Annotated in this window: 105 protein-coding genes, 1 tRNA gene, 6 pseudogenes, 1 riboswitch and 1 other annotated feature (2 of these 114 only partly in view); of the genes and pseudogenes, 64 read left to right on the top strand and 48 right to left on the bottom strand. The window is 37.9% G+C overall.

Annotated features, from left to right (window positions below):
- Window positions 1–379 carry the 5' portion of a thioredoxin family protein gene (locus NST97_RS08895; protein ID WP_339210281.1) on the bottom strand. Its footprint begins 95 nt before the window's first position, so 379 of the gene's 474 nt are visible here — the first part of the coding sequence; the start codon lies at window positions 377–379; the stop codon falls past the left edge of the window.
- A 299-nt stretch (window positions 380–678) separates the two neighbouring features.
- The gene (locus tag NST97_RS08890) at window positions 679–1,098 is read right to left on the bottom strand and encodes a disulfide oxidoreductase (RefSeq protein ID WP_063387257.1); all 420 of its coding nucleotides are present in this window, start codon (window positions 1,096–1,098) and stop codon (window positions 679–681) included.
- A 158-nt stretch (window positions 1,099–1,256) separates the two neighbouring features.
- On the opposite strand from NST97_RS08890, the gene NST97_RS08885 reads away from it, so the two are divergent.
- Complete coding sequence (locus NST97_RS08885) at window positions 1,257–1,679, top strand: CBS domain-containing protein (RefSeq protein ID WP_063387258.1); 423 nt, start codon at window positions 1,257–1,259, stop codon at window positions 1,677–1,679.
- Between the two features lie 297 nt (window positions 1,680–1,976).
- On the top strand, window positions 1,977–3,725 hold the full coding sequence (locus tag NST97_RS08880; protein WP_341343133.1) for a phospho-sugar mutase: 1,749 nt from the start codon (window positions 1,977–1,979) through the stop codon (window positions 3,723–3,725).
- Between the two features lie 342 nt (window positions 3,726–4,067).
- Here the strand turns inward: NST97_RS08880 and NST97_RS08875 are convergent, their stop codons facing one another.
- Both NST97_RS08875 and NST97_RS08870 read right to left on the bottom strand, forming a co-directional pair.
- Complete coding sequence (locus NST97_RS08875) at window positions 4,068–4,313, bottom strand: YhdB family protein (protein ID WP_341343132.1); 246 nt, start codon at window positions 4,311–4,313, stop codon at window positions 4,068–4,070.
- Window positions 4,314–4,468: 155 nt separating this feature from the next.
- Window positions 4,469–4,906 carry an Rrf2 family transcriptional regulator gene (locus NST97_RS08870; RefSeq protein ID WP_144597068.1) on the bottom strand — a complete coding sequence of 146 codons (438 nt, stop codon included), beginning with the start codon at window positions 4,904–4,906 and terminating at the stop codon, window positions 4,469–4,471.
- 176 nt (window positions 4,907–5,082) lie between these two features.
- Here NST97_RS08870 and hmpA point away from each other — a divergent pair, with 176 nt between their 5' ends.
- Entirely contained in the window at window positions 5,083–6,303 is a 1,221-nt protein-coding gene (hmpA, locus tag NST97_RS08865) for an NO-inducible flavohemoprotein (RefSeq protein WP_327848597.1), read from the top strand.
- A 233-nt stretch (window positions 6,304–6,536) separates the two neighbouring features.
- Window positions 6,537–7,952, top strand: coding sequence for a SpoVR family protein (locus NST97_RS08860; protein WP_144597072.1), 1,416 nt, complete (start codon window positions 6,537–6,539; stop codon window positions 7,950–7,952).
- Between the two features lie 173 nt (window positions 7,953–8,125).
- On the opposite strand, the gene NST97_RS08855 is transcribed toward NST97_RS08860, so the two are convergent.
- Genes NST97_RS08855 through NST97_RS08845 form a run of 3 tightly spaced genes read right to left on the bottom strand, consistent with a single transcriptional unit; the run spans window position 8,126 to window position 9,552 of the window.
- Complete coding sequence (locus tag NST97_RS08855; protein WP_066250886.1) at window positions 8,126–8,815, bottom strand: TerC family protein; 690 nt, start codon at window positions 8,813–8,815, stop codon at window positions 8,126–8,128.
- Between the two features lie 52 nt (window positions 8,816–8,867).
- Entirely contained in the window at window positions 8,868–9,143 is a 276-nt protein-coding gene (locus tag NST97_RS08850; RefSeq protein ID WP_066250884.1) for a YkvA family protein, read from the bottom strand.
- The gene (locus NST97_RS08845) at window positions 9,106–9,552 is read right to left on the bottom strand and encodes a sporulation protein (RefSeq protein WP_063387267.1); all 447 of its coding nucleotides are present in this window, start codon (window positions 9,550–9,552) and stop codon (window positions 9,106–9,108) included. Before NST97_RS08845 ends, NST97_RS08850 begins: the two co-directional genes overlap by 38 nt.
- 195 nt (window positions 9,553–9,747) lie before the next feature.
- Between NST97_RS08845 and NST97_RS08840 the strand changes: the two are divergent.
- The 3 genes and pseudogenes from NST97_RS08840 to NST97_RS08830 form a co-directional block, all read left to right on the top strand.
- Window positions 9,748–10,611 (top strand): annotated as a pseudogene (locus tag NST97_RS08840) (IS701 family transposase); the annotation flags it as partial.
- Window positions 10,612–10,863: 252 nt separating this feature from the next.
- Window positions 10,864–11,892 (top strand): sporulation integral membrane protein YtvI, encoded by a 1,029-nt coding sequence (gene ytvI / locus NST97_RS08835; protein WP_063387477.1) that lies wholly within the window; start codon window positions 10,864–10,866, stop codon window positions 11,890–11,892.
- Between the two features lie 141 nt (window positions 11,893–12,033).
- Window positions 12,034–13,125, top strand: coding sequence for an AI-2E family transporter (locus NST97_RS08830; RefSeq protein WP_341343131.1), 1,092 nt, complete (start codon window positions 12,034–12,036; stop codon window positions 13,123–13,125).
- Window positions 13,126–13,200: 75 nt separating this feature from the next.
- Here the strand turns inward: NST97_RS08830 and NST97_RS08825 are convergent.
- From NST97_RS08825 to NST97_RS08790, 8 genes and pseudogenes are all read right to left on the bottom strand, one after another.
- Window positions 13,201–13,274, bottom strand: a tRNA-Pro gene (locus NST97_RS08825).
- Between the two features lie 60 nt (window positions 13,275–13,334).
- Window positions 13,335–13,697, bottom strand: a complete 363-nt coding sequence (gene crcB, locus NST97_RS08820; RefSeq protein WP_341343130.1) for a fluoride efflux transporter CrcB — start codon at window positions 13,695–13,697, stop codon at window positions 13,335–13,337.
- 12 nt (window positions 13,698–13,709) lie between these two features.
- Window positions 13,710–14,117 (bottom strand): fluoride efflux transporter CrcB, encoded by a 408-nt coding sequence (gene crcB / locus NST97_RS08815; RefSeq protein WP_341343129.1) that lies wholly within the window; start codon window positions 14,115–14,117, stop codon window positions 13,710–13,712.
- Window positions 14,118–14,667: 550 nt separating this feature from the next.
- Entirely contained in the window at window positions 14,668–15,711 is a 1,044-nt protein-coding gene (locus tag NST97_RS08810; protein ID WP_341343128.1) for a ribonucleotide-diphosphate reductase subunit beta, read from the bottom strand.
- Between the two features lie 12 nt (window positions 15,712–15,723).
- On the bottom strand, window positions 15,724–17,988 hold the full coding sequence (locus tag NST97_RS08805; RefSeq protein ID WP_340857407.1) for a ribonucleoside-diphosphate reductase subunit alpha: 2,265 nt from the start codon (window positions 17,986–17,988) through the stop codon (window positions 15,724–15,726).
- 136 nt (window positions 17,989–18,124) lie between these two features.
- Window positions 18,125–18,303: riboswitch (cobalamin riboswitch) on the bottom strand.
- 133 nt (window positions 18,304–18,436) lie between these two features.
- Window positions 18,437–18,877: an Hsp20/alpha crystallin family protein gene (locus NST97_RS08800; protein ID WP_063387274.1), complete on the bottom strand. Its 441-nt coding sequence runs from the start codon at window positions 18,875–18,877 to the stop codon at window positions 18,437–18,439.
- Between the two features lie 412 nt (window positions 18,878–19,289).
- Entirely contained in the window at window positions 19,290–20,651 is a 1,362-nt protein-coding gene (locus NST97_RS08795) for an IS4 family transposase (RefSeq protein ID WP_087960047.1), read from the bottom strand.
- 446 nt (window positions 20,652–21,097) lie between these two features.
- Window positions 21,098–22,207, bottom strand: a pseudogene (locus NST97_RS08790) (IS256 family transposase).
- Between the two features lie 125 nt (window positions 22,208–22,332).
- Here NST97_RS08790 and NST97_RS08785 point away from each other — a divergent pair.
- On the top strand, window positions 22,333–22,953 hold the full coding sequence (locus NST97_RS08785) for a TnpV protein (RefSeq protein WP_341343127.1): 621 nt from the start codon (window positions 22,333–22,335) through the stop codon (window positions 22,951–22,953).
- Window positions 22,881–23,576 carry a hypothetical protein gene (locus NST97_RS08780; RefSeq protein ID WP_341343126.1) on the top strand — a complete coding sequence of 232 codons (696 nt, stop codon included), beginning with the start codon at window positions 22,881–22,883 and terminating at the stop codon, window positions 23,574–23,576. Before NST97_RS08785 ends, NST97_RS08780 begins: the two co-directional genes overlap by 73 nt.
- Window positions 23,577–23,841: 265 nt before the next feature.
- Here the strand turns inward: NST97_RS08780 and NST97_RS08775 are convergent, their stop codons facing one another.
- Together NST97_RS08775 and NST97_RS08770 are read right to left on the bottom strand one after the other, a co-directional pair.
- Window positions 23,842–25,638: an IS1182 family transposase gene (locus tag NST97_RS08775; protein ID WP_341343125.1), complete on the bottom strand. Its 1,797-nt coding sequence runs from the start codon at window positions 25,636–25,638 to the stop codon at window positions 23,842–23,844.
- Window positions 25,639–25,797: 159 nt separating this feature from the next.
- A complete protein-coding gene (locus NST97_RS08770; protein ID WP_199757325.1) occupies window positions 25,798–27,087 on the bottom strand; it encodes a globin-coupled sensor protein in 1,290 nt (429 codons plus the stop codon).
- A gap of 507 nt (window positions 27,088–27,594) precedes the next feature.
- On the opposite strand from NST97_RS08770, the gene NST97_RS08765 reads away from it, so the two are divergent.
- The gene (locus tag NST97_RS08765; RefSeq protein WP_341343124.1) at window positions 27,595–28,710 is read left to right on the top strand and encodes an IS4 family transposase; all 1,116 of its coding nucleotides are present in this window, start codon (window positions 27,595–27,597) and stop codon (window positions 28,708–28,710) included.
- A gap of 478 nt (window positions 28,711–29,188) precedes the next feature.
- Here NST97_RS08765 and NST97_RS08760 read toward each other — a convergent pair whose 3' ends face one another.
- Window positions 29,189–29,800, bottom strand: coding sequence for a hypothetical protein (locus NST97_RS08760; protein WP_341343123.1), 612 nt, complete (start codon window positions 29,798–29,800; stop codon window positions 29,189–29,191).
- A gap of 64 nt (window positions 29,801–29,864) precedes the next feature.
- Here NST97_RS08760 and NST97_RS08755 point away from each other — a divergent pair, with 64 nt between their 5' ends.
- Both NST97_RS08755 and NST97_RS08750 read left to right on the top strand, forming a co-directional pair.
- A complete protein-coding gene (locus tag NST97_RS08755; RefSeq protein ID WP_040037972.1) occupies window positions 29,865–31,046 on the top strand; it encodes an IS701 family transposase in 1,182 nt (393 codons plus the stop codon).
- A gap of 171 nt (window positions 31,047–31,217) precedes the next feature.
- Window positions 31,218–31,697 carry a hypothetical protein gene (locus NST97_RS08750; RefSeq protein ID WP_090952559.1) on the top strand — a complete coding sequence of 160 codons (480 nt, stop codon included), beginning with the start codon at window positions 31,218–31,220 and terminating at the stop codon, window positions 31,695–31,697.
- Between the two features lie 352 nt (window positions 31,698–32,049).
- Here NST97_RS08750 and NST97_RS08745 read toward each other — a convergent pair.
- Window positions 32,050–32,346 (bottom strand): annotated as a pseudogene (locus NST97_RS08745) (IS21 family transposase); the annotation flags it as partial.
- A gap of 645 nt (window positions 32,347–32,991) precedes the next feature.
- Here NST97_RS08745 and NST97_RS08735 point away from each other — a divergent pair.
- Both NST97_RS08735 and NST97_RS08730 read left to right on the top strand, forming a co-directional pair.
- The gene (locus NST97_RS08735; RefSeq protein ID WP_013401959.1) at window positions 32,992–33,294 is read left to right on the top strand and encodes a DUF2089 family protein; all 303 of its coding nucleotides are present in this window, start codon (window positions 32,992–32,994) and stop codon (window positions 33,292–33,294) included.
- A gap of 2 nt (window positions 33,295–33,296) precedes the next feature.
- Window positions 33,297–33,581, top strand: coding sequence for a hypothetical protein (locus tag NST97_RS08730; protein ID WP_341343121.1), 285 nt, complete (start codon window positions 33,297–33,299; stop codon window positions 33,579–33,581).
- Between the two features lie 70 nt (window positions 33,582–33,651).
- On the opposite strand, the gene NST97_RS08725 is transcribed toward NST97_RS08730, so the two are convergent.
- Complete coding sequence (locus NST97_RS08725) at window positions 33,652–34,179, bottom strand: IS630 family transposase (protein ID WP_060476368.1); 528 nt, start codon at window positions 34,177–34,179, stop codon at window positions 33,652–33,654.
- Window positions 34,179–34,709, bottom strand: a complete 531-nt coding sequence (locus NST97_RS08720; protein WP_341343120.1) for an IS630 family transposase — start codon at window positions 34,707–34,709, stop codon at window positions 34,179–34,181. The genes NST97_RS08725 and NST97_RS08720 overlap by 1 nt, the downstream gene beginning before the upstream one ends.
- 252 nt (window positions 34,710–34,961) lie before the next feature.
- Between NST97_RS08720 and NST97_RS08715 the strand changes: the two genes are divergently transcribed.
- From NST97_RS08715 to NST97_RS08695, 5 genes and pseudogenes are all read left to right on the top strand, one after another.
- A complete protein-coding gene (locus NST97_RS08715) occupies window positions 34,962–35,462 on the top strand; it encodes a PH domain-containing protein (protein WP_095858792.1) in 501 nt (166 codons plus the stop codon).
- Between the two features lie 18 nt (window positions 35,463–35,480).
- Window positions 35,481–36,968, top strand: coding sequence for a PH domain-containing protein (locus NST97_RS08710; RefSeq protein WP_341343119.1), 1,488 nt, complete (start codon window positions 35,481–35,483; stop codon window positions 36,966–36,968).
- 1,051 nt (window positions 36,969–38,019) lie between these two features.
- A complete protein-coding gene (locus NST97_RS08705) occupies window positions 38,020–38,973 on the top strand; it encodes an ABC transporter ATP-binding protein (protein WP_013401964.1) in 954 nt (317 codons plus the stop codon).
- Complete coding sequence (locus NST97_RS08700) at window positions 38,957–39,904, top strand: ABC transporter permease subunit (protein ID WP_013401965.1); 948 nt, start codon at window positions 38,957–38,959, stop codon at window positions 39,902–39,904. Before NST97_RS08705 ends, NST97_RS08700 begins: the two co-directional genes overlap by 17 nt.
- 70 nt (window positions 39,905–39,974) lie before the next feature.
- Window positions 39,975–40,316 (top strand): annotated as a pseudogene (locus NST97_RS08695) (ATP-binding protein); the annotation flags it as partial.
- Here the strand turns inward: NST97_RS08695 and NST97_RS19240 are convergent.
- Window positions 40,240–40,517: pseudogene (locus tag NST97_RS19240) on the bottom strand (hypothetical protein); the annotation flags it as partial. The pseudogenes NST97_RS08695 and NST97_RS19240 overlap by 77 nt on opposite strands.
- A gap of 21 nt (window positions 40,518–40,538) precedes the next feature.
- Between NST97_RS19240 and NST97_RS08685 the strand changes: the two are divergent.
- A complete protein-coding gene (locus NST97_RS08685; protein ID WP_341343118.1) occupies window positions 40,539–40,964 on the top strand; it encodes an NUDIX hydrolase in 426 nt (141 codons plus the stop codon).
- Window positions 40,965–41,527: 563 nt separating this feature from the next.
- Here the strand turns inward: NST97_RS08685 and NST97_RS08680 are convergent.
- Window positions 41,528–42,442 carry a tyrosine-type recombinase/integrase gene (locus NST97_RS08680; RefSeq protein ID WP_044897201.1) on the bottom strand — a complete coding sequence of 305 codons (915 nt, stop codon included), beginning with the start codon at window positions 42,440–42,442 and terminating at the stop codon, window positions 41,528–41,530.
- A 315-nt stretch (window positions 42,443–42,757) separates the two neighbouring features.
- Here NST97_RS08680 and NST97_RS08675 point away from each other — a divergent pair, with 315 nt between their 5' ends.
- Window positions 42,758–43,339 carry a hypothetical protein gene (locus NST97_RS08675; protein WP_340882183.1) on the top strand — a complete coding sequence of 194 codons (582 nt, stop codon included), beginning with the start codon at window positions 42,758–42,760 and terminating at the stop codon, window positions 43,337–43,339.
- A gap of 988 nt (window positions 43,340–44,327) precedes the next feature.
- On the opposite strand, the gene NST97_RS08670 is transcribed toward NST97_RS08675, so the two are convergent.
- On the bottom strand, window positions 44,328–44,606 hold the full coding sequence (locus NST97_RS08670; protein WP_340882184.1) for a hypothetical protein: 279 nt from the start codon (window positions 44,604–44,606) through the stop codon (window positions 44,328–44,330).
- A gap of 314 nt (window positions 44,607–44,920) precedes the next feature.
- Between NST97_RS08670 and NST97_RS08665 the strand changes: the two genes are divergently transcribed.
- Window positions 44,921–45,511: a hypothetical protein gene (locus NST97_RS08665; RefSeq protein WP_341343117.1), complete on the top strand. Its 591-nt coding sequence runs from the start codon at window positions 44,921–44,923 to the stop codon at window positions 45,509–45,511.
- Window positions 45,512–45,818: 307 nt separating this feature from the next.
- Here NST97_RS08665 and NST97_RS08660 read toward each other — a convergent pair whose 3' ends face one another.
- Both NST97_RS08660 and NST97_RS08655 read right to left on the bottom strand, forming a co-directional pair.
- On the bottom strand, window positions 45,819–46,025 hold the full coding sequence (locus NST97_RS08660; RefSeq protein WP_063387284.1) for a DUF1657 domain-containing protein: 207 nt from the start codon (window positions 46,023–46,025) through the stop codon (window positions 45,819–45,821).
- A gap of 75 nt (window positions 46,026–46,100) precedes the next feature.
- Window positions 46,101–46,316 (bottom strand): alpha/beta-type small acid-soluble spore protein, encoded by a 216-nt coding sequence (locus tag NST97_RS08655; RefSeq protein WP_063387285.1) that lies wholly within the window; start codon window positions 46,314–46,316, stop codon window positions 46,101–46,103.
- A 249-nt stretch (window positions 46,317–46,565) separates the two neighbouring features.
- Between NST97_RS08655 and NST97_RS08650 the strand changes: the two genes are divergently transcribed.
- Window positions 46,566–46,811: a hypothetical protein gene (locus NST97_RS08650; RefSeq protein ID WP_144597080.1), complete on the top strand. Its 246-nt coding sequence runs from the start codon at window positions 46,566–46,568 to the stop codon at window positions 46,809–46,811.
- Between the two features lie 85 nt (window positions 46,812–46,896).
- Here NST97_RS08650 and NST97_RS08645 read toward each other — a convergent pair whose 3' ends face one another.
- From NST97_RS08645 to NST97_RS08625, 5 genes are all read right to left on the bottom strand, one after another.
- Window positions 46,897–47,094 carry a hypothetical protein gene (locus tag NST97_RS08645; RefSeq protein ID WP_341343116.1) on the bottom strand — a complete coding sequence of 66 codons (198 nt, stop codon included), beginning with the start codon at window positions 47,092–47,094 and terminating at the stop codon, window positions 46,897–46,899.
- Window positions 47,095–47,186: 92 nt separating this feature from the next.
- Entirely contained in the window at window positions 47,187–48,263 is a 1,077-nt protein-coding gene (locus tag NST97_RS08640; RefSeq protein ID WP_341343115.1) for a YheC/YheD family endospore coat-associated protein, read from the bottom strand.
- A complete protein-coding gene (locus NST97_RS08635) occupies window positions 48,253–49,605 on the bottom strand; it encodes a YheC/YheD family endospore coat-associated protein (protein ID WP_339193250.1) in 1,353 nt (450 codons plus the stop codon). Before NST97_RS08635 ends, NST97_RS08640 begins: the two co-directional genes overlap by 11 nt.
- On the bottom strand, window positions 49,589–50,698 hold the full coding sequence (locus tag NST97_RS08630; protein ID WP_339197170.1) for a YheC/YheD family endospore coat-associated protein: 1,110 nt from the start codon (window positions 50,696–50,698) through the stop codon (window positions 49,589–49,591). Before NST97_RS08630 ends, NST97_RS08635 begins: the two co-directional genes overlap by 17 nt.
- A gap of 53 nt (window positions 50,699–50,751) precedes the next feature.
- A complete protein-coding gene (locus tag NST97_RS08625) occupies window positions 50,752–52,113 on the bottom strand; it encodes a YheC/YheD family endospore coat-associated protein (protein ID WP_341343114.1) in 1,362 nt (453 codons plus the stop codon).
- Between the two features lie 120 nt (window positions 52,114–52,233).
- Here NST97_RS08625 and NST97_RS08620 point away from each other — a divergent pair, with 120 nt between their 5' ends.
- From NST97_RS08620 to NST97_RS08570, 11 genes are all read left to right on the top strand, one after another.
- Window positions 52,234–53,361, top strand: a complete 1,128-nt coding sequence (locus tag NST97_RS08620; protein WP_341343113.1) for a DUF445 domain-containing protein — start codon at window positions 52,234–52,236, stop codon at window positions 53,359–53,361.
- 107 nt (window positions 53,362–53,468) lie between these two features.
- Window positions 53,469–55,094 (top strand): spore germination protein, encoded by a 1,626-nt coding sequence (locus NST97_RS08615; RefSeq protein ID WP_130158436.1) that lies wholly within the window; start codon window positions 53,469–53,471, stop codon window positions 55,092–55,094.
- A gap of 24 nt (window positions 55,095–55,118) precedes the next feature.
- Window positions 55,119–55,352: a hypothetical protein gene (locus tag NST97_RS08610; RefSeq protein ID WP_066248956.1), complete on the top strand. Its 234-nt coding sequence runs from the start codon at window positions 55,119–55,121 to the stop codon at window positions 55,350–55,352.
- A 15-nt stretch (window positions 55,353–55,367) separates the two neighbouring features.
- Complete coding sequence (locus tag NST97_RS08605) at window positions 55,368–56,477, top strand: GerAB/ArcD/ProY family transporter (protein ID WP_340734146.1); 1,110 nt, start codon at window positions 55,368–55,370, stop codon at window positions 56,475–56,477.
- Window positions 56,474–57,676: a Ger(x)C family spore germination protein gene (locus NST97_RS08600; protein ID WP_311066422.1), complete on the top strand. Its 1,203-nt coding sequence runs from the start codon at window positions 56,474–56,476 to the stop codon at window positions 57,674–57,676. Before NST97_RS08605 ends, NST97_RS08600 begins: the two co-directional genes overlap by 4 nt.
- Before the next feature lie 119 nt (window positions 57,677–57,795).
- Complete coding sequence (locus NST97_RS08595) at window positions 57,796–58,146, top strand: YlbF family regulator (protein ID WP_340734145.1); 351 nt, start codon at window positions 57,796–57,798, stop codon at window positions 58,144–58,146.
- Between the two features lie 179 nt (window positions 58,147–58,325).
- Complete coding sequence (locus NST97_RS08590) at window positions 58,326–58,742, top strand: GreA/GreB family elongation factor (RefSeq protein WP_063387297.1); 417 nt, start codon at window positions 58,326–58,328, stop codon at window positions 58,740–58,742.
- Window positions 58,743–58,915: 173 nt separating this feature from the next.
- Window positions 58,916–60,145: an ROK family transcriptional regulator gene (locus tag NST97_RS08585; protein ID WP_130158842.1), complete on the top strand. Its 1,230-nt coding sequence runs from the start codon at window positions 58,916–58,918 to the stop codon at window positions 60,143–60,145.
- 95 nt (window positions 60,146–60,240) lie between these two features.
- Window positions 60,241–61,104 carry a Cof-type HAD-IIB family hydrolase gene (locus NST97_RS08580; RefSeq protein ID WP_094244621.1) on the top strand — a complete coding sequence of 288 codons (864 nt, stop codon included), beginning with the start codon at window positions 60,241–60,243 and terminating at the stop codon, window positions 61,102–61,104.
- 132 nt (window positions 61,105–61,236) lie between these two features.
- Window positions 61,237–63,012, top strand: a complete 1,776-nt coding sequence (locus NST97_RS08575; protein WP_341343112.1) for an IS1182 family transposase — start codon at window positions 61,237–61,239, stop codon at window positions 63,010–63,012.
- Between the two features lie 56 nt (window positions 63,013–63,068).
- Window positions 63,069–64,562: a coproporphyrinogen III oxidase gene (locus NST97_RS08570; RefSeq protein WP_130158840.1), complete on the top strand. Its 1,494-nt coding sequence runs from the start codon at window positions 63,069–63,071 to the stop codon at window positions 64,560–64,562.
- Between the two features lie 767 nt (window positions 64,563–65,329).
- Here NST97_RS08570 and NST97_RS08565 read toward each other — a convergent pair.
- Window positions 65,330–65,515 (bottom strand): YhzD family protein, encoded by a 186-nt coding sequence (locus NST97_RS08565; RefSeq protein WP_066248936.1) that lies wholly within the window; start codon window positions 65,513–65,515, stop codon window positions 65,330–65,332.
- 177 nt (window positions 65,516–65,692) lie between these two features.
- Between NST97_RS08565 and NST97_RS08560 the strand changes: the two genes are divergently transcribed.
- From NST97_RS08560 to NST97_RS08545, 4 genes are all read left to right on the top strand, one after another.
- On the top strand, window positions 65,693–66,931 hold the full coding sequence (locus NST97_RS08560) for a metallophosphoesterase family protein (RefSeq protein WP_327856399.1): 1,239 nt from the start codon (window positions 65,693–65,695) through the stop codon (window positions 66,929–66,931).
- Between the two features lie 13 nt (window positions 66,932–66,944).
- Window positions 66,945–69,923 (top strand): ATP-binding protein, encoded by a 2,979-nt coding sequence (locus NST97_RS08555; protein ID WP_339197151.1) that lies wholly within the window; start codon window positions 66,945–66,947, stop codon window positions 69,921–69,923.
- 80 nt (window positions 69,924–70,003) lie between these two features.
- Window positions 70,004–70,948 (top strand): 3'-5' exoribonuclease YhaM, encoded by a 945-nt coding sequence (gene yhaM, locus NST97_RS08550; protein WP_066248928.1) that lies wholly within the window; start codon window positions 70,004–70,006, stop codon window positions 70,946–70,948.
- 70 nt (window positions 70,949–71,018) lie between these two features.
- Window positions 71,019–71,213, top strand: a complete 195-nt coding sequence (locus NST97_RS08545) for a sporulation YhaL family protein (RefSeq protein WP_063387307.1) — start codon at window positions 71,019–71,021, stop codon at window positions 71,211–71,213.
- A gap of 272 nt (window positions 71,214–71,485) precedes the next feature.
- Here NST97_RS08545 and NST97_RS08540 read toward each other — a convergent pair whose 3' ends face one another.
- Complete coding sequence (locus tag NST97_RS08540) at window positions 71,486–72,322, bottom strand: peptidylprolyl isomerase (protein ID WP_094244627.1); 837 nt, start codon at window positions 72,320–72,322, stop codon at window positions 71,486–71,488.
- Between the two features lie 209 nt (window positions 72,323–72,531).
- Here NST97_RS08540 and NST97_RS08535 point away from each other — a divergent pair, with 209 nt between their 5' ends.
- Entirely contained in the window at window positions 72,532–72,618 is an 87-nt protein-coding gene (locus NST97_RS08535; protein WP_063387309.1) for a YjcZ family sporulation protein, read from the top strand.
- A 63-nt stretch (window positions 72,619–72,681) separates the two neighbouring features.
- On the opposite strand, the gene NST97_RS08530 is transcribed toward NST97_RS08535, so the two are convergent.
- Complete coding sequence (locus NST97_RS08530; protein ID WP_066248923.1) at window positions 72,682–72,861, bottom strand: hypothetical protein; 180 nt, start codon at window positions 72,859–72,861, stop codon at window positions 72,682–72,684.
- Between the two features lie 123 nt (window positions 72,862–72,984).
- Between NST97_RS08530 and NST97_RS08525 the strand changes: the two genes are divergently transcribed.
- On the top strand, window positions 72,985–73,323 hold the full coding sequence (locus NST97_RS08525) for a DUF1878 family protein (protein ID WP_063387310.1): 339 nt from the start codon (window positions 72,985–72,987) through the stop codon (window positions 73,321–73,323).
- Here the strand turns inward: NST97_RS08525 and NST97_RS08520 are convergent.
- The 8 genes from NST97_RS08520 to NST97_RS08485 all read right to left on the bottom strand — a co-directional run bounded on the left by NST97_RS08520 (window position 73,307) and on the right by NST97_RS08485 (window position 80,385).
- On the bottom strand, window positions 73,307–73,909 hold the full coding sequence (locus NST97_RS08520; RefSeq protein WP_066248920.1) for an HTH-type transcriptional regulator Hpr: 603 nt from the start codon (window positions 73,907–73,909) through the stop codon (window positions 73,307–73,309). The genes NST97_RS08525 and NST97_RS08520 overlap by 17 nt on opposite strands.
- A gap of 295 nt (window positions 73,910–74,204) precedes the next feature.
- Entirely contained in the window at window positions 74,205–74,570 is a 366-nt protein-coding gene (locus tag NST97_RS08515; protein WP_063387312.1) for a hypothetical protein, read from the bottom strand.
- A gap of 319 nt (window positions 74,571–74,889) precedes the next feature.
- Window positions 74,890–75,417 (bottom strand): tryptophan transporter, encoded by a 528-nt coding sequence (locus tag NST97_RS08510; protein WP_063387314.1) that lies wholly within the window; start codon window positions 75,415–75,417, stop codon window positions 74,890–74,892.
- Window positions 75,418–75,499: 82 nt separating this feature from the next.
- On the bottom strand, window positions 75,500–76,579 hold the full coding sequence (gene serC, locus NST97_RS08505; RefSeq protein ID WP_063387315.1) for a 3-phosphoserine/phosphohydroxythreonine transaminase: 1,080 nt from the start codon (window positions 76,577–76,579) through the stop codon (window positions 75,500–75,502).
- Between the two features lie 130 nt (window positions 76,580–76,709).
- Window positions 76,710–77,132, bottom strand: coding sequence for an HIT family protein (locus NST97_RS08500; RefSeq protein ID WP_063387316.1), 423 nt, complete (start codon window positions 77,130–77,132; stop codon window positions 76,710–76,712).
- A 690-nt stretch (window positions 77,133–77,822) separates the two neighbouring features.
- Entirely contained in the window at window positions 77,823–79,034 is a 1,212-nt protein-coding gene (locus NST97_RS08495) for an ABC transporter permease (RefSeq protein WP_066248913.1), read from the bottom strand.
- Window positions 79,018–79,767: an ABC transporter ATP-binding protein gene (locus tag NST97_RS08490; RefSeq protein ID WP_063387318.1), complete on the bottom strand. Its 750-nt coding sequence runs from the start codon at window positions 79,765–79,767 to the stop codon at window positions 79,018–79,020. Before NST97_RS08490 ends, NST97_RS08495 begins: the two co-directional genes overlap by 17 nt.
- A 111-nt stretch (window positions 79,768–79,878) precedes the next feature.
- Window positions 79,879–80,385 carry an antibiotic biosynthesis monooxygenase family protein gene (locus NST97_RS08485; RefSeq protein ID WP_066248912.1) on the bottom strand — a complete coding sequence of 169 codons (507 nt, stop codon included), beginning with the start codon at window positions 80,383–80,385 and terminating at the stop codon, window positions 79,879–79,881.
- Window positions 80,386–80,518: 133 nt separating this feature from the next.
- On the opposite strand from NST97_RS08485, the gene NST97_RS08480 reads away from it, so the two are divergent.
- The 5 genes from NST97_RS08480 (at window position 80,519) to NST97_RS08460 (ending at window position 87,501) form a co-directional block, all read left to right on the top strand.
- Entirely contained in the window at window positions 80,519–82,630 is a 2,112-nt protein-coding gene (locus NST97_RS08480) for a transglycosylase domain-containing protein (RefSeq protein ID WP_341343178.1), read from the top strand.
- Between the two features lie 127 nt (window positions 82,631–82,757).
- A complete protein-coding gene (gene hemE, locus NST97_RS08475) occupies window positions 82,758–83,798 on the top strand; it encodes a uroporphyrinogen decarboxylase (RefSeq protein ID WP_144597114.1) in 1,041 nt (346 codons plus the stop codon).
- A 41-nt stretch (window positions 83,799–83,839) separates the two neighbouring features.
- Window positions 83,840–84,778, top strand: coding sequence for a ferrochelatase (hemH, locus tag NST97_RS08470; RefSeq protein ID WP_341343111.1), 939 nt, complete (start codon window positions 83,840–83,842; stop codon window positions 84,776–84,778).
- Between the two features lie 12 nt (window positions 84,779–84,790).
- Window positions 84,791–86,209 (top strand): protoporphyrinogen oxidase, encoded by a 1,419-nt coding sequence (hemY, locus tag NST97_RS08465; RefSeq protein ID WP_341343110.1) that lies wholly within the window; start codon window positions 84,791–84,793, stop codon window positions 86,207–86,209.
- A 278-nt stretch (window positions 86,210–86,487) separates the two neighbouring features.
- Window positions 86,488–87,501, top strand: a complete 1,014-nt coding sequence (locus tag NST97_RS08460) for a LacI family DNA-binding transcriptional regulator (protein WP_063387323.1) — start codon at window positions 86,488–86,490, stop codon at window positions 87,499–87,501.
- A 61-nt stretch (window positions 87,502–87,562) separates the two neighbouring features.
- On the opposite strand, the gene yhfH is transcribed toward NST97_RS08460, so the two are convergent.
- Window positions 87,563–87,694 (bottom strand): protein YhfH, encoded by a 132-nt coding sequence (yhfH, locus tag NST97_RS08455; RefSeq protein ID WP_065095529.1) that lies wholly within the window; start codon window positions 87,692–87,694, stop codon window positions 87,563–87,565.
- A gap of 104 nt (window positions 87,695–87,798) precedes the next feature.
- Here yhfH and NST97_RS08450 point away from each other — a divergent pair, with 104 nt between their 5' ends.
- The 10 genes from NST97_RS08450 (at window position 87,799) to murC (ending at window position 98,791) form a co-directional block, all read left to right on the top strand.
- Window positions 87,799–88,536: an MBL fold metallo-hydrolase gene (locus NST97_RS08450; protein WP_341343177.1), complete on the top strand. Its 738-nt coding sequence runs from the start codon at window positions 87,799–87,801 to the stop codon at window positions 88,534–88,536.
- A gap of 263 nt (window positions 88,537–88,799) precedes the next feature.
- On the top strand, window positions 88,800–89,762 hold the full coding sequence (locus tag NST97_RS08445) for an ABC transporter substrate-binding protein (protein ID WP_063387481.1): 963 nt from the start codon (window positions 88,800–88,802) through the stop codon (window positions 89,760–89,762).
- Between the two features lie 17 nt (window positions 89,763–89,779).
- Window positions 89,780–90,748 (top strand): ABC transporter permease, encoded by a 969-nt coding sequence (locus NST97_RS08440; protein ID WP_094244634.1) that lies wholly within the window; start codon window positions 89,780–89,782, stop codon window positions 90,746–90,748.
- Window positions 90,723–91,511 (top strand): ABC transporter ATP-binding protein, encoded by a 789-nt coding sequence (locus tag NST97_RS08435; protein WP_063387326.1) that lies wholly within the window; start codon window positions 90,723–90,725, stop codon window positions 91,509–91,511. Before NST97_RS08440 ends, NST97_RS08435 begins: the two co-directional genes overlap by 26 nt.
- 105 nt (window positions 91,512–91,616) lie before the next feature.
- Window positions 91,617–92,174 (top strand): helix-turn-helix domain-containing protein, encoded by a 558-nt coding sequence (locus tag NST97_RS08430; RefSeq protein ID WP_339197133.1) that lies wholly within the window; start codon window positions 91,617–91,619, stop codon window positions 92,172–92,174.
- 18 nt (window positions 92,175–92,192) lie between these two features.
- Window positions 92,193–92,912 (top strand): AzlC family ABC transporter permease, encoded by a 720-nt coding sequence (locus NST97_RS08425; protein ID WP_066248896.1) that lies wholly within the window; start codon window positions 92,193–92,195, stop codon window positions 92,910–92,912.
- Window positions 92,905–93,210 (top strand): AzlD domain-containing protein, encoded by a 306-nt coding sequence (locus NST97_RS08420; RefSeq protein WP_094244638.1) that lies wholly within the window; start codon window positions 92,905–92,907, stop codon window positions 93,208–93,210. The genes NST97_RS08425 and NST97_RS08420 overlap by 8 nt, the downstream gene beginning before the upstream one ends.
- Window positions 93,211–93,293: 83 nt before the next feature.
- Entirely contained in the window at window positions 93,294–94,553 is a 1,260-nt protein-coding gene (locus tag NST97_RS08415; RefSeq protein WP_094244639.1) for a M48 family metallopeptidase, read from the top strand.
- A gap of 153 nt (window positions 94,554–94,706) precedes the next feature.
- Complete coding sequence (locus NST97_RS08410; protein ID WP_341343109.1) at window positions 94,707–97,289, top strand: DNA translocase FtsK; 2,583 nt, start codon at window positions 94,707–94,709, stop codon at window positions 97,287–97,289.
- Between the two features lie 203 nt (window positions 97,290–97,492).
- A complete protein-coding gene (gene murC, locus NST97_RS08405) occupies window positions 97,493–98,791 on the top strand; it encodes a UDP-N-acetylmuramate--L-alanine ligase (protein WP_341343108.1) in 1,299 nt (432 codons plus the stop codon).
- A 59-nt stretch (window positions 98,792–98,850) separates the two neighbouring features.
- On the opposite strand, the gene NST97_RS08400 is transcribed toward murC, so the two are convergent.
- Window positions 98,851–99,966: an aminopeptidase gene (locus NST97_RS08400; protein WP_066248885.1), complete on the bottom strand. Its 1,116-nt coding sequence runs from the start codon at window positions 99,964–99,966 to the stop codon at window positions 98,851–98,853.
- 197 nt (window positions 99,967–100,163) lie between these two features.
- On the opposite strand from NST97_RS08400, the gene NST97_RS08395 reads away from it, so the two are divergent.
- From NST97_RS08395 to ccpA, 4 genes are all read left to right on the top strand, one after another.
- Window positions 100,164–100,595, top strand: a complete 432-nt coding sequence (locus tag NST97_RS08395) for a DUF948 domain-containing protein (protein WP_063387334.1) — start codon at window positions 100,164–100,166, stop codon at window positions 100,593–100,595.
- A 32-nt stretch (window positions 100,596–100,627) separates the two neighbouring features.
- Window positions 100,628–101,071: a YtxH domain-containing protein gene (locus NST97_RS08390; protein WP_063387335.1), complete on the top strand. Its 444-nt coding sequence runs from the start codon at window positions 100,628–100,630 to the stop codon at window positions 101,069–101,071.
- A 477-nt stretch (window positions 101,072–101,548) separates the two neighbouring features.
- Complete coding sequence (locus NST97_RS08385) at window positions 101,549–102,625, top strand: bifunctional 3-deoxy-7-phosphoheptulonate synthase/chorismate mutase (protein WP_341343107.1); 1,077 nt, start codon at window positions 101,549–101,551, stop codon at window positions 102,623–102,625.
- A gap of 240 nt (window positions 102,626–102,865) precedes the next feature.
- Complete coding sequence (gene ccpA, locus NST97_RS08380) at window positions 102,866–103,870, top strand: catabolite control protein A (protein ID WP_341343106.1); 1,005 nt, start codon at window positions 102,866–102,868, stop codon at window positions 103,868–103,870.
- A gap of 35 nt (window positions 103,871–103,905) precedes the next feature.
- On the opposite strand, the gene NST97_RS08375 is transcribed toward ccpA, so the two are convergent.
- Genes NST97_RS08375 through NST97_RS08365 form a run of 3 tightly spaced genes read right to left on the bottom strand, consistent with a single transcriptional unit; the run spans window position 103,906 to window position 106,412 of the window.
- On the bottom strand, window positions 103,906–105,102 hold the full coding sequence (locus NST97_RS08375; protein ID WP_063387338.1) for an acetoin utilization protein AcuC: 1,197 nt from the start codon (window positions 105,100–105,102) through the stop codon (window positions 103,906–103,908).
- A 1-nt stretch (window position 105,103) separates the two neighbouring features.
- Window positions 105,104–105,745 (bottom strand): acetoin utilization AcuB family protein, encoded by a 642-nt coding sequence (locus NST97_RS08370; protein ID WP_144597132.1) that lies wholly within the window; start codon window positions 105,743–105,745, stop codon window positions 105,104–105,106.
- 34 nt (window positions 105,746–105,779) lie between these two features.
- On the bottom strand, window positions 105,780–106,412 hold the full coding sequence (locus NST97_RS08365) for a GNAT family N-acetyltransferase (RefSeq protein ID WP_066248879.1): 633 nt from the start codon (window positions 106,410–106,412) through the stop codon (window positions 105,780–105,782).
- Window positions 106,413–106,571: 159 nt separating this feature from the next.
- Here NST97_RS08365 and acsA point away from each other — a divergent pair, with 159 nt between their 5' ends.
- On the top strand, window positions 106,572–108,287 hold the full coding sequence (gene acsA / locus NST97_RS08360; RefSeq protein ID WP_341343105.1) for an acetate--CoA ligase: 1,716 nt from the start codon (window positions 106,572–106,574) through the stop codon (window positions 108,285–108,287).
- A 106-nt stretch (window positions 108,288–108,393) separates the two neighbouring features.
- Entirely contained in the window at window positions 108,394–108,840 is a 447-nt protein-coding gene (locus NST97_RS08355) for a GNAT family N-acetyltransferase (RefSeq protein WP_340788173.1), read from the top strand.
- A 129-nt stretch (window positions 108,841–108,969) separates the two neighbouring features.
- On the opposite strand, the gene NST97_RS08350 is transcribed toward NST97_RS08355, so the two are convergent.
- The gene (locus NST97_RS08350) at window positions 108,970–111,759 is read right to left on the bottom strand and encodes a transglycosylase domain-containing protein (RefSeq protein ID WP_341343104.1); all 2,790 of its coding nucleotides are present in this window, start codon (window positions 111,757–111,759) and stop codon (window positions 108,970–108,972) included.
- Between the two features lie 128 nt (window positions 111,760–111,887).
- Window positions 111,888–112,104 (top strand) — a binding site (T-box leader).
- 48 nt (window positions 112,105–112,152) lie between these two features.
- Here NST97_RS08350 and tyrS point away from each other — a divergent pair.
- The 3 genes and pseudogenes from tyrS to NST97_RS08335 form a co-directional block, all read left to right on the top strand.
- On the top strand, window positions 112,153–113,415 hold the full coding sequence (tyrS, locus tag NST97_RS08345) for a tyrosine--tRNA ligase (RefSeq protein ID WP_311066402.1): 1,263 nt from the start codon (window positions 112,153–112,155) through the stop codon (window positions 113,413–113,415).
- A 389-nt stretch (window positions 113,416–113,804) separates the two neighbouring features.
- Entirely contained in the window at window positions 113,805–114,920 is a 1,116-nt protein-coding gene (locus NST97_RS08340; RefSeq protein WP_341343103.1) for an IS4 family transposase, read from the top strand.
- Window positions 114,921–115,222: 302 nt separating this feature from the next.
- Window positions 115,223–115,343: pseudogene (locus tag NST97_RS08335) on the top strand (IS256 family transposase) (it continues 1,108 nt past the right edge of the window).

Here is a 115,343-nt window from a genome sequence, read left to right as displayed (position 1 = left end):
GGACAAGCGTTGGAGTTGCATCAATTTTATACTCGTCCCAGCCCTCTTCAAACTCAAGAAGGTTGTATTGGTAGATATCCACATTTAATTCTTTTGCCAAAGGCATTAAGATCGGTGTTGTGTTTTTACAGTGCGGGCAGGTAGAACTGAAAAAATAGACAATGACATCTTCTTGATTATTTAATTTTGTTTCTAGCTCATCCGGAAGTATGATGTTTTGATAATTTGGATCATCCAGCAGCTTGACGGTTTCAGGATGCAGGCTCGACTTTTTGTACGGATTTCCTTCCGCCTTTTGCTTATTTTGCAAATTTGTTACAATTGCCAGTGCCGCGAACAGTACAATAATGATTCCGCCGAATATAAGCAGTTTTTTCATATAATTTGGCGAGAAGACCCCGTAATTTTAAAAATTTTGGGGAAAGTATCGCCGTTATTCACTCCTTTCGTTCCTTTGCACTAAAAAATGTAAACCGATTTTCATAAATGACGGGAATGACGGCAACCGCAAAAAATAAATGTTTATCTTTCTAAGACCTCATGAACTTGCCGGATTGCGATTAAGTCTTAATATGGGTAAAAAAACATAATTGAAAGCTATAAATCCAAAGGTTTTGTTTGCTGGTCTATAGAATTTGCATCATTCGCCTCTTGAAAAATCTGAAAATAACGGAAACGTTATCCTTTCTGCCGTAAAATGAAAAAGCTTGTGAGGAAAATAATTGAAAAGCCAATTAAAGCCAAGAAAGGAATTGTAACGAATCCAAACCAATTAATGTAGTCGCTTGTACAAGGAACTCTTCCGCATGCGAGGCTATGTTCCCCCAAAAAAGGAATTTTTTGTATAGAATAATGGTAAATGGAAATCATGCCTCCCATAATGGACAAAGTTAAGGAATAGCTTGCAATTTTGTAATCCTTTTTTACTACAGCTATTCCAAGTATAACAACGAGCGGGTACATAAATATCCTTTGAAACCAGCACAATTTACATGGTTCGAAATGCATGATCTCAGAAAAATACAGGCTTCCTAAGGTAGAAATTAAAGAAGCGATCCAGCCTATCAACAGCAAATTGTCTTTTCGCTTATCATCCATCCAACTAACCTCTCTGTTTTCTTTCTAAAGGCATTATAATACATTTCCCCTGAATTAAAAATGATTTTGCGATGAAATCAATAAAACATCAGCTAAGAATTATTATCATTCATAAATTTTTACATATTGTTCAAACTATCAACGAAAGGAGTGAGACTATGGATAAAATTCGCGATATCATGTCTTCTAATGTCATTTCCGTTTCATCAAATCAAACTGTTCAGGAAGCTGCTCAGTTAATGAGACAGCATAATGTTGGTGCGATCCCTGTTGCAGATAATGGACAATTAAAAGGAATTATTACAGACCGTGATATTACGCTTCGCTCAACAGCTCAGGGCAAAAACGAAAGCACAACCGTTGCAGAAGTTATGTCGACAAACCCTGTATGCTGTAGTCCAGACGCGAGTCTGCAAGAAGCTGCCCAAATCATGGCACAAAATCAAATTCGCCGGTTGCCTGTAGTGGAAAATAATCAAGTTGTCGGCATGGTCGCATTAGGAGATTTAGCAACAAATAAGACTTCTGATGAAGCGGCAGGAGAAGCATTAACAAACATTTCTGAAAAAGATCTTCAATAACCCCTCTTGCAATCCCGGGATGGGAGTGCCTTGCTGAAAAAAGAGCGTCCGTTTGGCGCTCTTTTTTCCGTTCAGTGGCAAAGAGCTTTGTCGCTCGGTTTGTTTTTTTTTCAAATGATACAAATAATACATAAATTTATAAATAACTCGAGAAATGGAAAGACGATCATTTGCGAAAAATATGTAAAAGCTGTTTCGAATAGTTCTAAAAATAGGGATGATCATCTCATTTCCATAAAATTTGTGATAAAATATTTCAGGAGAGAAAAAGAAGGGGAACTGGAGGGGTGTTAAGTTATGGCAAAGTGGAAAGAAAATTATCAACGATGGATATCGAAAGAAGATATAGATCAAGAGCTAAAACAGCAATTACTAGAAAAAGCAGACAATGAACTCGAATTAGAGGACTGCTTTTATAAAAGCTTAGAGTTTGGTACAGGAGGAATGCGGGGAGAAATTGGCCCAGGCACAAATCGGATGAACATTTATACAATCCGCAAGGCTTCTGAGGGATTGGCAAGATATATTGAATCTTTTGGAGAAGAAGCCAAAAGACGCGGCGTGGTAATTGCTTACGATTCCCGCCACAAATCGCCGCAATTTGCTATGGAAGCGGCAAAAACTATCGCAACGCATGGTATTCAAACTTATGTATTTGATGAATTAAGGCCAACTCCTGAATTATCTTTTGCTGTCCGTTATTTAAACGCATTTTCAGGTGTTGTAATAACGGCAAGCCATAACCCGCCGGAATATAATGGATTTAAAGTTTACGGAGAGGATGGAGGTCAGATTCCTCCAAAAATTGCTGATGAAATCATCAAAAAAGTGAATGAAGTTGAAAATGAACTAGAAGTTGCTGTTGAAAATGAAGATATTTTAAAACAAAAAGGCTTGATTAAAATCATTGGAGCGGAAATAGACGAAGCATATAATGAAAAGATCAAAACGATTTCACTGAATCCTAATTTGGCAAAAGAAGTAGATGTAAAGGTCGTTTTTACGCCGCTTCATGGTACAGCCAATAAACCGGTTCGACGAGCTCTTCAATCATTAGGCTATCAAAATGTAACCGTCGTCAAAGAGCAGGAGCTTCCAGATCCAAATTTTTCGACAGTGGCTTCGCCGAATCCTGAGGAGCATGCAGCGTTTGAGCTAGCGATAAGAGAAGGGAAACGCATTGATGCTGATATTTTAATCGGAACTGACCCTGATGCTGACCGTTTAGGAGTTGCTGTCAAAAATGACAAAGGCGAATACATTGTGTTAACAGGAAACCAAACGGGTGCGATTTTGCTCAACTATATCCTTTCTGAGAAAAAGAAAAAAGGATTGCTGCCTGAAAATGGCGTTGTTCTAAAAACGATTGTTACGTCGGAAATAGGCCGCGCAATAGCGGAGGAATATGGACTAAAAACAATTGATACGCTTACCGGGTTTAAATTTATCGGGGAAAAAATTAAAGAATTTGAACAAACGAAACAATACAAATTTCAATTCGGTTATGAGGAAAGCTACGGATATTTAATTGGCGATTTTGCCAGAGACAAAGATGCCGTTCAAGCGGCCGTTTTAGCTGTTGAAGTATGTGCATTTTATAAGAAAAAAGGGCTCACACTTTATGACGGATTAATGGAAATTTTCAATCGATACGGGTATTACAGAGAAGGGTTAAAATCGTTAACCTTAAAAGGTAAGGACGGAGCAGAACAGATTAAGCGAATTTTAGAATCTTTCCGCCAAAATCCGCTTGTTGAAATTGCAGGTCAAACGGTTACGATTATCGAGGATTATTTAACAAGTGAACGTACATTGCTTCAATCGAACAAAAAGGAAACAATTGATTTGCCAAAATCAAATGTATTGAAATATTTCCTTGAAGACGGATCTTGGTTCTGTTTGCGGCCTTCGGGAACCGAGCCGAAAGTGAAATTTTATTTTGCTGTTCAGGCCGATTCACTGAATAATAGTGAAAAGGCATTGGAAGAATTAATAAATGCCGTAATGGAAAAAGTAAATGATATTCTGACAGTTAAAAAAGCTTAACTCCATTTCGATTGAGATCCCTTCAGTCTGTCCAATAAATCTTAAAAATAAGAGCGAGGGAGAAAAACAAGACGTTTTTCCACCCTCGCTTTTTCGTTTACGCTCTTAAAAAAGCGGGCTAAGTCCCGAGTTTTGGCAAAGTTGATAGCCGATTATAGCAGCGGATCAATAGCCATGAAAAAAGGCTCCTGAAAAAACGGGCTTTCGGCAAAAACGATCGCCGCTTTCAGCATTGAAGCAATAACTTAAACGACTAAAACAGAAAGAAAAAGCAACCCCATTTTTCAGAAATAACTTTTCTGAAAAAAGGTTGCTTAAACTATTGAGTCACCTTTCTGGAAACTATTTCATCGCGATTTCCGGTTCAACCTCTGTTACGTTTTCTAATGCATGGTCAATATAACGAAGTAAAGCATATAGTTTATGCTCAATAATTTGATAATCGTGTTCAAAATTATAAGCGTGTAAAAAATGCTCAATTTTTTTGGAAAGAAAATCATCGTTTGTGCGCACCATTAAAATAATCAAATTGTCCCATTGCGAACGGTGCGTGTAATATAATGCTTTGTCGTAATCCATTTTATTCATAATAAACATCCCTCCCTAAAAGGAGTTATGTTTATTGTATGAATAAATCTGTTTTTTGTACCGTTGCAAATGTTGGACATAACAACAGCCGTTTCTTTCAAAACAAATGTATAAATGCCTCATTCAAAAAACGAAAGACCATTAAAGGCTTTTTTCTACTTCACATTAAACAAATGCTTCAATTCGTTTTGATTTATGATTAAATCAGCGAGTGTGTACTGATCCAGCACTTGTAAATAAGCTTGCAAGGCTTGCTGGAAAACATGGCGCAGCCTGCAGACGGATGTGATCACACATTCGCTGTTTTTTTCATTAAAACATTCGACAAGATGGAAATCTTCTTCAGTTTTTCTGACCACATCGCCAATATTTATTTCAGATGCAGGACGTGCTAAACGGAAACCGCCATTTCGTCCTCGAATCGTTTCAATATACCCGTTTTTCCCAAGCTGGTAAATGACCTTCATTAAATGGTTTTTTGAAATGCCGTACACATCCGCAATTTCTTTAATATTGGATAATTCCTCTCGGTTTTTCGTGCCAATGTAAATGAGCACACGGAGCGAATAGTCAGTATAGTTTGTAAGACGCATTGGCCTCCCTCTCTTTGTCCGTACTAGCTCCATTATACACTGATGGATAATTTAGGTTCAAAAATGTGACATCTTTTCAAAAGATGTATTTAAAATATTGCTTTTAAGACGAAGATCAACTACTTTAAAGATATATATAAAATACATCTTTTTTCAAAACAAAGGAGTGCAAATTTATGTTATCCGAACGTACTATTGAAATTATAAAGTCCACTGTGCCTGTTTTAGCTAAGCAAGGAACAGAAATCACAAGTCATTTTTATAAACGAATGCTTTCCAATCATCCGGAGTTATTAAATATTTTTAATCATACAAACCAACAGAAAGGAAGACAGCAAACAGCGCTAGCAACCACACTTTATGCTGCTGCCGAGCGCATTGATCAATTGGAGACGATTTTGCCAGTTGTGAAGCAAATTGCTCATAAACACAGAAGCTTAGGGGTTAAAAAAGAACACTATCCAATTGTCGGCGAAAATTTATTAGCAGCTATGAAAGAAGTGTTAGGCGATTTAGCAACAGATGAAATTATTTCTGCGTGGGAAGAAGCTTATAACGAAATTGCAAACGTATTTATCGAATTGGAGCAACGAATGTATGCTGACGCTGAAAATATGGAAGGTGGCTGGAAAGACTTTAAGCCGTTTGTTGTTGTCGATAAAGTAAAAGAAAGCTCTGTTATTACATCGTTTTACCTAAAACCGAAAGATAATGCTGTATTGCCATCATTCCTGCCCGGACAATATGTTACCGTAAAAGTAAAAATAGACGGCCATCAATATTTGCTGAATCGTCAATACAGCTTATCAGACGCTCCTGGCAAAGAATATTTTCGAATTTCTGTTAAACGTGAGGCAGAACCGGATCAACCAAAAGGGATCGTATCGAATTACCTGCACGATGATGTTCAAATTGGCGATGAGCTTAATATTAGCGTGCCTGCTGGCGATTTTACATTGGATGTCACGCAAAACTCGCCGGTTGTTTTCATCAGCGGCGGTGTTGGAGTAACGCCAATTATGAGCATGCTGAATACAATAGCAAAAGAAAATCCTTCTAGACCGGTTCGTTTTGTTCACTCTGCTAAAAATGAAGATGTTCATGCTTTTCGTTTGGAAGTAAAAGAGTTAATGAACAGGTTGCCAAATGGAACATCCTTTATTTGTTATACGGAGCCGTCACGTCAAGAAAGCGCCAATCATACAGGTTATATGACTAAAGACATTCTTAAGCAATTCTTATCTGAAAATGCAGATTATTTTATTTGCGGCCCTGTGCCATTTATGAAAGCAGTCATTAATTATTTAAAGGAGCTGGGGGTTGCTTCCGAAAATATTCATTACGAATTTTTTGGCCCAGCTTTACAAATTGCGCAGCATGAAGGTTCGACCATTTAATGTAGTTTTTCCAAAAAAGTTTTTAATATTTGGTGCCGTGAGAAGGCACCATTTTTTTATAAGATTGTGTATTTTTGAACAGGAATGTCTCCCTTTTTAGCTTTTCGTTTGGTGACAGGCAGTTCAAGATGTGAAATGGAAATAGTGCAATCTGACACAACGTTCAAAATGTTTTTCATCATCTCCCGTTTGTTTTCATAAATTGTTGTAAGGAAAAAGAAGGGGGATGAACAATGAACAAGGAGGATCATAAAGTTCTTCAATATGCGATTGAAGAAATAACAGAAATCGCAAAGGGGTTTGGTCTTGATTTTTATCCGATGAGATATGAAATTTGTCCAGCTGATATTATTTATACATTTGGTGCATATGGAATGCCGACTCGTTTCTCCCATTGGAGCTTTGGAAAGCAATTTTATAAAATGAAGCTCCATTATGATTTAGGTCTTAGTAAAATTTATGAACTGGTGATTAACTCAAATCCTTGTTATGCCTTTTTGCTTGACACTAATTCTCTTATTCAAAATAAACTAATTGTTGCACATGTCCTCGCGCATTGTGATTTTTTTAAAAACAATATCCGCTTTAGTAATACGAAACGGGATATGGTCGAAAGCATGGCGGCAACAGCGGAAAGAATCAAGAAATATGAACTTTTATATGGAAAAAGAGAAGTGGAAAAATTTTTAGACGCGGTTTTATCCATCCAAGAACATATTGATCCGTCTTTAGTTCGGACAAAACTTTCTTGGAGCTTGGATGATGTTGATGAGGAAGAAGAGCATAAGACATACAAAACACCGTATGATGATCTCTGGTCTTTAGGAGAAAAAAAAGAAAAAAGTGAACAGACAATCAAGAAAAAGAAAAAATTCCCTCCCAAACCGGAGAAAGACGTGCTTTTGTTTATCGAAGAGTATAGCCGGGAGCTTGAAGACTGGCAGCGTGATATTTTAACAATGATGAGAGAGGAAATGCTATACTTTTGGCCTCAGCTTGAAACAAAAATAATGAATGAAGGCTGGGCGACGTATTGGCACCAGCGGATCATGAGAGAGCTGGATTTGACCTCTGATGAAGCAATTGAATATGCTAAATTAAATGCGGGTGTCGTACAGCCGTCAAGAACGAGCATTAACCCTTATTATTTAGGTTTAAAAATATTTGAGGATATCGAAGAAAGGTATAACAATCCGACCGAGGAAATGAAAAAGCGGGGAATTCAACCCGGTTCGGGCAGGGAAAAGCTGTTTGAGGTGCGGGAAATTGAATCGGATATTTCATTTCTTCGCAACTATTTAACAAAAGATCTTGTTATGCGGGAAGACATGTACTTATTTCAAAAACAAGGCAAAGACTATAAAATTGTTGATAAAGATTGGGAAAAAGTGCGGGATCAGCTCGTAAGCATGCGGGTGAATGGCGGTTTTCCGTACATTACGGTAATGGATGGGGATTATATGAAAAACGGCGAACTATATTTAAAACATTGGTATGAAGGGATTGAACTTGATATTAAGTACCTTGAAAAGGTGCTTCCATACATTTATCAGCTTTGGGGGAGAGGTGTCCATTTAGAAACGATTATTGAGGATAAACCTGTTTTATTTAATTTTGACGGCCGGAATGTCCATCGAAAATATTTGTAATGATGGAGCTGTCCAGAAAGTCAAAATCCATTGAAAACGAAACATCATAAACATTGATATATCAACATTGCTAAAACATTAAAGGGACGTCTATAAGCCGGAAAATCGACTTATTAGACAGCCCCACGGAATTTGTTTTTAGGCTTTAGGAAAAACGGTATCAGCATCATTTTTTAAGATGCTTCTTCTTTTGCTTCCACAGGGGAAGCTTTTTTCTTTTTTAAATATCCGGCAAAAATAACGCCTGCAACAAGAATAATCGTTAAGCCCCATTTTAGAAGCGGGTTTTCTTCAAAGAAGCCTTTTAGAAATTTTTCATCTACGATCATTTTGGCTGCTGTAAAGGCAATAACGGCAGCCCCAATTGTCACGATAACTGGGAACCGTTCAATCCATTTGATGATGAGCGTGCTGCCCCACACAACGATTGGAATGGAAATTAACAATCCGATTATGACTAAAAGGAACGATCCGTGCGCGGCACCGGCAACCGCTAAAACATTATCAAGCCCCATTAAAGCGTCTGCTACAATGATCGTTTTCATAGCGGACCAAAAGCTATTCCCGGTATCGACGTTATGTTCTTTTTTATCGATGAGAAGTTTATAGGCGATCCAAAGGAGAAGAATTCCGCCGACTAATAGCAGTCCAGGGATTTTTAAAAGCCAAACAACCGCAAGCGTCGCAATTGCCCGGATAAAAATCGCTCCAAATGTCCCCCATATAATGACCTTTGTTTGTTGGTGTTTCGGCACATTTCTAGCTGCTAAACCGATTAGAATGGCATTATCACCAGCTAAAACAAGGTCAATGATAACAATCGAAAGTAATGCTGAAAAAAACTCAGGTGAGAATAGTTCCAATATTTATCACTCCTCAAATATTTTATACTCATTTCGATGTTTTTATCCTTTGTTATGCAAGACAATATTTTTCCTGTAATTCCTTCGGAGCCATTTTGATCATTTGCTGCATGATAAAAGTAAATATAACGACATCATCCACAATTCCAATTAAGGACAGGAAATCTGGTATTGCATCGAACGGCAACAGGAAATATCCAATTATGAAAGCGATCGAGAATAGCTTTTTTTTCCTATTCACCTCCTTCGATAAGAAAAATTCAAATATAAAAGGGAAAAATGAACGAAAGTTATAAATGAACCGAATTCTTTTCCATATTTTTCTCATCGTTTTCCCCTCCACTAGGTTTATTTTTTAAAATTTGTATTGTGTCATGATCCAGACTATCGATTCCTTCTTCAAACACTAATGTTGTTTTAAAACGGTATGTTAAACTGTCTGTTGTTGCGGGAAGATGCTTTGGTAAAACAAATTCAAAAGGAATTTTTGCGCAATCAGCTGGATCGATTATGTCAGGAGCGAATAACGTAATGGAGGCGATTGATTGCTGATCAGCCTGATTGTTTATTTTCATAAGATCACATTGCAGCTGCTTAATCTTTTGAGTTATAGTGCCTCCTTTAATGTAGAGCGTGCCTGTTACTTTTTCTCCTGGAGAATACGTTTCTTTATCCAGTACAAGATCGACTGTTGCAGAGCCTATTCCGATTTTGGACATATATTTTCTAAGCAGCAACTCAAATCATCCTCCCAAAAATTGTTTTAAGATGCAAAAAGACCTTTGCCATTTTTATGGCAAAGGTCTCGCTAACAACATCCAGTTGTTCAATAAAGCCGGTGGATTCCTCCACGAAATGACGACTTTATTGTTAAGCTACTCCCCTTTGGGAATTTTTATTCTTATTCCGTTTTTCTAATTTGATTATATTGTACGATTTGCCAAAAAATCAAGCCTTCGTCACGGGCAACGCACGCCATTCAAGGGTGTGATTGGCACTATTCTCACACAGAGAAAAAGTCGATCTGGGGACATTCTCTTGTTTGGCTCATGGTTCATACGATGACCCAGGCTTTTCCCTTTGCGTTCCGCCTCTACGACAAGGCGGCTGGGAAAAGCAAGGGGGAACTCGCGATCGAGATGCTTTCTTCTTTGGATGTACGCCGTCCCGTTTATGTGCTGATGGATTCGTGGTATCCATCGCAAGCGCTCGTGGAAGCCTGTCTGAAAAAAGGATTTCACGTCATCGCGATGCTCAAAACGAACCGGATTCTCTATCCGAAAGGCATCGCCATCCAAGCCAAACAGTTTGCCCGCTATATCGAACCGAACGACACCCATCTCGTCACGGTGGGAGAAGAGCGTTATCGCGTGTATCGCTACGAGGGATCGCTGAAAGGTCTCGATGATGCCGTTGTGTTGTTGGCTTGGAAAGCCGATCAGCCGATGACACCCGAACATCTTCACTGCGTCTTGAGCACCGACCGGGAGCTAAGCGATGAAGAGATCTTGCGCTACTATGCCCAGCGTTGGTCGATCGAATGCTTTTTTCGACAAGCGAAAGACCAGCTGAAGCTCGATGGGTACCGCGTTCGTCAACGTCGGGCGGTGAAACGGTATTGGATCTTGGTGCAACTCGCTTATGTGTACAGTATGGTCGAGTCCAACCGGGATTTCTCTACTGGGCTTGATCTTCTCCGAACGAAGAAAGGGCATAGTCTCGTCGAGTTCATTTACCATGCAGCGAAGCAAGATATTCCCATTGATGTTGTCAAAAAACAGCTCCATGTGGCATAAGGGGTACCCTGTTTGTCTCTTTTGGTATGGTAATTATTGTTATGAAAATTGCTCATCTACAGTATATTGGTCAAATTGCGATTTGTCTAGTATTTTTTTTACTGAAGTAAATGTGTTTTGCAAAATGTCGAACAAATAACAATTTATAAAAATAATAAGGAATTTCAATAGTTCAAATGGAAAATCCACGATATAATAAGGATAACATGATGATTTTGAGTATAGAATAGATAGGAGAATGATGTATTGAAAATGAAAAAGTATCTTCCGCTTATCATCATTGGTATTGCCATTCTTATACTAATACCGTTCAGCATCCCGATATTGCTTGCGCTGCTTACAGCTCTTGTACTTGAAAAGCCTATCAGCATTCTCCAAAATCGATTTAAAATAAAAAGACCTTATGCAGTTTTGCTCATTTTTGTTGTTTTTTTACTCTTATTATGTATTCTAGGCTTTGGTTTGATAAACTTTATATATACAAACTTTGTGAGTTTTATAGAAAATATCCCTTTATATGTTAGAAAATTCAATCATGATTTTATTAATCCTCTTCTTGATACGTGGGAAAATTATTCCGCTTCCCTTCCAGAAGGTGTCATGACGTCTATTGAAATTTCCATTAATAATTCTGTCAATGCAGTTGACGGTCTTGTGAAGCAATTGATGGAATCGCTCATATTATTTGTTTCCGGCATTCCTGGCTTTTTCATTGAAGCGCTGATTTATTTGATTGCTCTCTATTTAATCAGTTTGGATCTGCCGAAAATATGGGCTTCGCTCGAGACCATGCTGACAGAAAAAACGAGAAATAAAATAAAATATGTTGTGAATGATCTTTACAAAGCAGGCTTCGGCTTTATTAAAGCGCAAGTTATCTTAAGTTTGCTGACATTTATACTAGCTTATATTGGGTTGGTGCTGCTTCGTGTAGATTATAGCTTGATTTTGGCAATCATTATCGTGGTTGTTGACATCCTTCCAATATTGGGAACAGGATCGGTGCTGGTTCCTTGGGCTATTTATGCATTTAGCCAGGGGCAAACCAATCTCGGAATAGGATTAGTTGTCTTATTTCTTGTGATCACTGTCGTCAGACGTGCTGTCGAACCGAAAATTATGTCGACCAACATGGGAATAAGCCCTCTTGCCGCCTTGATCAGCATGTTCATTGGACTAAAGATGCTCGGTATATTAGGTTTATTTTTAGGTCCTGTTGTTGTGATTTTGTTTGAAACATTGCGAAGAGCAAACATTATAAAGCTTAACATAAAAATTTAAAAAGGTTTTCCTTAAATTTGAGCGGAAAATTTGGATTAGAAGCAATAGGAGGATTGAAAAAAATTGCTTAGAATATGTAAATACATGATATTCTAAATATTGGAACGAATGTTGCAAAATTGGATGCGGGAGGCAAGCATTTTGTTTAAATCAAAACTTCATTTTTGGACGTTAGAAATACTTTTGATCATTTTGATCTTATATTTCAGCACAAAAATATCTTTTCTTTTTGAGCCCATTGTGATCTTTATAACTACTTTGTTTTTTCCCATAATTATTTCCGGTTTTCTTTACTTTTTGTTTGCTCCGATTATTGGCTTTCTTGAAAAGCGAAAAATTCCAAGAGTTCTGGCTATTTTGATTTTGTATATCGTGTTTATCGGCGGAATTTCGATCGTCATCGGGTTGGTAGGGCCTACGATTGTTAAGCAGTTTAATGATTTAATTCGAAACATTCCTTTTTATATAACAAAAACGAGAGAAATCATTGAAAACCTGTATCAAACAAGCTGGTTCCAATGGGTATTGACGCAAGATTATTTTTCCATTGAAAAAATTGAGAGCACCATTACGCAATATGCATCGAGAATTACAAATAATATTACGAATGGCGTTCAGTCCGTTTTCAGCGTTATCACAAATATAACACTCATTATTGTCACGGTGCCGTTCATTTTATTTTATATGATCAAGGACGGACATAAGCTGCCGCACCAGGTCGTAAAGTTTTTTCCGAGCGATTTCCGCGATGAAGTTATGATTATCTTAAAGGAAACAGGCGAAACCTTATCTACCTATATTCAAGGACAAATGCTTGTTTCCATGTTTGTCGGGCTCTTTACGTTTATCGGATACTTAATTATTGATCTGCCATATGCTTTGCTGCTTGGAATAACTGTGGCAATCACCAATATTATTCCGTATTTAGGTCCGTTTATTGGAGCTGCTCCGGCCGTTATTGTCGGCTTGCTTGATTCGCCTTTTAAAGCGCTTCTTGCGATTATTGTTGTGACAATTGTTCAGCAAATTGATGGGAATGTGATTTCTCCGTTTATTATCGGCAAGAGGCTTGATACACATCCGCTGACCATTATTATTTTGTTGCTTGTTGCAGGAAATATCGCGGGAATTTTGGGGATGATTTTGGCTGTTCCAACATATGCTGTAACCAAAACGGTTGTGATTAACTTATATAAATTAATTAAACTGAGGAAAGGGATTAAAAAGACGTAATTCAAAATATACGCCGCTTGAAAAAGCTCAAGCGGCGTTTTTGATTTTAAATGATGATTTAGGAGATTTACAGAGTCGGGATGACAGGATTCGAACCTGCGACCCCCAGCACCCCATGCTGGTGCTCTACCAAGCTGAGCTACATCCCGCTGGACAATCTGTATTATAAAGAAAAAATCAAACCATGACAATATGATTCAAATAAGTTTTTAAAATATAGCGCCTAGTTGGAAGCCGAGAAAGGCAAACAAAAGACCGAACGCATAGCTTGAAAGAAAATAGCAAATGGACACTGTTTTTTGTTTTTCTGTCAACAGCTGTTTATTTTCAAGCTGAAACGTAGAAAAGGTGGTAAAGGCTCCTAAATATCCCGTTCCAAATAACAGTAGATATGCTTCTGAAATATTCATGCCGATCAAAAGGCCGAGCAGGAAAGATCCGCTGACATTGATAATAAATGTTGCGACAGGGAACTTCATATTGCTTTTCTTTTTAATCCAATTGGTGACGATCAAGCGGGCATTAGCTCCTAAAAAACCTCCGATTCCTACAACGATAAAGTTGAAAAGCATTACTCTTCACTCCTATTCATGATCGGCCGTTCGTGCGTTGTGCTGGGAAAGCATTTTTCGGCCAAGATGATAACCAGACGAAACAAATAAATAACCGCCTATTAAGCTTGACAATGTATACATAATGGCTGTTTCCCATTTATCGGCAATCATCAATTGAATGTTCTCAAAACTAAAAGTTGAAAATGTTGTGAATGACCCGATTAAGCCAGTACCGATCGCTGTGGCAAAATGGGGAGGAAATCCTTTTATTTTAAATACATATTCAGTCAACCATCCTAAAAGAAAACTTCCAGCCAAATTGGCTAAAAGTGTCGCTGCTGGGAAAGATCCGGTCCAAAAGCTGGAAGTCCATAGGCCGACACAGTATCGAAGGCAGGCACCTGCTATCCCGCCCAAACCGACTAATAAATAAATCATTATATTCACCTCGCAATGGTGGGAAACAACATATTTCTTTTTAGCCAATATCGTGAAAACTATATTTCTTTTTTTAGGGCATCGCCTTTGTAATTGCTTCTATAATGAACGCAATACAAGCTAAAAAGATGGTCAGTAAAGTTGAACATAACAATATGTTTCTGATGACGACAGCAGCTTTGTCACATCTGCTGAAAGTTTGAAAAGAAAAATATACAAAGATGCCTAATAGAATCGAGGCAAACCAACTTATAAAGCCTGTTTTTGTAGCTAATTTTTGCCAATCAAACATCCAAAAATATAGAACAGCGAAATGAATTGTTACTAACAAAATTGACATTATGATCAAGGTTGATTTTAACATAGATCCCCTCCGCACATATTATACCATGGCATGGAAAAATGGGATGCTTAGGTTCCAAAAAAGATAAGCTCTTTTAAAAGAAAGTATTTGCTTATCGAAAAATTCATTCATAGCATTCCTTTTGGTTTGGCAGCAGATAAAAAAACGGGCAGTCTCTGCTGCCCGTTATCATGAGAACGTAAATTTTTACAACTCATCAAAGCCGCTATCAATCGTGTTGACTTTTGTATATTGTCTCGATTTTTGTTCAAAGAAGTCTGATTTTCCTAAGTCCACTTCTTCATAAGCCCGTATCCATTTCAAAGGATTTGTCCGATAGCCTTCAAAAGGACGTTCGAATCCCAGCTGATTGGCACGGAAATTCGCATAAAATTTAATATAGCTCTCCACATCTTTTAAATGCAGGCCTTCAATGTCATTGCCGATAATTACACCGGCCCATTCGATTTCCAGCTCGGCTGCTTTCATAAATGTTTTCGAAACGAATTGTTTCAGTTCATCTGTATCATATTCAGGATATTGCTTCAGCACCGCTTTGAAAATTTTTTCAAACAAACCTACGTGTATTTGTTCATCACGGTTAATGTAGTTAATCATCGTGCTAGTGGCTACCATCTTTTGGTTTCTGGCTAAATTATAAAAGAATGCGAAACCGGAATAGAAAAATAAACCTTCCAGTATGACATCAAAGACGATCGATTTCAACAAATTCTCCACATTCGGATTTTCTGCAAATGCTTTATACCCGTTGGTGACAAATTCATTTCGCTTCCTTAAAACCGGTTCGTTCCGCCAATATTCAAATACTTCATCCTGTACGTTTTTAGGCACGATGCTTGAAAGAATATACGAATATGAATGGTTATGAATCACTTCCTGCTGAGCGAGCAAGATCATTAAGGCGTTTATGCTCGAGTCTGTAATATAATCAGCAACTTTTCCGGCATAATCGGTTTGAATGCTGTCTAATAAAGCTAAGAGGCCGATAATTTTTAAAAATGCGTCCTGTTCTCTTTCTGAAAGCTCAGGAAATTGCTTCACATCTTGAGCCATATTGATTTCAAAAGGTGTCCAAAAGTTTGCGAGCATCCGTTTATATTTTGGATATGCCCACGGGTAGGCGACATCATCCCAATTGAGCACGTTGGAACATTTTCCGTTCACTATTGCTGTTGAACGGTTTGGTGCATCAGGATCCATAATAACTCGTTTTGTTAATGTTTGCTCCATATTAATTCCTCCTTAACTTGCACATGATTCACATTCATAAATGTCGCTTGATGTCGAACGGACATAATACGTTGTTTTTAATCCGGATTTCCAAGCTGTCAAATGAAGCTCCAGCAATTCTTTCGCTTTAATCGTGTTTAGGACGTAAAAGTTGAAGGAAATGGACTGGTCAATATGTTTCTGGCGCACTGCATTTTGTTTAATGCTCCATGTTTGGTCGATCAAATAAGCGGATTTATAATACCAAGTCGTTTTCGCATTTAAGTCGGGAACGGTAACTGGAATTTTGTAGTCTTTCTTTTCCTCTGAATAAACTTTTTGGAAAATTGGATCGATGCTTGCTGTGCTTCCGGCTATAATGGAGGTCGATGCGTTCGGTGCGACCGCCATTAAATAGCTGTTGCGAATTCCAAAAGTCTGCACTTTTTCCTTTAATTCCTGCCATTTTTTTGACGTATAACCGCGGATTTCAAAATATCGCCCTGTATCCCACTCCGAGCCTTTAAAGAGAGGGTATGCGCCTTTTTCTTTTGCGAGCTCCATACTCGACTGAATGGTTAAATACGCAATTTTTTCATATAATTGGTCGACAAATTGGACTGCCTCGTCGCTTTCCCATGTAATTTCCTTTAGTGCAAATAAATGATGCATGCCAAACGTTCCAAGACCGATTGCACGGTATTTTTCATTTGTAAGCTTTGCCTGTAATACCGGAATGTTATTTAAATCGATAACGTTGTCCAGCATCCGCACTTGAATAGGGATTAAACGTTCCAGAACGTTGTCTGGGACAGCCCGTGCCAAGTTGATGGAAGAAAGGTTGCAGACGACGAAATCGCCGGGCTTTTTCACAATGACAATTTTTCCATCTTCAACATATTGTTCTTCAACAGTAGTAGCACTTTGATTTTGCGCAATCTCTGTGCATAAATTGCTGCAATAAATCATGCCGGCATGCTTGTTTGCGTTTTTTCGATTCACTTCATCCCGATAAAACATAAAAGGTGTTCCCGTTTCAAGCTGGCTGATCATAATCCGTTTCATTATTTCAATCGCAGGCACTTTTTCTTTAGATAAGGAAGGATGATTCACGCACTCAAAATATTTTTCCCGAAAGCTGCCGTTACCTTTTTCTTCATCATAATAATCTTCCAGACTGAATCCCATGACTTTGCGAACTTCGTGGGGATCGAACAAATACCAGTCCCCGCGCTTTTCAACTTGCTCCATAAATAGGTCAGGAATGCATACACCTGTAAATAAATCATGGGTGCGCAGCCGTTCATCTCCGTTATTTAATTTTGCATCTAGGAAGGCGAAAATATCTTTATGCCAAACATCCAAATAAACGGCAATTGCTCCTTTTCTTTGGCCGAGCTGGTCGACGCTCACTGCCGTATTATTTAATTGCTTCATCCAAGGAATGACACCTGATGAAACTCCTTTGAACCCCCGGATATCGCTTCCGCGGCTTCTGATTTTCCCTAAATAAACTCCAATGCCTCCGCCGCTTTTAGAAACATTGGCAATATCAGTGTTCGAATCATAAATGCCTTGAAGGCTGTCGTCTACCGTATCAATAAAGCAGCTTGAAAGCTGACCGACTGATTTTCCTGCATTAGCCAATGTCGGTGTTGCAACCGTCATATATAAATGGCTCAATGCCCAATACGCTTCCTTTACAAGATGCAAACGTTTGGACGGATGCTCGTTGATCATTAACGTCATAGCGATGATCATAAAACGTTCCTGTGGAAGCTCAAATGTTCGTTTATAAAAATCTTTAGCTAAATACCGGTCGTAAAGGGTCCTTAATCCGATGTATGTAAACAGCTTGTCCTTCTCAGGATCAATGGCATTTCCCAGCTCCATAATTTCCTCTTTTGAATAATGCTCTAGCAAAAGAGGGCTGTAGATTCCAAGATCGGTTAATGTTTCGATTAACAAATAAAAATCGCCGTAGCCCGGTTGGTTGTAATTTCTGTTTTGGCTCGCTTCATAGTAAATTTTTTCAAGAAATACGTGTGCAGCTAAAAAAGTCCAATCCGGCTCACTTTCCGAAATGTTTGCTAAAGCTTCAATAATCAGCAGGTTTGTAAATTTTTCAAGATCATCAATCTGCTGGTATTGTAGGGTTGTCGACACTCTCTCGCTGTATTCATGAAAGGAAAGGGATGGAAACTTTTTTTCAAGCTGTCTTAGATAAAGCTCCCAATCGCTCCTGTTAAAATGATTTTGAAAAACCTCGTATAGATTTAATGCTTTCGTAATATTCATCAAACATCCTCCTTATCAAAATAAAAAACCGCTCAGGAAGCTGAGCGGATCAAACGATGATTAAAAGGGAGGCAGTTTACAAGGCGAAACTACTCCATTCAAACCATCGTTTCATCTTCCCAACCCCCGAAGAATTAGAAACGTTCGGACAAAGGCAGGTCTCCTGACTCGTGCTTCATCCTACTTTGAATCCTTCCCATACGAACCGTACAGTGGATTATTCATTTCGTAGCACTCACAGTTGCGGGGACAGTTCCGGATTCTCACCGGATTCCCTTTTAAGCTGAAAACAGCACCTTTGTCGTTAGGTTTTCAATATATAGTATTTAATTGTTTTTGATTACACAATATATAGATTTTTGATGTTATATATTCATCATAATCGTACTTGGCGAAAATTGCAATAAAAAAGTGAGGCTGATTGAAATTTTGCAACCTCACGAAACAATTAATGAAACTGAATATCAATTTTCTTTTTGTTGTTTTCGGTTTGTTTTGGAATACGGATTTCCAAAACGCCATTTTTATATGTCGCGCTCACTTCTTCTTCTTTTACATTTGCCGGCAATGCAACAGCGCGGTGAAACCGCCCTACAAACCGTTCGCGTCTATGCATTTCTTCTTCCTTTACTTCTTTGCTTCTTTGAATTGTGCCGCTGATCGTAAGAACGTTGCGATCAAGATGAATGTCAACGTCTTCCTTTTTTTCAAGGCCGGGCAAATCACACGTAACAATTACTTCATTAGCAGTTTCATGAATATCAAGCCGGGGGGTATTCATAGTCTCAAAGTTTTCAAAAAAATGCGGGAAGCTTTCAGAAAAAACGCGATTCATGTTTCGTCTAAATTGGTTGATCTCAGAAAAAGGATCGTAAGGAATGAGAGCCATATGATTGTTCCTCCTTTGATTTTTTTACAGAAAATATTATTTGTGTTGGGAAGAGAAATATACATAAAGCAAAGTTTAAATTACTGTTTTTAATCATAAAAATATAAATAAGTCCGCTGCGTCCAAATCGTTTCGTGTTTGTTGCTTTTAAAAGCACAACCTAGCAAAACTTGGTGAACGAATGGATAGCATATTGTTGTTATTAAACAAGAGTTTACATACGAAGAAAATTAAGTAAGCTGCTTAATTGCAGCCATGCTGGGAATTAACAGATCATCTGGATAAATTCACAATGATTGGAAACCGCTGTGGACAACTTTATAAATTTAAAAATTATTCTTTGTTGCATATGTTACTGATAGTGGTAAAAAACTTAAAACAAAAATAATTAGAGTAGATGATAATTATTTACTCAACTTTCGCACACAGAAATATTTAAGCATTGCTTGATATAATTAGGTATAGTGGCCAACCATTTATTCATTTGATTTTTAAAGATGTCCATGTTCAAAGAAACCTCGGCTTCCGCCAAAGTTTGGAAAAGGTCAATAAGTGATTGAAGGGCAGTAATAAAATCTATGTCTTTTACATCTTCGCAAAGGATGTAAAAAAGGTTGCCAATCGTCTTAGGATCCTCCTCTTTTCGCATTTGCCAAGCAATGAGAATATATCGTGTAAAAACAATGGTTGTATGGCTAATTAACATGTCGTAGGAACGTCCCTGGAATTCTTTCTCTAAATTTAAAAGGGATTTATTGCATTTGAAGAAGACTTCAATGTCCCAACGCATGCCGTAAATACGAATGATCTCTTCATTTTCTAATGTTGTATCTGTGCTGAGAATGGCAAGCCATTCGCTCCGTTTATTACGGTTTCGTACAAATAGAATTTTTACTGGAATTCCATTGTCTAAAGTAGCATAAACGGATCCGCGAATGTCTTTTTTACCCATGTGAGGTTTTGCCAATTTGTAAAGTTGATTCAGTGTGAAACGTTCACCATTGTAAACGTATCGCTGCTTTAATTGCTTCACCAAGCCAATGACAAATAACCCTTTGTTCGTAATCTTCTCAATTAAAGGCGCTTGTGTAAACCAGGAATCCATGAGAACATAGTCAGCTATAATCCCTTTTTCAAGCGCATGATCAAGTAAAGCTGAAGCCACGTCCGGTTTTGATTTCAGAGCTTCCTGGCGACGCTTATAGCCAGATGTTCGTTTATCAATATTGGTATTGATTTCTTGCAGGCGATTTTCCTTTTTCGGTGAACTTAGAAGAGCAAAATCAACGGGAATAAAAGTAAAACTATCGGTCCAGCCAAGGGTAAGCATTTGAAACCCTTTCAAGTACTGATGGGTAGAGTGATCAAAAACCTTAGCCAACAGTTCAACCGACTTACTACGGTTTCTTGAAAAGACAGAATCATCAATCACAAAAGCTGTGACACGATCTTTTGAAGTTAATGGTTGAAGCAGACGGATCATTTCACTGCTTAATGAAAGCAGAAACTTTCTCCAATGATAGGTTGGTGTATTTAAAAAGCGATAGACTGTATCCTTTCCGGGCAGATCCTGAGATCGTTTACTCATAAAAGCACGAAACCAGTTCTTATATTGGAAGACTAAAAGAAAAATCAGTTTGAAAACAGTAAGACAAGAATACCCGGAAAGTTTCGTAATATTCGCTTTTCTTAAATGATATCCAATATTTAATTCGGAAAATCCTTGTTTAATTTCTTTTGGTAATTGCGCAAAGTAGTCTTTATTCGTTATCATAGTGGTGACACCTTTCTTTTGGATTTGGTTTCGTCACCAATATTTTACCAAAAGAATAGGTGTCTTTCTTTATGTTTTAAAAAATGTCAAATGATAATTTTGTACTTCCCAAAACCATTTACATCAAGCATTTAAACAAGATTTTGGACTGCGAAAGCTGAGTTATTTAGTTGTATTTGTGAAAAATATTCCGGAAGGATTCATTGTATTATCTACAACAATTTTTCCAAAATACATTCACCCAGAAATTGAAGTAAGTAACAATGGTACTGTCAAGAATTTTGTGTAATGTAAGATAGATAGGGCATCTCTGAAATGGATTTAGAATAGAGAGGGCCTGTTTCTTCCACACAGGAGACTGAATATTCAGTCTCCTGTGTGGAAAGGGAGATCCCATCATCTTATCGATTTACATTATTTGGTTAATCATAACGTTCTTCAAACATTCACTGGAGGGCTTCATGAGTTTCGGAAAATCCTCGCAACTTTCGCCCTGCCCATTTCTCATTAAAGTCTTGGATGGTCAAATACATGACTTTTTCCGCGGCTTCTAAACTGCTCAAACTGTTCATCGGCTTTAGACGTTTCCGAATCTCCTTGATCGTTCGTTCGATGGCATTGGTCGGATACTGCTTGGATCATTCATAAAGGTAAGAAGGACATCCAACTCATTTCCCCACGATTGCACTTCTCTCGGATACTTGCTCGACCATTTTGACTCAAACTGGTGAAACATCTCCAGTGCAATTTTTTTATTCGGAGATCGATAAATGAGTTTCAAATCTTCCGCCATTTCGAATTGGTCTTTTTTCCGAACACGACTGAGTGTGTTACGGACTTTGTGAACGACACAACGCTGCACATCGGCTTTCGGATAAATAGCTTTAAAGGCTTCTTCCAGCCCCGTTAGTTCATCGAATACGCCCAGAAGCACTTCCTTTACGCCTCTGTTATATAGTTGTTGGAGAATCTCCTGCCATCCATAGGCGCTTTCCTTTCCTCCTACGAAAAAATCAAGAATTTCCCGATATCCTTCTTCGTTTACACCTAACAACACATACATGACCTCTTTTTCTACCGTATCTCGACGAAGTTTCACGTACAACCCATCCAAATATAAGACGGAATAACGCTTATGTAGAGGACGAGTGTGCCATTTCTCGATGTATTCCTTCACGACATCGGTCATACGACTGATCGTTGCAGGAGAATAAGCATTCCAAAAATTCGTTCAATAAACTTGCCAATCTCCCGCGTACTCATGCCACTTTGATACATCTTGATGACAGCTTCTCCGAGCCAGCCGGTATGACGTTGGTAAGGGGGAAACAACTGCGTTTGAATTCCCCGTTTCAGTCTCTTGGGACCAAAAGACCTTCAATCCGGCCATATTGCGTATCTAGATTTCGTTGATAGTAACCGTTTCTCATATTCGACGTTCCAGCCTGTTCCATTTCGAGGAAATGTTTTATTTCTTCACGCATGATGAGTTCTAATTGGCGAATCGCACTTTCCAGTTGATTGACCCAGTCTACATTCGATATACTTTTAGACATAGGTAGGGTTCTCCTTTCTCTGGAATGTGTTGTTGGTCAAATCAGAGATACCCTACCTTTTTTCTTTTGGTCTAGCAAAATACTTTACACAAAATTTTATACATCATCTATTAGTTGCTGAAACCATGAGTAATTACACCAACATTTCAACTAAGATTCAAGAATTTGAAAAACAGTCCCTAGAAAGAACAAATAAAAACTTGCGGGAAAATGTTGCCGCAAGTTATAATACAAGCACAGAAAAAGAACGGCTTAGAAGCGAAAATGAAGCCTCTAAAAGGCATATTAAAGGGGTAATGAAGAAAATGAAAAAAGTGACTCTGGGAGAAAAGGAATATTACGTGGAGAACGGGATATACACTCCAGTAGTGAAGGAATCGAGTTTCGAGAAAGAGGGCGGGACTTATCGCTTAGAGGGAGAGGGGGAATATCTAATTCCCAACTTGGAGTTAACAATGAACGAAAAGCCGATAGGAAAGTATGGCAGCCTAAGGAGAAAACATCTGATGGAAAACAACATGATACTCTACGAGAGTCTATCGATTCAAGGTCAGCTTCATCAACATCTAGTCGACATCAACGAGCAAGCGAACAAGCGAATGGAAATAATGACGAAAAAGTTGATGGAACAATACGGAGTGACAGAGGAACTCAAAGCCGAAGATCAGATGAAATGGATCCAAGAAGTGAACAATATCCGGGCGATGGCAGAAGAAGTCATCTTACGGGAAATGATTTACGTATAGATGAAAAAGAAGAAGAACAATTGAGTTTATTCCCAGTAGCAGTGGAGGAAAATCCCACTGCTTTTTCTATTACGGAAAAAGAAATCAATAAAACAGCAGTGGAACAAAATGCCACTGCTGTTTCTATTTCTAAAAATTTTCACATTACCAATAATGAATTAGGTGCTGCAGGTCCTAAAACGAAATTTAATTGGAATATAGAAGCTATTAAGACTTTGAAGAAGATAGAAGCAGAAAATAGATTAGCCACTCCTGAAGAACAAGAAGTATTATCGCGTTATGTTGGATGGGGAGGGCTATCTTCGGCTTTTGATAAAGATAATGAAGCATGGGCAAATGAATATATTGAACTAAAGGAATTGTTAACTGATGCAGAATATGCAAGTGCTAGAGAATCTACTTTAAACTCGCATTATACTTCTCCGGTTATTATTAAAGCTATGTATCAGGCTCTTGAAAATATGGGATTTAAAAAAGGAAATATTTTGGAATTTTCTTGCGGGATTGGAAATTTCATGGGCCTTTTACCGGAAACTTTATCAGACAGTGTTTTTTATGGTGTTGAATTAGATGATTTATCCGGTCGGATCGCTAAACAGTTATATCAAAAAGCTTACTATTGACGGATTTGAAAATACTGATTTTTCTGATTACTTCATTTAAGAACGCAGGAACAGAAGTTACCGCAGATATTATTTTCTTACAAAAAAGAAATCACTGAATAATGCTGATATCCAGCATAAATATCTTGGGGTATAAAAAAATCAACACATACTATTTGTTGGGATACTATGTTCAATATATGAACATGTATCCTCATTTTTTAACCTTCAAGCGATCAATTGGATCTCCTTTTACGACTCAACTATTTTAGCGGATAAAGGCTGTTCAGCTTTTTGAAGATTCATCCAAATAAATAATCAAGGGCTTGTCTAAAAAGTCCATAAAAACAGAGCGAATGGAGAAAACAATGAGTTTTTCCATTCGCTCTGTTTCCTTATTTTTGAAATTGGTTTGGGAATTTGCGGCCCATTTCAGTATGTTGTGGGCCATTGCCACAATCCCGAATTCTGTTCGGACTTTATGAAGCCCCCGTAACAGAAATCGAGTGAAACGCAAATTGCCCTTGATGTTACCGAACACACTTTCGACATCCACTTTACGCTTCGCATAAAGAGCTGCCTTTTGTTCGTCACCAAGAGCTGCTTTGGCTTTCGCTTTCATTTCTTCATAAATCGTGTTCCAATATACTCGACGATTTCCTTTGGCTTTCGTACACCCATTCTTCAACGGGCAATCCGTACAATCTTCACACTCGTACACTTTCAAATCTTGTATGTATCCAGATGCATTTTTTCTTTTTTGATAATACTTGAATACGACTTTCCGATTGTTCGGACAGATAAAGCAATCGTCTTCTTCGATGTATTTCCAGTTTTGTACTTTTGATAAATCCTTTTTAAACTTTTTACTTTGTTCCTTCAAATAGGTTTGGTATGGGGCTAATAATTCAAAACGAGGTTCTTTTTCTTCGCCAATCGCATATAAATAGTTTTCTTCACTCGCATATCCTGCATCGGCAATGACATACTTGAGTTTCTTTTCCTTCGGCATCGATTCCAATAACTTTTCCATAAATGGTTGGAAACAGCGAGTATCTCCTGGATTTTGATAAATTTCAAATCCCACGATAAATTGATGTTGTGTGGCGAGTTGAACATTATAACCCGCCTTGAGTTGGCCGTTTTTCATATGGTCCTCTTTCATTCGCATAAAAGTGGCCTCATGGTCGGTTTTCGAGTAGCTATTTCGTTCACCTAGAATCTGTTTTTGTACTTTGTATTTTCGTAATCGTGGAAGATAATCCGTTTGAATCGTTTTCAGTTGTTTGGTGAGTTGGGATTTTTTAGAGCGAAGTTCTTTTTTTCTTTCTTTGTCTTCTTCCTGTTTATAATCTTTTTCCAAAGCTTCTATTCTCTCAGAAAGTTGTGCCGATGATTTTTCTAATTCTTCTTCTAATTGTTCTTCTTTTAATTCCTCCAAGGCGATTTGGTGCGCTTCTTGTAGAAACGATTGAATTTTGGCTCGTAGTTTCTGATCATATTTTTCTACGGATTTTCGCCATACAAACGTATATTTGTTGGCATTCGCTTCTATTTTCGTACCATCCACAAAAATATGGTCGAGGTCGATAAGTCCTTGTTCTACTAGTTGAAGGACAAATTGTTCAAATACAGAATCCATCATGTTTGACATACGAACACTACGAAAATCATTTATTGTGCGATGGTCAGGGGTTTGCAATCCCGCCAACCACATCATCGGAAGATTTTCTTTCACCATTTGCGCTATTTTCCGACTTGAATAAACATTTTGAGTGTACGCATATAAAATCACTTTCAATAACATTTTAGGGTGATAGGGTGCACGACCCCCACCAACATAATGAGTATACAACACTTCATCCGGAATCGATTCCACCATTTCATCCACTAAACGGGCGACATGATTTTCAGGAATATACATTTCGATATCTAAAATGCTCATGACTTGACGATTGCAATAAGGTTGGAAAACTAGTTTTTTGCGTTTCTTATTCTTTTGAACCTCTATTTTTTGAATACCCTCTAGAGTCATTTCTAATTGCGTGTTATAATTTTCTTGAATAGTCATTTGATTATTCATAAGAAATCGTCCTTTCTGTAGAATGTTTTTTGGTCAATTTCATTCTATAAAAAAGGACGATTTTTTTGTACCCTAAAAACAGAAAAAAGGGCTGAGCCCAAGGTCGATTCAATCGACTTTTCGGACAGCCCCTTTTGTCGCCAGCTTGAAAAAGGACCTTTATATATGATTGGCCAGCTTTTTTAAATGTTCTGAAGTCTCATTGATTTGCGCAATGAAATTTGTTATATCATCAATGATTTCAGCAAAGTTTTCGAGTTCATTTTTCGTCTTTTCAGTTTGTTCTTTATTTTTGTCGAAGGCATACAAAATATTGTCGAAGAATTGGTTCATCTCTTTCATTCTTTGCGAACCATTGCTTGTAAGCTCTGTTACTTCCACAATAGATGAAGCGGTATCGTTAATTTTCGCTCTGATTTCCTCAATTAAATTGGAAACGCCAAGCACGGAATTTTTTGTTTCTTCCGCCAGCTTTCTCACTTCACTAGCAACAACAGCGAATCCTTTCCCGTATTCCCCTGCGCGCGCCGATTCAATTGCGGCATTTAAAGCCAGCAAGTTAGTTTGTTCAGCAATAGAAGTAACAATCGAGACGACATGATTAATTTTTTCAGAAGTTTGTTCAAGCGACTTTATTTTTAAAGCAATATCATCAGTCCGTTCTTTTATATTGACCATTAAACCGGAGTGAAAATTCAAGTCTTCTCTCCTTGAACTGACCTCTGCTTCGGTTGATGCCGCTGTTTCAAAACGATCAACTGCAATTAAGGCAAATTGTTTGGATCGTTCGTTAATTTTTTGTATAGCTGAATTGGCTGATTCAATAAGATCAGCAAGACGAATGGAGGTTTGGGCGATGTTTTCATGAAGCTCCTGTTTTTCCTTTTCGATTTTTTGCCGTCTTTTTAAATACTCTTCATTATATGCTTCCAACACAATTTGCTGTTCAAAGTTTAACATTTTTGCAATGGTGACCACCGCTTTATGATAATCTTCCTTCGATGGACACGCTTTCGCAACAACGGAAAAAATTGATTTCTGTAATTGCTGGAATGAACTCATGTACCAAATCGTATCTAATCCAATGCGGACGTGGGCTACAGCAATCCGCTTCATTCTTGTTATATCTTCATCTGTTAAGGATCCGCTAAACATAAGCAGCACATGTTTTTTCAATCTTTCCTTCTGCTTTTCGATCGAGCTGTATTTATTAATTAAGTCAATCAAAAATTGTTCTTGATGGAGAGCATCATAAAATGCATCGATAATAAACTTTATGTTTTCTTCAATCGCATCTTTTAATATAAGAGTACAAATAAGATCATCCTTTGTTAGGCCAACCATCGCTAATTGTCTTTGATATTTTTCATCAGTCACTTCAAGTTTTACTTGTTGAAGATCTACTTGTTTTTCAAAAAGTGATGGAACTTGTTTTCTTTTTTTAAACATTGGTTGATTTCCCCTTCAAAATTCATTATTAGTGTCCACTGTATATATCGGCAGCTAAATAATAATTTTTTCGATTATTTTTTAATTTTTATTCTAATTTGTTAAATTTTATATTCAAAAATGAATGATGTTTTATAAAGGCGAAGATTTTAGTATGGTGTAAAACTCATATTCGCCGAAAAGCACATTCCGAGCAAATAACCTGTAGATGATGTTGCAACTGGCGGCATGAATCAAGAATTTTTTTATAATCGACAAAATGCGCGTGCAGTCAAGACTTCCATGATGACGCTTTCTTTAACAAAATGATCTTCAGTTTTTATTCCCTCCCCCCCAATATTTAGATATTTTAGCAAAAACATGGAATCACTAGCATTGCAGTAATTAAATCTGATGATTCAAAATACTAAGAATGTTCAATTTTTTATTGATTTCGAAACAAAAAAATCCTTTACAATGGAAGTACAGGTGGTTCCTGCCCAAATCCAATCGTAAAGGATAATCTTTATGGACAAGAATACACTAATTTCATCATTTGGTAAATGGGTTTCACCCATAAATATTCAAAAACTTAGCGAACAAGTCAAAGAATTGAAACAGGACTATTACACAAAAAAGCTGACAACAGAAGCCTATATTAAACTTTTATTGGTAGCCCAGCTGCTCGAATTTAAGAGCTTAGAGGAAATGAGTGATGCACTTGTAGACGAAGATCTTCAAAAAGCACTCGGATTTGAATCGATAAGTGCCTCTCAGCTATCCCGAAAAAACAATCAGATCCACCCACTAATTCTTGCAAATTTGTTCTTGGATCTTGTTTGGAAAATTCAACGGTACCATTATCAAAACGGAAAGAATATGCCACTGAAAATCATTGATTCAAGTACACTCCCGTTGAACTTGACCAATTATAAATGGGCAAAATTCCGGAAAACAAAAGCTGGTGTAAAGCTACACTTACGGCTCGTTTTCATGGATAAAGACACCGTCTATCCTGAAAAAGCAGTGATTACGACAGCAAAAGAACATGACCGAAATCAACTCGAAGTCCTAGTGGATGATAAAGAAGCCATGTATGTGTTTGACCGCGGTTATGTGGACTATGAACGTTTTGACCGGATGACAGATGATGGCTATTTCTTCGTTTCAAGACTGAAGAAAAACGCAGTCATTCGTGAAGTCTATACATTTTCACTTCCTGATGATTGTCACGTTCTATCCGATAAAATGGTCTACATTGGTACCACACAAAATCGTACTGAAAATGTCTATCGTCTACTAGAAGTTATGGACACAAAAGGGAACTTACTTCGTTTCATCACCAACCGATTTGATTTAAAACCAGAAGAGATAAGTGATATTTACCGATCTCGCTGGGCTATTGAACTCTTTTTCAAATGGCTCAAGCAACACGTGGAAATTAAGCACTTTTATGGAATGAGTGAAACAGCTATTCAAAATCAAATTTTCTTAGCCCTTATCACGTATTGCTTACATGTTCTCATTCAATTGGAGATGAAAAGTAAGAAATCCCTACTTCGAATTACTCGTTGGTTAAAGAGAGCTCTGTGGAAACCAGCTTATGTTTGGTTGCGAAAATTTGATGGGCGAGCCAGTCCATAATCTCCCTTTTGTCGTTGTCGCTCTGGTTTAACTGTATATATTTACCAAATGGGCAGTGCCACCTTTCTTTAGGTTTTGTCTTTTTGGCACAAATTCACAAAAAATAATTAACAGAAAATTCTAACTATATTTATGCAATGCTAATGTATTACTATTTATTTTTTTAATTACTGTGTCTTTAACTCCCCACGTAATAGTTTGCTTATAATTTAAATCACCATCTTCTCTTTGCTGTATTTTTAAATTACCAACTTCTTTTTTTGGCGGATTATTATGGCTTTTGGAGCTATTTAATAAAAAGAAGAAAATTAATAAAATGATTGTTAATAACAGAGCTACTGAAATAATTTTCTTTAGTATGGTCTTAACCCCCTTTATTAATTATTAGGTATTATTGAATATCTCTAAAAAAAGGAGATGACCCAAATTATTCTTAACATCTGAGTCATCTTTAATTTAACTTTAATTTTATTTTTATTTATACTAGCCATAAAATAATTTCTGCTAAAGCCTCAGCAGTTTTACCAGGAACCCCTGCTTTCTTTAACGCTGAAATTAATGCTGATTTTGTTCCCGACTCTAATCTTTCAGTTGCATAGGCTATTTTTCTAGCATATTGATCAATTAATTTTGCTTTAGAAGGAGATAGAGGTCTAATAGCATATTTTAGAGTTTTTCCACCAACTCTACAAATCCAACCAAATGCTTTAATAGCTTTTAGTGTTCCGCCTACGACTCCTGAAGCATGAGCTACATCGTCTTGAGCTATTTCTTCACCGATATATCTTTGAAATTCCTCTGTAGTCGCAGCATACTGAATAAAGTCTCTAGTATCTTCTACAGTACTAGGGGCTCCTTCAATTTCTATATATTCTAGTAGAGATTCAGGTGTTTCGTTTGTTACCTGATTATTAACTACTGCTGTATTATCATTTTCAGCAGCAAAAGTAGATGAGAGAGGTGTGAAAGTAGTACATAAAACAGAAAATGAAGTTGCAAAAATTACTGTTTTCATTAAAGTTTTATTTTTCATACTGTAGATGAGCAAATTCGCTAACATAAATTTACAACCAAACAAAAAAAGAGACATGAACCCGATTCCTTGATTAGAATAGATGTGTCACCAAAACTATTCACAAGGAGGTTCATGTCTCATGAATAGATTAGCACATCATCAAGGAATCCACAAGTTTTTCACGATGTTGGGGTTGGCACTTTATTTTTCAAAACCTGTCATGAAGCATCTCGTTCATATCGTGGATGCGCTGACCACCAAAGGATTTGCGGGAACATTGACCGATCTTCATCATTGGAGCTTTCATCCGAACCACCGCACGACACTCAGCCATTTTTTCACGAAAAGCCCTTGGGATGAAGAGACGCTGCTTCGCAAACTTCAACAGTGGATGCTTCGTCGTGTCGAACGCATCGCCAAACAGGAGAATCAACCCCTTTTTGTTTCGATCGATGATACGATTTGCCAAAAAACCAAGCCTTCGTCACAGGCAACGCACGCCATTCAAGGGTGTGATTGGCACTATTCTCACACAGAGAAAAAGTCGATCTGGGGACATTCTCTTGTTTGGCTCATGGTTCATACGATGACCCAGGCTTTTCCCTTTGCGTTCCGCCTCTACGACAAGGCGGCTGGGAAAAGCAAGGGGGAACTCGCGATCGAGATGCTTTCTTCTTTGGATGTACACCGTCCTGTTTATGTGCTGATGGACTCTTGGTATCCATCGCAAACGCTCGTGGAAGCTTGTCTGAAAAAGGGATTCCACGTAATCGCAATGCTCAAGGCCAATCGGCTTCTTTATCCAAAAGGCATTGCGGTTCAGGTGAGGGAGTTTGCCCGCTACATCGAACCGAAAGACACTCACCTCGTCACGGTGGGAGAAGAGCGTTATCGGGTTTATCGCTACGAAGGCTCTCTCAAAGGTCTCGATGATGCCGTGGTGCTGCTCGCTTGGAAAGCCGATCAGCCGATGACATCGGAACATCTTCACTGCGTCTTGAGCACCGACCGGGATCTAAGCGATGAAGAGATCTTGCGCTACTATGCCCAGCGTTGGTCGATCGAATGTTTTTTCCGTCAAGCGAAAGACCAGCTGAAACTCGATGGATACCGCGTTCGCGGACGTCGGGCGGTGAAACGCTACTGGATCTTGGTGCAGCTTGCTTACGTGTACAGCATGTTCGAGTCGAACAGCGATTTTTCTGATGGGCTCGATCTTCTGCGCAAGAGAAAAGGACATAGCCTCGTGGAGTTCATTTACCGTGCAGCGAAACAAAATATTCCCATTGATACCGTGAAAAAACAGCTCCACGTGGCATAAGGGGTACCCTGTTTGTCTCTTTTACATGGTAATTATTGTAATTAAAATTGCTCAACTACAGTTTCATATTGAAACCTCCCCAAATTTATAGTATTTTATTCCATGTATTATATTACCATATAAAGATCTATTATCCAATATATAAATTTACAAAAAGAGGGGATTTTGGATATGATAAAAAAAGAAAAAAGTAGAAATAAATATTCTGTTTCAGATCACATCTTTGCAATAACAGTTGTATCCTTTATGTGCTTAGCCATTATTTCATTACCTTTCCTACTTTTTTATTTAGTAATACATTTTGTTTCGTTGACAACCGATGTCCGTATTAATTCGTTTGGAACCTTTTCTTCTATCAAAATTATCCTAAAATTTTTTATAACTACTTTAGTCATAACAGGGGTGGTAGATACGATTTTTTCTATAATCTTGAACCGCTCGAAAGGAATTCTTGGTTTTCTTTCTGAAGCACTTCTGATGCTTGCCTTTTTCTATTTTTATGTTTTGATTTATTCTCTTGTGTCTAATGAAATTGTAATGACAGATAAAGGTCGTCTTTATGTTTCCTTATTTTTGTTCCTCATGTATTTATCTATTCATGTAGTATATATCGGTTCAAAACGGCTTTATGAATTAATAGTAAAAAAGTAACATAAAAGTAACATATTAACAGTATTTTATCTCCCTACAAATAGACAATAAAAGAAACACATTTGATACACTGTTCTGGAACCTCGATCTGAGAGGGATTTTGATTTTCATTGTGTTGATTTAACAACAAGCAGAGGGAAAAACATGAAGATTGTAATAACCTTTACCTCTAGTGTGAGTAAAATGTTTGTGGGAGAAATTCTTAGAATTCCCCGATGAGGGGGGGTGGGAACGTAGGTTCGCAATCCCCCTCATCGGGGCCACCAAGCGAAGCGCGGTAGGATCCCAAGCAGGAAACATGAAAAAAGGACTCTCTCCCTGGTAAGATATTCATTGACCACACTATCAAACAGGAGGATGTAAATCCATATTCTTCTTTTAAGATTTCATACATTCGTTTCGCAGTTCTTCGATATTTTTTCTTCTTTGTCAAGTCCTCTTTAATCCATTGATCCAATATCGGTTTCACTGGATCCATCACTTTCGCTTTTCTCGTTTGTTTAACTTTTGAGGGATTGAAGTCTTCCATTTCCGCATACTTCTTCACTGTTCTTGGATCACGATTCATTCTTTTGGCAATATCGGAATAGGAACATCCTTTTTGGTTTGCTTCATATCTGATATAATGAATTTCAGCCACTGCTAACATCTCCTTGAATACCTCCCGTTGAACTGTTTTGTCCAACTAGGAGGGTAGTGTATTTGGGGAATGTTGGCAAGTGGTTTTTTGTTTTATAGGACCTGCATAAATTAATTGCCAAACGTTACATTTTTAGTTTGCCATAAACAACGTGATTGAACGGCCGGTAAATAACTTTTTAGCGTACATCGAACATCACAGAGGAAGTTCTTTAACGCTTAGGCTTTGTCCTCTATTTACAATTTTAGTTTTATTACTTTTAAAGTAATTTTCTGTACTTTTGTCAAATCTCTTGTTGTGGTTGCGTCAAAGATTCGTTGTCCATTTGAACGTACATTCCAATGCAAATGCGGTTTTGTAGCTGATAGAGATTGGGATAATGCACTCAACATCAAAAAGGAAGGATTGCGGTTATTAGCATAATCCTATATAGAGCATGGAACCGGCTTGATAGTTCGGTCCTATCGTATCGTTAGATACGATTAACCGAGAAGTCCTACTTCTAAACGAAGCATAGGTGGAGGATAGTTCACTGAATATAAAAATACCGAATGTTAATCGTTTAAAAAAATTGGTATATCAATTTATTTTTATTTAAAAATGCTTGAATAAAATTAAAAAATGAATTAATATAATTAAAAAAGGGGTGGTTATATGGAAAGAGATGAAATTCCATCATGGGTACTATCTCTAGATAAAGAATCATTAGAGTTTATAAGAAAGTTTATTTTGAATTCTGGATCATTGAAAGCTATGGCGCGCGATTATAAAGTATCTTATCCTACTGTACGTACGATGTTAGACAGATTGATAAAAAAAATCGAATTGCATAGCAAGGAAGAAGACGTCGAATTTGTAAACATGATTAAAAATCTCGTCATTGATGAGCGTATAAGTTTAGATGTTGCAAAAATTATTATTGATAAATACAAAAGGGAAAAGGAAAAGGGAGAATAAAAATGGAACATATTTTACAATTCTCGATAGCTGTTTTAGTTTTAGTTTTTCAATATTTAATTTCTAAAAGAGGACATGTGCTCTTAGGTGCAATATTACCCTTGCTTTATATTGGATTTTTTGTATACGGATATCTGAATAATATGTTTCCTGTAAGATCTTGGGAAGCGATACTTGCATTATTAGGAGGAACAGTGCTTCTTGTATCAGGATGGGTTAGTGGGAGAGAATCTTTATCTAGGAAAAGAAAGAAAGAACTAGATAAAATAAAAGCCAGGGATCTATAAAAAATAATAAAATAAAAGCTAGGGATCCCCGGGATCTATATACATGCAACATGAAGAGTTAACTTCTCAGTCATCCTGCACACCCTAAACGCTGCAGCACTTCCTCCGGACGTTCGTGGATGTAGTTGACAAACCGAGTAATGGCTTGAATGATATCGTTGCGATCCTTGTGAAATACATTGGCAATCACCGTATCTTTCAGCCATTTCCATAAGCGTTCGATCGGGTTCAGCTGTGGCGAATAGGGAGGAAGGTAAATAAAGTGAAAACACTGCCCTTCTTCCCGCAAAAACTCCTTGACCATTTTGGCATGGTGAATGCGGGCGTTATCCAACACCAAGACCATGAGACGGTCCGGATAGCGCTCTTTGAGCATTCTCAAGAAATCCAAGAACGTCGCGGCATTGGCAGCGGTCGTTTGATGAAGCACCGTTTCGCCATCGTGGATGTTGACCGCGCCAAACAGCGATACGTGGGCATGATGGCCGAACGTCGGCACTTGTTTTTGGCGGCCGACTGCCGACCATGTGGACCGCAAGACATGGTAAGAGCGGATATGTGTTTCATCAAGGTACAACAAGACCGAATCAGGATCCATTAAGTTTTTTTTAGGAAGTCGATCTGTTTCTCAAAATTCTTTTGTCGATCCGGATCGCCTTTCGCCAATGTGTAGGTCGGCCGTGTCCACGACAGCCCTTTGCGGTGCAGGAGTTTTCGCAACGCTTCGCGGGAAATGCAAACACCGAAGTGCTTTTCGACATAGGATTGCAGGAGTTTGGTGTTCCACGCCGAAGCGACGTCCCAGCCCAGTTCTACGGGAGTGGTGGTCAACACAAGCTGTTTGATCTCTTCCTGCTGTTCTTCGGTGAGAAACGGCTCCCGCCCGGGGGCGAAATCCCGATGAAGCAAGAGCTCCAGACCGCCTTCGTTGAACAGCGACACATAATGGGAAACGGTTTGTCGGCACACGTTGACCATGGAGGCCACCTCTTTGCCCAAATAGCCTTCCATGACCAGGCGAACCGCCATCACCCGTTGGCGAAGAAGGGTGTTTTTGATTTTCCGTTCCTGTTTGCGAAGTGTCCGAGGTGTCCATCCGTGATCGTTGGTGATTTTGAGACGTTTCATGCAGAATTCCGCTCCTTTTCCATGCTTTTCCTTAGGAGCAGTATAACCGGAGTGGGAACCACTTATACGAAGGTTAACTTTTCAATGAGCATATATATAACGTGTTTGGATTAAATTTGTCAAATTTTTTTAAATCGTCCGGTATTGGTGAGAGATTGAGAGGATAATTCTTACTTTTTCTTGAACTTGCTTAGATGTACAGTTTCTCAAATTGATAGGGTTTATTTCCTATAAATTAGAAAGAGGGAGATCATGACACAGACGATAAAAGAACCAAAACAACAGATTTCACCAAATGCGGTGAAGGTGTGGCGAATAAGTGATGCAATCACGTATTTCATCACACTTTGTATATTAACAGTCCTTTTGTACTTGCAGCATTATTATGATTGGAAAAATTGGGTAGGCGTTATTCTCTATTTTATTGTGATTCTAGTCATTATTTCTTCTATAGTTGAAATAATATTTGTACCTATTTACCGACAAAAGACCTGGCGCTACGATGTCGACGAGAAATACATTCAATTGAAATATGGCGGAGTATTCATGAAAACTCATTTAATCATACCTATGACGAAAGTACAATATGTCAATACTATTCAAGGACCGCTCTTACGAAAATTTGGTTTGTCGACGATAAAAATAGGAACAATGGCTTCGGTACATGAAATACCAGCTATTCCTGAAAAGAAAGCAACGGAATTACGGGAAAAAATTGCCTATTTAGCGGGAGTTAATGAATCAGATGAATAATAATGGAGGTATTCGATCATGAACAATGAAATAACAAATGACCAAGCTCGTCGGATACATCCACTATGGATATTCTTTTTGATTGGCAAGTCCATAAAGGAATTAGTTCTTTTCGTTATTACTTTTATTATTTATATACGTTCAGATTCTGATTCTATTTTAATAAAAATTACAGGTATTGCGATAGTTTTCTATTTGATTTATAAAATCGTTTCGATATTGCTAGAATGGTTCCATTTTAAGTATTTATTTACAAATAAGGAATTGTATATTCATGAAGGACGTTTTATTAAGGAAAAGCGTTATATTCCTTTGGAGAGGATTCAAGGTATAAAGCGGACTACACCTTTTTTTCATCGTTTGTTCGGGCTTACATCTCTCATACTGGATACAGGAGCATCTGGAAATAAGTCTACCATTAAACTTGGAATGATTACCTGCGAAGAGGCAGAAAGAATACAAAAGCATTTGAGTCATATCAGTTCATTTCACAAAGACAAAGGTGTGAGTGAGCAAAATGTCCAAACATCAAAAGAGATAGCACCAGAACTTTCCTCTAGAAAGAAATATTATGAAATGACTTCAAAAGAAATATTCGTCGCTTCAGTTACGTCGCTTAGTTTGCTTATTTTTCTTTCAGTGCTTTATACCATTTATGATAACGTAAGTGATTTTTTTTCAATAGATTCGTATATAGATACAGTCATCTCTTTTTTTCAAAAATCTTGGTTATTAACATTTCTTGGTATTGTTGCCCTTCTGATGCTGTCGATGGCGTATGGATGGGCACGAACGTACGTTATATATAGAAATTTTGAAGTCACTGGTGATAATCAGCGAATTTATATTCGAAAAGGTTTGTTCAATCAGACTGAATTTTCGATACCAAAGGAAAAAGTGGAAGCTATCATTTTGAATACAAAACTCCTCAAAAAAATACTGGGTATCGTGGAGGTAAAGATTATAAGTACAGGTGATGGCGACGAAAATGAAATGAAAACAGCCAACATCCTTTTTCCATTTATAGATAAAAGAAGAGCTTTATCTTTGATACCCCAAATTTTTCCGGCATTTCATGTTGAAACGGAAATGGTGAATCTTCCTCGGTCTGCTATTTTTGTAAAATTAGTTCGTACTAGCTATATTTGGATCATAGCCGCAGCGATTAATTTCTACTTCTGGCCAAATTTCTGGTATATATCAGTGGCTTTGTTTGTTCTTATTAATACTTCACAACTATTAAGTGGTTTATATAGTTGCTACAATCTATGTGGTCCCTTTATCCAAATTCAAACTGGATCTTTTTCTACAAAATTATTTATAACAACCCGAATGAAAATTGAAGAGTTAAAAGTGACGGAATCACTATTACAGCGAATGTTTGGTCTTGCTTCTCTTGAAATTTCAACACGTTCTAAATCAATTCAAGTATCGAAAATTTCAGATATTCCTAAGGATATGGCAACTCGTTATTATCAATGGTATGCAAATAAGGAGAACCATTGAAATCATATGAAGTTTTATAAAGTAATCTCAGACAACTGCCTTGTTAACTTCATAATTAAAGCCGGTTGATAATTGACACCTAATAACTTTATAGGTGTCTTCATGTGAACTACCCACCACTTATTGACCTTACGGTCTAATTGAAGTGGGGCTTCTCGGAGCTGCTTTTACTAGCCAGCTAAGTTTACCAAGTTAACCCCCTTGTTCCAGAAGTTCAGAAAAAATTTTTGCACGTTGGTTTGTCATAGTAAGCTTGCTTTTCGCCTATGATCAAAAGACGGTGCAAACATTTTACGTGGCAGCACACGACCTGCCACAATCTTATATGTTTGGTTGTCAAAGAACACGCAAAAGATTTATAGGAAAATAATACCATATTTTAACATGGGGGGACAATCCTATAGGCTTCGCCTAGCCAAAATTCATCTCCCACTTACGGTTGTACTTCGCTCTTCACACGCTTGAAGAGGGAGACTTATTTTGGAATTACGTTAAATAGATATAAGGTACAGAAAGTAATCAGATTAAGGATGGATTCGGTATATAATTTGTTTAAAAAAATTAATAAAATGTAATTTTATTTTTTATTTAAAAAAATTGAATAAAATTAAATTTTAGTTTAATATAATTTAGTGAAGTGGATATATGGAAAGAGATGTAATTCCGTTATGGGTACTACCTCTAGATAGCGAACTGTAAATTATTAGGAAAGGAGAGGGTGTTTTTGAAATCGGCACTACCGCCGATAATTTTCGGACTAATTATATCCATTGTGTGGGGGTATTTCTCAGATTTGAGACATGGAGAAACGCAAATGTTTATGATTAGACTTATCGTTGTACCTTTATCAATTTTATTACTTAGTAAGATGCGTGAAGCTAAAGAAAAGGAATGAGTTTCTCTAGGCTATTTAAACATCTAAAGTAGCTCCTTCTGTTAAACCTTCTTTTAAACTATTGGAAGATATGTGCTTCAGGATTTAATAGTAAGTAACCTTTTAGGGACAAAAATCGTGACTGATAGTATGAAATTGCAGAAAGAGGGAGAGTACATGGCAGTAAAGGCCCTAGAAGTTCGATCTTTAACGAAAAAGGTAAAAAATAAAGTGATTGTCGATGATGTTAGCTTCGTCGTTGAAAAAGGTGAAATCTTTGGGTTGCTTGGCCCTAATGGTGCCGGAAAAACGACGATTATACGGATGATCGTGGGCTTGATAGGACGCACGAAAGGCAGTGTGTATGTGAATGGCTACAATTTAGATGAGCAATTTAAAGAAGCAATGAGTGAAATTGGAGCGATTGTAGAGAATCCGGAATTCTATAAATATATGAGCGGATATAAAAATCTAAAGCACTATGCAAATATGGCAAGACACAAAGTCACTGAGGAACGTATTCAAGAAGTAATAAGAGTAGTAGGTCTTGAACAAGTTATTCACCAAAAGGTAAAGACATATTCACTTGGAATGAGGCAACGATTAGGATTAGCACAAGCTTTATTGCATAATCCATCTTTATTAATACTAGATGAACCAACAAATGGACTTGATCCTCAGGGGATTAGAGAATTTAGGGATTATTTGCGCTCTTTGACGAAAGAGGGAATCTCTGTTATCGTATCCTCTCATTTATTATCAGAAATGCAATTAATGTGTGACCGATTTGCCATTATTAAACAAGGAAAACTGATTCATGTTTCTTCTATGGACTTACATAATGAACAAGATCAATCATTACAAAATGTGGTGTTTGAGGTTAGTGATGTAGAAACAGCAGTGCAGCTTCTCCAAGAAAATAAGTTGACCAATGAATTAAAAATAGTAGGTGACCAACAGTTTTCAATTAACATAGATAAAGAGACAATTGCAATAGTTAATCAGCTATTAGTGAAGAATAATGTCAATGTATATGGAATCAATCTAGTAACTACAACGCTTGAGGATCGTTTCTTAGAATTAACCGGCAAAGGTAAGGAGGAGGTAAAGACTAGTGTTTTCGCTAATTAAAAATGAGATGGTGAAGATTTTTGCGAAAAAGGCTAATTGGATATACATCTTGATTCTGATTTTAGCTGTAGTCATTGGAGGCATCATTCAACAAAAAATATATGGGGAACCGAGCGATAATTGGCGCGAGGAAACTCAAACCGAATTGAACCAATTAAAAAAGGATTTGGAAGCTGCTCCAAATGAAGATAAGGAATGGATTATGGAGCAAATACAGCAAAAGCAACGCTATCTTGATGAAAATATAAATCCAAATGCAGTAAGTAATTGGCATTTTATGAATGGAACCGTGATAGGCATGACAATGTTGGTCACTCTGTTTGCAGTTATTGTAAGCAGTGCAAGTGTATCATCAGAATTTGCCGAAGGGACAATCAAACAGCTATTAATTAGACCCCATCAAAGATGGGTCATCCTTCTGTCTAAGTATATCTCAGTATTAATCTATTCTATCGTGTTATTGATTGTTCTTATTATATCAGGATATATTGTAGGCTTGATTCTTTTCGGGAGCGGGGATTTTAACGCGAAAATCTTTGAAACCACTCTTGATGGCCAACAAAAGTTAGCTGTTGTGGGGACACAATTCTTTTTAAAGGTCATGTATTATATTCCAAGCCTATTGATTATCATGACGATTGCTTTCATGTTATCTACCTTGTTTAAAAGCCAAGCATTGGCCGTGGGTATCGGAATATTTGTTTTATTCCTATCCTCAACTATTGGCGGTGTGATTGTGTTATTAGCAGAAAAATATACCTGGACAAAATTTTTAATCTTTCCACACTTGGATCTAACAGTTTATGCTCTACAAGAAAAAATACTTCAAGACGTAACATTGCCAATGTCCTTAATCATTTTGGCGGTGTACTACATCATATTCTTGTTGATAACATTTACCTTTTTTCAAAAAAGGGATATTAGTATATAAAATAATATGGGCTCAAATCGGTAAACCTTGATATGATGTCAACGCTTGTATTTATGATCTTCCTGTATAAGAGGCGTTGAAAAACGGCACGCTCGGACGGCTGAAACGAAGCCTCGACCCATGCGCACTGTTGATTTTGGATGAACTCGGCTATGTGCCGTTTCAAAAGCAAGGATCGGAACTGTTGTTTCATATTATCGCCGACTGTTACGAGCGAAAAAGCGTCATGGTGACATCGAATCTAGAATTTGGACAGTGGAATCGGGTGTTTGGGGACAACCGTTTGACGGCAGCGTTAGTGGATCGCTTGGTTCACCATGCCCACATCTTGGCCTTCACGGGAGAGAGCTATCGACTGCGGAACGCTCTCTCCGCGATCCAGCCGTCCTCTGCCCCCGGTCTGGAACCTTAAGTCTTGAGCTGGCAAGCCTATGTATTTTTTCTTGCACTTCTCTGCATTTTTTGCTTGCAAAAAACACCTTTAACATCCATTTACAAAACGTATGCTGTATGGGGAGTAAATTTTTTATTCAGCAGGCTGTGATTTTCAATCATTCGCTGGATTCCTCTTTACAGAAAACTTCGGCGAGCGCTGATTGTAAAAGACGTATGGCAGTTAGAGAGGAGAAATTCAATGAGAATACGCAAATGTTCTAGAGCGGTGATAGTGAATGAATTTAATAAAATTCTTCTTCAAAAGTTTGAATTTAAAGATGTTGTAGGAAACAAAGTGTTATGGGTAACTCCGGGCGGTGGTGTTAAGGAGAATGAAACTCCAGTAGAAGCATTAAAAAGAGAATTAAACGAAGAACTTGGCATTGTTGTTGATATTCATGACAACCCAATATTTGAAATGGATGTATTAATTGAAGGGAAAAAGGGTCCTTTTATAAGTCGTGAGATTTATTATAAAATTGTTATTCAATCTGACACAATATTGTCTATCGAAAATATGACTAAAAATGAGAAAGATACATTTATAGAGTTAAAGTGGTGGAGCAAGGAAGAGTTGCAGAAAATAGAAAACTTTGCGCCGCGTGAAATATTGAACTATTTTTAGTAAATGAGAAATTAGAGATGCCGAAAGGAAATATTTACACAGGGAGCCTTCACCACAACAAAGGCAGGATGAATAAACTCTTACATATCTGCTCTATGTGCAGATTTTTTCTGGATATTAATGCAAACGATGATTTAAAATTCTTCAATTTCAACGAAACGAAATTTCTCATTATGAACGTTGTAATTAAGCAACTGGGCAGGATAAACTCCTGCTTTTTCTTTTCAGAATCGCCTTTGATATTAAAGGTAATGACGATGTAACCCGAGTTCGACAGTAGCTATGCAAACAAAATGCCTCTGATCCCTTGATACAAAAGGGCCCAGAGGCATTTGGGCATACTTCGGGCATGTATCTAGGTGAGAGGATGGATGCCTAGAATCTTCAATTGGCACAAGTATTTTCCGTAGGACAGATGGGAACGCAGTCCGTCGGCTTAAAAATAGCTGGGCAATGGAAACCCAGCGATGCTGCTCACGTAAAACGCATTGCCCTTAAAACACCCATCAATGATTTTCAATGAATCCTTCACCGTTTTGTTCCCCTTCCCACATACAGTGAGATTAAAACTTCGGCAACGCCTCCACGGCATCCGCCAAATCACTATAGCTGTCTTTTAAATATCGAGATGTGGTGGCAATATTACTGTGACCGGCAAGCCTCCGCACTTTCTCGATATCGTTATTCGTCGCCTTTAGCATCCACTTACAAAACGTATGCCGGAACATATGAGGGGTAAGTTTTTTATTTGGCAGACTGTAACTTTCGATCATTCGCTGGATGCCCCGGACCGAAAATTTCGGCGAGCGCTGGCTGTAAAAAACATATGGCGATGCAGCCACATGCGGTTTCTTTTTCGCCATTTCCGCACGAAACTTCAGCCAATCCTCGAGTTCTGCCAGCAAGATATTCGAGATCGGCACTGTTCTTACCTTCATCCCTTTTCCCACGATTCGAATTCGTTTCATCTCTAAATCTAAGTCCGTTAATTTTAAATTGGATAACTCTTCCACCCGCAATCCTGCATAGGTAAGCAAGTACACCACCGCGCGGTCCCGGCGATATTTCTCTTCAGGATCGACTCCCCGGCTTTGCACCGGTTTTTTCCGCATCCGATGCAATAAGTCCTCGAATTCTTCTTCTGTGAGCCACATGATTTTTTCGTTATCTTCATCGGCTGATTTTAAATCCTGGATGTCTTTCATTGGGTTCTGTTCAATCTTATGGTGTTCCACCGCCCACGCATAGAAGCTTCGCAGCGAATTCAGACGGCGATTGATCGTAGAGATAGCCAACGGTTTCCCTTCTACCGGATTCAACATTTGCTGAATCCATTTACGGATGTCAGCCGATGTGACGTAATCGCCTGGACGAAGATGCAAGTCTTTCAAAAACTGATTCACGTCATTGAGATAGGAGATCACGGTGTTAGGAGAAAATCCCTTCTCTTGCAAATATGTTTCATATTCGTGCAGCATCTTTTCCATCCTTTCACTTATACGACTAGTTTAAAAGGGTTCGAAGAGCAAAAAATCAATTGAAAAAATAACATTATATGACGAGTATATCATAAAAAAGACGATATTGCTAGACATATAATGTAGATTATATGACAAGTTATAAGTACAAGTGAGAGAGCGTATATATTTTTATTTTATAAAAATACCTAGTTAATTACAGTGGGTTCTCAAACAAGAGGAAAATAATAAAGAACAATATGGTATAAATAGGATATACACCTATTAATATGTTATTATATTTATTGTATAAAATAGATTAGGAGGAGATATATCTTGAAAAAAAGTTTAATTTCATTAACGTCTGCTGCTTTACTAGTAGCAACAATCAGCCCTTCATTAAGTTACGCAAGTATTATCGAACCAACAAATGAAAAACTAACAGTGAATAAACAAAATCATCAAAATGTAATTAGCGTACAAGATGCATTAGAAATCGAACAAGCATTGATACAGAGTCAAATTAATGCAGATGATTATATCAATGAATTAACTGCGGAGGGTATATTACCAACATCTGCTACCTCTCCAACTGCACCTGGCAATCAAATTATTACACCTTCTAGTAAAGGTAGCGTAAGTGTAAAAGCCATAAGTAATGCAATAAAAAAACATGAAAAATCTATTGATAGAGGTATTAAAGGAGCAATTAATAAACTACCTTTACCTAGATCTGCTAAAAATAAACTCATAGGTGTACTCTCCGTGGGAGGGCTTTTAGAAGTACTTAGCCATTATACTGGGTTTGTTGATGATGTCGAGGAGTTCTTAACAAATGTTATTAGCGATTATACTGGTTTAGGAAAAACTACATCAAATGTGATTGCAAAAACGATTACATTCTTTTTGCCATTCTAACCAAAGAGGTTGTGCAATGTTGCACAACCTCTTTGGTTCTTTATTTAAGCTCTTTTGTAAATTAAATAATATTACTAGAAAATATAAAATCGCACGGTATTATATTTTATTATAATTACAAGGAAGAGATAGGGGGATGGAAAAATAAGTATAACTCTTATAACAAAAGTATCAGTCATACTTATAGTAATTAGAACAGCTAAACTATACCGCTTTGTTGATAAGAATTTTGAATTTTTGTCCTTTCTCCGCAGTTTCTTTATCAGTTAAAGAAAACGATATCAAAATTACTAGAAAATATAAAATCGCACGGTATTATATTTTATTATAATTACAAGGAAGAGATAGGGGGATGGAAAAATAAGTATAACTCTTATAACAAAAGTATCAGTCATACTTATAGTAATTAGAACAGCTAAACTATACCGCTTTGTTGATAAGAATTTTGAATTTTTGTCCTTTCTCCGCAGTTTCTTTATCAGTTAAAGAAAACGATATCAAAATAGGTGGATATCGTGTTTCAGACTTTTTATTTGAGCGAGGTGAACAAACCGCATTCAGGATTTTTAGTACCTTAGCTATTTGGACAGTCTTTATTCTCCGACTGTCCATTCGGAGTTTTCTGTTCATTTGTGGAAGTACTTTGTTTCTGATAACTAGCTACCTATCATCTCGTTAAACAATTCCACAATTCTTACAAAGGAAGAGCTGGCATGAACAGTAATTGCTATAACGATTAACAGAGATAATACTTCAATGAACGCAAGCTAAACCATTATAAAAATGAATTTTGCGGACTATACTAACCATTTTGAAAATATCGTTTTAGATCCTAAAAGGGTCTAATTCTAATTTTTCGTTTTCAGATAAAGTATGGAAATCTTTGTAAACATTGTGCCAATCCGCCACCATCAGGAACGCACATTCTGCAATATTCGATACCTTCATATACTATTTTTGTTATCAACAATCTATATGAAAACAGCATTTATTTAAGAAAACTAGTATTTAGATAAACAAGTAAACTACCAATAATAATAATAAGCAATAATATTACTAATACAATTTTTTCAAGCAAGGTTGATTCATTTTTATCACGCATAAATAATTGATAATAAGTATAAGTAAACATGATTAGATTTATAAGTAAGCAAAATGCCGTTGTATGTGATTGATCATTATAGATAGCAAAAGAATCATAAATAATTAATGCAATTGCTCCTCCTATCAAAAAGTAATAATAGTATATATTAGCTAATCGTTTCATAATAATCACTCTTTATATTGTAAATTATCTTAACAGAACCTTAAAAGGCCATAACATCCCCATCGTATTATGTCCATTCATATTAATACACCACGCTGTTAAGATTTTCTTTATTTTAACATATTCATGTCCTTTTCTCCAAATTGGTACAAATGGGGTATATAAGGGAATTAGTAGAACATATTGATGTGAACCAAAACCAAATAGATTTGTTAATAAAAAGGATTACGAATTATATATAAGAATACAAGCTTGCTGGGGTTGTCTTTATATGGTGATTTTTACAATTATGATTTAACAGATATTTTTAATGCATGCAAGGAGCGTGGTATAATTTAGTCATAGATATGGATTGCAACCAACAATCTATGGAATATTTTTATAAATATTATGAGCAATTTAGTTTATATAGAATATCTATTTACTCATTAAATAATGAGAAGAATAATCACTTTTTTACTTCCAATTATTTAGAAGTAATTAATGATTTTGTTACACACGAAAATGTAAAAAAATCAGGTGAAGTGTTAATAATACCGATTACAAAGGAAAATATTAACGAACTACCCTCAATTGCTTTATTCGGAAGCGAAAATGATTTTAAAGTGAATCCGTTAATATTGCCTGATAACAGGTTAATTCCTTTTTCCAATATTTTAACTAACAAAGAATATAACTCTTGTATCAATACAATAAAAGAATTACTAAATATATATGGGGGAAATATATATTTAGACATTCCTAGTGGATTCGATATAATTGGAAAACAAGCGATACGCTCAGGGTTTCGGTATTCTGCGGATATATGTTCGGATGAGGGTATACGTTTATGTGAATTTTCTAGGAATAGATATTATATAGTACATGGAATATCTACCATAATTTTTTTGTTTTTTGAATATTAATTCGATTGTTTGGCAGTCTATCACAGTGTGATGATCTAACGGATATCTAAGGTTTTTATAGACGATTTATTACTGCAATTGTTTTTAGAAAGATCAGATTTTAAATGCTTATAACAACTGCTCGAACGAAAGGGGGAAACACGACACTTCGTGAGTGGATTTGAAAGTTGAAGAGAGGTGCGATTTTCCTGTAATGGAATGAAGCTTGGAAGGATTAGAATTAACAGAAATAGAAAGAGGAAGCTGAATTGGAAGGGTTCAAGCACAAAATGGGAAATATCAGGAGAGTGAATGGTCCCCTCCTGATTTATAGCTGTTTAAATTGCGGCTCTTCGTTTTGAATGTAATTTAGCCTCGCTTTTAAATGGTCAAGCACTTCCTGTTGTTGTTTTGCAAGGTTTTGGTATAACTGCTTAGCTTGTTGATCTTCTGTTTCCAGTGCGAAGCTATGTAAGTTCGCAACTGCACTTTCACAGCTTGAAATAGTTTCCATCAATTTTGTGCCAACTGTCATTTGAAAAACCTCCTTATTCTCAAATAAAAGGAGACACGGGTAGTGCCTCCATAGCCATGAATATAAATTTTTTAGTTATTGTTGTTGGAAACCGCCAATTTGTTGTTGAGCAAGTGCAACTAAACGCTTTGTGATTTCTCCACCAACAGATCCATTGGCACGGGAAGTTGTGTCTGGTCCGAGATTTACTCCGAATTCTGTTGCGATTTCGTATTTCATTTGTTCAAGCGCTTGTTGTGCACCAGGAACTAAAAGTTGGTTTGAGTTGTTGCTGCGGTTTTGTTGAGCCATAATTTTCAACTCCTTGTGAAATTTTTTTTGGCTGGGTTAGCTGGATTTGCACCAGCGTGAATCAAAAGATTCACTGCCAAACTCGGCTTAACCCACCGGGATGTATGGTGTTCATTAAGTAGTATGAGTAGGATGTAAAAATCTATTCGAAATGAGAAATGGTAATTTCTGTTTTGTGTCGTTACTCTGTAAATCAGACTAGAAAGGGAACATTATACATAAATCAACAACAAATAAAGGAGTTTTCACATGCGAGCCTGTCCGTTATGCAATGGATTTCAGCAACTTCATAAGTATTGTTCCAAATGCGGAGGCATTTTATTGGATGCAGGGAAAATAACTGATTATTTAGATGACTACAGTGCTTATATGGAAATGGACTTGATGAAGCTTTTAGATGGAAAAAGAGATTCACTAAAAAATCATCAATGCATACATCTTTTATATTGCAGCCAATGCCATGAAGAAGAGCATGCAATCATTCAGGAAACATAACGAAAGGGGCTTTTTAAGCTTTTAAGCTCTGAATTCTTTTACAGCTAAAATTTAAAAAACCTGATGTGTTTTTCAAACATCAGGCTTACTTTTTGTTATTTTTCTCTATGTCAAATGGCGGTTCTTCTTCCTCGAGGTCCCTTGCTTCTTCAATATTGGTCGCATTGTAACGGTAGTGAACAGATCCTCCTGAAAGACCTTCATTAATCATTCTGTCAATGTCCATAAACGATTGATCACGACCTTCATATAGCGAATCTTTTACTTCCTTATCCTTATCCATAACCGTATTACCCTCCTTATTCACTGGAATTATTCATTAGGTTGCTCAGGAAAAGGTAAAATTATAAAAAGAATGTATGATATCATGGATGATTACAAAAATTTGTGGCTTGTGCATCCGTTTTTATCAAGTTTTTTGGAATCGATTCGATTTTTTGCTAAATGATGGAACAATTTGCTTAGTTGGACAATTCCGTTTTGGAATATGTCTTTTTCATCGAACACCATCGGTTTCGAATTAACCTCATAAATAAAAATATTTCCTTTTGTATCAATTCCAGCATCAATAGAAAATTCCCCAATGAATTGAAAACATTGAGAGAGTGTGCTGCCAATTTCGTGGCAAATAATTTCCAGTTTTTTTGTATCGACACGGTTTTTGACAAAGGAGAAGGGAAGGATAGTGCCACCATGTACTACATGTGTTGTAATGTTTTTAGATGCGCGCACGCCAATTCCCGAAATAACATATTGGTTTTGACTGTAATGAACGAGAATGCGCAAGTCGTATTTCTGACTGTTAATCTGATCGGAAACGATCTCCTGCTGCATCATATACGGCTCGTTTAAAATGAAATGTTTTATTTCTTTCCAAATATTTTCCAATGAAGATTCATTTTTTATAGAATTTACCGTTTTGATAATGTAGTTATGTTTGGATTCGGCTGTTATTTTAATGATTCCTTTCCCTTGGCTTTGTCCAACAGGCTTTAAATAAACGGAGGGGTATTTTTCAAAAAATGTATAAAAATCTTGTTTCGATGTTGCCAATTGCGATTCAGGTATGACAGGAAGAAGGTGCTTATTTTTTTGCAAACAAGTAATGACATCCCATTTATTAAAAAAATGTCTGTTGAAATATGGGATGTTTTTTTTGTTTAAAGAGCGGAAAACGAAATCTGTTTTTTGAACTGTATCGCGAAACGGATAGCGATTATAGACAACATCTGGATATAGAAACTTTTTTTTCAACCAGCGATTTTCGTTCGGTTCATATATATAGCCGACGATCGATTTTTCTTTCATGCCAGAAGGTGTAAAAACAAAGCTTGAACTGTTCTGCTCAGCCAAATGTCTTTGTATAGCTTTAAATAACGAAATGTTTCCATAAAAAGAACCGCTTCGATCGTTATCACCAGCTAAAATTCCGACGAGCATTTCATGGGGCATCATAGATCTCCTCAGTTGAAATTGTTTTTTTCATTAAATATTCGGCATATTGGAATGGAAAGCGCAATGTTAGCCGGTCTTCTTGCTGCAAATCTTTATGCATAAAAATGGAGCGGCCAGGCTTCGAGTTCGCTTCAAATAGCCATATGTTCCCGTTATTGTCGATGCCGAAATCAAAACCGATTTCTCCGATTTCACCGTCCATTTTGCGATCAATCGCCTTGCTAATAGAAAGAGCCGCGGTGGAAAGTGAACGGTAAATGTCCTCTTTATTCAGCGGCAATGATAATTCATGCAAAGATTTTATTGTTCCTCCGTTTTTTACGTGTGTTGTAGGATTTCCCTTTCCGGCCAATTTCGCAGCGATTGCACTGACAAGCCAGATTCCGTTTTCGTTCTTGTTTGTGTGCACGCGGAAATCGACAGGATTTCCACTCGATTGAAGAAGGGAAATGCCTTGTTGAGCAATATATTGATCTAATGATCGCTGTGCAAAAAAACGCTGCAAAAAGCCTTCAATAGAAGAGAACAGCTTCAACTGGCCTTTTCCGTTCTCATCATAATAGCAGCAAAGAATTGATCCATTTTTCCGATTTTTCACCAGCTTAAATATTCCTAGGCCAAGGCTTCCGTTTTCAGGTTTTAAATAAATCGTTTGAAAGCGGTTAATCAGCTGTTCAATTGTTTTTATAGACGGAGCATGATATGTCTCCGGCAAGTAATGCCTTACTGTCCCATCTTTGGATAAAATATGATGGACATCCCATTTGTTGAAAAAGCCTGAGTTGAAAAGCGGAATTGAGCGCATAAATAAGTTTTTTTTCGCAGACTGAAAGTAGTCTGAGTTTTCTACCTTCCGATTTGGAAGACGATCATAGATGACATTTGGAAATGGAACGGTTATTTTTACCCATCCGGATTCATTGAATGAATAGCCTTCAATCATCTCTAAATCCCAATGAATTTGATGTATCCCAAATACAAAACAAAAAGCGCCTGTTGAACAGCCGTTGACCACTAATTTTGAAAAAAATATCGATCTGTCGCCTAATGGGCGTAAAAGGGATTTATAAAAACCTGCTGTGAAAATGCCGACAACGGGGCCTAAAAATAGCGTTTCACTATGGACTAAAGCTTTGATCCTAATATTTTTAGGTAAAAGCAGAGATTCGGCAATATCTTTTGAAATATAAATGCTTTGGCTGTCTTCGTGATGGAGAATAGAACGGCACGCTATTTTCCGTTTGCCGAAAGAGATCGATTCGATCGTTACATGGGAAAAAGAGCTAGGAAGCAAAACGGTTTGGTTTAGGTGGTCTGCCTGTTTAATTTGATAAATCATTTATTTCCACCCCGGTTTGTAGAGAGTGTTGCAAGTAGCGGGCATAGCGGACAGGAGCTTCGTACAGAACTGTTTTTCTCGCAGGATCTGTTTTTAAAACGACATTTCTCCCTGGTTTAGAATTAATATCTAGAATCCATATCGTTTCATTTTGCAAATCAATGCCGATGTCCACACCAAGCTCAAATAAAGGAGCAAAATTTTTTTCAATTTTTTGCGGAAGATGGTGAGCAAGCTGTTCGATTTGGTTATAAATATGGTTCAATCGCTGCCTTGGAATATCTTTTTCCCATTGTTCAAGGGAAACGACAGAACCGCCTTTTGACAAGTTGGATACATACGTATGTTTTTGACCGATTCGAATTCCTTTTCCTTGCATAATCCATTGACCGAACTCGTTTTTTTGAAATAAAATGCGCAAGTCAAATGGACGCTGCTGTTTGTCCTTTAAAGGGAGCAATCGTTGAAGAATGTATGAGTCAACTTGTCTCTTCGCAAGAAATGGTTTTAATTGATTGAAATGTTTCAAACGGACGATCCTTTGATTCGCTCCAATGAAAAAGTATAGAAATAGCGTTTCCTTTTCTTTTTTAATTACAAGCACTCCTTTTCCTGAACTGCCGTGAATTGGTTTTAAGATACATTCCTCATATGATTGCAAAAATGTATAAACTTGATCGGGATGTTGGAAATATTCTGTTTCAGGAAGATATTGATAAATGAATGGATCAGTTTTTAATGTTTTATATTGTTTCCATTTATCTGGGAATCCGTAGCCTAGAAAAGAAACATTTTGTTGTATTTTTAATTTTTGAACGGCTTTTTTGTTTTGAACGGAAGCAGCATCTTTGCCATAAAAACAGCGGTCATAAATATAATGTGGAAGTTGAAAAGTACTTCGCTCCCATTTATTAGATGTTAAATTGAATGTAAATCCCGTTAACGTACCATTTGCGAATTGTACGTCCAACGGGCGAAACATAATACATTTCATATTCAATTTTTTTGCCGCTTTTGAAATATTTTTAAAATAGGCTGCTTCATGAAAATATTTATTGACTAAAAATCCGAAAGACAAAAGAGGTTCTGCCACAAATATCCGCCTGCCTCCGTTTATCTATATTTACCCAATTATTATATGAATCGTTATGAAACATCATAACCGCTTATCAAGAAACAATAACGGATGATTGCTTTGGCAGACGGACGAATGGAAGGATTGAGAGAGTATTCAATATTTTTGGATGGCTTTGTATTGACTTCTAAAATCCATGGTTTCTGATCCTCACTTACAGCCATATCAATTCCAAATTCCCCGTATTCTCCCTCCACGTTCATTTCAACTGTTTTGGCGGCTTCCAGTGCTATTTCTGAAAGAATGCTGCAAAGATGTAAACAAGTGCTTTTGTCAAAAATGTCAGATAAGATTTTTTTTATTTTATACAGCTCACCGCCTTTAGCTAAATTGCTAACAAATTGATCTTTAGCGGAAAGGCGGGCGACAGAAGAGGTTATTTTCCAGCCCTGATGATTGATTTTATGGCATAGAAACCTGAAATCAAGCGGTCGATTATCCAAGTTGATTGTGTCGATTGTCTGCTGAATAATATGCGGTTCTCTTTTGAGATATGGAAAGAGATGTTTATACATTTCCTGAAAGGAATGAAAAATAATTGGCTGCTCGCTTTTACCGGGATGGGTAAAGTATATTTCGAAAAGATCGTTTTTATTTTTCAAGCGAATAATTCTTCTCCCTTGACTGCCGTTAATCGGTTTAATAAATACGTCTTGAAAATCATTTACAAACACTTGCAAATCTGATTTTTTTGTTAAAAGCATCGTTTTTGGAAGGTAGGGAAGAAGATGCTGGTTGGACGCAAAAATTTTATGAATTTCCCATTTGTTTAAGTAGCGGTGGTTAAACACCGGTATATCGTTTGCAGCTGCAAATTGCAAAAACTTCAAATATTTTTGAGAATACTCTAATTTTCTTGATCGAATCCGATTATAAATCACGTCAGGACAAGGAATGGTTTCCTTTTTCCAATTTTGATGAGATAAATGAAACCCTTTCTTCTGATTTTGCTGCAGATCAGTTAATGTTGAAATACAAAAAAATGCGCCAATTTCCGCACAGTAATTCGCCATCTCTTTACAAAAATCATCAATATTTCCAAACTGGATTTTTTCATCGTCCTGAATAGAATCAATCAATACACAAATGACCGGTCCAAGTTTGAAGGTGTTGGTGAATTTATCATACTGAAGACGAAGCGTTAAAGATTTTATAGGAAGATGAAGAGCGTTGTAAATCTCTTCACTGGCATAAAGAACGATTTTTTCGTTTCGGATGAAGGAGGCTTTTGTTTTAACTGTTTCTTGGCCGCAATGTAAGGAAAACGTTTGGATCAGTGGAAGGGTCAAAGCTTTTTGCAAAGAATCGCTTATTTCCATATAGAAACCGTTTTTTTCTTCGAGTGGAATCATTAAAATTTTTGTTTCTGCCATTTGAATTACCCCGTTTGCTTACAAATGTTAACCGATTTATAATATTAACTTAGGTAAATCATGCTATGATATCGTATGTCTGGCAGTTGATCTTGTGAATAAACAGTGAGGAAGATGCAAATGGAATTTATATTAACATCAGCTATGATGGTCGTAATTAGTGCATTTATTGGCGGTGTTACGAATTACATTGCCATTAAAATGCTTTTTCGCCCATATAGACCAATCTATTTGTTTGGAAAAAAGCTTCCCTTTACGCCAGGCCTTATTCCGAAACGCCGGGATGAGCTGGCTAGGCAGCTAGGAAAAATGGTGATCGAGCATTTAGTTACACCAGAAGGAATCAAAAAGAAAATGGAGGAGGTCTCCTTCCAGCAGAAAATACAATCATTCCTGCTTCAATCGATAGATGCTTGGCTTGCCAAACAAAAAACTTTAACGGAATTACTGGAAGAGTATGGAGTATCCAACAGCAAGGAAATGATTGCCACCCGACTTGAACGAGCGATTGAAAAAAGCATACTTCATTTTTTCAATACAGATCAAAAAGTCAGTCATTTTTTGCCGCAAGAATGGAAGAAGAACATCGAATTGCAAATTCCTAGTCTTGCAGAATGGATTGCAATGAAAGGCGTTCAATATGTTGAAAGTGATGAAGGGAAACAAGCGCTGCAAAGAATGATCGATGACTTTCTTCAACAAAAAGGAACGTTTGGCGGCATGATTCAAATGTTTTTAGGAAACTTGAATATCGCAGATAAAATTCAATTAGAAGCAGCAAAGTTTTTTCGTCATCAAGGGACGATTGATCTGATTTATTCCATTCTTTTTAAAGAATGGAGCCGATTGCTTGAAATGCCGGTTTCTGAGTTCACAAGCAGGATGGACAAAGAAAAGACAAGCTTGTCCATTGCAAAACTTATTTCGGAAAAAATACGTATCTACGAAACATTGGATAAACCAATTTCAGAGCTTATCCAGCCGTATAAACAAGCAGTTATGGAAAAAATGCTGCCAGCCGTCATTTCCAGCTCTGTTCTTTATTTGCAAAACAGTGTGGAACAGATTATGAAAGCTTTCGATATCGATGAAATTGTGACGGCACAGGTAGAATCCTTCTCGGTTGAACGTCTCGAAGAAGTTGTACTGACTATTTCCAAAAGGGAATTTAAAATGATTACCTACTTAGGCGCTCTCCTTGGTGGTATAATCGGGTTCGTACAATCGATTATCATTCTGTTTATTTAATCCCATGAAAACAGGCAAACCGCCTGCTTCATGGGATTTTTTACATATTAAAAGAACAATTGGGCACTTTACAAGTAAAAGGTTCAAAAACGTTAGGGGGATTCGGCATGAGTTTTTTAAAATTTTTTAAGAAATCGATCGATAAAAAGTCATTTGAACAGCTATTAGCAGACAAGGAAAAGCAAGATAGCAGCGAGCAACCGCAAAGCAAAGAAACGATCAAACGCAGCTTGCATGAAAACTTAAAAAAAATTAGAGAAGCATTTGGCAACAGCAGCGACATTGTTACAAGGGAAATAAGAATAGGAAGACAAGGGGAAATCCGCGTCGGGATTATTTATACGGACGGTTTGATTAACAGTGAAGCGAATCATAATTTTGTTATGGAATCGTTAATGTTTGAATTGAGAAGAAATGAAGTGGATCTGAAAGATCTGGCAGGTTTGACGCTGCTCAATTATATAAAAGAAATGGTCTTGACCGTCGGTTCGATTGAAGATGTGCATGATTTCAACGTTATCACGAATGCTGTTCTGTCTGGAAAAGTTGTTTTATTATTCGATGGATACGAACAAGGCTTTGCCGTTGAAATGAAAGGCGGAAAGGAGAGGGGAGTCCAAGAGACAACAACTGAAACAACTATTCGCGGTCCTCGGGAAGGATTTACGGAAAATTTGCGTGTCAATACTTCCCTTATTCGCAGAAAGATAAAAGACCATCGTTTATGGATTGAATCAAAAAAAGTCGGAAAAGTAACAAAAACGGAAGTCAGCATTATGTATATTAAAGGGATTGTGAGAGAAGAAGTGGTGCAGGAGGTCAGAAGCAGAATTGAACAAATTGATATTGATGGAATATTAGAGAGCGGTTATATCGAAGAGCTGATTCAAGATGACTCATACACGCCATTTCCAACTATTTATAATACGGAACGTCCTGATATCGTGGCAGGACATCTTCTTGAAGGCCGCGTAGCCATTTTAGTGGACGGCACTCCTTTCGTTTTAACTGTACCGTCAATTTTTGTGCAATTTCTGCAATCCCCTGAAGATTATTATCAACGCGCAGATATAAGTTCATTAATTCGTTTTCTCCGTTTTTTCGGTTTTTTCACTGCGCTCCTTGCACCGTCTCTTTATGTTGCTATTACAACTTTTCATCAGGAAATGCTGCCGACACAGCTTTTGATCAGTCTTGCCGCCCAAAGGGAAGGCGTTCCGTTTCCCGCATTTATTGAAGCATTTCTAATGGAAATTATGCTTGAAATTTTAAGGGAAGCAGGACTTCGAATGCCAAGAGCTATCGGACAAGCCGTTTCAATTGTTGGAACATTAGTTGTCGGGACGGCAGCAGTAGACGCGGGAATTGTTTCCGCCGCAATGGTAATTGTTGTAGCATTTACAGCTATCTCAAGTTTTATGGTCAGCTCGTATGACCTAGCGATCACCGTGCGGATGTTACGATTTGTTTTTATGGGGCTTGCCGCATCTTTCGGTTTGTTCGGAATTATCCTTGGATTGGTGGCGCTAGTTCTTCATTTGAGCAGTCTTCGTTCATTTGGCGTCCCTTATTTAAGTCCAATGGCTCCGTTTACGCTGGCAGATCAAAAGGACGTTTTTATTCGTCTGCCCCGCCGTCTGCTTATTTTTCGACCACGAGTTTTTAGTTCACAGCAAAATACGAAAAGAGAGAAATCACTTTTTCAAAACGAAAATCAACGAAAGAAGAAATAGATTACCTAAAGGGGTATTAAATGAATGTGGAACATAATCGGCATTCTTTTCGTTTCTGCATGTATTTTTATAATCGAAGCTCTGCTGCTATTAAAACATAAGCTCTGGAAGGATTTTATTGTGTTTATCATTTTTCTTTTTCTAGGAACAGGATTAAGTATTGCCAGATGCATTAATTTTCCTATTCCAAATCCGATTGAATTGCTCACATGGATCTACCAGCCGCTAAGCGAAGCAGTGAACAAAATATTTCAATAAGAGGTTGGTGAAGGTATGTTAGACAACGGGAAAATAACAGCAAATCAATATAAAATGTTAGTTTTATTATTTACGATTGGAAGTTCAATTCTCGTTGCTCCTACTGCATTAGTGAATGATGCGAAACAGGATGCTTGGATAGCAACCATTTTTACGGTCATCATCTCCATTCTTTTAGTGCTTATGTACATTAAAATATATTCAATTTTTCCAAATATGACTCTTGTAGAAATATGCGAGCTTTTGCTCGGAAAATGGATTGGAAAATTCGCGGTTGCATTATTTCTCATGTATGCTTTTATTTTATCGGGTGCATTGCTCAGGGAAATCGGCGACTTTACAACTACTCAAATGATGCCTGATACACCGATCGATGCTATCCATATTGTTTTTATGGGAGTCGTTGTTATGGCAACCCTTTTAGGATTAGAAGTGATTGGACGTTCTTCAGAAATCATTTCATTATGGCTATTCATCCTTTTAGCAATCTATTTCATCGCGATTTTGCCTCAAATCAAAATAGGAAACCTGCAACCGATATTGGGAGAAGGAATGAAACCGATTTTATTTGGGTTTTATCATTTTATTAGTCTGTCGAATTTAGAATTAATCGTTTTTTTAATGATTGCTCCCTTTGTCAATCATCAAAAAGGAGCAGAAAAAGGATTTTTAGTAGGCGTTATAATTGGAGGAATCCTGCTTACATTTGTTGTCATGTTTTCTATTCTTGTTTTAGGTGTCGAAAATACAGCCAGACAAATATATCCGAGCTACGCCCTGGCAAGAAAAATTGAAATAGGAAAATTTTTTCAACGCGTAGAGGTTATTATGGCGGGAATTTGGTTTTTATCTATTTTTTATAAGCTAACCATCAGTTTTTATGCTTTTGTTTTAGGTCTCTCTCAACTATTTAAAATAAAAGATTATCGTTCGATTACTCTTCCTATTTCTATGATGCTGATTGTGTATGCGATCGCCTTCCATCCGAACATCGTTCACTTTTTTGAGTTTGTACATAATATTTGGCCTTTGTACTCTTTAACGATCGGGTTTCTTTTTCCTCTCATCCTGTTGGGTACAGCTCTAATGAAAAAACGTCAGCGTCATGTGAGGGGAAATAGATGAATAAGCGGTTGACAAGTCTTTTATTCATATTGGCGTCCATCATGTTGCTGGCAGGCTGCTGGGATCGGAGGGAGTTAAATGACATCGCAATCGTTTCAGCATTAGGAATAGACAAAGTAGATGATGAATTACTTGTAACGATACAAGTGATCAACCCGGGACAGGTAGCAACTGTAAAACAAGGGGGAATAACAAAAGCTCCTGTTAGAACATTCCAGTCGAAAGCGCGTACATTGTCTGAGGCGATGAGAAAAGTGACAACTTTCTCGCCAAGAGCCGTTTATTCAAGTCATCTCCGCATGTTGATTATTGGAGAGGATTTAGCAAAAGAAGGAATGGGGGAAATTATTGATTATGTAGTAAGGGGGAAAGAATTTCGGACAGATTTTTATCTCTCTATCGCTAAAAACACTAGAGCTGAAAACATTTTAAAAGTACTTAGCCAGCTGGAGACAATTCCCGCACATAAATTAAGTTCTTCATTAAAGTTATCTGAAAAATCATGGGGGCCTATCGAAACAATAGAAATCAATCAATTTGTCAACGAGTTAGTTTATAAAGGCATTGAACCTCATGTGATAGGTGTAGAAATAATAGGCAATCCTGAAGCTGGAGAAAAAATAGAAAATGTTGAAAAAACAAAAGCTGATGCGTATCTCAAATTTGGTAGTGTAGCTATCATGAGGAAAGATAAGTTAGTTGACTGGTTAACGGAGAAGGAAAGCAATGGTCTCCATTATGCATTAGGAAAAGTGCAAAGAGCAGTCATTAATGTGCCATGCAAAGAGAAGAAGGTGGCAATTGAAACGATCCGAACAAACAGCAAGATTCAAACAAAAGTTGACGGTCATCAGTTTAAAGGCACCGTTCAGCTGCATATAGATGGGGCGGTAGCCGAGGTTCAATGCGAACGAATGGATTTGGAGAAAATAGAAACGATAAACCTTTTGCAGAAAAAAGCTGAGGAAAAGGTTAAAAAAGATATTCTGACAGCTATTCAAGCTTCCCAGAAAAAATATGAAGTAGATATTTTTGGATTTGGAGAAGCCCTTCATCGCAGCCATCCGTCGATTTGGCATAAAGTTAAAAAAGATTGGCACTCTCATTTTAAAGATATACCGGTTCATGTGGATGTTGACGTAAAGCTAAGGAGAATCGGCACAATTAATAACTCTCCTCTTCATGAAATGAAACCGTAGCTTCCCGAACTTCTAAAAAATTCCTCAGGGTGTAAGGGAATTTTAAAACTTTTTTGACAGGCGGCCTTGTCATCCTTTATATTAGCTAAAAGGGCTCGCGGAGCGAGGAGGGATTAGGAGTGTCTAATATTTTATATAATTCCGCGTACGATTTGAAAAAAGCATTAGAACAAAGCAAGGAATATATTCAATTAAAAAAATTGTATGATGATGTCCAACACGATGAATCAGCGAAAAACATTTTCCAGAACTTTCGCAGCACTCAATTAAACCTGCATGAAAAACAAGTAACCGGAAAAGAAATTACTGAAGAAGAAATTATTCATGCAGAAAAATGCGTTCAATTAGTACAGCAAAACGGCAAGATTGCTGCATTGTTGAAAGCAGAGGAAAGCATGAATATGCTTTTACAGAGGATAACCAGCATTATTTTGGAGCCGCTTGATGAGCTTTATAAAAAAAGTGAATAGTAAAAGAAAAGAATATCAAATCAAGGATTTTATTGAAAAAAGTAAAATATTTGGTAGTCTAGAGTGAGATGTACTTTTTGTGCATCTCTTTTTTCATTTTCAAAATTGGAGGGAACAGATCATGAATCAAAGACTCATTTTCCATTTTTTTATTAAAGAAAAAGGAGGTGGCATATTTTATGAGCCATAGTACGCTATCCAGCTTAAAAACGGCATTGCGAGAACAATTAACGCTTTTTCAGAAACAACAAAATGACAGAACTTCTCCAATCGGCCGATTTTATATGAATAATCAAAAAAAGTTTTTGCAATATGTAAGGGAATTGGAACAGCTTTTTAATCAAGAAGATGAAGATATTTTCACAAAAGTTTTTATTGGGGCGACAGTGAAAATTGTATATTTGGAAGAAGAGGATGAAGAAACATATACAATCTGTTTTCCTGAAGAAGCTGATCCTGACCAAGGGAAAATTTCATTTTTATCTCCCATCGGTAATCAGCTGCTGCTTGAAATGAGAGGAAATTCGATTGATTTAGACATACCTGGAGGAAAAACAGCTGTTAAAATTTCTGAAATCCATTATTTAGAAAAATAAATTATGAAACATGAAAGGGGAGAAATCCCCTTTCATACTCTATTCATTACCTCTTTCAGCGTCGAGCTGTAGGAATTTCTAATAAAATATTACTTGCGAAAACCTTGATTCATTGAGATACTAAAATGTAAGGGTTTACATTACGAGCCTCTGTATATTTCGGGGTGGTTGTCATGAAAGATGAAAAAATTGTCGGCAGTTTCCAATTAATGAAATCATTGAATAAATCTTTAATTCTTAATACAATTCGGACACACGGATCGATTTCAAGATCTGACATTGCGAAAGAAACAAAATTAACACCTCCAACAGTCACAAATATTGTAAATGAATTGTTGGAAGAAGGATTGGTAAAAGAGTGGCAGACCGGATCTTCCAGCGGGGGAAGAAAACCCATTTTGTTGAAAATCAACTCATCAAATTTTTATGTTTTCGGTATTGATATCAGCCCGAGGGAAATCCGATTTGCCATCACGGATTTAAACGCTCAAACACTTTTATATAAAACAATCACCATGAAAGAAGAGATGACGAGTTCACGTTTGTTCCAAATGATTGCCAAACAGCTTTACATTATGATGGATGAAGCTTGTATAGAATTAAAAAAATTTGTAGGAATTGGCATCGGTATTCATGGCAGGATTGACGCAGATGAAGGTTCAAGCGGTTTTGCTCCCCAATTGCAGCATCGAAATGTACCGTTAAAAAAAGAGCTTGAAAAAGAATTTCGTCTTCCTGTCAAAATTGAAAATGATGTTCGTGCCATGGCAATAGGCGAAAACTGGTTTGGCAGCGGGGTGGGAATTAGCAATCTTGTATGCATTAAGATCAGTCATGGAGTTGGGGCAGGTTTGATTTTAAATAAGAAGCTGTTTCATGGAACGAACGGACTAGCGGGTGAAATCGGCCATATGTTTATAGAAAGCAGCGGTTTGAAATGTTCGTGTGGGAAAGACGGATGTTTAGAGGCGCTTGTTGGGTCTGAAGGGATAAAACAGCGTACATTAAACAAAATATCCCTTGGGTATAAAACGAAATTAATAGAACGGACAAACGGAATGATAGAAAATGTGAACGGAGAACTGATTTATGAGGCTGCATTAGAAGGAGACCTGCTTGCTAAAGACATTTTAGAGGAGACTGGCAGGTATTTAGGAATTGCCATCATGAACATTATCCATTTATTCAATCCAGAGCGTATTATTATTGGGGGCGGATTAGCAAAGGCAAAGAATTTTATTTTAACTCCGATTCAAGAAGTGGTTGAACAAAGAGCTTTGACAGAGCAAGCGAAAAAAACAGAAATTGTGTTGTCAAAGCTGGGAGATCAAGCGACGGTCATTGGCGCTGTTGCCCTAGTACTAAATGAAATGTTTTCTGTTCAATATGAATCGGTGTCATAATGTTTCCCCTTCCTTTAGTACACAAAAGTTCTAATTTGTCTCACAAGGACATATTTTCATAATAGAATTTAACAACAAGAGAAGGGGGACAACACATGCTCTACCGCTTGCTTGCCTTAAATATCGACGGAACGCTCCTCCGTTCAAATGGACGCCTTCAGCATTCTACGAAGGATGCGATAGAATTTGTTCAAAAAAAGGATGTATATATTACTTTGGTGACGAACCGCCATTTTCAATCGGCAAAAAAAGTTGCAAAGGCGCTCAAAATAGACAGCCACTTAATTACTCATGGGGGAGCGTTCATCGGAAACCGTTTAGATGAACCTCTTTATGTGAAGCGAATTTCAGAAGAAAAAACATTTAATATTGTGCAAGTGCTCGAATATTTTAATTGTAATATTCGAATCATTCATGAGCGTTTTTCGATCGGCAACCGGAAAAAAATCTCTTCAAATCTTGTAAGCAAAATGCTATTGAATTCGTCAGATCCGCTTTTTTATCCAATTCAATTTGTAGAATCTCTTGCTGATGCGTTAATTGATGAGCCAGTAGCTGCCCCAAAAATTGATGTATATTTTGATACGAAGGAGGAATTGAAAGAGGCGGAAAAAACGATACTTGATTCTTTTTATGATGTAGATGTGATCGAGATTCATGACGGAAAAATTGAAATTGTTCCAAAGGGAATATCTAAACTGAATGGCTTGCAGGTACTTGGCAATCATTTAGGCATTAAGCTGGATGAAATGGTCGCAATCGGCGACGGCCTTGACGACTTGGATATGATCCAGCAGGCAGGTTTGGGGGTTGCGATGGGGAATGCTCCGTTTGAAGTAAAACGGGCAGCAGACTGGATCACGAGGTCGAATGATGAACAAGGTGTTTCATATATGGTAAAAGAGCATTTCCGAAAACAATACCCAATTAAATTTTTAAATAAAATTAAAAACAGATAAGGGGCTGTCCGAAAAGTCGATTGAATCGACCTTGGGCTCAGCCCTTTTTTCTGTTTTTAGGGTACAAAAAAATCGTCCTTTTTTATAGAATGAAATTGACCAAAAAACATTCTACAGAAAGGACGATTTCTTATGAATAATCAAATGACTATTCAAGAAAATTATAACACGCAATTAGAAATGACTCTAGAGGGTATTCAAAAAATAGAGGTTCAAAAGAATAAGAAACGCAAAAAACTAGTTTTCCAACCTTATTGCAATCGTCAAGTCATGAGCATTTTAGATATCGAAATGTATATTCCTGAAAATCATGTCGCCCGTTTAGTGGATGAAATGGTGGAATCGATTCCGGATGAAGTGTTGTATACTCATTATGTTGGTGGGGGTCGTGCACCCTATCACCCTAAAATGTTATTGAAAGTGATTTTATATGCGTACACTCAAAATGTTTATTCAAGTCGGAAAATAGCGCAAATGGTGAAAGAAAATCTTCCGATGATGTGGTTGGCGGGATTGCAAACCCCTGACCATCGCACAATAAATGATTTTCGTAGTGTTCGTATGTCAAACATGATGGATTCTGTATTTGAACAATTTGTCCTTCAACTAGTAGAACAAGGACTTATCGACCTCGACCATATTTTTGTGGATGGTACGAAAATAGAAGCGAATGCCAACAAATATACGTTTGTATGGCGAAAATCCGTAGAAAAATATGATCAGAAACTACGAGCCAAAATTCAATCGTTTCTACAAGAAGCGCACCAAATCGCCTTGGAGGAATTAAAAGAAGAACAATTAGAAGAAGAATTAGAAAAATCATCGGCACAACTTTCTGAGAGAATAGAAGCTTTGGAAAAAGATTATAAACAGGAAGAAGACAAAGAAAGAAAAAAAGAACTTCGCTCTAAAAAATCCCAACTCACCAAACAACTGAAAACGATTCAAACGGATTATCTTCCACGATTACGAAAATACAAAGTACAAAAACAGATTCTAGGTGAACGAAATAGCTACTCGAAAACCGACCATGAGGCCACTTTTATGCGAATGAAAGAGGACCATATGAAAAACGGCCAACTCAAGGCGGGTTATAATGTTCAACTCGCCACACAACATCAATTTATCGTGGGATTTGAAATTTATCAAAATCCAGGAGATACTCGCTGTTTCCAACCATTTATGGAAAAGTTATTGGAATCGATGCCGAAGGAAAAGAAACTCAAGTATGTCATTGCCGATGCAGGATATGCGAGTGAAGAAAACTATTTATATGCGATTGGCGAAGAAAAAGAACCTCGTTTTGAATTATTAGCCCCATACCAAACCTATTTGAAGGAACAAAGTAAAAAGTTTAAAAAGGATTTATCAAAAGTACAAAACTGGAAATACATCGAAGAAGACGATTGCTTTATCTGTCCGAACAATCGGAAAGTCGTATTCAAGTATTATCAAAAAAGAAAAAATGCATCTGGATACATACAAGATTTGAAAGTGTACGAGTGTGAAGATTGTACGGATTGCCCGTTGAAGAATGGGTGTACGAAAGCCAAAGGAAATCGTCGAGTATATTGGAACACGATTTATGAAGAAATGAAAGCGAAAGCCAAAGCAGCTCTTGGTGACGAACAAAAGGCAGCTCTTTATGCGAAGCGTAAAGTGGATGTCGAAAGTGTGTTCGGTAACATCAAGGGCAATTTGCGTTTCACTCGATTTCTGTTACGGGGGCTTCATAAAGTCCGAACAGAATTCGGGATTGTGGCAATGGCCCACAACATACTGAAATGGGCCGCAAATTCCCAAACCAATTTCAAAAATAAGGAAACAGAGCGAATGGAAAAACTCATTGTTTTCTCCATTCGCTCTGTTTTTATGGACTTTTTAGACAAGCCCTTTCGTATTGACTGAAAAAATCCCCTTTAGTACACTATAAGGAGTTTTATTCTATTCGACAAGGTGATCACATGCGCATTCAAATCAGCGGCATAAATGATGAACGTTTTATGCGGCCTCTTCAGTTAATATCTAATTTGTTTTTTGAAGAAGCCGAAATTTTTTTAAAACCTTCTGAACATGATATCGAAGCATTATTCAATTTCGAATTCAGACAAAGTGATTTTCGGTTGGCTTGCGAGCTAAAAGCAGAAGGAAAAACGTATGAAGCTTTTTTAGAAAAAAGCTTTACCGCAACAGATGAAAAAGAACAATTCAAACAAATGAAGCAGGCGGTATTGAATGTTTATGTAACAGCTCTTCAACAGTATACGGGAATTACGCAAAAATGGGGGATTTTAACAGGTGTCCGACCCACTAAGCTTTTTCATAAAAAGAAGCTTGAAGGAAGAAAAAATGAAGAAATTTATAAACAATTAAAAGAAGATTTGCTCGTATCAAATGAAAAAATTCGCATCATGGAACAAATTGTAGAAAAACAATTAACTGTTGTTCCTGATCTTTACAATTTGACAAAAGAAGTAAGCATTTATATCGGCATTCCTTTTTGCCCGACAAAATGTGCATATTGTACCTTTCCTGCCTATGCTATTGGCGGCAAGCAAGGAAAAGTTGATTCTTTTCTCGGCGGTCTGCATTATGAAATGAGAATGATCGGCGAATGGTTAAAAGAACGAGGCATCAATATTACGACCGTTTATTACGGCGGAGGGACACCGACAAGCATTACGGCAGAAGAAATGGATATGCTTTATGAAGAAATGTATACATCTTTTCCAAATGTTGATCGCATTCGGGAAATCACAGTAGAAGCCGGCAGGCCGGATACAATTACAAGAGAGAAGCTGAATGTTTTAAAAAAATGGAACATAGACAGAATCAGCATTAATCCTCAATCATATATACAGGAAACATTGAAAGCAATCGGAAGACATCATACAGTTGAGGAGACGATTGAAAAATTTCATTTAGCTAGGGAAATGGGCATCAACAACATCAACATGGATTTAATTATTGGACTGCCGGGGGAAGGGTTAAAAGAATTTGAGTTCACCCTTGAGGAGACAGCCAAATTGATGCCTGAATCATTGACTGTCCACACGCTTTCCTTTAAGCGGGCATCGGAAATGACAAAAAACAAAGAAAAATATAAAGTAGCTGAACGAAGCGAAGTAGAAAAAATGATGAATAAAGCGGTTGAATGGACAAAGGCAAATCATTATGAGCCTTATTATTTGTACCGGCAAAAAAATATTTTAGGAAATTTAGAAAATGTCGGATATTCCCGGAAGGGTTATGAGAGTATATACAATATAATCATCATGGAAGAAATGCAAACGATTATCGGATTAGGCTGCGGGGCATCAAGCAAATTGATCGACCCGGTTTCCCGGGAAATCACTCATTTCGCCAATCCGAAAGATCCGAAATCGTATAACGATGGCTTTAAACATTATACAAATGAAAAAATCAAATTGCTAAACGCTCTTTATGGCGAAAATTGATAATTTTACGCTCCACAACGTATCGGGTCGTGTTGAAAGGAGGGCCCGATAGAAAACAAGAGCTTGGGAACGTCGAAAATGGAGAACGATTTCCGTATTTCCCTAAAAACACTTTAGAACAAATTTTAATAGATGAGATCGCGAGACTTAATCATAAAAGCGATTGCGCCATTAGCCTGCAACAAACGTAGCCGGCAGACTTCAGACAAAACATACAAAAGCAAGTAGAGAAATACGAGCTATTCTCTACTTGCTTTTATTTTTAGGACTTCTTGGACAGCCTCTGATAAATCTGTTTCATCATGTTAGCTTTAAATTAATGGGATGATATTGAAGGGGGCTCTGTGAACAAAATGGGAGATAATAAGATGTTCATCATAATTGGAATAGTCGGTCTTTTAGCTATTACTTTTTCAAATTTAGTTCTTAAACATGATGTCGTCGCGACCATTATTAGCATTGTTGTGATCGGGATTTTAGTGAGCTCCAGAACCAAAATCATCCTAATTTTTGAGAGGCAGTTTTGGAAAGAAAAATGCCCCCCACAAAATGCAGGGGACTAGGAAAAAACTGATTTTAGATGCCCACTACAATTTTTCCACACGGGTAAATGGCTAAAAAGCGTCATATCCATTTAGATATTTTAAATTAGCCTCATAAAATTTTGGGAGCAGGATGAATATAGCGGGCGGCTTATGCCGCGCAGTATTTTTGTTGTGAAAGACTTCCCCTGTCATTGTTTTGTGGACTGTCAATCCTGTTAAGTTTTAGCGATGAAATAAAACAAGCCGGCCAGAAGAAGTAACTAAGCGATGCGCGGTATTTAAACATTGATGCTCCTTCAATATTTCTGAACCGATTTCTTTTGCCTCTTGTTCTGAATTTGCTTCAAACTTTTCATTTAAAAGCAGTTCTCCTTTGTTTGTAAACGCAGTTAAAAAATATGTCGGCATTTCAAACATCCTTTTTTAAAAAATATATTTCTTTTTCCTGAAAAAAAATCCTTTCAGCTTTTTTTAAAAAATTTTTTGGCAGGGGGCCCGGGTACCGGGATGTATTTTTTCACATTAAAATGATATAATATGGAAAAGCAAACGTACGTTCCGGAAACAAGTGAAAAGAGGGAGACTATGACTCGCCGCATAACATTTATACATACGGCAGATTTGCATTTAGACAGTCCGTTCACAGGGCTTGAGCATTTGCCGGAAAGCATCTTTAAAAGAATTCAAGAAAGTACTTTTACGGCATTTGAACGTGTAATTGAACTGGCGGCAAAAGAAAAAGTCGATTTTATACTGATCGCAGGAGATTTGTATGATGACGAAGACCGCAGTTTGAAAGCCCAGTTGAGATTAAAGAAACAGTTTGAACGGCTCAATGAAGAAGGCATCCAAGTTTTTATTATTTTTGGAAATCATGATCATACAGGAGGTAATTGGGTTCATATTCAATGGCCTGAAAACGTTCATATTTTTTCCGATCGTGATGTAGAATGTATACCGTTTGTCCGCGACGGAAAGGTTTTAGCCAACATTTACGGCTACAGCTATCCAACTCGTTCGGTTACAGAAAATATTGTCTATAAATTTCAAAAAAGAAGCGAAGCGCCGCTTCATATCGGTCTTCTTCACGGCACCGCGTCAGGGACGGAAGGACATGAGCCGTATTGTCCTTTTACGATTCAAAATTTATTGGAAAAAGATTTTGATTATTGGGCTTTAGGACATATACATAAACGGCAAATTTTACATCGTTCCGACCCTCCGATTATTTATCCGGGAAATATTCAAGGCCGCCATAAAAAAGAAACGGGAGAAAAGGGAGTGTATCTTGTAGAATTAGCAGAAGGCGGGAAAAGCGCGTACCGATTTGTGCCGGTATTTGACATACTTTGGAATGAAATCAAGCTCTCTGTAAATGAAATAGCTGCTGTTGGCGAGCTATATGATCATATTCGAGCGGTAAAGGAACAGCAGAGACGAAATGGCTCGGCTCTTTTGACAATTATGCTAGATGGAGCTTCATCATTGTTTTGGGATCTTATGGATCAGGATCATTTGGATGAGCTTGCGCAAATATTGAATGAAGAGGAAGAAGGAAAGAACGAATTCGTTTGGATTGTTTCCATTCAGCATCAAATCGTGCCGAGCGACGACTTTTTCTCCTCCTCTTACATTTCGAAAGATTTTGAACAAATTTTGGATCATTTTCATCAATTTGACGAAGCGATGGAGCCTTTATATAAAAATCGTTTATTTCGGCGTTTCTTTCAATCTTTCACAGAAAATGAAAAAGAAGAATTGATAAAAGAAGCGAAAACAATGATTTATTATGAGCTGTTTAAGCAAGAATGGAAGCGGTCGTAAAAAAGGTGATAAGATGAAAATAAAAGAACTGCATATTTATGGCTACGGAAAATTTGCAGATAAAAAAATTTCATTTTCGGATCATGGCATACAAGTCATTTACGGTTTAAATGAAGCCGGAAAATCGACGCTGATGTCTTTTATCCATAGCATGCTGTTCGGATTTCCCGTTAAACAGCATCCGGATAAACGGTTCGAACCGAAAGCGGGCGGAAAATACGGCGGGGCATTAATCATTGAATGTGAAAATTTCGGAACAGTAAAAGTGGAGCGCGTAAAAGGGAGAGCCGCAGCGGGGGATGTAACTCTTTATTTCCAGGATGGACGGACAGGAGGGGATAAAGAGCTGGCTGAAATTTTAAAAGGAACCGACAGACCAACATATCAAGCGATTTTTTCCTTTGATTTATTCGGGCTGCAAAAAGTGTATGAGCTGAATCGTGAGAAGCTGGGAAAATATTTATTTTTAACAAGTGTATTCGGATCTGATCAGTTATATCGTTTAGAGGAGAAACTGCAGAGAGAGCAGGAGGATTTGTATAAACCGAACGGACGAAAACCGTTGCTGAACAGATCGTTAAATGAACTGAAGGAGGACTTTGCAGAACTGCAACATGCAAAAGAACAGCAGCGCGCTTACAATTTTTTGATCAAAGAAAGGGACAGCTTAGAGAAGCAGCTGAAGGACTGCCAGAACGAGAAGGTGATGCTGAAAACAGAACGGAAAAAAGTGGAAAAACAAATAGCAGTTCTTCCCCTTTTGGAAAGACGGAAAGAATGCTTGCAGCTGCTAAAAGATTTTCCTGACGGCATTCAATTCCCGGAGGACGGGTTTGTTCGGCTGGAAAAGCTTTCGGCAAGAAGAGACGAAGTTTTAGAACAGCTGGGAAGGGTGCAGGAAAAAGAAAAGGGGATCGAGGATTCCTTATCAGCCTTGAAGATCGACGGCCGTCCAGCTGACGAGACAATATTTGAGGAATTAAAAAGTCAATTTCCCCTCATCCAAAAACAATTAGAAGAACAAAAACTTTTCATTGTTCAACAACAAATGCTGGAAGGACAGATTCATGAGGAGCTCATCTATATTTTCGGCCATCAAGATGAAAATGCTATAAAAAAAATCGACACATCTGTTCGCATGAAGGAAAAAATAAAGGATGCTGCGAAGAAATATGAACAATTATTTCAAAGAAAAAAGCTTCTCGATGAACAATATGAGCGTGCCCAATATTCGCTGGAAGAATGTGAGCGCCGCATAAAAGAATACGAATCTTTTCTGCTTGATCCATCTGAAAGGGAAAGATTAATAGAGGAGCAGTCAGCCATAGAACAAGAAATGGCGCAAACGGCCGACAAACATTATTTAAAAGAGCAGATTGCCCAGTTAAAAGCAAAAATCAATGAAAGAGAAAAAAAGAATCGGGAAAAATTAAAAAAATGGAAAATTCTCACTGTATCTTTGCTATCTGTTTTTGCGTTTGCCATTGTTCTTTCGTTTGTTTATAAGAATTGGCTGTTTTTAACAGCGTTTCTTCCATTCATCATTGTTTTCTTTTTCTTCCGTCCACAGGATGATGAGCTGTTAAAGCATTTACAAAATGAGCATGAACAGCTTGTGAAAAAACTTGATAAACAAAATGATTCCCGAATCTTGGAAAGAACGTCGCGTTTGAAGCATATTAAGGAAATATTATGGAAGGATCAGCAAGTCCGCCAAAAAATTGAGATCGAGAAGATGAATTATAAAGGTAAAGAACAAGCTTATGAACGGATTCTTTCGTTATATGACGAATGGGAACATGAAAAGTATCAATTGCAACATTTAATTTTCCCGTTTTATGAACATTTTCATCTTCCGAAAGAAGCCGAAGGATCACAATTGCTTGAGCAGTTTGAACGCATCGCAAGCTGTCAAAAGCTGATAAGAGAAAAAAGAATGTTAGAGGAAAAAGTTCGTTTGTATGAAGAAAACTTAAATCAGTTTAGAAAAAAGTTTGATCCTTTGTGTGAATATTATAACATTCGTGCCGACTCAATTGAGAAACGCTATTCAGAACTGAGAAGAATAATGGAAGAAAATATAAAGAAACGATCGCAAAAAGAGGCATTGATGAAGCAGCTAAAAGAGGTTCAAGAGGAAAAAACAAAATTTCGTTTGACCTTTCAAAGCATTGAAAGAGAATTAGAGAAGCTGTTTCAGTCAGTCGGAGCAGCAAGCGAGGAAGAATATAGAAAAATAGGAATGCTCAAAAAAGAGAGAGAAAAAATCGAAACCGAATTAAACTGGATTGAAGGGCAGCTGCGAACGAAAGGATTATTGACATCAAGCGATATGAACGATTATCAAAATGAGAGGGCTTTGAAAGAGCGAGAAACATTTCTTGAGGAAAAAGAAGAAGAACTCGAAAAAATGGAGGATTCTATCCGGAAGAAATTAGCGGAAACAGAAATAGAGATTAGAAAAATAGAACTATCAGGTCTATATTCTGAGTTGAAATATTCGTTTGAAATGAAGCGTTCTGTAGCAAAAAAGCTTGCGAAAAAATGGGCGGCAATGGCAGTGGCAAGAGAGATGCTGAAACATACGACGAATTATGTTCGAAATGAAAAAATGCCGAAGTTGTTGCATAAAATGGAATATTTTTTCCGAATAGCAACGTCTGGGGAATACGAAAACATTTATCTGGCGGAGGGTTCGCCTTCTTTCTCAGTGAAAAGGAAAGACGGGCTTGTTTTTACGGCTGAAGAACTGAGTCAAGGAACAGCTGAACAACTGTACACGGCGATCCGGTTTGCGCTGGCAGAAAGCATGCAAAAGAGAATTCATCTTCCATTAATGATCGATGACAGCTTTGTGAATTTTGACCATTTGCGCATAAAAAATATTGTGAGTATTATGAGACAGCTGTCGGATCATCATCAAATGCTGCTGTTTACTTGCCATCAGCATATATTATCTTACTTTCAAGACGAAGAAATCATTTACTTATAAAATATATTTGTTAGACCGTCGCACATTTGGTTCGTATGCTATACTATAAGTTACGAGGCGGAAAGTGGAAGGAGAATACGATGGCTAAAGGAATTATTCATTACAATGTTGGGGAGCAGGTAGATCTTTTTTTGCTGATAAAATCAGTAACAAAAGGTATTGCAAGCAATGGAAAACCTTTTTTAACGTTAATTTTGCAAGACCGTTCCGGGGAAATTGAAGCAAAACTATGGGATGTGAGCAAAGAAGATGAAGAAAATTATCTGCCTCAACAGATTGTTAAAATATTTGGCGATATCCATCATTACAGGGGAAGAAATCAACTGAAAATCCGCAACATCCGATTGGCAGAGCCGCATGAAAATTTAAATGTACAGGATTTTGTAGAAAGAGCGCCATTATCTCAAGAAGAAATGGTTGAAAAAATTACGAAGTACATATTTGAAATGAAAAATCCAAACATTCAACGGATAACAAGATTCTTGATGAACAAGCATCAAAGCGCTTTTCTCTTATATCCGGCGGCGACGAAAAACCATCATGAATATGTATCAGGCCTTGCCTATCATGTTGTTTCCATGCTTGATCTTGCCAAAGCGATTGCTGACTTTTATCCGAGTTTAGACAAGGATTTATTATATGCCGGGGTCATACTTCATGATCTTGGCAAAGTAATTGAGCTGTCGGGCCCCATTTCCACTTCTTATACAGTTGAAGGGAATTTGCTTGGGCATATTTCCATCATGGTAAACGAAATTGGGGAAGCAGCGAAGGAACTTGGGATTTCCGGCGAAGAGGTCGTCATTTTGCAGCATATGGTATTGAGCCATCACGGGAAACCGGAATGGGGAAGTCCGAAAATGCCGATGGTTAAGGAAGCGGAAATTCTCCATCATATTGATAATATCGATGCAAAAATGAACATGCTGGACCGGGCGCTTGAACGAGTCAAGCCGGGAGAATTTACGGAACGGATTTTCGCTCTGGACAATCGCTCATTCTATAAACCGTCATTTCATCGATAGAGAATCATAATATAGAGCCCCTTGCATAAAATGAAATAAAAAAAGCTTGTCTATGCAAGGAGGAGATGGAATGACGTTTCTGCCGTGGTGGGTATATTTATGTATTGTTGGAATTATTTTTAGTGCATATATGGCATATAAAACAGCTAAAAAAGACAAAGAAATAGAAGAAATTTTTATTGAGCGGGAAGGAAATGTATATATCGAAAGAATGAAAAAAGAAAAAGAAAAGCGAGCGAAAGAAAAGATGACATCTGCAAATTAGAAACTAAATTGTGTCAGCTTTTCTACTATGCTTTCAATTTCCTCTATCCGACCAGCGGGAGCGCGACGATTTTCGGAAAAACATCATCAAACAGTCAAAAGACATCAGACAAAACGTGAGCTGCTTTAATCCGGATAAAAAGATCCATTGTCAACCCGGCAAAGCTGGTGCAGGTTGATAAAAAAACATTTATATACGCTCACATGTTTTGAATGCTAAAAAGGGGGGACGAAGCTTTGCTTTTAGTCCCCCTTTCTTCTATATGCCATATGTTAATTTTGGGTTTCAAACAAATCTTTTAGATCTTTGTCGTTTACTTTTACATCTGCGTTTTTAATTGCTTTGTCAATAGCTTCCTGCATCAATGACGGATCAGATATTTTCTGTTTTTTGACATCTTCTTTCAGGCTGTCTTTCATTTCTTCGAATGGTTTTACCGTCTGAGTGATTTTAATAATGTGGTAACCGTATTCTGTTTTAACAGGATCGCTGATTTCTCCTTCTTTTAATTTAAATGCCACATTTTCAAATTCTTTCACCATCTGGCCTTTGCCAAACCATCCAAGATCTCCGCCGTTGGAGGCAGATCCGTCGATCGAATATTCTTTTGCCAAATCCTCAAATTTTTCGCCTTTATCAAGTTTTTCTTTTACTTCTTTCGCTGTTTTTTCATCTTCCACTAAAATGTGGCTGGCGCGTACTTTTCCTTTCAATGAATCATAATATTCTTTTAAATCTTTATCTGTAATTTTAATATTCGCTTCTGTTGCCTTCTTGCGTAGCAAGTCGACCTTCACGATTTGTCTCAAAACCTTGTCTCCGTATTGCTGAGCAATTAAATCGTACTGGGAGCCGTACTGCTGTTTCATTTTTTCGAGCTCTTCATCAATTTCTTTGTCGGAGACTTTAAATTTTTCGCTTAATACTTTTTCATGCACAAGTTCTTGTAAAACATCTTTACCAAAACGGTTTTTCAATGCTTCATAAAATTCGTCCTTCGTAATATCTCCGGCTTTTGTTTCAACGACCGCATCATTTGCACCGTTTGAACATGCATTCAAAGCGAATAAGCTGGCCGTTGCGATAACCGCTAATGCAAATTTTTTCATACTTTACAACTCCTACCTTTTTTTGTCTATCTAAAACAAATATACTCACATTTTGACATGAAACTATATGATTTGCAACTGTTTGTCCAAGTAATGGAAAAATCGTTTCGAATTTGGGTTAAGAAAATTCCAGTAAGAAGGACAAATGCCTATGCGAAAAAAAGAACAGTGCATACGATAACGTAAAGACACAAAAAGGGGGTGTCGTGATGAGCGGAGGATATGGTGGAGGCTTTGCGTTAATCGTTGTATTGTTCATCTTACTAATTATTGTTGGTGCTGCTTGGATCTATTAATGGTTTCAAAAAAGTCGGCAGAAGAGGTTTTCTGCCGGCTTTTTTAATGAAGTAAAAAAACTTTTAAGTAAAGGAAATTTCTATGTATGATGAAATTAGTAAAATGGTAATTAAGACATTAATGGTGCGGAATACGTTTGACTGTTTTTCTTCAGGGAGTTCACGAATGGAACAAAGAGCAGTTGTCAGTTTGTTTATATAAAATAGAATGAAGACGGCAAAAATGATAAAATATAATAGCATTTGAAATCCCCCCTTCCATTCATACCTATTACAATATCAAAATAATGACAAAAAAGATAGGGTTATGGGAAATTTTTGGGGAGTTTTCAGCCCCCATTATGAACCGAAGAAAGATGTGATGGAATGAAAGATTTAGAAAGAAGACTGGAAACTCTAGAATATTATATGTCTTTGTTTATGAAAATGATGAATATTGAAATGTATCCTTTCTACAAGCTCGTGATGGAAAAAGGGCTTATGAAGGAGGAAATAGAAGAGGTTTTTCGCATATGCGATGAATTAGCAAAGGAGCATAAGGAGCAAAAAGCGCAAGGATTTGTATATTTTGAAAATCTCCTTACGCTTTTTGCCGGACAGCTGACGCCAAAGCTGGATGTCAATGAAACGATCGATGCCCTTTATTTACAAGGGCTGTATACTGAATTAATGAAAGACTTAAAACGAACTATTGATTCACTGTAGTTTTTAAATAAGAATGTTCCTCCACATCTTTCTTTTTCTTGATTTTTCCGTCTTCAATGACAAAGTCATTTTCGATATTATTGAATGAGCGTTCAAAAATTGTCATGAAATCGTCTCCGTAAATGTTTCGGATAATTGCTGTAATTTCGATCATTTCAGGAAATTTTCCGTATAGATTTTGCAGCGGAAGCGCGCCTTTCAGAACGGTGTTTTTGGATGGATCATAATCTTCAAGAAGCTTAAGCAGCACTTCCTCTCCTTTTTCTGTTAATTGTATGTAAGTATTTCTTTTATCATTTTCTTTTTTGGAAAATTTTAAATAACCGCGTTCTTCTAATTTTTTCGAAAAGTTGAATGCCGTCGATACGTGCATGACCCCAAATTTTGCGATTTCTGAGATCGAGGCTCCTTTTAAATGATAGGCGATCCATAATATATGATGTTCATTGATGTTTAAATCATATGGTTTAATCCAGCGCTGCCAATCCTTTTCAATGGATTTCCAAAGCGCTTTGCTTAGCTGAGCGACACGCTGGCTGAACAGAAGTGCATCTTTTATCGTATAGCTGTCGAGCGATCTCTTCAATTTTTCCACCTACTTTGTATAATACTAACATTTTTAATATCTTCTATTATGCCAATAAAATAAAGATTTATAAAGATGTAATTTACGAAATTTTTAAATAAATAGTGAAACACTAAAAATAGTACACATAGAAGCGGTAATAAATTTTGCGAAGAATGATGAGAACGATCAAGATTTTCTATACTGTAACAATTTTTCATGATTATAAATTATAGCAAAAAAGAATTGACACCCTGCCAATTCTTTGACATGCTTAATATTTTTAATTGTAAAAGGCTTCCGCAAACTTGAAGCGTCAGTTTCTTTCTTTTTTGATTTGATCTTCTAGCTCTGTTAATTTATCTTTAATCTCTTTTACATGCAGCTCCAAATTTTTTTTATTCGGATCAATTTCCATCTGCCATGCTTGAATGGACCGATTGACATCTGCAGCGACTTCTTTAGCAATTTGCAAGCCTTCTTTCGCTGATTGTGCGATTTGCTTTTTTAACGATTTCCCATCAGATTTCAAGTCTCCAAATATGTTTTCAAGCTTATGCAAATTGCATCTGGTTTTTTTTAAAACATTGCCGTTCCTCGCTTGAGCCGTAATCAGTGCAGCTGCTCCGGCAACAACACCGCCGACGAAAAATCCATATAGAAAAGATTTGCCTTTTGACATTTTTACCACTCCTATAGTTCCTTGTTTTCAAAATCCGTCAATAAAAACATAGCCTTAGTTGAAGATGCATAAACTAAAAGTAAGGGAGGGAAATTATGGCGGGTGTTATTTTTTTATTTTTTATCATTAGCATGTTGTTTCTTGTAGGAGCTTTTTATAATTTGAAGTTAGCCAATTCTGCGAGTTCATATCCTCCAAAACATCTTCTGAAAAAGAGGGCGTCAGTTTTAGCGATTGGCGGATTAACGTCACTTTTAATAGCTTTTCTTCTTTATTATATACAATAATAAAACCCGATCATAGATCGGGTCAATCTGTTTTATTTATTTTCTGATAGAACGTTAGAACGTTTAAGAATGCTTTCAACAATGGGATAAATAATCACCATTGCAATTGTATTGATAACTGTTGCCGGCAATACAACCGCAAGGAACAATGCAGTAAATCCGGCGCCTCCTGGGAGACCTACAAGTAAGAGCGCTGCTAAAAGAAACACTGTGCCGGAAATTAATGTTCCTATGACTGTTAAAATTCCCGCCCTTGCTATTGCTTGTTTGAGTGGTTTTAAGGCTAGAAATAGAAAATATATTAAAAATGCCGTCAAAATTTTATCAATAATATTCGGAACGAGTCCGCCGGGAAAACTGGTTGTCAATCCGGATAATATGCCAGTTGCAATGCCCAGCAGACCGGCGTTTGTCATCCCAGGAAACAGGAAAATTCCTAAAAACATCATCAACAGCATCATATCCGGCTTCATCCCGTTAAATATGGGCGGAACAATCGCATGAAGAGCAACGCCGATGGCGACAAATAAAGATAAAATGACTAATTCTTTCGTTCTCATCTCTAAACTCTCCTCTTCTGTTCTCATCTTTAATAAACTTTCCACTATTATAGCGTATGATCGTTAAAGTTAGGATAGGCTTTTAATGTTTTTTTCTGAATTCTTTCATAAACTGGGCGAGCTTTTCACATGCTTCAATCGTTACCGCATTATAAATGGATGCACGGCAGCCACCGACAGAACGATGACCGGATAGACCTATTAATCGATTTTCTTTTGCCTCTTGAACAAACGCTTTTGTCAATTCATCAGACGGCAGCGTAAATGTTACGTTCATGAATGAGCGGCTTTCTTTTTCTGCATGTCCTTTGTAAAAGCCATCGCTTTCGTCTATAGCGTTATATAATATTTGAGCTTTTTGTTTGTTTCTGCGTTCAATTTCAGCTACTCCGCCTTGTTCTTTTACCCATTCCAACACTAGAGAAAGCATGTAAATGGCAAAGGTCGGTGGAGTGTTATATAAAGAGTTTTTGCTTGCATGTGTTTGATAGCTCAAAATAGTTGGTACATTTTTATTTGCTTTTTCAATTAGATCTTTTTTAATGATGACAACAGTGACTCCGGAAGGTCCTAGATTTTTTTGCGCCCCTGCGTAAATGAGATCGAACTGTTCGATATTCAGCTCTCTGCTCAAAATATCGCTGGACATATCCGCAATCAGCGGTGCATTCGTGCTTGGGAACTCATGCCATTGCGTCCCAAAAATTGTGTTGTTTGACGTAATATGCAAATACGCAGCATTTTGGAGCGAATTTGCCTCGAATTGTTTTGGGATGTGTGTGTAATTTGACTCTTTGCTTGATGCCAACACATTTGTTTCACCAAATTTTTTTGCTTCGCTTAACGCTTTTTCAGACCATGCTCCGCTTAAAATATAATAGGCGATATTTTCATTATTCAAAAAATTCATCGGGATCATGGCAAATTGCAGACTTGCCCCGCCTTGTAAAAATAACACATCATACGAATCAGGGATATTAAGCAATTCTTTCAATAAGCTCTTGGCATTGTTGTGAACCTCATCATACGCCTGGCTCCGATGGCTCAGCTCCATGACGGACATGCCTGTATGATTGAAATTCAACAGCTCGCCTTGAGCTTTTTGTAATACTTCGACTGGTATAGCTGCTGGTCCTGCATTAAAATTGTATACTCGATCCACGATTCGTCCTCCTTTTAACACATTTATAAAAACATCCTATCATGAAAAAAGGAGAGGGGAAATAAAAAATTTTGTGTCGGTTAGAAAACAGTAAGGATCCTGTTGTTAGGATCCTTTAGCCGTTTATTTTTTATTGCAATCCGCCTTTTATTGTTTCAGCAAGCTGTGCAAGATCTTCTGGAGTATAATCATTTTGATGGGATTTCCATACTATGCCTAAACCATCTTCTTTTCCGTGCCGAGGAATTATGTGCATATGGTAATGAAACACTGTTTGACCGGCTTCTTCGCCATTGTTATTGATTAAATTTAATCCTTTTGGATTCAATTGTTTTTTTACCGCCTTTGCGACCTTCGTAACAGCTTCAAAAAAGTTTCTTGAGATGTCAGGTGTGAGCTCGAAAACGTTTTCTTTATGTACTTTTGGGATGACGAGTGTATGTCCTTTCGTTACCTGCATAATATCCATAAAAGCTAAAACGTGTTCATCCTCGTATACTTTTGCACAAGGAATTTCTCCGTTAATAATTTTACAAAAAATGCAATCGCTCATAATGACACTCCCCGCAATTTTTTTCTTTATTTTACCACGTGTTGAAAATGAAAGAAAACATAAAAAGGAACGAACATAAGTCCGTTCCTTTGAAGAGGGGTTTCAATGCACATGTTAAAAAAGCGATTTAAAAGTGTCTTTCGTCAACACCCCATTTTCAAATAATGAATGGTATTCCTTTTTGACACTTTAAACTTTTGTTAGAACACGACATGAAAAAATTTTAATGACAAACATCTGTTTAAGTGTGTTGTCACCCTCTTCAGTCAATAGCATACCCACTAATTTATTTTTTATGTTGTGTAAAATAAAAAAATTGAGCGTTTTTTGATGATAAATATCAAAAGGCGTTTAACGCCTCGGGAAGCTCTCAGCATTGTCATGAATTTTTTTTAAATTGGCGGCATAAGCAAAAAGCGTTAAGTCAAAAAAACCGCTCGCTCTTAAAAAAACAATCCGGCTCCGTAAGAGAAATTTGGCTTTGTGAAATGTTTTTAGCATTCGCAGCCATCTGCCAAAACAGGTTGCTTGGAAAATGAACGCTTTTCCTCACGGTCCAAATGAAAAAGAGCTTCCTGTTGAAAATAAATTAGGACGCTTCCTTAAATGCCATAAAGTTTATTCAAACCGTCCATGAAAAACGATAAAAAACAGATGTCCAAGAAGGTTCTTCCGTTCCGATCCATTCCTTTATCGTGCCAAAAACTTTCCCGAAAAGTACATATAAACAAAAATATATGCAAATAACGCATTGACTGCCAGCTGGACGCCGACAAATAAAATATTCGTTTGCGTTAATAAAACAATGGTAAGAACGGCTAGCTCAATGAAAAGAATGGTAAAAAGAAGGCGTAAAAAGCTTTTTTTCTTTACATTTTGTGGAACTGGATATAAGTCAGCGATAAAAAGAGCATCATAATGCTTGTATAAGCTCGTTAATTGAATTCCGGTTAGGAAGAGAACAGCTGCCGGCAAAATGATGCAAGATACAAGTGACAAAGGCAAAAAGATGCTGACAATAACGCCGATCATCAATAAGCGGATAAACAATCCGAAATAATCTCCTGAACGAATGAAGGATCTGGAAAACATATATAAAAATACATTTGATTGCTTGTAAGGGATGAAAGACAAAATCCAGTCCATCCATTTCCGTCTTTTTGCTTCAGCCTTCAGTTTCGGCACATCAGTAAACATATTGGCCAATCTATAAAATGATTGCAATTTGCGATTTTCCTGCAAAATTAAAAATTCCCACTGCAGCGTTTTGTTCCTCGTTATCTTGAAGAAATAAATGGTTACCAATGCCATCATGCCGTAAATAAACAGGGACAGCATGCTTTCCTTAACAGCCAAATAAATTACCGTGAAATTGACAGCATATCGGACAAACTTATCCATTATCTGGGATAACCGCTCCGGAAAATGCGTCATTTTCCATTGAATCCACAAATTCCAATATTTAATAACCGTAAGCTGGAAGATAAGGAATAAATAGTTGATGCCTTCACCTTCACCGCTTTGAAAATATAAAGGTGCAAGAATGATTAGGCATACGATCATTTGGACAGTCTGAAGGATATAGCTGTATATAAAAGCACGCTGAAAATAATGGTTTAATCCTTTTTCCATAGGCAGTAAAAAGATGATGTCAGGTTCTTTTAATAACGTGCGCACTTGCGAAAAAGTTACCGTTAATGCTAACAAGAGTGCCATTAAGAATGCTGATGGAAAATGAGGTGGAAGTTGATCAAGCCATTGCTGATACGCATAAGCTCCTCCGCCTAATAAAAACATAATCACTAAAAGCAGATGATCGTTCAGCATATAACGCAAGTATGTTTGTGTTTCTTTTATATGTGCTGCCAAACGGGCAGGCCAAATATCATTGATTGATCTCATCGTCTTGCTCCTTTGTCAGCCGAATATAAAGATCGTCCAATGTTGCACCAGGCATATTGAATTGCTCCTGCAGCTCAAGTTTAGTTCCTTGAGCCCGGACGGTTCCGTTGTGCAAAATCACAAAAGTGTCACAAAACCGTTCTGCATTTGCTAAAATGTGGGTTGACATTAAAATGCCAGCACCTTGTTTTTTCGCCTGATTCATGAGATCAAGCAGGGCGTGAATGGCTAACGGATCCAGCCCGACAAACGGTTCATCAATTATGTAAAGGGATGGCTGAACTAAAAAAGCGCACATAATCATGACCTTTTGTTTCATCCCTTTAGAAAAATGTGCCGGAAACCATTTCAACTGCTTTTCCATTCGAAATGTTTTTAAAAGAGGATCGAGCCGCTCGTTAAATGTCTCTTCACTGATCCCGTGCGCCATAGCCATCAATTGCAAATGCTCAAATAACGTCATTTCTTCGTATAAAATAGGGGTTTCAGGAACAAAACTAAATTGCTTTCGATATTGCACCGGATCTTCCTGAAATGTTTTGCCGTTAATTTTAATAGTCCCGTCACTTGGCTCCATCAAACCGATGATATGCTTGATCGTTGTGCTTTTCCCCGCACCGTTTAATCCAATTAAACCGACCATTTCATTTTCGTTTACAGTGAATGAAACATTTTTTAAAACAGGCTTATTTGTGTACCCGCCGGTAATCTGATCTACTGATAATAAAGTCATATTTTCCGCCTCTCCCCTTTATTTTTTTAAAATTAAATGAGGCTTAATGTATTTAGCCGTTTCAACGATTTTTGCATGTTTTGATCCATTCTTCTCTCTTTCCATTTTAAATCATTCCTTCTCATCTTTTACAATATAATATTTCTTTACTCGGAGTGGAGAAGGAAAAATGAGTTTATCGCTCATCCCTAAAGCTTTTTTAAAGTGGTTAGCAAAAGCTTCGTTTTGATCCCATTTGTTAAAATCTTGTTCTGTCTCCCATAAAGTGAAAATGATATAAGTGTTTTTGAAAAGAGGGCGGAGAACTCTTAAGGCAACAAAGCCCGAATGGCTTTCAATGAATCGAGATAGCTCTTTAAATTGCTGTTCAAATAGAGGTTTTCCTTCATCTGTAACAGATATATAGGTAAACACGGCAAACCCTCCATCGCTGCAGATGCTTCCTCTTTTATCAATAATTTCATATTTTTTGGGTTCTTTAAAAATTGTTGTTCCTTTTGTTTCATGCATAAGGACGGCGCTTTCACCGTCATGCATGAATAACATGCATTCTGCTAGATTATTTTTTTTGATTTTGCTTAAATATTCAATAGTGCCGAAAGCTATATAAACATTCATAACAGTCACCTCGCACGAAAATCACTTGATAATTTGCGAAAAAAGTTAAACATGTTACATACTGTATCCAAAATTATACAATACTAATTATGGGAGTTAAACAGAGGTGAAAACATTGTTGAAAAAAATAAAGATGATCTCGGGAATCGTTTTAGCTGCTGCTGTGTTAAGTATTATCGCATACTTTGCCATGATTTGGATAGGCGCTATCGTTGTGGATGAAAAAAAGCTTGTTTTGCATTCTGCGACCTCTTTGATCGATCAAGAAGGACGGCCCATTACGAAATTATATTTAGAAAACAGAGAGATCATCGATATTGATAAAGTTCCGAAGCATGTACAAAATGCTTTCATCGCTGTTGAAGATAAAAGGTTTTATGAGCATCACGGCATTGATTTTCGGGCAATTTCAAGGGCGCTGTTCAAGGACATTGCTGCTTTCAAAAAAGTAGAGGGCGGCAGTACAATCACCCAACAGCTCGCCAAAAATGTTTTTTTAACAAACGATAAAACGGTTTTGAGAAAAATGACAGAAGCTATCATTGCCATTTATCTTGAACAGAAATATAGCAAAAGAAAAATTTTAGAGATGTATTTGAATCAAATCTATTTTGGACATGGCGTATACGGCATCCAGTCTGCATCAAAATTTTTTTTCAATAAAGATGCCTCTGAACTGACTATTGAAGAAGGGGCGCTGCTAGCCGGCCTGCCGAAGGCTCCAGCAGCCTATTCTCCGATTTTGCACCCAGAAAAAAGCTTAGAAAGAAGAAATGCGATATTAACCTTAATGGAGCGCGAAAACTATATTTCTCCGGAGCAAGCTGTCAGAAGCCAGGGGAAAACATTAGGTCTGAATATTCATAAAACGGAAGATAAGCCTTGGCTGTCCGCCTATATTGACATGGTATTTGAGGAAGCGGAAAATAAGTATCATCTTTCAAATGAAGAACTCCTAAAAGGCGGATATAAAATTACCGTTCCGATCAATATCGATGTTCAGGAAAAAGCATTCAAAGTTTTTAAAGAAAAGGCTTATTTTCAAGGTACGAAAGATGATGCTCAAGGCGCTTTTATTTTATTAGATAATAAAACAGGCGGTGTGCTCGCTGCGATCGGCGGGCGAAATTATGTTTCCAAAGGATTTAATCGATTGACAGCGAAGCGCCAGCCGGGGTCAACGTTTAAGCCGATAGCTGTATATGCTCCGGCAATGGAGGAAGGACTTTTTCAGCCTTATTCTCTTCTAAAAGATGAGAAATTGGATTATAAAGGATACTCTCCAAGCAATTACGATGGACGTTATGATGGACATGTAACCATGTTTGATGCGCTCATTCATTCAAAAAATGCTCCTTCTGTATGGGTGCTCGATAAGCTTGGAATCGATAAAAGCAAAGAGTATTTAGAGAAAAACGGGATTTATATTGAGGATAAAGGACTGGCGATTGCTTTAGGAGGACTAAAGTACGGCGTGTCGCCGTTTGATTTGGCAAATGCATACAGAACTTTTGCCAATAATGGTCAATACAGCAAGCCGTATTTCATACAAAAAATTGTGAATGCCAACGGCGATGTAGTGGCAGAAGTAAAAAAACAAAAATATCAAGTTTTTTCTCCGCAAACCTCGTGGAATATGACGAGGATGCTGGAGCAGGTTGTTAAAGAAGGAACTGTCAAAGCGGGACAATATGAAGGAGCTTTAGCTGGAAAAACGGGTACGACATCATTTCCTGGAAAAAAGGGCGCCGTGATGGATGCATGGTTTGTCGGATATACTCCTGACGTGACGGGGGCAGTGTGGATCGGATATGACCGGACAGATGAAGAACATTTTTTAAAGGGTGGGAGCGATTATCCAACGAAAATGTTTAAAAATATTTTAAGCGGTTTGAAATTTGAGGAAAAAACATCCTTTACGATTCCGAAAAAAGCGAAAGATTTAGAAAAACCAATCAGGCTTTCACGAATCCCTTCGCTTTCCGCCACATATCAATTTCACGCACTTCAATTATTTAAAGTGACATTAAAATGGCCTGCTCAAGATGATGACCGGGTCGTATACCGAATTTATGAACGAAGCGGAGAAAGCAAGAAATTGGTCGGATCTGTAAAGGGAAAAGGAGAATATGAAATACCGTATATTAACATTTTTTCAGAGCATTTTTATCAAGTTGTCCCTTATAATCCGCAAACCCATCAGGAAGGGGAAGGTACTGATTTTGTCAGCCCGCGCTGGGAATAACAAAATGCTGGAAAGATCTTTCGTCGATTTTATGACATTTCCCTTATATTCCTATACAATCGGGCACGGGAAGAGGTATAGTTTAAAAAGAGTATTAGAAAGGAATCGTTTTTAAAGGGGGATTTACATGGATAGGAAGAAAAGCTTTAATGATACTTTTTTAAAAGCGTGCAGAGGCGAAGCGGCGGACTATGTTCCTGTTTGGTATATGAGGCAAGCCGGGAGATCCCAGCCTGAATACCGGGCGTTAAAAGAAAAATACAGCTTATTTGAAATTACTCATCAACCAGAGCTTTGTGCATATGTCACTAGACTTCCTGTCGAGCAGTACGGGGTTGATGCCGCAATTTTATATAAAGATATTATGACGCCGCTGCCTGCCCTTGGAGTTCAAGTTGAAATTAAAGCGGGAACAGGGCCTGTTATTGAAAATCCGATCAGGTCGCTGGAGGATGTAAAAAAACTTGGTGAAATTCATCCTGAGGAAGATGTTCCATATGTTTTAGATACGATTAAGCTTTTAGTCAATGAGCAGCTGAATGTTCCGTTGATTGGATTTGCCGGAGCACCATTTACTCTTGCCAGCTACATGATTGAGGGAGGCCCTTCCAAAAATTATAACAAAACAAAGGCATTCATGTATGCTGAACCAGAAGCTTGGTTTCTTTTAATGGAAAAGCTTGCCGATATGACCATTACATACGTGAAAGCGCAAATTGACGCAGGGGTTAAAGCGGTGCAAATTTTTGATTCATGGGTCGGAGCATTAAATGCTTCTGATTATCGATATTATATTAAGCCGGTGATGAACCGCATTTTTTCGGAATTAAAGGAAAAAGAGGCGCCGCTTATTATGTTTGGAGTGGGAGCAGGACATTTAGTAAAAGAATGGAATGATTTGCCTTTAGACGTGATCGGTTTAGATTGGCGTCTGTCGATTTCTGCTGCCAGAGAAATGGGGATTTCCAAAACATTGCAGGGAAATCTTGATCCGGCAGTTTTGCTTGCGCCGTGGGATTTTGTAAAAGAACGGGTAAAGGCTATTTTAGAAGAAGGAATGAAACAGCCAGGTTTTATTTTTAACCTTGGACATGGCGTCTTTCCACAAGTAAAACCGGAAACATTAAAAAAATTAACGGAATTTATTCATGATTATACGCAAAAATAGATCGAAAAAAATGATCAACTTGAATTTTGGAGGTGCACGTAATGTCGAAGAAAAAAATGGGTTTGTTAGTGATGGCATATGGTACACCATATAATGAAGAGGATATTGAACGCTATTACACCCACATTCGCCATGGAAGAAAGCCTGATCCAGAAAGTCTGGAAGATTTAAAAGAACGATATAAGGCGATTGGAGGCATTTCTCCTCTTGCTAAAATAACAGAAGAACAAGCGAAAGGATTAGAAAAGCATTTAAATCATATTCAAAATGAAATAGAATTCCATATGTATTTAGGATTAAAACATATTGAGCCGTTTATTGAAGATGCAGTTGAACAAATGAATAAAGATGGAATCACTGAGGCGGTCAGCATCGTTTTAGCTCCGCACTATTCGACCTTCAGCATTAAGTCGTACAACGGCAGGGCAAAGGAAATTGCAAAAAAACTCGGAGGGCCTTCCATCACTTCTATCGAAAGCTGGTATAAAGAACCGAAATTTATTGAATATTGGGCTAAACAAATAAAAGAAACGTACGCGAAAATGACTGAAGAAGAACGGGAAAAAGCTGTATTAATTGTTTCAGCACACAGTCTGCCGGAAAAAATTGTTCAATTAGGGGATCCTTACCCAGATCAATTACAAGAAACAGCTGAATTAATTGCAAAAGAAGCCGGAGTGCAGCATTTTGCTGTTGGCTGGCAAAGTGAAGGCAATACTCCGGAGCCGTGGCTCGGACCAGATGTTCAAGATTTAACAAGAGATCTGTTTGAACAAAAAGGATACCGGACGTTTGTTTATGCTCCAGTAGGTTTTGTGGCTGATCACTTGGAAGTTCTATACGATAACGATGTCGAGTGCAAGGCAGTAACAGACGAGCTTGGAGCAGCTTATTATCGTCCAGAAATGCCGAATGCAAAACCTGAATTCATCGATTGTTTAGCTACAGTCGTGTTAAAACACTTAGGAATGTCAAAATAAGAAGGAGATTTTATGGGAAGAAAAAAAGTAGCAATTGTTGGCGGGGGAATAACTGGGCTTTCAGTTGCGTTCTACTTGCAGTCAGAAATTAAAAAAAATCATCTTCCAATAGATGTTGTGCTGATTGAAGCGAAGCCGCGATTAGGAGGAAAAATAGAAACGATAAAAAGGGACGGATTTATCATTGAAAGAGGTCCGGATTCCTTTTTGGAGCGAAAAAAAAGCGCTACGCAGCTTGCAAAGGACGTAGGGCTCGGAGATTATTTGGTGAACAATGACGTGGGGCAATCTTTTGTCCTTGTCGGCGACAAGCTCCATCCGATCCCGAAAGGAGCGGTTATGGGCGTGCCAACAAATATTGCTTCTTTCACCACCTCCGGTTTGTTTTCCTTAACTGGCAAGCTGCGGGCTTCGTTTGACCTTTTCCTGCCGAAGAAAAAAGTGGACGGAGATCAGTCATTAGGCGGATTTTTTGGACGCAGGCTCGGCAGCGAAGTGGTTGAAAATTTGATTGAACCGCTTCTTTCCGGGATTTATGCAGGAGATATTTATAATTTAAGTTTATTAGCAATCTTTCCGCACTTTTATGAAATTGAACAAAAGCATCGCAGTTTAATTTTAGGAATGGCCAAGCAGGCGCAAAAGTCTAAACAAAAACAACAACAGGAGCAACATAAAGGGATTTTTCAAACCGTTTCAACTGGTTTGCAATCGATTGTTGAAGCTATAGAACGCCAATTGGATCATACGGTAGTGAAAAAAGGAATAAAAGTTTCGGAGATTAAAAAGGAAGATGATCTCTACCATTTGGAATTATCTGACGGAACTGTTGACAAGGCGGATGCGATAGTCATTACCGCTCAGCATGATGCTATTCCATCTATGTTTCCGAATGAGCAGCAAACACTCGCTTATTTCAAAAAAATGCCTTCAACATCTGTTGCAACCGTTGCAATGGCTTTTCCGGAAGAAGCTGTTCAGCTGCCCGCAGATGGAACGGGGTTTGTTGTTTCGAGAAACAGCGGCTATACGATCACTGCTTGTACATGGACCAACAAAAAATGGCCGCATACTGCTCCGAAGGGCAAAACGCTGCTAAGAGCGTATGTTGGAAAAGCAGGAGATGAAGCGGTTGTTGACCAGCCGGATGATGTGATCATTCAAACCGTTTTGGATGACTTAAATCGATTGATGCCGGTAAAAGGAGAACCGATTTTTTCTATTGTTACAAGATTGAGGGAAGCAATGCCACAATACATTGTCGGACACCTTGACAACATAAGAAATATAAAAAGTATTATGGGACAAAAATACCCCGGAATATATTTAACGGGTGCTTCTTTTGAAGGATTGGGGATCCCGGACTGCATTGATCAAGGTAAAAAAGCGGTGAAAGATGTTCTTCAATTTTTACATTTGGGACAAGCTTAAAAGGCAGGCTTGTCTCTTATTTTTTCAGAGGAGGCATCCATTTTAGCAAGTTTTGACGCTTCCGACTTCTGATCTTTAAAACGCCTTGGTTGGTTCCCATTGTTTAAAGTCCGACAATTCAAATTGAAGAAAATATATATTTGTTGAACAAGTTAGCATTTCTGTTTTTTTAGAAAAAGCGATCTGGAAAGATATAAAAAATTCATTGCACATCTGTTGACCATTGATCTATAATCAAAAGAAAATCAAGGGATCCCAAAGTTTTTGGAGGAATGAAAGTGGCTACAATTGAAGATGTGGCAAAACTGGCTGGTTTATCGAAAACAACAGTTTCAAGGGTGATAAATAATCAGCCTTACGTATCGGAGGAAAAAAAACAATTAGTGCTAGAAGCAATGAAGCAATTAGGGTATGTACCTAATTCTTCAGCTAGAAGTTTAAGAAATCAAAAAACTGAAATTATTGCTGTCATTATTCCTAGGGTTATGAACCCGTTTTTTGGACAATTTGTTGAATCGCTGGAAATCGTTGCGTCTCAATACCATTATCAATTGATTGTTTGTCAAACGTTATATTCAGCAAAAAAAGAATTAGACTATTTAAACTTGTTAAAAACGAAACAAGTAGATGGAGTGATTATGACGACATTGCTAAATGGCTGGGAGGCTGTTGAGCCGTTTTTAGAATACGGTCCGATTATTTTATGCAACGAATTCGATGAACAGGCAAATGTCCCGATGATTCATATGGATCAAAACTACGGAGGGTATGTTGCAACTAAGCATTTAATCGATCAAGGATACAATAAAATTGCTTTTTGCTGCGGAAATGTAAACAGTAATGTTTCGAGAGCTAGGGAAGAAGGTTTTCGAAAAGCACTTCGTGAAGCCGGATTGTACCTTCCTGAGCAATATATTTTCCGAAATGTATTTACATTTGAAGACGGAAAAAATGTCTTGAGGAAAATGATGGAGATGGTTGAAGCTCCAACGGCGGTCTTCACAGGTTCTGATGAAGTGGCAGCCGGGATGATTTCTGAGTCAAAGAGACTTGGCGTCCGTGTCCCGGAAGAATTAGCGGTCGTCGGGTTTGACAATCAGGCTATAACTGAACTGATGGAGCCTATGATTACGACGGTTAATCAGCCGGTGAAAGAAATGGGTCATTTAGCAATGGAAGTGATGATGGAAAAAATAAAAACGAGACGGTATAAAGAGAGAGAGGTGCATCTTTTGCCTCTTACATTAATTGTAAGGGATTCTTCAAAGCTAGCCAATTACAATGTGTATTAGTACAGGTTAAGAGAAGAGAAAAAATATTCAGGCAATTCTTTTTAGAATTGCCTGAATAAATTTATTTTACATGTAAGCAATGATTGCATTTGTTCCCGTAGCATTCGTGCTGTTCTTCGATTTCTTTTCCGCATTCAATACATTTTTTTCTTGGCAAGTTTCTAAAAAATTCAGTGATTTTTTGTCCTAACATTTTTTATCCCCCCGTGCTGTTGTTATTAACATTGTATTATAACAGAATGAAAAATGTCAATACTGTTTTAAAACATTTTTTTCTTATTGAGGAGGATAAGGGTGATGAAAGTAACAGTTGTAGGGTTCTGGGGAGGCTATCCAGAAGCGAATGAGGCTACATCAGGCTATTTATTTCAGGAAAAGGGGTTTAACCTGTTAGTTGATTGCGGAAGTGCTGTATTATCACAGCTGCAAAATTTTGTATCACTTTCAGATTTAGATGCTGTGATCCTTTCTCATTATCATCATGATCACGTTGCGGATATTGGACCGCTGCAATATGCAAGACAAATTACCGGCATGCTGCAAAAATCAAACAAAATTTTGCCCATTTACGGACATAGCCTTGATACAAAAGAATTTGACAGACTCACACATTTGAATGTGACAAAAGGAATTTCATACGATCCTGATCAATCGATTTCGATCGGTCCGTTTACGATTACATTTTTAAAAACAGATCATCCTGTTGACTGTTTTGCCATGAGATTTACTTCAGGACATAAAACGGTTGTATACACGGCAGATTCAAGCTTTAAAAATGAATTCATTCCATTCAGCCAAAATGCGGACTTGCTTATATGCGAATGCAATATGTATGCGAATGAAGACGGCAAAAAGTTTGGGCATATGAATTCCCACGAAGCTGCGACAATTGCTAAGGAAGCAAATGTAAAAGAACTTTTGCTGACTCATTTGCCTCATAAAGGCAATCATGAAGAATTGATAGAAGAAGCTAAAACGATTTTTAATGGATCGATCAAGCTGGCGAAAACAGGGTTGTCGTTACATATTGATTAAAGAGAAATTATATTAGCAAAATTATGGGACAGCCTTTTGCCGAACATTTCATAAACTTAAAGCTACTTGCAAACTTCATTTTGACAGAATAGTGTTCCATTTTCTGTAAGGATGCAGTATGTTGGCATCCTTATTTTTTTGGAAAATTCGTCAGAAAATAATTGAAAATCAAAAATATATTGTTATAATTTAAAGCATAAAAGTAAAAAAGGGGGAAGAAAATTTTGAAAACTAGGATAGGAGCAATCGGAGGAATTTTTTTGATGGCGCTCCTCGTGCTGTCAGGTTGTGGAAGCAGCAAAGGGTCCAGCAGCGAAAGCAATAGTGAAGAAGGAAAGAAAGAAACATTTAAAATTGGTATCACTCAATTTGTAGCGCACCCGTCGCTGGATGAGGCATTGAAGGGATTTCAACAAGCAATTAAAGATAAAGGGTTAAATGTAGATTATGATATTCAAAACGCTCAAGGGGATCAATCGAATACCCAAACGATTGCGAATAACTTCGTCGGAGATAACGTCGATTTAATTTTTGCGAATGCAACGCCTAGTGCACTTGCTGCAGCAAATGCTACAAAGGATATTCCAATTGTATTTACATCCGTAACAGATCCTGTCGGCGCCGGGCTTGTGAAAGAGATGGAAAATCCAGGAGGGAATGTAACAGGAACAACTGATACCCATCCTGATGCCATACCGAAAACGGTGAAATTTATTGATCAATATTTAGATGGCAAAAGAATAGGAATGATCTATAATTCAGGCGAACAAAACTCTGTTGCGCAAATTGACCTTGTTAAAAAAGCGACAGAAGGAACGGATTTGAAAATTGTCGAAGCTTCTGTTTCTACTTCAGCTGAAGTGAAACAAGCTGCTGAATCTCTTGTCGGCAAAGTCGATTGTTTTTACATTATCACTGACAATACCGTTGTTTCTGCGCTTGATTCGGTTATTTCCGTTGCAAATGAAAACGATATCCCGCTGTTTGTCGGTGAATTAGATTCAGTCAAAAAAGGCGGTTTTGCTGCGTACGGATTTGAATATTATGATATTGGCTATGAAGCAGGAGAAATGGCTGCAAAAATTTTAACAGAAGGGAAAAAGCCGTCTGAACTGCCTGTTCAATATCCGCAAAACTTAAAGCTTCTCATTAATAAAAAAGCAGCAGCTGAGATGAACGTTAAGATTTTAGACGAGTGGAGCAAAGAAGCAGAGTTTATTGAGTAATTTGGAAGGGTGTTTACATGCTGACAGCAGTATATGGCTCACTTGAGGCGGGACTTATTTACGCAATAATGGCTCTCGGAGTCTATTTATCTTTTAGAATATTAGATTTTCCAGATTTAACGGTTGACGGTAGCTTCGTTACTGGAGCTGCCGTCGCAGCCGTCATGATCATAGACGGAGCTCATCCTGTTATGGCGACGATTGCCGGAATGATTGTCGGCTTTCTAGCTGGGATCTTAACGGGAATTTTGCATTCGTATGGGAAAATTAATCCGTTGTTATCCGGTATATTAATGATGATCGCTCTTTATTCCATTAATTTGCGAATTATGGGAAAATCGAATGTTTCGCTTTTACAGGAGGAAACGCTTTTCTCAAAGCTGGCCGATGCGCTGGCACCGATCGATCAAGCCGTTAAGAGCGTCATTTCTTTTTCCCCGACCACATGGTCAGTCATCATTTCAATGGTGTTATTGGTCGCTTTTTTAAAGCTCATCCTTGATTACTTCTTAAAAACGGAAATCGGACTTGCTATAAGAGCTGTCGGAGATAACGAAGAAATGATTAAAAGTTTTTCGGCGAATACAAACTTTCTTAAAGTATTAGGATTAGGATTGTCAAATGGTTTGGTTGCTTTGTCAGGTGCGCTTGTCGCCCAATATAATGGCTTCAGCGATGCCAATATGGGAATTGGAATGATTGTGATCGGGCTTGCTTCCGTTATTATTGGAGAGGCAATTGTCGGCAGCAAGACGATTGTTCGGGCTACCTTAGCTGTTATAATCGGTGCTGTCATTTATCGTTTCATAGTCGCCTTTGCATTTAGATTTAACTTTTTTGAAACAGGCGATATAAAATTAATTACAGCTTGTATCGTCATTTTGGCGTTAATCATCCCGCGATATTTTGAAAAACGGCGTGAGAAAAAAAGAAAATTGGCAAGAAAGCGGGGGGAACAAGTTGCTTCAGCTAAAACACATTCATAAAGTGTTTAACGAAGGGTCATTGGATGAAAAAATCGCCTTAGATGGAATTCATTTAGAGGTCGAAAAAGGCGATTTTATTACGATTATTGGCAGCAACGGCGCAGGGAAATCGACTTTGCTGAACATCATAGCTGGAAAGCTGTTTCCCGATGAGGGGGAAGTCTGGCTTGACGGCGTAAATATAACAACACTTCCTGAGCATAAACGATCAAAATATATCGGCAGAGTGTTTCAAAATCCGTTGTCAGGCACATCGCCGACGTTGACCATTGAAGAAAATTTGGCGATCGCTTACGGCCGTGTTCATAAACGAACTTTGGCCAGAGGTGTAACGAATAAGCGGAAAAATTATTTTAAGGAGCAGCTGTCGCTTTTAGGGCTTGGATTAGAAAACCGTTTAAATGCGAAAGTAGGATTGCTGTCAGGCGGGGAAAGACAGGCGTTGTCGCTTTTGATGGCAACATTTACGAAACCGAAAATATTATTGCTTGATGAGCATACAGCCGCATTAGATCCCGCACGCGCAGAGGTCGTCCTGTCGCTTACGAAAAAATTTATTGAAGAATATAATTTAACAACGATTATGATTACACATAATATGCAGCAGGCGATTGATCTAGGAAACAGATTGCTGATGATGAATCGCGGAAAAATCATTTTTGAGGCATCTGCTGAAGAAAAAGTAAAACTGACCATTCCGAAATTAATGGACGAATTTGCCAAAATTCAAGATGCAGTATCTGACCGGGTGCTCTTAAGCTGATATTTACCTCTTTCCATTCAGGGGAGAGGTTTTTAAATGCAATTTTGTTCAATATATAAAACAAATGTATGATATAATAAACAAAACATAAAAAAGGAGGAAAACATGAAGCCGATTCAGCAAATTATTGGGGAAAATTTTTGTAAAATCCGAAAAAGGATGGCGCTAAGCCTCGACAAGGTGTCTGAAAAGACAGGCGTTTCCAAAGCGATCCTTGCACAAATTGAAAGGGGGGAAGCGAATCCGACTGTCTCCACACTGTGGAAAATAGCGAACGGACTTCATGTATCATTTTCCGCTTTGATGAAGGAGGAGGCGCCAAGCGTTCAAAAAATATCTTTATCAAACATACCGGCTATATCTGATGATGATGAAAAGTATAAAGTATACCCGATGTTTACGTTTGAAATCGGCAAGCCGTTTGAGGTGTTTGAAGCACATTTAGAGCCTGGACATGTCCATCAATCGGATGAACATGCGTATGGGGTGCAAGAAATTTTGTTCATTCAAAAGGGAGCTTTAGAAATTGTAATTGATGGATGTTCTTATGTTGTTCGCGAAGGGGAAGCGATCCGATTTGCAGCGGACAAAAAGCATGATTATAAAAATATAACGGATCAAAAAGTTAAATATTATGTGATCATTTATTATCCGGAAAACTAGAAATGGAGGTGATTCCGATTGCATTCGACAGCATTGGCAAAATATAAATCGGAATTAATCCAAGGCATTCAAGCAGGAATCAGCATTGCCATCGGCTATTTCCCCGTTGCCATCGCTTTCGGCCTTCTTGCTGAAAGAACGGGACTTTCGATTGCGGAAACGGTGATGATGAGTGCAATCGTTTTTGCAGGAGCGGCTCAATATATGTCATTAAGCCTAATTGCTGCGCATGTTGGTGCTTGGGAAATTATTATGACAACTTTCATTGTAAACATCCGCCATTTCCTTATGTCAGCATCATTAAATGAGAAAGTGGAGAAAGACTCCATTTGGAAAAAAGCTCTGTACGGCTTTGGTGTAACAGATGAAACATATGCAGTTGCGGCTGTCAGACAGGAAATGGTCACAGCACCATATATGTTTGGACTATGCTTGATGGCATATAGCAGCTGGGTGATCAATTCTGGAATCGGTTATATAGTTGGAGAAAATTTGCCCGCTTTCTTACAGGAAAGCATGGGAATTGCTCTATATGCCCTATTCATCGGCTTATTGGTTCCTTCATTAAAAAAACATCGGAAAATTATCGTACTAGCTTTATTATCTGCAGTGATAAATTCCGTTTTATTGACGACCGGACGGCTGTCTATAGGCTGGTCTATTGCATTGTCGTCCTTATTTTCCTCCGTTGTTGTGGAATGTATCTTTAGAAAATTAGAGGTGCAGCAAGATGAATAGCCAAATATTTTGGTTGATTATCGGAATGGGCATTGTGACATACATACCGCGAATGCTTCCTTTTGTTATTTTCAGTCAATTACATCTCCCTCCGTTTTGGCAAAATGTATTAAAAAATGTACCATATGCAACATTAGGTGCATTGATCGTGCCCTCGGTCTTTTTTATTCACGAGGATTTCCTGTTTGGAGCAGTCGGTGCATTTACAGCGTTCATTGCTGCTTATTTCGGAGCCAACGTCTTTTTTGTAGTTATTTGTTCAATTGCCGTTTTATCTTTTTACAGCTTCTTTTTCTAAATATTTTGGAAAAGCAGTTCTATTACGATGTTTTTTTATCTAAACTACTAAAGGAGGGAGTTAAGCTCAAGGGGGTATTCGGCTTGAAAAAGTGTCTTCTAACGATCATTTTATTATATGCAGTTTACGGTTTGGTTTTATACTTCTATTTATTCTTCTGGACGGGTTATGAGCTGCCGAAGGGAATTGAAGGTACTGCTGCCGATCCGAAAACGTTTTTAACGGCAGAGGAGCTGCAGCTGTCAGAAAATTATTCGCAATTGAAAAATTTGGTATTTTTCATATCCATTCCGTTAGAGTGGATCATCTTTTTTATTGTGCTAAGCTTTGGGATTTCAAAAACATTTCAGCAATGGGCGGAAACAGCATCCCGTTTTTTTATAGTCCAAACAGCTTTATACTATTTTTGGCTGTCATTGCTTGTCACTTTACTAACATTACCTGTCAGCTGGCTGAACTACAAACTGTCAAAGGATTTTCAAATCTCGACCCAGACGTTGAACTCGTGGCTGAAGGATGAAGTGACCGATTTTCTTGTGAATTATGTTTTAATGGCGGTTGTCGTCACGTTTCTATACATCATTATTCGAAAATTTGAAAAGCGCTGGTGGCTTTGGGCATGGTTTGCATCGATACCATTCACATTGTTTATAATGTTTATTCAGCCGGTAATCATTGATCCGCTGTACAACGATTTTTACCCGTTGAAAAATAAAAAGCTGGAGGAAGAAATTTTACAGCTAGCTTCCAAAGCAGATATTCCCGCGGAGCATGTGTATGAAGTGGATATGTCCACCAAAACAAATGCGTTGAACGCCTATGTGACAGGAATAGGATCAAATTCGAGAATCGTTTTGTGGGATACGACGTTAAATAAATTAAGCGAAGATGAAATATTATTCATTATGGCTCATGAGATGGGACATTATGTGATGAAGCACATCTATATCGGAATAGCCGGGTATTTGCTTCTTTCCTTGGCAGGTTTATATATCATTCATCGGTTAATGATTTTTTGTACAAATCGATGGGGAAAAAGGCTGAACATTCAATCTATACGTGAATTGTCGTCGCTTCCTCTATTTCTTTTGCTGCTGGGGATGTTATCGTTCGCTTCAAGCCCTATATCCGGCATAGTATCAAGGTATCAAGAGAAACAGGCGGATTTATATGCAATTGAAATGACAAAAAACGAGGAAGCGGCTGTAAAAACATTTCAACATTTGGCGAAATTTAGCCGCAGCGAAATAAATCCGCCGAAAATAGTGAAATTTTTACGTTACGATCATCCGCCTCTGATTGAACGAATAATGTATATCGAAAATATAAAAAATAAAGAATAAACTCCTTGTTTATACAGGGAGTCTTATTTATTTTTAAATCTGTGATTTTAGCAATATAATATTAATGTTTGTCATTGCTTTTTAAACTTCCAAAAAGTATTTTTATTGATAAAATATAGGATGAGATTAGTATGAATGAAAGAGTGATCATAGATGAGCTGGTTGTCAAAACTGTTGCGGTTGTTTTTCGATAATCAGGAAGAAGAATATGAAAGAAAGATAGATAAAAACAATTCTACTGAAAAAATAAAAGATCAATCATTAACTGACGATAGATTAGAGATGCAAGCTAGAGTTACATATCAATATCCGAAAGGAAACTTTCGGTTTCCGCTAATATCCGATGATGAAACATTGCGAGAAACGAGACGCCCAGCGGATGCGGCAAAATCAAAAGCAAAAACATCTTCTGAACGCAAGCAGTCTCGACTGAATAGTGCACAAGGCGCACAAAAGGAAAGAAAATCTTTTCAGCCAACGGAAATCCCTTCACCGATTTTTGGATTTGGACCAAGGAATAGAGACGATTTATTTTTCAAAAAAATTGAAGAGCAATATCAGCAACAGACGGACATAGACGTACATGATATTTTCGTCAATGATCTGGAAAAACAAAAAGAAGTGCAAAGGGAGTTTGCTGCAGCAGAAGAAATAGAAATAAATGAAATGATAGAATATGAAAACGATTATGAAAAAGAAATATCAAAAACACAAGATCACGAAGCTGAGGATTCATATTTTGAAATAACAGCACCGCCTTCGGAGGATAAACAGCGGGAAGCTGAGGAAGCTCAATCGGTCGAGGCTTCAAAGCTGGAGATGGATTCAAAGCAAGAGACGAATCTAAAACAGTGGACAGGTCTAAACCAGGAGACGGAATCAAAGCAAGAGACGAATCTAAAACAGTGGACGGATCTAAACCAGGAGATGGAATCAAAGCAAGAAACGAATCTAAAACAGTGGACGGATCTAAACCAGGAGACGGGATCAAAGCAAGAGACGAATCTAAAACAGTGGACAGGTCTAAATCAGGAGACGGATCTAAAACAAGAGACAGTTCTAAAGCAGGGGACGAATCTAAAACAGGAGACAGATCTAAAACAAGGAACAGATCTAAATCAGGAGGAAGGTCCAAAACAGGAGACGAGCCTAAAACAGGAAGCGGATCCAAAGCATTTAGAGAAAAAGTCCGCTGACAGACGAAAGCCTGTTTCCAGAGGAAAGCTTTCATCAAATCAAAACGAAAAGACAATTATTCCATATAATGTCATTATGTTTGGACAAGATAAACGAAAGCTTGAAGTAAAGGAAAAACGGCAAAATTATTTGTTTCCGCCGCTCACCCTCCTGAACGTTCAGCCGTTTGAGGAAGAAGCGGATGATCAGTGGATAGAAAAGCAAAAGAATTTGCTCGATCTTACGCTGCAAAATTTTCATGTCAATGCAAAAGTGGTCAATGTGTCACAAGGGCCTTCCGTCACGAGGTTTGAGGTTCACCCTGAACCCGGCGTAAAAGTGAGCAAGATAACTAACTTGATAGACGATATTAAATTAAGCTTGTCTGCAAAAGACATCCGGATTGAGGCTCCGATACCGGGGAAAAACACAATAGGGATTGAGGTGCCAAACCGGAAAAGCAAAACGGTTTTTTTAAGAGAGATTTTACGGTCGAAAGCTTTTCAAGCCAACCGCTCTCCGTTAACGGTTGCTCTGGGCCTCAGCATTTCAGGGGAGCCGATTGTGACGGATTTGAAAAAAATGCCGCATGGTTTGATTGCGGGAGCTACAGGGTCAGGAAAAAGCGTTTGTATCAATACGATTTTAGTCAGCCTGCTCTATAAAGCAACTCCAAATGATGTGAAAATGCTCCTCATTGATCCAAAAATGGTGGAGCTTGCACCGTATAACCGCATACCTCATCTCGTCAGCCCTGTTATTACGGATGTAAAAGCAGCTACTGCTGCACTGAAATGGGCGGTAGATGAAATGGAAAGAAGGTATGAATTATTTGCCCATGTAGGCGTTCGAGATATCGAGAAATTTAATGAACGAGTCGGCGACAAGGAAAAGGAGAAACGATTGCCGTACATCGTGATTGTGATTGACGAGCTCGCTGATTTAATGATGGTTTCGCCGAACGATGTGGAGGAGGCGATTTGCCGGATTGCCCAAAAAGCGAGAGCTTGCGGCATCCATTTATTAATTGCCACACAAAGACCGTCTGTTGATGTTATAACCGGTTTAATAAAGGCGAATATTCCTACAAGAATAGCATTTTCCGTATCATCGCAAATAGATTCAAGAACGATTCTTGATACTTCCGGTGCAGAAAGACTCCTAGGAAGAGGAGACATGCTGTTTTTAGAAAACGGTTCTGCAAAACCGGTAAGAGTTCAAGGAACTTTTGTTTCTGATGATGAAATTGATCGCGTCGTTCACCATGTAAAAAACCAGATGGCTCCCAATTATTTGTTTAAACAAGAGGAATTGCTTGCGAAAACAAATTTCCAAGCAGAAGAAGATGATCTTTTTTATGAAGCCTGCGAGTTTGTTGTAGAGCAGGGGCATGCTTCGGCTTCAAGCCTTCAACGCCGTTTTCGAATCGGTTATAATAGAGCGGCCAGATTGATTGATTTAATGGAGGAGCAGGGGATCATTTCCCCGCCGAAAGGAAGCAAGCCGCGAGACGTGCTAGTGTCAGAAGAACAATTGAAAACAATAAAAGAGAGTAGTTGAGATGTACTGAACATGATATTATTAAAATGTTGGGCTGATTTTGGCAATGCCGATTTAAAACGATATACGTTGCTTTCAATTAGGAAAAACTAAAAGTATACAATATTGCGTTATGAAGCTTGCAGGAAATAAATATTATAGTTGCAAAACTAGTCATTCGTCATATATTATTTTACAGATAGACGATTGTTGGAGGTTCTTATATGACTGCTTATCATTTTGTTGGCATAAAAGGAACAGGGATGAGTGCTTTAGCTCAAATCCTTCATGATATGAATGAAAATGTACAAGGATCTGATATTGAAAAATATATTTTTACACAAAAAGGCTTGGAGGAACGGGGAATTCAAATATTTCCTTTTTCAAAAAATAACATTCACCCTGGTTTAACTGTAATAGCTGGTAATGCTTTTCCAGATACACACGAGGAGATTGAAGAAGCAAAGAGACTTCAATTGCCGGTTTACCGCTATCACAAATTTTTAGGGGAATTGATGAACAAATTCACAAGCATAGCGGTAACTGGCGTGCACGGTAAAACATCTACAACCGGTTTACTGTCTCATGTTATGCAAGGTGCTTTTCCTACCTCATACTTGATTGGAGACGGAACGGGAAAAGGAGTTCAAAACAGCAAATATTTTGTCTTTGAAGCATGTGAATACCGGCGCCATTTTCTATCCTATCATCCGGATTATGCGATTATGACGAACATTGATTTTGACCACCCTGATTATTATCGTGATCTGGATGATGTTTTTTCAGCATTTCAGCAAATGGCTTTACAAGTGAAAAAAGGAATTATCGCTTGCGGAGATGATGAGCGTTTACAGGAAATACAAGCGAAAGTTCCGGTATTATATTACGGTTTTCATGAGGAAAACGATTTTCAAGCGAGAAATGTGGTGAAAAGCACAACGGGAACTGTATTTGATGTATATATTCGGAATACGTTTTACGGCACGTTTGAAATTCCTGCATTCGGGGATCACAACGTTCTAAATGCGCTGGCGGTTATTACGTTATGCCAATACGAAAATATTGGAATTGATGTTATTCAGGAGCGCGTCAAAACGTTTAAAGGCGTAAAAAGAAGATTCAGCGCCAAAAATTTCGGAGGACAAGTGCTGATTGACGATTACGCCCATCATCCTACGGAAATAAAAGCAACAATTGAAGCTGCGCGGCAAAAATATCCTGACCGGGAAATTGTTGCTATTTTTCAGCCTCATACCTTTTCAAGAACACAGTCATTTCTTAATGAGTTTGCGGATAGTTTAAAAAGCGCCGACAAAGTATACTTATGCGAAATTTTTGGCTCTGCCCGTGAAAACATAGGGAACCTCACGATTAAAGATTTGCAGGCGCAAATTGAACATTCAGAGTTAATCGATGAGACGAACATTAAAGTTTTGAAAAAGCATGAAAGCAGCGTTATTTTATTCATGGGTGCAGGAGATATTCAAAAATATCAAGATGCCTATGAAAAGCTGTGTGTTTAAAACAAAACGACTGTAACAAAAAATGTTACAGTCGTTTTGTTTTTATAGCGAAGAATGCACTATTTTAAATTCTCAGGATTTAGCTGCTCCAATTCCGGAATGACAAACAGCCCGTCTTTTCGGATCAATACGTCGTCAAAATAAATTTCTCCGCCTCCATATTCCGGACGCTGAATGACGACCAAATCCCAGTGGATATTGGAATGGTTGCCATTATACGCTTCATCGTAGCATTGCCCTGGCGTAAAGTGGAAGCTTCCAGCGATTTTTTCGTCAAACAGAATGTCCTGCATCGGGTGAAGGATGTATGGATTGACACCGATGGCGAATTCACCGATATATCTTGCTCCTTCATCTGTATCCAAAATGCTGTTTAATCGTTTTGTATCATTAGCTGACGCATCAATGATTTTTCCGTCTTTAAATGTTAACCGAACATTTTCAAATGTAAATCCTTGGTACGGAGAAGGCGTATTAAACGTAATGGTACCGTTCACAGAATTTTTAACAGGCGCTGTAAATACTTCACCGTCAGGAATATTCATGCGTCCTGCACATTTAATCGCAGGAATATCTTTGATTGAAAAAGTCAAATCAGTGCCAGGACCTTTAATATGTACTTTGTCAGTTTTGTTCATCAGTTCAACAAGCGCATCCATCGCTTTATCCATTTTTTCGTAATCAAGAGTGCAGACATTAAAATAAAAGTCTTCAAACGCTTCTGTGCTCATTTTTGCAAGCTGTGCCATGGATTCATTCGGGTATCTGAGAACCACCCATTTTGTTTTCGGAACGCGGATTTCACGATGCACCTTTTGCCCGATTGTTCTGCCTTCCAGCTTCATTTTTTCTTCTGGAACGTCAGCAAATTCATTAATGTTTTTGCCTGATCTGAGGCCTATGTATGCGTCCATTTCTTTCATGACATTTGCTTCGAAATCAGCCATCATTTCGAATTGTTCTTCTTGTCCTCCAAGCAATAAAGCTCGGTTTATTTGATGATCTTTAATGGAAACAAACGGATGCCCGCCAGCTTTGTAAGCCTCGCGGATGAGAGCAATCACAAGCTCCTTCTCAAGACCAAAGTTTTCAATAAGCACTTTTTCGCCTTTTTGCAGTTGGCATGAATAATGAATTAAAATTTTTGCCAATTTTTCGATTCTTGGATCTTTCAACTTGCCGGCCTCCTTTTTTTTCGTTATACAATAATATTGTAGCGTTTCCTGATTGGATTTAAAACTTGTTCTATTTTTGATATGATCGAAAGGATTCAATTGACAAAATGTCGAATAGATAAATGATTGCAGATTTTATGTTTGCATTCCGAAAAATTAGGGAATTGTATTATTGGTTTTACTTGGAGGTGCAGCAGTTGGAATTCATATTATATGCAAGCATTGCGCTAATAGCTGTAGCTTTTACAGTGTTAGTTGTTTATTTAGCCAAAACATTAAAATCTCTGCGCATTACACTCGATCAAGTAGCCGGGACGCTTGCGGGCCTTGAAAAGCAGGTGGAGGGCATTACAAAAGAAACAACAGATTTGCTTCATAAAACAAACCAATTGGCGGAAGACATTCAGAAAAAATCTGAGAAGGTCAACTCAGTGGTGGATGCCGTAAAAGAGATTGGAACATCCATTCAACAATTTAATCGGTCTATGAAAAAAGTTTCAGCGAGTGTAACTGGACAATTGGAAAAAAATGAAGAAAAAGTTGCTCAAGCCATCCAGTGGACAAATGCTGTGATGGAATTGATTGATAAAGTAAAGCAGAGAAAACGATCAAAGAAGCAAACTGATTAATTAATTTTACTTAAAAAACAGGAGGCGCAAACATGTCAAAAAAAAGCACGAATAAAAAAGGGTTCATAATAGGTTCTATTATAGGCGCTGTTGTTGGGGCAGCTTCCGCATTATTGCTTACGCCAAAGTCAGGAAAAGAGCTTCGCGAAAATTTTAATGATCAGGCGGGAAAAGTGAAGGAAAAAACATCAAAAATTACAAGCGAAGCATATGAAAAAGGAGTACAGTTTATCAGCTTGGCAAAAGAAAAATCACAAAATATTCAACAGAAAATCCAAGAGCAGTCTGAGGGCTTGGTAAAAAAAATAAAGGAACGAAGCAATGAAAATGAAATTTCTGAAAAAGAAAATCCTTCAGATTCCGCTGACACCGAGCTTGACGACGAACAAAGTCAGAAAACAGAAAATTTGACTGACACTTCACAAGCCTCAGATGAAGAGCTTCAAAGCGAAAACAATAAAGAAACAAAGTCATAGGTTTGGCAAGACAATCATCATCGGCAAACAAGCCGATGATTTTCGTTTACAGGAAAATAGGCAGCGAATAGAGGAAAAGAGCGTGAAAATTTTCATGGGGAATATTTTTCGAACAGTGTTACAAGTCCATCAGCCGGCAAGGTTTTCAAGAATTTTAAGCTTTTGCTGCTGATTGCCAAAGCCCTAATCATTTAGTTTACATGTACAAGAATTGTCCGATTCCATAACTGAAACATAATATAAATGAAACATAAATCCCCCAAATATTGTATAATAATTTTATCTGGCATGATGATCATTGGGAAATGACTTGTGAAGAACTGAAGAAAATATTTTGAAAAAAATAAACACTTTACCGCTTAAAAGCGTTTAATCGATAAAGAAATTTTTAGTGACATTTCAAGGAATATGGTTTATAATAAACCCTAATTAAAATCAAATGCTTAAAATTTTGACGGATGTGAAAGGGTGGAAAAAATGAGCTATACAGAATTAGAAGCGCTTAGGGAACGGGTTGATGAAATCAATTTGCAAATTTTAAAATTAATTAACGAGCGAGGCAAGCTTGTTCAAGAAATTGGGAAAGCGAAAGAAGCGCAAGGAGTTAACCGATATGATCCTGTCCGTGAACGAAAAATGCTCGATTTAATAAAAGAACATAATAATGGTCCATTTGAAGATTCCACTTTACAGCATATTTTTAAGGAAATATTTAAAGCGGCATTAGAGCTTCAAGAGGACGATCATCGAAAAGCATTGTTAGTATCAAGAAAGAAAAAGAAAGAGAATACAATCGTTGACGTCAAAGGCGAAAAAATCGGGGATGGCAGCCAATACTTTGTTGTCGGTCCTTGTGCGGTAGAAAGCTATGAGCAAGTAGCTGCTGTTGCGGAAGCAGCGAAGAAACAAGGCTTGAAGCTGCTAAGAGGCGGTGCATTTAAACCTAGAACATCACCATATGATTTCCAAGGTTTAGGCATTGAAGGCTTAAAAATTTTAAAAAGAATTGCTGATGAGTTTGATATGGCAGTTATTAGTGAAATTGTGTCGCCTCAAGATATTGATGTGGCCCTTGATTACATCGATGTCATCCAAATCGGGGCACGGAACATGCAAAACTTTGAATTGTTAAAAGCAGCAGGATCTGTTCGCAAGCCTGTATTGTTAAAACGCGGTCTTTCTGCAACGTTATCAGAATTTATGAATGCTGCGGAATACATTATTTCTCGAGGTAACGATCAAATCATTCTTTGTGAACGCGGAATTCGCACGTATGAACGCGCTACAAGAAACACGCTGGACATTACAGCAGTTCCGATTTTAAAACAGGAAACACATTTGCCTGTATTAGTTGATGTCACTCATTCAACAGGCCGGAAAGACCTTCTAATTCCTGCTGCAAAAGCTGCTCTTGCTATTGGGGCAGACGGTATTATGGCTGAAGTTCATCCGGATCCGGAAGTAGCTTTGTCAGATTCTGCGCAGCAAATGAATATTGAGCAATTCAATCAGTTTATTTCTGAATTAAGACCATTAGCGAAAGTAAATGCCTAATTGAATATCGTCTATTTTTTAAAAAAGGAGCCTTTTAAGGTTCCTTTTTTTGCGTAGATCGTTTACATTATTTAATGAAGGATATACTTTAATGAACATATTTTTTTAACGAAAAAGGTAAAAATATAAGAAAACACGCCAAGCACATTGCGGACGAATGCTTTGTATCGTATGATAAGAGTTATACGGAAGAGACTGTTATTTATTTGATATAGATCATTTAGATGAGGAGTGTTGATCATGAATAATGTGACGATATATGATGTTGCACGTGAAGCGAACGTTTCAATGGCGACAGTTTCACGAGTTGTAAACGGCAACCCGAATGTAAAGCCGACAACTAGAAAGAAAGTATTGGAAGCGATTGAGCGTCTCGGCTATCGGCCAAATGCGGTCGCAAGAGGGCTGGCTAGCAAAAAGACGACGACTGTAGGTGTTGTTATACCGGATGTATCAAGCACATTTTATTCAGAATTGGCTCGCGGGATTGAAGACATCGCAACGATGTATAAATATAATATTATTTTAAGCAATTCTGACCAAAATAAAGAAAAAGAATTGCATTTGCTTAACACTCTTTTAGGGAAACAAGTGGATGGAATTGTATTTATGAGCGGCAATATTACAGAGGAGCATGTGGAAGAATTTAAACGTTCACCGGTTCCTATTGTGCTTGCATCAACTTTTGATGAAAACAATGAACTGCCTTCTGTTAATATCAATTATGAACAGGCAGCCTATGATGCGGTTAAGTTTTTAATCGATAAAGGACACAAACATATTGCCTATGTATCCGGGCCGATGGAAGAGCCTGTGAATAAAGTGAAAAAGCTTAAAGGATACATACGTGCACTTGAAGAGGCAGGGATCAAATACGATGAACAATTTGTAATAGAAGGAGATTATTCCTACGAATCCGGGATTGAAGCATTTGACAAAGTGTTGGAGCTGTCGCCAAAACCGACTGCAATCTTTGTTGGAACGGACGAAATGGCATTGGGCGTGATTCATGCCGCTCAAGATAAAGGCTATGAAATTCCGAAAGATTTTGATGTCATCGGCTTTGACAATACTCGTTTGGCGACTATGGTTCGTCCGCGATTAACAACCGTTGTCCAACCGTCTTACGATATCGGTGCGGTTGCGATGCGCCTGTTAACAAAATTGATGAACAAAGAGGGAGTAGATAATCATATTGTTGAACTCCCGCATCGTATTGAAATTCGGCAATCGACAAAATCATAATCTTTTTAAGCTGAAGAAAAAACGGCCAAGCTTTTTTAAAAAGTTTGGCCGTTAACATTTTTTTTTGCATTATATTCCCTTTGCTGCCGGATGAATTGCAGAGCCAATTCAAGAGTGTGATTGTTTTTTTCTTCAATTTCTTTTTTCCTTGGAATCGGTTGATATAACGGATCGGGATCTTCCCATGTTGGGATTAATTCAACGGGAGATTTCTCCTGCCATTTTTCCAGCCATTCTTTCGGAAGAGCCCCTTGTGCTTTGCAGCTTAAATTTTTCATCTCCAGCCAAATGAGCGACCAAGCTCTTGGAACAACCCGCCAAATATCGTAGCCTCCTCCGCCGACAGCTATCCATTTTCCATCGCAGTAGCTGTGGGCAATTTCATGTGCAAGCTTCGGGATTTCCCGGTAAATATTGATGCTGGCGTGAAGATGAGTTAGTGGATCAAAATAGTGGGCATCAGCTCCGTTTTGAGTGACGATGACATCAGGCTTAAAGTACTCTGCAACTTCTGTAACGGCCTCTTTGTAAACTTTTAGCCATGATTCATCTTCGGTAAATGCATCTAACGGAATATTAAAGGCAAAACCGTATCCAGAACCTTGTCCCCGCTCATGAACTGTTCCTGTCCCAGGAAATAAATATCGCCCAGTTTCATGAATAGATAGTGTGCAAACGTTTGGCTCATCATAAAACGACCATTGAACACCATCTCCGTGATGCGCATCCGTGTCAATGTACAGCACTCTTGCCCCATATTTTTCGATAATATATTTAATCGCCACTGCGCTGTCATTATATATACAAAATCCAGACGCTTTCCCCCTGAAGCCGTGATGAAGACCTCCGCCTAAATTTAAGGCATGCTTCGATTTTTCCATCATGACATGATCAACTGCTGTTAATGTCGCGCCAACAATAAGAGAACTGGCCTGATGCATGTTTTGAAAAATAGGTGTATCTTCCGTACCAAGTCCGTAGTTTAAAGCTTCATGCTCAGACAGCTTTCCTTCCCCTGCCTGTTTTACTGCACGAATATAGCCGGCATCATGAATAAGCTCCAGCTCCTCATCTGTTGCAAATCTTGGTTCAACTATTTCATCATCTTCAAGCGCTTTCAATTTTTTTAGCAAATCAACTGTTAATTCTACTCGCAGCTGGTTGAATGGGTGCTTATTACTAAATTTATAATTTAAAAATAAAGGGGAATAAATAAACACGCTGTCTTTCATGTTATTCCCCCAACATATGAGGCCATACAACGGTATAACCTTTTTTCTCAAGCTCAGTAATAAGCCCCATTGGATTCATCGTCTGCACCCGAAAAACTAGTGTTTTGAATTTTTCGTTTTCTTCCGGATACACAAAAACGCTGGAAATGTTTACTTTTCCTTTATGAAATACTGTTGCGACTTCTGAAAGCATTCCGGTTATATTGGGAACTCTTACTTCAATGCGGGAGCTGGGCTGATGGGCTCCAGTCAACTTTACAAACGTATTCAAAACATCTGTTTTGGTAATAATTCCGACAAGCTTTCCATTTGTAGTAATGGGGAGGCAGCTGATTTTATGCTCATAAAAAATCGTAGCAGCATCTTCAACAAAATCAAGAGGGTGTCCGGTTATGACATCGGTTTTCATAATGTTTTTAACTGGCTTGTTTAAAAGCGCATCCAATTTTTCATTTTTACTTAATATAGAGGGAGCAGCATCGCGAATATCTCTGTCTGATATAATGCCAATAAGGGTATTCTCTTCGCTGATGATCGGAATATGCTTGATTCTAGCTTTTTTAATTAAGTTTAAAGCATCTTGGATCGAGTGATCCGGAGAAAGCGTGAGTACGTTTTTTTGCATGATTTTTTCAATAATCATGTTATCCATCCCCTTTCCAAGAATAGCATGGCGATTAATACAAAAATCTGTTTGTAAACCTTAATTGGTCGAATTTCTGAATCGATTCGTTATCTACCCTTTTTCCAATACGAACCATTAGACAGTTTGCAGGATGAGAGCAAATTTCTGGATCATCTGTTGCATACCATTCAAGACCGCCTGCATTCATCATTTTTTCCATCATTTTTCTATACTCCCAAACATTTAAGCCAGTTCCCTTTAAATCCCAATGCCAATAATATTCCGTTGTAATAATGATGTAATCTTCCATTGCATCATCCATCATCGAAACAATCAATAAATTTTTTCCAATTTCACATCCGCGAAATTCTGGAATCACTTCAATGGCTCCTAGCTCAATTAAATTTTCCATCTTTCCTTCAGACCATCGTTCTAGAGGATCAGGGTATAAAAATGTAACGTACCCGATGATTGTTTCGTCTTTTCTGGCAATAATAATCCGTCCTTCAGGAAGCTTGGCAATTTCTACAAGCGCTTTGTGCTGCCTTGGTGCAGGACGGAAAGCTGTTAAATCCTCATGAAATTTATAGCCTGCCAGTTTATCGGGGGGAATTGGCCCTTCGACAATCACCGTTCCATTTGGAGTTTCAATTTCTTTGGCATGATATGTTTTTTTATGTTCCATTCATTACACCGCCTACCAATCTAATAACCTATTCATATTATACAGGAATTGTCGAACATAATCGGATTTGTTTTGTAAAAAATTTTTACAAAATTGCGAAATGGAATAAAAAGTTATATAATGATAAACAAATATACTAATTTTTAGGGGGGTACTTCGATGAAAGTGGAAGCGCTACCAGCAATAAAAGGGAACTACAACTTAGCAAACTATGAGGAAGCATATGCGAGCTTTGACTGGAAAGAAGTAGAGGAGAATTTTTCATGGAGTAAAACTGGGAAAATCAATGCGGCTTATGAGGCGATTGACCGTCATGCAGATGGGCCCAAAAAAAATAAAGTCGCACTTTATTATCGCGATGCGAATCGTGACGAAAAGTATACGTTTGAAGAGATGAAAGAGCTCTCCAATAAAGCTGCGAATGTTTTAAAACAGCATACCGACCTTCAAAAAGGTGATCGGGTTTTCGTATTTATGCCTAGAAGTCCAGAGCTTTATTTTGTCATTTTGGGCGCAATTAAACTGGGAGCTATTGTAGGTCCTTTATTTGAAGCGTTTATGGAGAGCGCGGTAAAGGATCGTTTGGAAGATAGTGAAGCAAAAGTGATTGTAACAACAAAAGAGCTGCTGCCAAGAGTTCCAATTGATGAATTGCCTGCGCTCAAACATGTGGTGGTTGTTGGAGAAGATGTAAAAGAAGAAGGAAAAATAATCGATTTCTTTGCTCATTTTGAAAATGCAAGCAAAGATTTGGAAATTGAATGGGTGGATCGGAGAGACGGACTTCTTTTGCATTATACTTCCGGATCAACAGGAAAACCGAAAGGCGTTCTCCATGTCCATAATGCGATGATTCAGCATTATCAAACAGCAAAATGGGTTCTTGACTTGAAGGAAGAAGATATTTATTGGTGTACGGCAGACCCTGGATGGGTGACCGGAACAGTTTATGGTATTTTTGGTCCGTGGCTCCTAGGTGTTACAAATGTTATTGTTGGAGGCAGATTCAGCCCTGATTATTGGTATGAAACAATCGAAAAATACGGTGTCACTGTCTGGTACAGCGCTCCAACAGCGTTTCGGATGCTGATGAGTGCAGGAGACGAATTGGTGAAAAAATATAATTTAAGCTCTCTGCGCCATATTTTAAGTGTCGGAGAACCTTTAAATCCTGAAGTTATTCGCTGGGGAATGAAAGTATTTAATAAGCGCATTCATGATACTTGGTGGATGACGGAAACAGGCGGGCATCTTATTTGCAACTATCCGTGTATGGATATCCGGCCTGGATCAATGGGCAAGCCGATCCCCGGCGTAAAAGCAGCAATTATTGACGATCATGGAAATGAATTGCCTCCAAACCGAATGGGGAATCTAGCAATTAAAAAAGGCTGGCCTTCCATGATGCAAGCAATTTGGAATAATCCTGAAAAATATGAATCTTATTTTATCGGCGACTGGTATGTATCTGGAGACTCCGCTTATATGGATGAAGATGGATATTTTTGGTTCCAGGGACGGGTTGATGACGTCATTATGACTTCCGGCGAACGGGTCGGACCGTTCGAAGTAGAAAGCAAGCTTGTTGAACATCCTGCCGTAGCGGAAGCTGGAGTTATCGGCAAGCCGGACCCTGTTCGAGGAGAAATTATTAAAGCGTTCGTTGCATTGCGCAGCGGCTATGAAGCATCAGAAGATTTGAAAGAGGATATTCGCCAGTTTGTTAAAAAAGGGCTGGCAGCACATGCAGCGCCACGGGAAATAGAATTTTGCGAAAAACTGCCGAAAACTCGAAGCGGGAAAATTATGCGCCGCGTGTTGAAAGCATGGGAGCTTAACTTGCCAACAGGTGACTTGTCGACGTTGGAAGATTAAAAATAATAGAAGCCGTAAGTCTAGTAAATAGGCTTGCGGCTTTGTTATTGGCATTAATAATAGATTGATAAAATAAACGCTAAAAATGGAAATAGGAGAGAAGCTTATGGAATCATCCCTTTTATTGAAAGAATTGCGAACGAAAGAGGAAATTTTAGAAGGATTTTCAGTGATGAAACATTTGCGGACTCATCTTGATGAACAATCATTTCTTGAATTGGTGCTTGAAGCTAAACAAAAGGAAGGATATCAATTAGTTGCTCTTTACCATCATAATAAAATGGTTGCCATCACCGGATTTATGCCAATGATCACTTTATACTACGGGCGTTTCATTTGGGTTTGTGATTTAGTGACATTGCCTGAAGAACGATCAAAAGGATACGGTGAAAAGCTTTTAACGTATGTTCATCAATATGCTGTAGAAAATGGCTATAATATTGTTTCTTTATCTTCCGGCTTGCAGCGCGTTGACGCACACCGCTTCTATGAAGAAAAAATGCGATACAATAAAGTAAGCTATGTTTTCTTAAAAAAGCTGCCGTCACACTAGCCAGTAAAAGATAAAAAGGACCACGTGCGGTCCTTTTTAAAATATTTATTGGGTGAAAGCAAGTTTTGCTGGGCTGTTTTTTCTGTTTCGTCTACTTTATTGATCGTTTAATGCATCTTTTCCATTCGCCTATTGTCTTGCATTTGCCGTCTGCTTCGGTTTTTGCTGCGGCTCTGTTTTTCCAGATTGCTCCGTTTTTACAATGGCTGAAGGAGGAGACGCTTTTCCTGCCACATCAACTGCAACGACGTAATAGGAGGCAGGAGATTTTCCGACTGAGATGCTTAAGTTATTTTTTGCAGGTATGCTGGCAATTTTTTTGAAACTATTTGAATTAGATGGAGCTGCATAAACTCTGTACCCGATAACATCATATTCACCGCTTTTGCTCCAGGATAATGTTGTTCCGCTAAGCTTTACAGCGGGCACTTTAGAAGGAGCTTTGCCATTATCCTGAAGAACCCTATTGCCGGTCAACGTCAAAGCCTCTAAATTAACTCCGCTAGGAAGAAGTTTAGTCAATTGGGACACGTCTGAAATCCCAAGATTATTCAATACTTCTTTTTTCAGCAGAGGCCCTTCCTGGACGAATTCAGCCGGTGCATTTGCCGGCACTTGATAGGCTACGTTGTCTACTAAAACAAATTTGCCGTACGCCAAGCTTTTATCCACTTTATTCGGCAGAAATTTAGCGTTATACAAGTCAGTTTGAACGAGTCCAGCTTTCTTGCATAATTCAGAAGGCAGATCCCCAGAGAGGGCGCAATACGATCTTGAAACAATTCCTTTAGGCATTTTAAAGGAAGTGTTAGGATCTATTAAGTCAGGTTTGACGCTGTATGCGGCGTTTATTAATTTTGCCCAAAGCAATATATTTCTATTGCTGTAGGTCAAACCTTTGTAGGTCGTTTCCAGCCTTTTCGGCGTGTCATAACCGATCCATGTGCCGAAGGATACATTAGGATTTACAGCAACAAACCATGCATCCCGATAATCCTGCCCAGTTCCTGTTTTTCCAGCCCAATCAGATTGAAATGATAGATACCTTTTTAAAGAGGAAGCCGTTCCGCTTTGAATGACATCCCGCATCATATCAATCATTAAATAGGCTGTTTGAGGGGAAAAGACCTTCTCTTTCTTGCTGTTATGTTGATATATAACTTTTCCGTCTTGTGTTTCAATTTTTTCAATCATGTAGGCGTCGACAAATTCACCGTTATTGGCAAATGTTGCGAAGGCGTTTACGTTTTCCTCCACGGTTACTCCGTAAGTCATTGCCCCAAGAGCGAGGGAGAATGAACTGTAATCTTCTTGAGCAAGTGAACTAAATCCCATTTTTTCTAAATAGGATACCGGATTTTGCGAAATAATTTTTGCATAGGTTTTTACCGCCGGAATGTTATATGAATGTTTCAATGCTGTTCGAATACTTGTTAATCCGTGATAGCCGCCTCCATAGTTTTTCGGCTGATATTTCCCGATTGAAAATGGAAGATCTGCCACAACAGTTCCCGGCTGGACGATGCCCATTTCCATCGCGGGTGCATAGACAGCGAGCGGTTTCATTGTTGAACCGTTTGGTCTTAATGCTCTTGTAGCATGGTTTGTCTGCTCCCTGTTATGATCACGGCCGCCAACAAAGGAGATAATTTTTCCAGTTTTGTTTTCGATTAAAACAGCGCCGACTTCAACCGGTTCCTCGATGGTTACGGTCTTGCCTGTTTCAGGATCTTTTTTCTTTTCAAGCTTTGGACTTCCGTAATACTCGTAGTTTTTGACAACCTCTTGCATTTTGTCATAAATTTTCTTGTTAATGGTCGTATGAATGTTGTAGCCGTTTTGTCTCATGTCTTGATCGGCCAGCGCCATGTATCGATTAAACAGCTCTTTATTATTTTTTCGGAGATCCTCCAGCTTGTGACCGTCTTTTTTCGCCAGCTGCTCAGCCAGTATATCCTTCACTCTTTTTTCAACTTCGTATATAATCCAAGGATATTGCTCAATATCAGGTTTTTTCTTTTTGGCTAAATGAGCCTTTAAATCAAACTTAAGTGCTTCTTCATATTCTTTTTTTGTAATATATCCTTCTGCAAACATTTTTCTTAGGACGGTTTTCATTCGGTTTATACCAGGCTGTAAATCTTCTTTTACTTCTCCGTCCTTTGTGAACGGGGTATAAGCAAAAGGATTTTGAGGGAGACCAGCGATAAAAGCTGCCTGCGGTATCGATAAGTCTTTCGCATCTATGCCAAAAATCCCCTGCGCTGCAGCCTGCACGCCTGCAATGTTTCTTCCGGAGCTGTTTCGTCCAAATGATGATACATTTAAATAGGCTTCTAATATTTGATCTTTCGTAAAATATTTTTCTAATCTCAATGCTAGCAGGATTTCTTTTGCTTTTCTTTCAAATGACACTTCGTTGGTCAATATTTGGTTTTTAATTAATTGCTGTGTGAGGGTGCTTCCGCCGGTTCTGACAGGAGAGTTTGAGAACTCCTGGAAAATCGCCCGCATGATCGCCTTTGGGACAATCCCTTTATGCTCGTAAAAATATTCGTCCTCCACTGCAACAATTGCATGTTTTAAATGCTCGGAAATTTGATCAATTTTGATTTTTTCACGTTCAAGATCTGTGCGAATTTTCCCTAAATAGACATTGTCTGCAAAGTACACTTTCGTTGTTTCAGAATAATCGTAAATGTCTTTTTCCAATTCTTTTTCGGAACGGATCGGCTCATCTTTTACAAGCGATGCAAAATAACCAGCTCCTAATCCTCCGATAAAGGAGAAGCCTATTAAACCGATAACCAATAGTAAAAGAAATAAGTTCCATGTTACGTTATAGGCAATGACCATTTTTTGCTGGTGCTTATGATAAAAGGAGCTTACCTTCCTAAAAAATTCGTACCATTTCTCCATTTTTCATCATCCCTCTACAAAATCTAGTTTATTATAGCATATTTTTTTCTCCGGTTGACGCCCTCTGTTCTAATCTTAGTTGACAAAGGATGTCAATTATGCTAAAAATGTTTATTAATGAAAAAAATACTTGAGCGTTGATTGGAGAAAGTAGCAGGCATTTCCCTGTTTCAGAGAGCTGATGGCCGGTGCGAATCAGCACATAAATGCTTTGTGAATTACCTCCATGAGCATTCTTTGTGAAAGTGAAGTAGCAAAGGACGGTTTTTAGCCGTTATCAGAATGAGTGAAGAACATGCAAATGTTCTTAAGCAGGGTGGTACCGCGTAATTATACGTCCCTTCATGAAGGGGCGTTTTTTATTTGGATAAAATTTGAAAAGGAGTGGGTTTGATGAATGCTTTGCTAGAAGATTTAAAATATCGCGGACTCATTAATCAAGTAACGGATGAAGAAGGATTAGATAAATTGTTGTCAGAGGAACAGGTGAAGCTGTACTGCGGTTTTGACCCGACGGCAGACAGCCTTCATATCGGGCATTTGCTGCCGATTTTAACGTTAAAAAGATTTCAAGAGGCAGGTCATCAACCGATTGCTCTTGTTGGCGGCGCAACAGGCTTGATCGGCGATCCAAGCGGAAAAAAACAGGAAAGAACATTAAATGAAAAAGAAACGGTGAAGCAGTGGTCAGAACGCATTAAGGAACAGCTTTCCCGCTTTTTGGATTTTGAAAAAGAAGGGAATCCGGCCATTTTGGCCAACAACTACGATTGGATCGGGCCATTGGATGTCATCACATTTTTGCGCGATATCGGCAAAAGCTTTGGCATAAACCATATGCTGGCGAAAGAAACCGTGCAGTCAAGAATTGAAACGGGCATTTCCTTTACGGAATTCAGCTACATGATTTTGCAATCGTACGATTTTTTAAAGCTGTACCAAACCTATGATTGCCGCTTGCAAATCGGCGGAAGCGACCAATGGGGAAATATTACGTCAGGACTTGAACTAATTCGAAAAACGGAAGAAAATGCGAAAGCATACGGTCTTACACTCCAGCTCGTCACGAAAGCCGACGGCACAAAATTCGGCAAAACGGAAGGAGGAGCCATCTGGCTCGATAAAGAAAAAACATCGCCTTACGAATTTTATCAATTTTGGATCAATACCGATGACCGGGATGTCATCAAATATTTAAAATATTTTACTTTCTTATCAAAAGAAGAAATTGAACAATTGGCAGAAGAAGTGAAAAATGCTCCTGAAAAACGGTCTGCGCAAAAAGCGTTAGCGGAAGAAGTGACAAAACTTGTCCATGGCGAAGAAGCACTCAAACAGGCAGTCAAAATTTCCGAAGCGCTGTTCAGCGGCAATATAAAAGCTTTAACAGCAGAAGAAATAAAACAAGGCTTTAAAGATGTGCCTTCGTATGAAACGACCGAAAATGAAATCGGATTAGTCGATTTATTGGTTCAGGCGAAAATTTCTCCATCGAAACGGCAGGCAAGAGAAGACATCGGAAACGGTGCGATTTACATTAACGGCGAACGGGTGCAGGAGCTTGATTATATTGTGTCTGAAAAAGACACCATCGAAGGTCAATTTGCTGTGATCCGCCGGGGCAAAAAGAAATATTTCTTAATTCATTTCAAATAATCATAAGCCTCTGCTCACACTTTAGGGGCCTATTAAAATCAATTGGAAAATATACGGGCGAGTGATTCTAAACGACCACCGCTCATACCCGTATTCTATTAAATAGGTCAAAAGCATTCCCCCTTCAATTGAATGGATTAATTTATTCATTGAAGGGGGGTTTTTTCGTACAAAAGAAGCGAAATTTGTCGAAAAATACAGAATTTTGTATGTCAAAAAATGTACCTAAATCTAGCTTTTATAAAGTATCACTAGCATTGCACTAATTAAATCTGATGATTCAAAATACTAAGAATGTTCAATTTTTTATTGATTTCGAAACAAAAAAATCCTTTACAATGGAAGTACAGGTGGTTCCTGTCCAAATCCAATCGTAAAGGATAACCATTATGGACAAGAATACACTAATTTCATCATTTGGTAAATGGGTTTCACCCATAAATATTCAAAAACTTAGCGAACAAGTCAAAGAATTGAAACAGGACTATTACACAAAAAAGCTGACAACAGAAGCCTATATTAAACTTTTATTGGTAGCCCAGCTGCTCGAATTTACGAGCTTAGAGGAAATGAGTGATGCACTTGTAGACGAAGATCTTCAAAAAGCACTCGGATTTGAATCGATAAGTGCCTCTCAGCTATCCCGAAAAAACAATCAGATCCACCCACTAATTCTTGCAAATTTGTTCTTGGATCTTGTTTGGAAAATTCAACGGCACCATTATCAAAACGGAAAGAATATGCCACTGAAAATCATTGATTCAAGTACACTCCCGTTGAATTTGACCCATTATAAATGGGCAAAATTCCGTAAAACAAAAGCTGGTGTAAAGCTACACTTACGGCTCGTTTTCATGGATAAAGACACCGTCTATCCTGAAAAAGCAGTGATTACGACAGCAAAAGAACATGACCGAAATCAACTCGAAGTCCTAGTGGATGATCAAGAAGCCATGTATGTGTTTGACCGCGGTTATGTGGACTATGAACGTTTTGACCGGATGACAGATGATGGCTATTTCTTCGTTTCAAGACTGAAGAAAAACGCAGTCATTCGTGAAGTCTATACATTTTCACTTCCTGATGATTGTCACGTTCTATCCGATAAAATGGTCTACATTGGTACCACACAAAATCGTACTGAAAATGTCTATCGTCTACTAGAAGTTATGGACACAAAAGGGAACTTACTTCGTTTCATCACCAACCGATTTGATTTAAAACCAGAAGAGATAAGTGATATTTACCGATCTCGCTGGGCTATTGAACTCTTTTTCAAATGGCTCAAGCAACACGTAGAAATTAAGCACTTTTATGGAATGAGTGAAACAGCTATTCAAAATCAAATTTTCTTAGCCCTTATCACGTATTGCTTACATGTTCTCATTCAATTGGAGATGAAAAGTAAGAAATCCCTACTTCGAATTACTCGTTGGTTAAAGAGAGCTCTGTGGAAACCAGCTTATGTTTGGTTGCGAAAATTTGATGGGCGAGCCAGTCCATAATCTCCCTTTTGTCGTTGTCGCTCTGGTTTAACTGTATATATTTACCAAATGGGCAGTGCCACCTTTCTTTAGGTTTTGTCTTTTTGGCACAAATTCACAAAAATTAATTAACAGAAAATTCTAACTATATTTATGCAATGCTAATGATTTTAAATAGTTCCTGATAGAATTTATAAAAAACTTTTGGGGAGTTAAGTCCATATAATTGTGTAAAAAGGGAAATAGAAAAAGAGCCATGTTGCTTCCCCTTTGGTAGTATAAACAGTGGACCAAAAACACTAAACATAAGGAGGAATGCAACCATGGCTCAATATCATATTACCCTAAATGATGAACTTTTGCACGGGTTATTCACCAGAGATGAAGGATTAGCTAAGCTATTGGAACAAGTCCTCAATCAAATCCTCGAGGCGCAAGTAGAAG

Source organism: Aeribacillus sp. FSL K6-1305 (genome assembly GCF_038050115.1).
In the GTDB taxonomy this organism is placed as follows: domain Bacteria; phylum Bacillota; class Bacilli; order Bacillales; family Aeribacillaceae; genus Aeribacillus; species Aeribacillus composti.
Note: the sequence above shows the minus strand (reverse complement) of the source record. Positions and strands in the feature narration are given on the sequence as shown.

Excerpts from the sequence above, each read along its gene's own strand:
- NST97_RS08890 (WP_063387257.1), bottom strand. The coding sequence starts at position 1,098 with ATGGATGATAAGCGAAAAGACAATTTGCTGTTGATAGGCTGGATCGCT.
- NST97_RS08885 (WP_063387258.1), top strand. The coding sequence starts at position 1,257 with ATGGATAAAATTCGCGATATCATGTCTTCTAATGTCATTTCCGTTTCA.
- NST97_RS08880 (WP_341343133.1), top strand. The coding sequence starts at position 1,977 with ATGGCAAAGTGGAAAGAAAATTATCAACGATGGATATCGAAAGAAGAT.
- NST97_RS08875 (WP_341343132.1), bottom strand. The coding sequence starts at position 4,313 with ATGAATAAAATGGATTACGACAAAGCATTATATTACACGCACCGTTCG.
- NST97_RS08870 (WP_144597068.1), bottom strand. The coding sequence starts at position 4,906 with ATGCGTCTTACAAACTATACTGACTATTCGCTCCGTGTGCTCATTTAC.
- hmpA (WP_327848597.1), top strand. The coding sequence starts at position 5,083 with ATGTTATCCGAACGTACTATTGAAATTATAAAGTCCACTGTGCCTGTT.
- NST97_RS08860 (WP_144597072.1), top strand. The coding sequence starts at position 6,537 with ATGAACAAGGAGGATCATAAAGTTCTTCAATATGCGATTGAAGAAATA.
- NST97_RS08850 (WP_066250884.1), bottom strand. The coding sequence starts at position 9,143 with ATGAGAAAAATATGGAAAAGAATTCGGTTCATTTATAACTTTCGTTCA.
- ytvI (WP_063387477.1), top strand. The coding sequence starts at position 10,864 with ATGAAAAAGTATCTTCCGCTTATCATCATTGGTATTGCCATTCTTATA.
- crcB (WP_341343130.1), bottom strand. The coding sequence starts at position 13,697 with ATGCTTTTCAACTTTATCGTTGTAGGAATCGGAGGTTTTTTAGGAGCT.
- crcB (WP_341343129.1), bottom strand. The coding sequence starts at position 14,117 with ATGATTTATTTATTAGTCGGTTTGGGCGGGATAGCAGGTGCCTGCCTT.
- NST97_RS08810 (WP_341343128.1), bottom strand. The coding sequence starts at position 15,711 with ATGGAGCAAACATTAACAAAACGAGTTATTATGGATCCTGATGCACCA.
- NST97_RS08805 (WP_340857407.1), bottom strand. The coding sequence starts at position 17,988 with ATGAATATTACGAAAGCATTAAATCTATACGAGGTTTTTCAAAATCAT.
- NST97_RS08800 (WP_063387274.1), bottom strand. The coding sequence starts at position 18,877 with ATGGCTCTCATTCCTTACGATCCTTTTTCTGAGATCAACCAATTTAGA.
- NST97_RS08795 (WP_087960047.1), bottom strand. The coding sequence starts at position 20,651 with ATGATAACGAATAAAGACTACTTTGCGCAATTACCAAAAGAAATTAAA.
- NST97_RS08785 (WP_341343127.1), top strand. The coding sequence starts at position 22,333 with ATGAGTAATTACACCAACATTTCAACTAAGATTCAAGAATTTGAAAAA.
- NST97_RS08780 (WP_341343126.1), top strand. The coding sequence starts at position 22,881 with ATGGATCCAAGAAGTGAACAATATCCGGGCGATGGCAGAAGAAGTCAT.
- NST97_RS08775 (WP_341343125.1), bottom strand. The coding sequence starts at position 25,638 with ATGAATAATCAAATGACTATTCAAGAAAATTATAACACGCAATTAGAA.
- NST97_RS08770 (WP_199757325.1), bottom strand. The coding sequence starts at position 27,087 with ATGTTTAAAAAAAGAAAACAAGTTCCATCACTTTTTGAAAAACAAGTA.
- NST97_RS08765 (WP_341343124.1), top strand. The coding sequence starts at position 27,595 with ATGGACAAGAATACACTAATTTCATCATTTGGTAAATGGGTTTCACCC.
- NST97_RS08760 (WP_341343123.1), bottom strand. The coding sequence starts at position 29,800 with ATGTCTCTTTTTTTGTTTGGTTGTAAATTTATGTTAGCGAATTTGCTC.
- NST97_RS08755 (WP_040037972.1), top strand. The coding sequence starts at position 29,865 with ATGAATAGATTAGCACATCATCAAGGAATCCACAAGTTTTTCACGATG.
- NST97_RS08750 (WP_090952559.1), top strand. The coding sequence starts at position 31,218 with ATGATAAAAAAAGAAAAAAGTAGAAATAAATATTCTGTTTCAGATCAC.
- NST97_RS08735 (WP_013401959.1), top strand. The coding sequence starts at position 32,992 with ATGGAAAGAGATGAAATTCCATCATGGGTACTATCTCTAGATAAAGAA.
- NST97_RS08730 (WP_341343121.1), top strand. The coding sequence starts at position 33,297 with ATGGAACATATTTTACAATTCTCGATAGCTGTTTTAGTTTTAGTTTTT.
- NST97_RS08725 (WP_060476368.1), bottom strand. The coding sequence starts at position 34,179 with ATGGATCCTGATTCGGTCTTGTTGTACCTTGATGAAACACATATCCGC.
- NST97_RS08720 (WP_341343120.1), bottom strand. The coding sequence starts at position 34,709 with ATGAAACGTCTCAAAATCACCAACGATCACGGATGGACACCTCGGACA.
- NST97_RS08715 (WP_095858792.1), top strand. The coding sequence starts at position 34,962 with ATGACACAGACGATAAAAGAACCAAAACAACAGATTTCACCAAATGCG.
- NST97_RS08710 (WP_341343119.1), top strand. The coding sequence starts at position 35,481 with ATGAACAATGAAATAACAAATGACCAAGCTCGTCGGATACATCCACTA.
- NST97_RS08705 (WP_013401964.1), top strand. The coding sequence starts at position 38,020 with ATGGCAGTAAAGGCCCTAGAAGTTCGATCTTTAACGAAAAAGGTAAAA.
- NST97_RS08685 (WP_341343118.1), top strand. The coding sequence starts at position 40,539 with ATGAGAATACGCAAATGTTCTAGAGCGGTGATAGTGAATGAATTTAAT.
- NST97_RS08680 (WP_044897201.1), bottom strand. The coding sequence starts at position 42,442 with ATGCTGCACGAATATGAAACATATTTGCAAGAGAAGGGATTTTCTCCT.
- NST97_RS08670 (WP_340882184.1), bottom strand. The coding sequence starts at position 44,606 with ATGAAACGATTAGCTAATATATACTATTATTACTTTTTGATAGGAGGA.
- NST97_RS08665 (WP_341343117.1), top strand. The coding sequence starts at position 44,921 with ATGCAAGGAGCGTGGTATAATTTAGTCATAGATATGGATTGCAACCAA.
- NST97_RS08660 (WP_063387284.1), bottom strand. The coding sequence starts at position 46,025 with ATGACAGTTGGCACAAAATTGATGGAAACTATTTCAAGCTGTGAAAGT.
- NST97_RS08655 (WP_063387285.1), bottom strand. The coding sequence starts at position 46,316 with ATGGCTCAACAAAACCGCAGCAACAACTCAAACCAACTTTTAGTTCCT.
- NST97_RS08650 (WP_144597080.1), top strand. The coding sequence starts at position 46,566 with ATGCGAGCCTGTCCGTTATGCAATGGATTTCAGCAACTTCATAAGTAT.
- NST97_RS08645 (WP_341343116.1), bottom strand. The coding sequence starts at position 47,094 with ATGGATAAGGATAAGGAAGTAAAAGATTCGCTATATGAAGGTCGTGAT.
- NST97_RS08640 (WP_341343115.1), bottom strand. The coding sequence starts at position 48,263 with ATGCCCCATGAAATGCTCGTCGGAATTTTAGCTGGTGATAACGATCGA.
- NST97_RS08635 (WP_339193250.1), bottom strand. The coding sequence starts at position 49,605 with ATGATTTATCAAATTAAACAGGCAGACCACCTAAACCAAACCGTTTTG.
- NST97_RS08625 (WP_341343114.1), bottom strand. The coding sequence starts at position 52,113 with ATGGCAGAAACAAAAATTTTAATGATTCCACTCGAAGAAAAAAACGGT.
- NST97_RS08620 (WP_341343113.1), top strand. The coding sequence starts at position 52,234 with ATGGAATTTATATTAACATCAGCTATGATGGTCGTAATTAGTGCATTT.
- NST97_RS08615 (WP_130158436.1), top strand. The coding sequence starts at position 53,469 with ATGAGTTTTTTAAAATTTTTTAAGAAATCGATCGATAAAAAGTCATTT.
- NST97_RS08610 (WP_066248956.1), top strand. The coding sequence starts at position 55,119 with ATGTGGAACATAATCGGCATTCTTTTCGTTTCTGCATGTATTTTTATA.
- NST97_RS08605 (WP_340734146.1), top strand. The coding sequence starts at position 55,368 with ATGTTAGACAACGGGAAAATAACAGCAAATCAATATAAAATGTTAGTT.
- NST97_RS08600 (WP_311066422.1), top strand. The coding sequence starts at position 56,474 with ATGAATAAGCGGTTGACAAGTCTTTTATTCATATTGGCGTCCATCATG.
- NST97_RS08590 (WP_063387297.1), top strand. The coding sequence starts at position 58,326 with ATGAGCCATAGTACGCTATCCAGCTTAAAAACGGCATTGCGAGAACAA.
- NST97_RS08585 (WP_130158842.1), top strand. The coding sequence starts at position 58,916 with ATGAAAGATGAAAAAATTGTCGGCAGTTTCCAATTAATGAAATCATTG.
- NST97_RS08580 (WP_094244621.1), top strand. The coding sequence starts at position 60,241 with ATGCTCTACCGCTTGCTTGCCTTAAATATCGACGGAACGCTCCTCCGT.
- NST97_RS08575 (WP_341343112.1), top strand. The coding sequence starts at position 61,237 with ATGAATAATCAAATGACTATTCAAGAAAATTATAACACGCAATTAGAA.
- NST97_RS08570 (WP_130158840.1), top strand. The coding sequence starts at position 63,069 with ATGCGCATTCAAATCAGCGGCATAAATGATGAACGTTTTATGCGGCCT.
- NST97_RS08565 (WP_066248936.1), bottom strand. The coding sequence starts at position 65,515 with ATGCCGACATATTTTTTAACTGCGTTTACAAACAAAGGAGAACTGCTT.
- NST97_RS08560 (WP_327856399.1), top strand. The coding sequence starts at position 65,693 with ATGACTCGCCGCATAACATTTATACATACGGCAGATTTGCATTTAGAC.
- NST97_RS08555 (WP_339197151.1), top strand. The coding sequence starts at position 66,945 with ATGAAAATAAAAGAACTGCATATTTATGGCTACGGAAAATTTGCAGAT.
- yhaM (WP_066248928.1), top strand. The coding sequence starts at position 70,004 with ATGGCTAAAGGAATTATTCATTACAATGTTGGGGAGCAGGTAGATCTT.
- NST97_RS08545 (WP_063387307.1), top strand. The coding sequence starts at position 71,019 with ATGACGTTTCTGCCGTGGTGGGTATATTTATGTATTGTTGGAATTATT.
- NST97_RS08540 (WP_094244627.1), bottom strand. The coding sequence starts at position 72,322 with ATGAAAAAATTTGCATTAGCGGTTATCGCAACGGCCAGCTTATTCGCT.
- NST97_RS08535 (WP_063387309.1), top strand. The coding sequence starts at position 72,532 with ATGAGCGGAGGATATGGTGGAGGCTTTGCGTTAATCGTTGTATTGTTC.
- NST97_RS08530 (WP_066248923.1), bottom strand. The coding sequence starts at position 72,861 with ATGCTATTATATTTTATCATTTTTGCCGTCTTCATTCTATTTTATATA.
- NST97_RS08525 (WP_063387310.1), top strand. The coding sequence starts at position 72,985 with ATGAAAGATTTAGAAAGAAGACTGGAAACTCTAGAATATTATATGTCT.
- NST97_RS08515 (WP_063387312.1), bottom strand. The coding sequence starts at position 74,570 with ATGTCAAAAGGCAAATCTTTTCTATATGGATTTTTCGTCGGCGGTGTT.
- NST97_RS08510 (WP_063387314.1), bottom strand. The coding sequence starts at position 75,417 with ATGAGAACGAAAGAATTAGTCATTTTATCTTTATTTGTCGCCATCGGC.
- NST97_RS08500 (WP_063387316.1), bottom strand. The coding sequence starts at position 77,132 with ATGAGCGATTGCATTTTTTGTAAAATTATTAACGGAGAAATTCCTTGT.
- NST97_RS08495 (WP_066248913.1), bottom strand. The coding sequence starts at position 79,034 with ATGAGATCAATCAATGATATTTGGCCTGCCCGTTTGGCAGCACATATA.
- NST97_RS08490 (WP_063387318.1), bottom strand. The coding sequence starts at position 79,767 with ATGACTTTATTATCAGTAGATCAGATTACCGGCGGGTACACAAATAAG.
- NST97_RS08485 (WP_066248912.1), bottom strand. The coding sequence starts at position 80,385 with ATGAATGTTTATATAGCTTTCGGCACTATTGAATATTTAAGCAAAATC.
- NST97_RS08480 (WP_341343178.1), top strand. The coding sequence starts at position 80,519 with ATGATCTCGGGAATCGTTTTAGCTGCTGCTGTGTTAAGTATTATCGCA.
- hemE (WP_144597114.1), top strand. The coding sequence starts at position 82,758 with ATGGATAGGAAGAAAAGCTTTAATGATACTTTTTTAAAAGCGTGCAGA.
- hemH (WP_341343111.1), top strand. The coding sequence starts at position 83,840 with ATGTCGAAGAAAAAAATGGGTTTGTTAGTGATGGCATATGGTACACCA.
- hemY (WP_341343110.1), top strand. The coding sequence starts at position 84,791 with ATGGGAAGAAAAAAAGTAGCAATTGTTGGCGGGGGAATAACTGGGCTT.
- yhfH (WP_065095529.1), bottom strand. The coding sequence starts at position 87,694 with ATGTTAGGACAAAAAATCACTGAATTTTTTAGAAACTTGCCAAGAAAA.
- NST97_RS08450 (WP_341343177.1), top strand. The coding sequence starts at position 87,799 with ATGAAAGTAACAGTTGTAGGGTTCTGGGGAGGCTATCCAGAAGCGAAT.
- NST97_RS08445 (WP_063387481.1), top strand. The coding sequence starts at position 88,800 with ATGGCGCTCCTCGTGCTGTCAGGTTGTGGAAGCAGCAAAGGGTCCAGC.
- NST97_RS08440 (WP_094244634.1), top strand. The coding sequence starts at position 89,780 with ATGCTGACAGCAGTATATGGCTCACTTGAGGCGGGACTTATTTACGCA.
- NST97_RS08430 (WP_339197133.1), top strand. The coding sequence starts at position 91,617 with ATGAAGCCGATTCAGCAAATTATTGGGGAAAATTTTTGTAAAATCCGA.
- NST97_RS08420 (WP_094244638.1), top strand. The coding sequence starts at position 92,905 with ATGAATAGCCAAATATTTTGGTTGATTATCGGAATGGGCATTGTGACA.
- NST97_RS08410 (WP_341343109.1), top strand. The coding sequence starts at position 94,707 with ATGAGCTGGTTGTCAAAACTGTTGCGGTTGTTTTTCGATAATCAGGAA.
- murC (WP_341343108.1), top strand. The coding sequence starts at position 97,493 with ATGACTGCTTATCATTTTGTTGGCATAAAAGGAACAGGGATGAGTGCT.
- NST97_RS08390 (WP_063387335.1), top strand. The coding sequence starts at position 100,628 with ATGTCAAAAAAAAGCACGAATAAAAAAGGGTTCATAATAGGTTCTATT.
- NST97_RS08385 (WP_341343107.1), top strand. The coding sequence starts at position 101,549 with ATGAGCTATACAGAATTAGAAGCGCTTAGGGAACGGGTTGATGAAATC.
- ccpA (WP_341343106.1), top strand. The coding sequence starts at position 102,866 with ATGAATAATGTGACGATATATGATGTTGCACGTGAAGCGAACGTTTCA.
- NST97_RS08375 (WP_063387338.1), bottom strand. The coding sequence starts at position 105,102 with ATGAAAGACAGCGTGTTTATTTATTCCCCTTTATTTTTAAATTATAAA.
- NST97_RS08370 (WP_144597132.1), bottom strand. The coding sequence starts at position 105,745 with ATGATTATTGAAAAAATCATGCAAAAAAACGTACTCACGCTTTCTCCG.
- NST97_RS08365 (WP_066248879.1), bottom strand. The coding sequence starts at position 106,412 with ATGGAACATAAAAAAACATATCATGCCAAAGAAATTGAAACTCCAAAT.
- acsA (WP_341343105.1), top strand. The coding sequence starts at position 106,572 with ATGAAAGTGGAAGCGCTACCAGCAATAAAAGGGAACTACAACTTAGCA.
- NST97_RS08355 (WP_340788173.1), top strand. The coding sequence starts at position 108,394 with ATGGAATCATCCCTTTTATTGAAAGAATTGCGAACGAAAGAGGAAATT.
- NST97_RS08350 (WP_341343104.1), bottom strand. The coding sequence starts at position 111,759 with ATGGAGAAATGGTACGAATTTTTTAGGAAGGTAAGCTCCTTTTATCAT.
- tyrS (WP_311066402.1), top strand. The coding sequence starts at position 112,153 with ATGAATGCTTTGCTAGAAGATTTAAAATATCGCGGACTCATTAATCAA.
- NST97_RS08340 (WP_341343103.1), top strand. The coding sequence starts at position 113,805 with ATGGACAAGAATACACTAATTTCATCATTTGGTAAATGGGTTTCACCC.